101 protein-coding genes, 1 tRNA gene, 4 pseudogenes and 1 riboswitch (2 of these 107 running past the window's edge) are annotated in these 115,343 nt (G+C 66.4%); of the genes and pseudogenes, 58 read left to right on the top strand and 48 right to left on the bottom strand.

The window, feature by feature from the left end; genetic code table 11:
• Window positions 1–402, bottom strand: partial view of a J domain-containing protein gene (locus tag DB459_RS06890; RefSeq protein ID WP_253712160.1) — the 5' portion only. It extends 234 nt beyond the left edge of the window; 402 of the gene's 636 nt are visible here — the first part of the coding sequence; it begins with the start codon at window positions 400–402; its stop codon lies off the left edge, out of view.
• 141 nt (window positions 403–543) lie between these two features.
• On the opposite strand from DB459_RS06890, the gene DB459_RS06895 reads away from it, so the two are divergent.
• Window positions 544–816 (top strand): BolA family transcriptional regulator, encoded by a 273-nt coding sequence (locus DB459_RS06895; protein WP_253713447.1) that lies wholly within the window; start codon window positions 544–546, stop codon window positions 814–816.
• A gap of 46 nt (window positions 817–862) precedes the next feature.
• Here DB459_RS06895 and DB459_RS06900 read toward each other — a convergent pair whose 3' ends face one another.
• From DB459_RS06900 to DB459_RS06910, 3 genes are read right to left on the bottom strand one after another with little or no spacing between them, the layout of a single operon-like run.
• Window positions 863–2,173 carry an HlyC/CorC family transporter gene (locus tag DB459_RS06900; protein ID WP_253712161.1) on the bottom strand — a complete coding sequence of 437 codons (1,311 nt, stop codon included), beginning with the start codon at window positions 2,171–2,173 and terminating at the stop codon, window positions 863–865.
• A 30-nt stretch (window positions 2,174–2,203) separates the two neighbouring features.
• Complete coding sequence (gene aroB / locus DB459_RS06905; protein ID WP_253712162.1) at window positions 2,204–3,346, bottom strand: 3-dehydroquinate synthase; 1,143 nt, start codon at window positions 3,344–3,346, stop codon at window positions 2,204–2,206.
• Window positions 3,343–3,990, bottom strand: a complete 648-nt coding sequence (locus DB459_RS06910; RefSeq protein ID WP_253713448.1) for a shikimate kinase — start codon at window positions 3,988–3,990, stop codon at window positions 3,343–3,345. The genes aroB and DB459_RS06910 overlap by 4 nt, the downstream gene beginning before the upstream one ends.
• A gap of 306 nt (window positions 3,991–4,296) precedes the next feature.
• Here DB459_RS06910 and DB459_RS06915 point away from each other — a divergent pair, with 306 nt between their 5' ends.
• From DB459_RS06915 to DB459_RS06930, 4 genes are all read left to right on the top strand, one after another.
• Window positions 4,297–4,443, top strand: a complete 147-nt coding sequence (locus tag DB459_RS06915; RefSeq protein ID WP_253712163.1) for a histidine kinase — start codon at window positions 4,297–4,299, stop codon at window positions 4,441–4,443.
• 16 nt (window positions 4,444–4,459) lie between these two features.
• Window positions 4,460–5,425: a site-specific tyrosine recombinase XerD gene (gene xerD / locus DB459_RS06920; protein ID WP_253712164.1), complete on the top strand. Its 966-nt coding sequence runs from the start codon at window positions 4,460–4,462 to the stop codon at window positions 5,423–5,425.
• A gap of 175 nt (window positions 5,426–5,600) precedes the next feature.
• The gene (locus tag DB459_RS06925) at window positions 5,601–6,563 is read left to right on the top strand and encodes an acetyl-CoA carboxylase carboxyltransferase subunit alpha (protein WP_253713449.1); all 963 of its coding nucleotides are present in this window, start codon (window positions 5,601–5,603) and stop codon (window positions 6,561–6,563) included.
• A gap of 336 nt (window positions 6,564–6,899) precedes the next feature.
• Window positions 6,900–8,468, top strand: a complete 1,569-nt coding sequence (locus DB459_RS06930; RefSeq protein WP_253712165.1) for a murein L,D-transpeptidase family protein — start codon at window positions 6,900–6,902, stop codon at window positions 8,466–8,468.
• A gap of 397 nt (window positions 8,469–8,865) precedes the next feature.
• Here the strand turns inward: DB459_RS06930 and secA are convergent, their stop codons facing one another.
• On the bottom strand, window positions 8,866–11,712 hold the full coding sequence (secA, locus tag DB459_RS06935) for a preprotein translocase subunit SecA (RefSeq protein ID WP_253712166.1): 2,847 nt from the start codon (window positions 11,710–11,712) through the stop codon (window positions 8,866–8,868).
• A 627-nt stretch (window positions 11,713–12,339) separates the two neighbouring features.
• Here secA and DB459_RS06940 point away from each other — a divergent pair.
• From DB459_RS06940 to DB459_RS06950, 3 genes are all read left to right on the top strand, one after another.
• A complete protein-coding gene (locus DB459_RS06940; protein WP_253712167.1) occupies window positions 12,340–13,290 on the top strand; it encodes a peptidylprolyl isomerase in 951 nt (316 codons plus the stop codon).
• 183 nt (window positions 13,291–13,473) lie between these two features.
• Window positions 13,474–14,715, top strand: coding sequence for a bifunctional glutamate N-acetyltransferase/amino-acid acetyltransferase ArgJ (gene argJ, locus DB459_RS06945; RefSeq protein WP_253712168.1), 1,242 nt, complete (start codon window positions 13,474–13,476; stop codon window positions 14,713–14,715).
• Window positions 14,712–15,113 carry a (deoxy)nucleoside triphosphate pyrophosphohydrolase gene (locus tag DB459_RS06950; RefSeq protein ID WP_253712169.1) on the top strand — a complete coding sequence of 134 codons (402 nt, stop codon included), beginning with the start codon at window positions 14,712–14,714 and terminating at the stop codon, window positions 15,111–15,113. The genes argJ and DB459_RS06950 overlap by 4 nt, the downstream gene beginning before the upstream one ends.
• Window positions 15,114–15,176: 63 nt before the next feature.
• On the opposite strand, the gene DB459_RS06955 is transcribed toward DB459_RS06950, so the two are convergent.
• Complete coding sequence (locus tag DB459_RS06955) at window positions 15,177–16,019, bottom strand: methyltransferase domain-containing protein (protein ID WP_253712170.1); 843 nt, start codon at window positions 16,017–16,019, stop codon at window positions 15,177–15,179.
• Between the two features lie 393 nt (window positions 16,020–16,412).
• Here DB459_RS06955 and DB459_RS06960 point away from each other — a divergent pair, with 393 nt between their 5' ends.
• From DB459_RS06960 to DB459_RS06975, 4 genes are read left to right on the top strand one after another with little or no spacing between them, the layout of a single operon-like run.
• Window positions 16,413–17,213, top strand: a complete 801-nt coding sequence (locus DB459_RS06960) for a ComF family protein (protein WP_253712171.1) — start codon at window positions 16,413–16,415, stop codon at window positions 17,211–17,213.
• 42 nt (window positions 17,214–17,255) lie between these two features.
• Entirely contained in the window at window positions 17,256–17,531 is a 276-nt protein-coding gene (gene grxC / locus DB459_RS06965) for a glutaredoxin 3 (protein WP_253713450.1), read from the top strand.
• A 38-nt stretch (window positions 17,532–17,569) separates the two neighbouring features.
• Window positions 17,570–18,418 (top strand): carbon-nitrogen hydrolase family protein, encoded by an 849-nt coding sequence (locus tag DB459_RS06970; RefSeq protein ID WP_253713451.1) that lies wholly within the window; start codon window positions 17,570–17,572, stop codon window positions 18,416–18,418.
• Window positions 18,415–18,915 carry a DUF1178 family protein gene (locus tag DB459_RS06975; protein ID WP_253712172.1) on the top strand — a complete coding sequence of 167 codons (501 nt, stop codon included), beginning with the start codon at window positions 18,415–18,417 and terminating at the stop codon, window positions 18,913–18,915. The genes DB459_RS06970 and DB459_RS06975 overlap by 4 nt, the downstream gene beginning before the upstream one ends.
• An 81-nt stretch (window positions 18,916–18,996) precedes the next feature.
• Here the strand turns inward: DB459_RS06975 and rnhA are convergent, their stop codons facing one another.
• The 3 genes from rnhA to ispH all read right to left on the bottom strand — a co-directional run bounded on the left by rnhA (window position 18,997) and on the right by ispH (window position 21,748).
• Entirely contained in the window at window positions 18,997–19,461 is a 465-nt protein-coding gene (gene rnhA, locus DB459_RS06980; protein WP_371926885.1) for a ribonuclease HI, read from the bottom strand.
• A gap of 40 nt (window positions 19,462–19,501) precedes the next feature.
• The gene (locus DB459_RS06985; RefSeq protein ID WP_253712174.1) at window positions 19,502–20,464 is read right to left on the bottom strand and encodes a homoserine kinase; all 963 of its coding nucleotides are present in this window, start codon (window positions 20,462–20,464) and stop codon (window positions 19,502–19,504) included.
• A 312-nt stretch (window positions 20,465–20,776) separates the two neighbouring features.
• A complete protein-coding gene (ispH, locus tag DB459_RS06990) occupies window positions 20,777–21,748 on the bottom strand; it encodes a 4-hydroxy-3-methylbut-2-enyl diphosphate reductase (RefSeq protein ID WP_253712175.1) in 972 nt (323 codons plus the stop codon).
• A gap of 263 nt (window positions 21,749–22,011) precedes the next feature.
• On the opposite strand from ispH, the gene DB459_RS06995 reads away from it, so the two are divergent.
• Both DB459_RS06995 and DB459_RS07000 read left to right on the top strand, forming a co-directional pair.
• Window positions 22,012–22,707: a DUF1013 domain-containing protein gene (locus tag DB459_RS06995; protein WP_253712176.1), complete on the top strand. Its 696-nt coding sequence runs from the start codon at window positions 22,012–22,014 to the stop codon at window positions 22,705–22,707.
• Window positions 22,708–22,960: 253 nt separating this feature from the next.
• Window positions 22,961–23,170 (top strand): cold-shock protein, encoded by a 210-nt coding sequence (locus DB459_RS07000; protein ID WP_253712177.1) that lies wholly within the window; start codon window positions 22,961–22,963, stop codon window positions 23,168–23,170.
• A gap of 177 nt (window positions 23,171–23,347) precedes the next feature.
• Here the strand turns inward: DB459_RS07000 and DB459_RS07005 are convergent, their stop codons facing one another.
• From DB459_RS07005 to DB459_RS07025, 5 genes are all read right to left on the bottom strand, one after another.
• Window positions 23,348–23,689 (bottom strand): hypothetical protein, encoded by a 342-nt coding sequence (locus DB459_RS07005; RefSeq protein ID WP_253712178.1) that lies wholly within the window; start codon window positions 23,687–23,689, stop codon window positions 23,348–23,350.
• Window positions 23,682–24,011, bottom strand: coding sequence for a hypothetical protein (locus DB459_RS07010; RefSeq protein WP_371926886.1), 330 nt, complete (start codon window positions 24,009–24,011; stop codon window positions 23,682–23,684). The genes DB459_RS07005 and DB459_RS07010 overlap by 8 nt, the downstream gene beginning before the upstream one ends.
• A 204-nt stretch (window positions 24,012–24,215) precedes the next feature.
• Entirely contained in the window at window positions 24,216–24,857 is a 642-nt protein-coding gene (locus tag DB459_RS07015) for a DsbA family protein (protein WP_253712179.1), read from the bottom strand.
• The gene (locus DB459_RS07020; protein ID WP_253712180.1) at window positions 24,854–25,174 is read right to left on the bottom strand and encodes a hypothetical protein; all 321 of its coding nucleotides are present in this window, start codon (window positions 25,172–25,174) and stop codon (window positions 24,854–24,856) included. Before DB459_RS07020 ends, DB459_RS07015 begins: the two co-directional genes overlap by 4 nt.
• 118 nt (window positions 25,175–25,292) lie before the next feature.
• Window positions 25,293–27,209, bottom strand: coding sequence for a propionyl-CoA synthetase (locus DB459_RS07025; protein ID WP_253712181.1), 1,917 nt, complete (start codon window positions 27,207–27,209; stop codon window positions 25,293–25,295).
• 563 nt (window positions 27,210–27,772) lie between these two features.
• Here DB459_RS07025 and DB459_RS07030 point away from each other — a divergent pair.
• A complete protein-coding gene (locus DB459_RS07030; RefSeq protein WP_253712182.1) occupies window positions 27,773–29,338 on the top strand; it encodes a sodium:proton antiporter in 1,566 nt (521 codons plus the stop codon).
• On the opposite strand, the gene DB459_RS07035 is transcribed toward DB459_RS07030, so the two are convergent.
• From DB459_RS07035 to DB459_RS07045, 3 genes are all read right to left on the bottom strand, one after another.
• The gene (locus DB459_RS07035; protein ID WP_253712183.1) at window positions 29,335–29,703 is read right to left on the bottom strand and encodes a DUF1850 domain-containing protein; all 369 of its coding nucleotides are present in this window, start codon (window positions 29,701–29,703) and stop codon (window positions 29,335–29,337) included. The genes DB459_RS07030 and DB459_RS07035 overlap by 4 nt on opposite strands.
• On the bottom strand, window positions 29,700–31,820 hold the full coding sequence (locus DB459_RS07040; RefSeq protein WP_253712184.1) for a TRAP transporter permease: 2,121 nt from the start codon (window positions 31,818–31,820) through the stop codon (window positions 29,700–29,702). The genes DB459_RS07035 and DB459_RS07040 overlap by 4 nt, the downstream gene beginning before the upstream one ends.
• A 125-nt stretch (window positions 31,821–31,945) precedes the next feature.
• Entirely contained in the window at window positions 31,946–32,887 is a 942-nt protein-coding gene (locus DB459_RS07045; protein ID WP_253712185.1) for a TAXI family TRAP transporter solute-binding subunit, read from the bottom strand.
• A gap of 401 nt (window positions 32,888–33,288) precedes the next feature.
• Between DB459_RS07045 and DB459_RS07050 the strand changes: the two genes are divergently transcribed.
• Window positions 33,289–34,302, top strand: coding sequence for a tripartite tricarboxylate transporter substrate binding protein (locus DB459_RS07050; RefSeq protein ID WP_253712186.1), 1,014 nt, complete (start codon window positions 33,289–33,291; stop codon window positions 34,300–34,302).
• A gap of 107 nt (window positions 34,303–34,409) precedes the next feature.
• Here the strand turns inward: DB459_RS07050 and DB459_RS07055 are convergent, their stop codons facing one another.
• Window positions 34,410–34,907 carry a hypothetical protein gene (locus DB459_RS07055; protein ID WP_253712187.1) on the bottom strand — a complete coding sequence of 166 codons (498 nt, stop codon included), beginning with the start codon at window positions 34,905–34,907 and terminating at the stop codon, window positions 34,410–34,412.
• 97 nt (window positions 34,908–35,004) lie between these two features.
• Here DB459_RS07055 and DB459_RS07060 point away from each other — a divergent pair.
• A pseudogene (locus DB459_RS07060) lies at window positions 35,005–35,460 on the top strand (DUF1330 domain-containing protein).
• Window positions 35,461–35,479: 19 nt separating this feature from the next.
• Here the strand turns inward: DB459_RS07060 and DB459_RS07065 are convergent.
• The gene (locus DB459_RS07065) at window positions 35,480–35,647 is read right to left on the bottom strand and encodes a hypothetical protein (protein ID WP_253712188.1); all 168 of its coding nucleotides are present in this window, start codon (window positions 35,645–35,647) and stop codon (window positions 35,480–35,482) included.
• Between the two features lie 125 nt (window positions 35,648–35,772).
• Window positions 35,773–36,090 (bottom strand): hypothetical protein, encoded by a 318-nt coding sequence (locus DB459_RS07070; protein WP_253712189.1) that lies wholly within the window; start codon window positions 36,088–36,090, stop codon window positions 35,773–35,775.
• Between the two features lie 254 nt (window positions 36,091–36,344).
• On the opposite strand from DB459_RS07070, the gene DB459_RS07075 reads away from it, so the two are divergent.
• The 4 genes from DB459_RS07075 to modC all read left to right on the top strand — a co-directional run bounded on the left by DB459_RS07075 (window position 36,345) and on the right by modC (window position 39,251).
• Window positions 36,345–36,866, top strand: coding sequence for a hypothetical protein (locus tag DB459_RS07075; protein WP_253712190.1), 522 nt, complete (start codon window positions 36,345–36,347; stop codon window positions 36,864–36,866).
• Between the two features lie 198 nt (window positions 36,867–37,064).
• On the top strand, window positions 37,065–37,838 hold the full coding sequence (gene modA, locus DB459_RS07080; protein ID WP_253713453.1) for a molybdate ABC transporter substrate-binding protein: 774 nt from the start codon (window positions 37,065–37,067) through the stop codon (window positions 37,836–37,838).
• Window position 37,839: 1 nt separating this feature from the next.
• Entirely contained in the window at window positions 37,840–38,535 is a 696-nt protein-coding gene (gene modB / locus DB459_RS07085; protein ID WP_253712191.1) for a molybdate ABC transporter permease subunit, read from the top strand.
• A gap of 2 nt (window positions 38,536–38,537) precedes the next feature.
• Window positions 38,538–39,251 (top strand): molybdenum ABC transporter ATP-binding protein, encoded by a 714-nt coding sequence (gene modC, locus DB459_RS07090; RefSeq protein WP_253712192.1) that lies wholly within the window; start codon window positions 38,538–38,540, stop codon window positions 39,249–39,251.
• 37 nt (window positions 39,252–39,288) lie between these two features.
• Here the strand turns inward: modC and minE are convergent, their stop codons facing one another.
• The 4 genes from minE to DB459_RS07110 all read right to left on the bottom strand — a co-directional run bounded on the left by minE (window position 39,289) and on the right by DB459_RS07110 (window position 43,086).
• Window positions 39,289–39,570, bottom strand: coding sequence for a cell division topological specificity factor MinE (gene minE / locus DB459_RS07095; RefSeq protein ID WP_253712193.1), 282 nt, complete (start codon window positions 39,568–39,570; stop codon window positions 39,289–39,291).
• Window positions 39,567–40,409, bottom strand: coding sequence for a septum site-determining protein MinD (minD, locus tag DB459_RS07100; RefSeq protein WP_371926961.1), 843 nt, complete (start codon window positions 40,407–40,409; stop codon window positions 39,567–39,569). Before minD ends, minE begins: the two co-directional genes overlap by 4 nt.
• Window positions 40,409–41,104: a septum site-determining protein MinC gene (gene minC / locus DB459_RS07105; protein ID WP_253712195.1), complete on the bottom strand. Its 696-nt coding sequence runs from the start codon at window positions 41,102–41,104 to the stop codon at window positions 40,409–40,411. Before minC ends, minD begins: the two co-directional genes overlap by 1 nt.
• A 191-nt stretch (window positions 41,105–41,295) precedes the next feature.
• Window positions 41,296–43,086, bottom strand: coding sequence for a potassium/proton antiporter (locus tag DB459_RS07110; RefSeq protein WP_253712196.1), 1,791 nt, complete (start codon window positions 43,084–43,086; stop codon window positions 41,296–41,298).
• Between the two features lie 225 nt (window positions 43,087–43,311).
• On the opposite strand from DB459_RS07110, the gene DB459_RS07115 reads away from it, so the two are divergent.
• The 7 genes from DB459_RS07115 (at window position 43,312) to DB459_RS07145 (ending at window position 50,716) form a co-directional block, all read left to right on the top strand.
• Window positions 43,312–44,655 carry a mechanosensitive ion channel family protein gene (locus DB459_RS07115; RefSeq protein ID WP_371926887.1) on the top strand — a complete coding sequence of 448 codons (1,344 nt, stop codon included), beginning with the start codon at window positions 43,312–43,314 and terminating at the stop codon, window positions 44,653–44,655.
• Window positions 44,656–44,659: 4 nt separating this feature from the next.
• Complete coding sequence (gene sfsA / locus DB459_RS07120) at window positions 44,660–45,385, top strand: DNA/RNA nuclease SfsA (protein ID WP_253712197.1); 726 nt, start codon at window positions 44,660–44,662, stop codon at window positions 45,383–45,385.
• Between the two features lie 136 nt (window positions 45,386–45,521).
• Complete coding sequence (map, locus tag DB459_RS07125) at window positions 45,522–46,349, top strand: type I methionyl aminopeptidase (RefSeq protein WP_253713455.1); 828 nt, start codon at window positions 45,522–45,524, stop codon at window positions 46,347–46,349.
• 100 nt (window positions 46,350–46,449) lie between these two features.
• The gene (gene radC / locus DB459_RS07130) at window positions 46,450–47,160 is read left to right on the top strand and encodes a DNA repair protein RadC (protein ID WP_253712198.1); all 711 of its coding nucleotides are present in this window, start codon (window positions 46,450–46,452) and stop codon (window positions 47,158–47,160) included.
• 433 nt (window positions 47,161–47,593) lie between these two features.
• On the top strand, window positions 47,594–48,568 hold the full coding sequence (sigJ, locus tag DB459_RS07135; RefSeq protein ID WP_253712199.1) for an RNA polymerase sigma factor SigJ: 975 nt from the start codon (window positions 47,594–47,596) through the stop codon (window positions 48,566–48,568).
• 218 nt (window positions 48,569–48,786) lie between these two features.
• Window positions 48,787–49,101, top strand: a complete 315-nt coding sequence (locus tag DB459_RS07140; protein ID WP_253712200.1) for a putative quinol monooxygenase — start codon at window positions 48,787–48,789, stop codon at window positions 49,099–49,101.
• Window positions 49,102–49,123: 22 nt separating this feature from the next.
• Window positions 49,124–50,716 carry an MFS transporter gene (locus tag DB459_RS07145; RefSeq protein ID WP_253712201.1) on the top strand — a complete coding sequence of 531 codons (1,593 nt, stop codon included), beginning with the start codon at window positions 49,124–49,126 and terminating at the stop codon, window positions 50,714–50,716.
• A gap of 467 nt (window positions 50,717–51,183) precedes the next feature.
• Here DB459_RS07145 and DB459_RS07150 read toward each other — a convergent pair.
• Both DB459_RS07150 and DB459_RS07155 read right to left on the bottom strand, forming a co-directional pair.
• A pseudogene (locus DB459_RS07150) lies at window positions 51,184–51,600 on the bottom strand (MAPEG family protein).
• 426 nt (window positions 51,601–52,026) lie between these two features.
• On the bottom strand, window positions 52,027–53,043 hold the full coding sequence (locus tag DB459_RS07155; RefSeq protein ID WP_253712203.1) for an ABC transporter substrate-binding protein: 1,017 nt from the start codon (window positions 53,041–53,043) through the stop codon (window positions 52,027–52,029).
• A 574-nt stretch (window positions 53,044–53,617) separates the two neighbouring features.
• A riboswitch (cobalamin riboswitch) is annotated at window positions 53,618–53,820 on the top strand.
• A gap of 176 nt (window positions 53,821–53,996) precedes the next feature.
• Here DB459_RS07155 and DB459_RS07160 point away from each other — a divergent pair.
• The 4 genes from DB459_RS07160 to DB459_RS07175 all read left to right on the top strand — a co-directional run bounded on the left by DB459_RS07160 (window position 53,997) and on the right by DB459_RS07175 (window position 59,186).
• Window positions 53,997–56,300 (top strand): TonB-dependent siderophore receptor, encoded by a 2,304-nt coding sequence (locus DB459_RS07160; protein WP_253713456.1) that lies wholly within the window; start codon window positions 53,997–53,999, stop codon window positions 56,298–56,300.
• A 15-nt stretch (window positions 56,301–56,315) separates the two neighbouring features.
• A complete protein-coding gene (locus DB459_RS07165) occupies window positions 56,316–57,770 on the top strand; it encodes a PepSY domain-containing protein (protein WP_253712204.1) in 1,455 nt (484 codons plus the stop codon).
• 472 nt (window positions 57,771–58,242) lie between these two features.
• The gene (locus DB459_RS07170) at window positions 58,243–58,815 is read left to right on the top strand and encodes an HdeD family acid-resistance protein (protein WP_253712205.1); all 573 of its coding nucleotides are present in this window, start codon (window positions 58,243–58,245) and stop codon (window positions 58,813–58,815) included.
• 137 nt (window positions 58,816–58,952) lie between these two features.
• On the top strand, window positions 58,953–59,186 hold the full coding sequence (locus DB459_RS07175; RefSeq protein WP_253712206.1) for a hypothetical protein: 234 nt from the start codon (window positions 58,953–58,955) through the stop codon (window positions 59,184–59,186).
• A gap of 70 nt (window positions 59,187–59,256) precedes the next feature.
• Here the strand turns inward: DB459_RS07175 and DB459_RS07180 are convergent, their stop codons facing one another.
• Genes DB459_RS07180 through DB459_RS07200 form a run of 5 tightly spaced genes read right to left on the bottom strand, consistent with a single transcriptional unit; the run spans window position 59,257 to window position 63,694 of the window.
• Window positions 59,257–59,982 carry a protease inhibitor Inh/omp19 family protein gene (locus DB459_RS07180; protein ID WP_253712207.1) on the bottom strand — a complete coding sequence of 242 codons (726 nt, stop codon included), beginning with the start codon at window positions 59,980–59,982 and terminating at the stop codon, window positions 59,257–59,259.
• A 1-nt stretch (window position 59,983) separates the two neighbouring features.
• On the bottom strand, window positions 59,984–60,964 hold the full coding sequence (locus DB459_RS07185) for a 2-hydroxyacid dehydrogenase (protein WP_253712208.1): 981 nt from the start codon (window positions 60,962–60,964) through the stop codon (window positions 59,984–59,986).
• A complete protein-coding gene (locus tag DB459_RS07190) occupies window positions 60,961–61,779 on the bottom strand; it encodes an ABC transporter permease (RefSeq protein ID WP_253712209.1) in 819 nt (272 codons plus the stop codon). The genes DB459_RS07185 and DB459_RS07190 overlap by 4 nt, the downstream gene beginning before the upstream one ends.
• Window positions 61,776–62,600, bottom strand: coding sequence for an ABC transporter ATP-binding protein (locus DB459_RS07195; RefSeq protein WP_253712210.1), 825 nt, complete (start codon window positions 62,598–62,600; stop codon window positions 61,776–61,778). The genes DB459_RS07190 and DB459_RS07195 overlap by 4 nt, the downstream gene beginning before the upstream one ends.
• 14 nt (window positions 62,601–62,614) lie before the next feature.
• Entirely contained in the window at window positions 62,615–63,694 is a 1,080-nt protein-coding gene (locus DB459_RS07200; RefSeq protein WP_371926889.1) for an ABC transporter substrate-binding protein, read from the bottom strand.
• 220 nt (window positions 63,695–63,914) lie between these two features.
• Between DB459_RS07200 and DB459_RS07205 the strand changes: the two genes are divergently transcribed.
• Together DB459_RS07205 and DB459_RS07210 are read left to right on the top strand one after the other, a co-directional pair.
• Window positions 63,915–64,757, top strand: coding sequence for a creatininase family protein (locus tag DB459_RS07205; protein WP_253712211.1), 843 nt, complete (start codon window positions 63,915–63,917; stop codon window positions 64,755–64,757).
• A 190-nt stretch (window positions 64,758–64,947) separates the two neighbouring features.
• Window positions 64,948–66,927 carry a carbohydrate porin gene (locus tag DB459_RS07210; protein WP_253712212.1) on the top strand — a complete coding sequence of 660 codons (1,980 nt, stop codon included), beginning with the start codon at window positions 64,948–64,950 and terminating at the stop codon, window positions 66,925–66,927.
• Window positions 66,928–66,998: 71 nt separating this feature from the next.
• Here DB459_RS07210 and DB459_RS07215 read toward each other — a convergent pair whose 3' ends face one another.
• The 3 genes from DB459_RS07215 to DB459_RS07225 form a co-directional block, all read right to left on the bottom strand.
• The gene (locus DB459_RS07215; protein WP_253712213.1) at window positions 66,999–68,624 is read right to left on the bottom strand and encodes an FMN-binding glutamate synthase family protein; all 1,626 of its coding nucleotides are present in this window, start codon (window positions 68,622–68,624) and stop codon (window positions 66,999–67,001) included.
• A 272-nt stretch (window positions 68,625–68,896) separates the two neighbouring features.
• Window positions 68,897–71,224 (bottom strand): xanthine dehydrogenase family protein molybdopterin-binding subunit, encoded by a 2,328-nt coding sequence (locus DB459_RS07220; protein WP_253713458.1) that lies wholly within the window; start codon window positions 71,222–71,224, stop codon window positions 68,897–68,899.
• Window positions 71,225–71,333: 109 nt separating this feature from the next.
• Window positions 71,334–71,573: a hypothetical protein gene (locus DB459_RS07225; RefSeq protein ID WP_253712214.1), complete on the bottom strand. Its 240-nt coding sequence runs from the start codon at window positions 71,571–71,573 to the stop codon at window positions 71,334–71,336.
• A 150-nt stretch (window positions 71,574–71,723) separates the two neighbouring features.
• Here DB459_RS07225 and DB459_RS07230 point away from each other — a divergent pair, with 150 nt between their 5' ends.
• A complete protein-coding gene (locus DB459_RS07230; protein WP_253712215.1) occupies window positions 71,724–72,794 on the top strand; it encodes a YeiH family protein in 1,071 nt (356 codons plus the stop codon).
• Window positions 72,795–72,830: 36 nt separating this feature from the next.
• Here DB459_RS07230 and DB459_RS07235 read toward each other — a convergent pair whose 3' ends face one another.
• From DB459_RS07235 to DB459_RS07250, 4 genes and pseudogenes are all read right to left on the bottom strand, one after another.
• Complete coding sequence (locus DB459_RS07235; protein WP_253712216.1) at window positions 72,831–75,206, bottom strand: xanthine dehydrogenase family protein molybdopterin-binding subunit; 2,376 nt, start codon at window positions 75,204–75,206, stop codon at window positions 72,831–72,833.
• Between the two features lie 187 nt (window positions 75,207–75,393).
• Window positions 75,394–75,470: transfer RNA gene (locus DB459_RS07240), tRNA-Arg, on the bottom strand.
• Between the two features lie 584 nt (window positions 75,471–76,054).
• Window positions 76,055–76,693, bottom strand: coding sequence for a MarC family protein (locus DB459_RS07245; RefSeq protein WP_253712217.1), 639 nt, complete (start codon window positions 76,691–76,693; stop codon window positions 76,055–76,057).
• Between the two features lie 443 nt (window positions 76,694–77,136).
• Window positions 77,137–77,279, bottom strand: a pseudogene (locus tag DB459_RS07250) (IS3 family transposase); the annotation flags it as partial.
• A gap of 396 nt (window positions 77,280–77,675) precedes the next feature.
• Here DB459_RS07250 and DB459_RS07255 point away from each other — a divergent pair.
• Window positions 77,676–79,613 carry a methyl-accepting chemotaxis protein gene (locus tag DB459_RS07255; RefSeq protein ID WP_253712218.1) on the top strand — a complete coding sequence of 646 codons (1,938 nt, stop codon included), beginning with the start codon at window positions 77,676–77,678 and terminating at the stop codon, window positions 79,611–79,613.
• A 63-nt stretch (window positions 79,614–79,676) separates the two neighbouring features.
• Window positions 79,677–80,771, top strand: a complete 1,095-nt coding sequence (locus DB459_RS07260) for a hypothetical protein (RefSeq protein ID WP_253712219.1) — start codon at window positions 79,677–79,679, stop codon at window positions 80,769–80,771.
• A gap of 221 nt (window positions 80,772–80,992) precedes the next feature.
• Here the strand turns inward: DB459_RS07260 and DB459_RS07265 are convergent, their stop codons facing one another.
• Both DB459_RS07265 and DB459_RS07270 read right to left on the bottom strand, forming a co-directional pair.
• Entirely contained in the window at window positions 80,993–81,328 is a 336-nt protein-coding gene (locus tag DB459_RS07265) for a hypothetical protein (RefSeq protein ID WP_253712220.1), read from the bottom strand.
• Window positions 81,329–81,531: 203 nt separating this feature from the next.
• Window positions 81,532–82,959, bottom strand: a pseudogene (locus DB459_RS07270) (TIGR03808 family TAT-translocated repetitive protein); the annotation flags it as partial.
• A 300-nt stretch (window positions 82,960–83,259) separates the two neighbouring features.
• Here DB459_RS07270 and DB459_RS07275 point away from each other — a divergent pair.
• The gene (locus DB459_RS07275; RefSeq protein ID WP_253712222.1) at window positions 83,260–84,327 is read left to right on the top strand and encodes an acyltransferase; all 1,068 of its coding nucleotides are present in this window, start codon (window positions 83,260–83,262) and stop codon (window positions 84,325–84,327) included.
• A 145-nt stretch (window positions 84,328–84,472) separates the two neighbouring features.
• On the opposite strand, the gene DB459_RS07280 is transcribed toward DB459_RS07275, so the two are convergent.
• Window positions 84,473–85,222: an OmpW family protein gene (locus tag DB459_RS07280; RefSeq protein ID WP_253712223.1), complete on the bottom strand. Its 750-nt coding sequence runs from the start codon at window positions 85,220–85,222 to the stop codon at window positions 84,473–84,475.
• 165 nt (window positions 85,223–85,387) lie between these two features.
• A complete protein-coding gene (locus DB459_RS07285; RefSeq protein ID WP_253712224.1) occupies window positions 85,388–86,092 on the bottom strand; it encodes a Crp/Fnr family transcriptional regulator in 705 nt (234 codons plus the stop codon).
• Between the two features lie 263 nt (window positions 86,093–86,355).
• On the opposite strand from DB459_RS07285, the gene DB459_RS07290 reads away from it, so the two are divergent.
• The 5 genes from DB459_RS07290 (at window position 86,356) to DB459_RS07310 (ending at window position 93,924) form a co-directional block, all read left to right on the top strand.
• Window positions 86,356–87,048 carry a hypothetical protein gene (locus DB459_RS07290; RefSeq protein WP_253712225.1) on the top strand — a complete coding sequence of 231 codons (693 nt, stop codon included), beginning with the start codon at window positions 86,356–86,358 and terminating at the stop codon, window positions 87,046–87,048.
• Window positions 87,049–87,300: 252 nt separating this feature from the next.
• Window positions 87,301–88,653 (top strand): MFS transporter, encoded by a 1,353-nt coding sequence (locus tag DB459_RS07295; RefSeq protein ID WP_253712226.1) that lies wholly within the window; start codon window positions 87,301–87,303, stop codon window positions 88,651–88,653.
• 178 nt (window positions 88,654–88,831) lie between these two features.
• Window positions 88,832–90,634 (top strand): ATP-binding protein, encoded by a 1,803-nt coding sequence (locus DB459_RS07300; protein ID WP_253712227.1) that lies wholly within the window; start codon window positions 88,832–88,834, stop codon window positions 90,632–90,634.
• Window positions 90,631–91,992, top strand: coding sequence for a sigma-54 dependent transcriptional regulator (locus tag DB459_RS07305; RefSeq protein ID WP_253712228.1), 1,362 nt, complete (start codon window positions 90,631–90,633; stop codon window positions 91,990–91,992). Before DB459_RS07300 ends, DB459_RS07305 begins: the two co-directional genes overlap by 4 nt.
• A gap of 18 nt (window positions 91,993–92,010) precedes the next feature.
• On the top strand, window positions 92,011–93,924 hold the full coding sequence (locus DB459_RS07310) for an FUSC family protein (protein WP_253712229.1): 1,914 nt from the start codon (window positions 92,011–92,013) through the stop codon (window positions 93,922–93,924).
• Between the two features lie 19 nt (window positions 93,925–93,943).
• On the opposite strand, the gene DB459_RS07315 is transcribed toward DB459_RS07310, so the two are convergent.
• A complete protein-coding gene (locus tag DB459_RS07315; RefSeq protein WP_253712230.1) occupies window positions 93,944–94,594 on the bottom strand; it encodes a dihydrofolate reductase family protein in 651 nt (216 codons plus the stop codon).
• A gap of 92 nt (window positions 94,595–94,686) precedes the next feature.
• On the opposite strand from DB459_RS07315, the gene DB459_RS07320 reads away from it, so the two are divergent.
• The 7 genes from DB459_RS07320 to DB459_RS07350 all read left to right on the top strand — a co-directional run bounded on the left by DB459_RS07320 (window position 94,687) and on the right by DB459_RS07350 (window position 103,147).
• Window positions 94,687–95,193, top strand: a complete 507-nt coding sequence (locus DB459_RS07320) for a helix-turn-helix domain-containing protein (protein ID WP_253712231.1) — start codon at window positions 94,687–94,689, stop codon at window positions 95,191–95,193.
• Window positions 95,194–95,428: 235 nt separating this feature from the next.
• A complete protein-coding gene (locus DB459_RS07325) occupies window positions 95,429–95,680 on the top strand; it encodes an acyl carrier protein (protein ID WP_253712232.1) in 252 nt (83 codons plus the stop codon).
• Window positions 95,681–95,696: 16 nt separating this feature from the next.
• Window positions 95,697–96,890: an acyl-CoA dehydrogenase family protein gene (locus DB459_RS07330; protein ID WP_253712233.1), complete on the top strand. Its 1,194-nt coding sequence runs from the start codon at window positions 95,697–95,699 to the stop codon at window positions 96,888–96,890.
• 2 nt (window positions 96,891–96,892) lie between these two features.
• Window positions 96,893–97,822 carry an amino acid--[acyl-carrier-protein] ligase gene (locus DB459_RS07335; protein ID WP_253712234.1) on the top strand — a complete coding sequence of 310 codons (930 nt, stop codon included), beginning with the start codon at window positions 96,893–96,895 and terminating at the stop codon, window positions 97,820–97,822.
• Window positions 97,823–97,824: 2 nt separating this feature from the next.
• Window positions 97,825–98,841, top strand: coding sequence for a DUF1839 family protein (locus DB459_RS07340; RefSeq protein ID WP_253712235.1), 1,017 nt, complete (start codon window positions 97,825–97,827; stop codon window positions 98,839–98,841).
• A gap of 104 nt (window positions 98,842–98,945) precedes the next feature.
• A complete protein-coding gene (locus DB459_RS07345; protein WP_253712236.1) occupies window positions 98,946–101,399 on the top strand; it encodes a glycoside hydrolase family 2 protein in 2,454 nt (817 codons plus the stop codon).
• On the top strand, window positions 101,396–103,147 hold the full coding sequence (locus DB459_RS07350) for an alpha/beta fold hydrolase (RefSeq protein ID WP_253712237.1): 1,752 nt from the start codon (window positions 101,396–101,398) through the stop codon (window positions 103,145–103,147). Before DB459_RS07345 ends, DB459_RS07350 begins: the two co-directional genes overlap by 4 nt.
• Window positions 103,148–103,728: 581 nt before the next feature.
• Here the strand turns inward: DB459_RS07350 and DB459_RS07355 are convergent.
• From DB459_RS07355 to DB459_RS07375, 5 genes are all read right to left on the bottom strand, one after another.
• Window positions 103,729–104,115 (bottom strand): BA14K family protein, encoded by a 387-nt coding sequence (locus DB459_RS07355; protein ID WP_253712238.1) that lies wholly within the window; start codon window positions 104,113–104,115, stop codon window positions 103,729–103,731.
• A gap of 71 nt (window positions 104,116–104,186) precedes the next feature.
• Entirely contained in the window at window positions 104,187–104,921 is a 735-nt protein-coding gene (locus DB459_RS07360; protein WP_253712239.1) for an aspartate/glutamate racemase family protein, read from the bottom strand.
• Between the two features lie 222 nt (window positions 104,922–105,143).
• The gene (locus tag DB459_RS07365; RefSeq protein WP_253712240.1) at window positions 105,144–105,917 is read right to left on the bottom strand and encodes an ABC transporter ATP-binding protein; all 774 of its coding nucleotides are present in this window, start codon (window positions 105,915–105,917) and stop codon (window positions 105,144–105,146) included.
• 15 nt (window positions 105,918–105,932) lie between these two features.
• A complete protein-coding gene (locus tag DB459_RS07370; protein WP_253712241.1) occupies window positions 105,933–106,778 on the bottom strand; it encodes an ABC transporter permease in 846 nt (281 codons plus the stop codon).
• On the bottom strand, window positions 106,762–107,784 hold the full coding sequence (locus DB459_RS07375; RefSeq protein ID WP_253712242.1) for an ABC transporter substrate-binding protein: 1,023 nt from the start codon (window positions 107,782–107,784) through the stop codon (window positions 106,762–106,764). The genes DB459_RS07370 and DB459_RS07375 overlap by 17 nt, the downstream gene beginning before the upstream one ends.
• Before the next feature lie 197 nt (window positions 107,785–107,981).
• Here DB459_RS07375 and DB459_RS07380 point away from each other — a divergent pair, with 197 nt between their 5' ends.
• From DB459_RS07380 to DB459_RS07415, 8 genes are all read left to right on the top strand, one after another.
• A complete protein-coding gene (locus DB459_RS07380) occupies window positions 107,982–108,746 on the top strand; it encodes a GntR family transcriptional regulator (protein WP_253712243.1) in 765 nt (254 codons plus the stop codon).
• Window positions 108,747–108,760: 14 nt separating this feature from the next.
• On the top strand, window positions 108,761–109,525 hold the full coding sequence (locus DB459_RS07385; RefSeq protein ID WP_253712244.1) for an aspartate/glutamate racemase family protein: 765 nt from the start codon (window positions 108,761–108,763) through the stop codon (window positions 109,523–109,525).
• Between the two features lie 35 nt (window positions 109,526–109,560).
• The gene (gene hydA, locus DB459_RS07390; protein WP_253712245.1) at window positions 109,561–110,976 is read left to right on the top strand and encodes a dihydropyrimidinase; all 1,416 of its coding nucleotides are present in this window, start codon (window positions 109,561–109,563) and stop codon (window positions 110,974–110,976) included.
• A gap of 331 nt (window positions 110,977–111,307) precedes the next feature.
• Window positions 111,308–111,580, top strand: coding sequence for a hypothetical protein (locus tag DB459_RS07395; RefSeq protein ID WP_253712246.1), 273 nt, complete (start codon window positions 111,308–111,310; stop codon window positions 111,578–111,580).
• Window positions 111,581–111,696: 116 nt separating this feature from the next.
• A complete protein-coding gene (locus DB459_RS07400) occupies window positions 111,697–112,635 on the top strand; it encodes a LysR family transcriptional regulator (RefSeq protein WP_253712247.1) in 939 nt (312 codons plus the stop codon).
• Between the two features lie 150 nt (window positions 112,636–112,785).
• Window positions 112,786–113,685, top strand: a complete 900-nt coding sequence (locus DB459_RS07405; RefSeq protein WP_253712248.1) for a shikimate dehydrogenase — start codon at window positions 112,786–112,788, stop codon at window positions 113,683–113,685.
• Window positions 113,686–113,879: 194 nt separating this feature from the next.
• A complete protein-coding gene (locus tag DB459_RS07410) occupies window positions 113,880–115,010 on the top strand; it encodes an ABC transporter substrate-binding protein (RefSeq protein WP_253712249.1) in 1,131 nt (376 codons plus the stop codon).
• 63 nt (window positions 115,011–115,073) lie between these two features.
• Window positions 115,074–115,343, top strand: partial view of a branched-chain amino acid ABC transporter permease gene (locus DB459_RS07415; RefSeq protein WP_253712250.1) — the start only. The gene runs 606 nt beyond the window's last position; only the first 270 of its 876 coding nucleotides appear in the window; the start codon lies at window positions 115,074–115,076; its stop codon lies off the right edge, out of view.

The raw sequence follows: 115,343 nt of genomic DNA on the forward strand, positions 1-115,343 counted from the left end.
CGGCCGCCAGCGGCCACGGCCGTTGAGCTCGCTGAATACGCTGAAGGGATCGATCGCACCGTCCCACTGCTCGGCATCGACCTTGGCGCCGGAGCCGGAATTGGCCCCCATCTTCCAGGTCGGACGATGACCGGTCAGGGCATCCTTCTGATAACGCGCCACCGCATCGTCGCTCATGCCCGAGAAGTAATTATACGAGGCATTGTACTCGCGGACGTGATCGATGCAGAACGTGAAGTATTCGCGCTCCTTGCCGCGGCCCTTGGGCGCGCGATGGGTTCCCTGCTTGTCGCAGTTCGGCCAGGCGCAGACCGCCAGGTTTTCACGCACCTTCGGCGCCTGCTTGGGCGCGTTGCGCGGCTTGATGCGTATGCGGTCGAAGAATTTTGAATCCGAATCCATGGCCGACTATGATCCCGCAACGCGGAAGTCTTCAAGACTTGACACGCACGTTAATGTCGAGCGCCATCATACCGAGGGACCATGGCGGCCGCGCAACGTGCAGCGTTGACGCTTACGTCCTCACCCCAACAGGCGGCGATCATGACAATGAAAGACGACATCACAAAAAAATTGACCGAAGCTTTCGCGCCGGCCCGCCTCGATGTGATTGACGAGTCCCATCTGCATGCCGGCCACTCCGGCCATCGGCCGGGCGGCGGGACGCATTACCGCGTTTATATCGTGTCTCCTGCCTTCGTCGGCAAGAGCCGGGTGGAGCGCCATCGCATGGTCAATGCGCAGCTCGCGGACGCCTTTGCCGGCAGCGTCCACGCCATGGCGCTGACCGCACTTGCCCCCGGGGAACAGGGCTGAGCGCGTCCGGCGCAGCCTCGTGCGCTGGAATCGGGACACTGAAAGATCAGAACGCCGTTCCGGCACGGCGGCGGGGCGCCGCCGGCGACATTTCGATCTCGCCGGGCAGCGGGACGATGCGCAACATGGTGATGCGGTTGCGCTCCCGCCGCAGCACGCGAAACCGGAAGCCGTGGAACGTGAAGCTCTGGCCGCGTTCGGGGATGGAACGCGCCTCGTGGATGACGAGCCCGGCGACCGTGGTCGCCTCCTCATCCGGCAGATTCCAGTCCATGGCGCGGTTGAGATCGCGGATCGGCACCGAACCGTCCACCACCACCGACCCGTCGGGCTGGCTCCGCACGCCGGCGACCGTGACATCGTGCTCGTCGGAAATGTCGCCGACGATCTCCTCCAGGATATCCTCCAGCGTCACCAGCCCCTCGACCTCGCCGTATTCATCGACGACGAGGGCGAAGTGGGTCTTGCGCCGCCGGAACGCCTTGAGCTGCTCCGACAGCGGCCGCATCTCCGGCACGAACCAGGGCGGCGAGAGGATCGACTTGACGTCGACCTTGCTCATGTCGCCGTCGGCGGCGCGGATGGCGCGCAGCAGGTCCTTGGCATGCAGCACGCCGACGATGTTCTCCGGCTTGTCGCGCCACAGCGGAATGCGGGTGTATTCGGTCGCCAGCACCTCGTGCACGATGTCCTCGGAGGGCAGATCGGCATTGATCAGCACCATCTCGGTGCGGTGAACCATGACGTCGGAGACGTGGAGTTCACGCAGGTCCAGCAGGCCGCCCAACATGTCGCGGTCGAGCTTCTCGACGCCGCCTTCGTGATGGATCAGGTCGACCGCGCCGCGCAGCCGCTCGGTCGGCGATAGCAGCGGCTGGTTGACCCCGACCGGAATGCCGATCAGCTTCATCAATACCCGCACGATGGCTTCGATCACGGCGAGCACCGGGCCGAGCACCATCACCATGAATTTCATCGGCCGGGCCACCAGCAGCGCGACCCGGTCCGGGGCGTTGATGGCGATGGTCTTGGGCAGCACCTCGGCGAAGATCACCACCAGCACCGTCATGGCCGCGGTGGCGTAGAGCACGCCGACTTCGCCGAACAAGGCGGTCAGCAGCCCTGTCGCCAGCGCCGACGCGCCAATGTTGGCGATGTTGTTGCCGAGCAGCAGCGCGCCGATCATGCGCTCGCGCGCCGCGAGCAGCCTCGTGACGATGCCGGCGTCGCGGCTGCCCTGCTTCTGCAACCGCATCATGCTGGAACGCGAGGAGCCGGTCAGCGCGGTCTCGCTCGCCGAAAAGAACGCGGAGATGACGAGACAGGCGATGACGATGGCAAAGGAGATCGAATACATCTCGACTAGCGTCCCCAACTGCATCGGCGCTCAGCCCGCCAGCTTGCGGGCGAGAAAGTCCCGGACCACGGCCGGCTCGATGTCCGAGCGGATCGCGGCGCGGCCGATCGCTTCGAGCACGATGAAAGTCAGGCGACCGCGCTTGACCTTCTTGTCCTGCGCCATCAGCTCCATCAGCCGGTCGGCGTCGGCGAGGCCCTCCTGACGGAAGCCGGCGATGTCCTGGAGATGGGTCGGCAGACCGACCGTGGCAAGATGGCGGGCGATGCGCTCGACCTCGCCGGTGCCGATCAGGTTGAGTTCGGCCGAGAGTTCGGCGGCGAGCACCATGCCAACGGCGACGCCTTCGCCGTGATAGAGGCGATCGGAAAAGCCAGTGGCGGCTTCCAGGGCGTGGCCGAACGTGTGGCCGAGATTGAGCAGCGCCCGCTCGCCGGTCTCGCGCTCGTCGCGGGCGACGATAGCCGCCTTGGCGCGACAGCTCGTCGCCACCGCATGCTCCCGCGCGCCGCCGCCGGCGAAGATCTCGGGCGCGTTGGCCTCGAGCCAGCCGAAGAAGCCAGCATCGCCGAGCAGTCCGTATTTTGCCACCTCGGCATAACCGGCCCTGAACTGCCGCGGCGACAGGGTGTCGAGCACGGCGGTATCGGCGATCACCAGCACCGGCTGGTGGAAGGCGCCGACGAGATTCTTGCCCTGGGGCGAGTTGATCCCGGTCTTGCCGCCAACCGATGAATCGACCTGGGCCAGCAATGAAGTCGGCACCTGGACGAAGTCGACGCCCCGGCGCAGCACCGATGCGGCAAAGCCGGCGAGGTCGCCGACGACGCCGCCGCCGAGCGCAACCACGAGATCGTTGCGCTCGATCCTCGCGGCGATCAACCCTTCGCAGACCGTTGCCAGTCCCTGATAGCTCTTGGAGCCTTCGCCCTCGCCGACGACGATTCGCGAGGTGGCAATGCCGGCCGTGCCGAGCGAGGCTTCCGCCGCGGCGAGCCAATGACCTGCCACGGTCCGGTCGGTGACGATGGCGGCGCGGGCGCCGGGCCGCAGCGCCGCGATGCGCGCGCCGAGCGACGACAGCACGTCGCGGCCGATGACGATGTCGTAGCTGCGCGCGCCGAGCGACACGGCGACGGTGACGGGACGGGAATTGGTCAGGGGCGCGGTCATCGCTGCTCGCTTGTCGGGTGTTTCGGTTCGGTCGTGACGGCGGCACCGGCCCCCGGCTCGCGGCACAGATGGGCGTGGAGCCCTTCGATGCATTCGGCGACGATCTTCTCGTGGGGTTCGTCGCGCGAGATGACGGTGATGTCGGCCTCGGCATAGACCGGGTAGCGAACCTCGATCAGCCGCTTGACGGTGGCCGCCGGGTCCTCAGTCTGCAACAGCGGCCGATCGACGCGGCGCCGGACACGGCGCAGGATCACCTCGGCGTCGGCGCGCAGCCAGATCGAAACGGCCTTGGCGTGGATGCGTCCGCGGGTGTCCTCGCGCATGAAGGCGCCACCGCCGGTCGCCAGCACACCGGGCGGGCCATCCAGCAGGCGCGCGATGACCCGCGCCTCGCCGTCGCGGAAATAGGGCTCGCCATGCTCGGCGAAGATCTCCGGGATGGACATGCCGGCATGGGCGATCTCGATCTCCTGGTCGGCATCGGTGAAGGGCAGCCGCAGCCGCGCCGCCAACCGCCGGCCGATGGTCGACTTGCCGACCCCCATCATGCCGACCAGTACCACCGAACGCGCGCCGAGAGCCGCCACAATGGCGGCTTCGGAACCGGCAAGCGCAGTCTGGTGGGCGGCGGCGTCGAGCATCGTCAGGTTGACCTTGGGCGGACTTGGCCAAGTTTCCTTGAGCCAGGTTTCTTGAGCCAAGTTTCTTGGTCCAGATTTTGTGTGTTTCCTATACGCCACCGGCCCCGGGCTCCCAAGCCCCGGCCGGGACCGGAACGAGGGTTCGGTTACCGCCGTGGCGGACTGCTTGCCATGACCCGGCATCCGGGGCGCTTTCAAGCGAAAAAGCGCCGCACTTCGGAAAGCGGGCACCAGCCTTGCCATTCGGCGGCGAACATGGTGGTAGAGGGACGAGCTCATTCCGGCCGCCTTCGCCGAGGCCCCTCCATGCCCAGTTTGTTCCGCTTCCTCGCCGCTGTGGCGATCATTGGCGGGATCGTCTATGGCGGCATCTACGCCCTGGCCAATTTCGTCACGCCGGTGCCGCGGGAGATCACCGTCTCGGTGCCGCCGGACAAGTTCATCAAGCGCTGATCGCGGCGGAGGCCGGATGGCAGGCCCAGCACGACAATCCCGCACCAGCCAGTCCGATGCCGGCCTGGCGCAGCTCTTTCTCGACATGCTGGCGGCCGAGCGCGGCGCCGGCGACAACACGCTGAGCGCCTATCGCAACGATCTCGACGACCTCGCCGCCTTCCTCGCCGCGCGCAAGTCGAGCTTCGCCTCGGCCGATACCGACGCCCTGCGCGCCTATCTCGCCGACCTCGATGCCCGCGGCTTCAAGTCCACCACGGCGGCGCGCCGGCTGTCGGCGATGCGCCATCTGTTCCGCTTCCTGCTGACCGAACAGCTCCGCCGCGACGACCCGGCGGCGATCCTGGCCGGCCCCAGGCGCGGCCGGGCGCTGCCCAAGGTCCTGACCATTGCCGATGTCGACCGCCTGCTCACCGCGGCCAAAGCCGCGACAGAGGTGGCGGGGCTGAATGCTGCGCAGCGCCTGCGCGCCCTGCGGCTCTATTGCCTGCTGGAAGTGCTTTACGCCACCGGGCTGCGCGTCTCCGAACTGGTGGCGCTGCCGGTCACCGCGGCGCGGCGGGATGCGCGCATGATCATGGTCCGCGGCAAGGGTGACAAGGAGCGCCTCGTCCCCCTCAATGACGCCGCCCGCGCCGCCATGGCCGCCTATCTCGCAGCCCACGACGCCACGCACGGCAAGGACGGCCGCAGCCGATGGCTGTTTCCGTCCTTCGGCGACAGCGGCCATCTGACCCGGCAGCATTTCGCCCGCGAGCTCAAGGAATTGGCCGCCGCCGCCGGCCTGTCGCCGCGGCTCGTCAGCCCGCATGTGCTGCGCCATGCCTTCGCCAGCCATCTGCTGCACAATGGTGCCGACCTGCGCATCGTCCAGACCCTGCTCGGCCACGCCGATATATCCACCACGCAGATCTACACCCACGTGGTCGAGGAGCGGCTCAAGAGCCTCGTTCGCGACCTGCACCCCCTCGCCGATGGCTGAGCGCAAGCGCCGCTTTCTTGTGTGGACGGCTTCCACTTTGGCGAAAAATGCTCTAGCGCATGCGTGGAATTGCCCCGCCGATCAGGCAATTTTCACTAATGCATTGATCGTGCACGTTTAATTCTCGCCTGCCAGCCTTTTCGCGTTGCCGCGGAAGGGTTCCCATATGTCAACCATGCCGGATCCGATGCGCAGCTATCTCGATTTCGAAAAGCCGATCGCCGAACTCGATTCCAAGATCGATGAATTGCGCGCGCTTGCCGCATCGGGCAGCGACATCGGTGACGAAGTCGCCCGGCTCGAGGACAAGTCCCGCCAGTCGCTCGACGAGCTCTATGCGACGCTCACCCCCTGGCAGAAGACGCTGGTCGCCCGTCATCCACAGCGGCCGCACTGCCTCGACTACGTCAACGCCCTGATCACCGAATTCACCCCGCTGGCGGGCGACCGCAAGTTCGCCGAGGACCAGGCGCTGGTCGGCGGCTTCGGCCGCTTCCGCGGTGAGAGCGTCTGCGTCATCGGCCAGGAGAAGGGCGCCACCACCGAGAGCCGGCTCAAGCACAATTTCGGCATGGCCCGACCCGAGGGATATCGCAAGGCGGTGCGGCTGATGGAAATGGCCGACCGTTTCGGCATTCCGGTGATCTCGCTGGTGGATACGGCCGGCGCCTATCCCGGCATCGGCGCGGAAGAGCGCGGCCAGGCCGAGGCGATCGCCCGCTCGACCGATGCCTGCCTCCAGCTCACTGTGCCCAATGTGGCACTGGTGATCGGCGAAGGCGGCTCCGGCGGCGCCATCGCCATCGCCACCGCCAACCGGGTCCTGATGCTGGAGCACGCCATCTACAGCGTGATCTCGCCCGAGGCGGCCTCCTCGATCCTGTGGCGCGACGGCACCAAGGCGCAGGAAGCGGCGACCAACATGAAGATCACCGCGCAGGATCTGCTGCGCTTCGGCGTCATCGACGGCATCCTCAAGGAGCCGAGCGGCGGCGCTCACCGCGATCCCGACGCCATGATCACCACGGCCGGCAATGCCATCGCGCTGGCGCTCGACGAGCTGCGACCGCTCGACGGCAAGGTGCTGCGCGACCAGCGCCGGCAGAAATTCCTCGCCATCGGCCGCAGGCTGGGCTGACAAGGGCCCCGCCGCGACGGGGAATTGCGGCATTTTCGGGGCAGCCCCCGCCATCGACCGTCGTTCCGGTCTTTACCGTTGATTCACCACGGAACCGGCGGCCGGGGCGCCGACCGGGAAACGAGTTGCGGCAGGCAAACCTTAAGGATAAAAATTTAGCCATCGGCGTCGTCGACGTCGATGGTCCGGTTTGGGGGTCAGGGTTCGACTTGGTCGTGCCTTTTCGCCGACACAGTCTGCGCTGACGCTGTTTGCCGTCGACAGCTGGGGCCGCGGGATTGCGGCCCGTAAGCTGCCCGGCGCGACAGGGCCGGTCCCGGGGTGCGGAGCTTCAGAGTGAAATCACGCCTGCCCGTTCGTGCGCTTGTCGCATCGGCCGCCGCCGCGGCTTCGCTTGCGCTTGCCGGCTGCGATGGCGACAGCCTCTCGACCAGCGCCAAGGCCAACAAGCCGATACCGGAAAAGCTCGTCGCCGAGATGGACGCGAAGAACATGGACAAGGCATCGCCGATGCTTGTCCGGCTGTTCAAGCAGGAGGCCGAGCTCGAGGTCTGGAAGCAGGATCGCAACGGCCGTTTCGCGCTGCTCAAGACCTATCCGATCTGCCGCTGGTCGGGCGATCTCGGCCCGAAAGTCCGCGAAGGCGACCGTCAGGCGCCGGAGGGCTTCTACACCATCACGCCGGCGCAGATGAATCCGCAGTCGGCCTACTATCTCTCGTTCAACATGGGCTATCCCAACGCCTTCGACCGCTCGCTCGGCCGCACCGGCTCGCAGCTGATGGTCCATGGCGACTGCTCCTCGCGCGGCTGCTACGCCATGACCGACGAGCAGATTTCGGAGATCTACTCGCTCGGCCGCGAGGCCTTTTTCGGCGGCCAGCGCGCCTTCCAGGTGCAGGCCTATCCGTTCCGGATGACGCCGCAGAACTTCGCCAAGCACCGCGACAACCCGAACATGCCTTTCTGGAAGATGATCAAGGAAGGCAGCGACCACTTCGAGATGACGCGGCAGGAGCCCAAGGTCGACGTCTGCGACCGCCATTACGTATTCGACGCCCAGCCGCCGGCGGGCTCGACCAAGCCGCTCAGCTTCAATCCGACCGGCGCCTGTCCCGCCTACCAGATCCCCGAAGAGATCGCCGACGCAGTGCGCGAGAAGCAGCGTGAGGACGAGATCAAGACCGCCGAGCTGATCGGCCGCGGCACACCGCAGGCAAGGCGCAACACCGGCATCGACGGCGGCATGAATGCGGTCTTCGCCGCCAAGATTCCGAACGGCCAGACCGGCCTGTCCGATCCGACCACCCCGAACTTCTCGGTGGCCTCGTATTCGCCTGCGCCAGGGACCATTCCGCCGACGGTCAATCCGCCGCAAGCGCCCGAACCGCGGGCCGACGCCGGCTCGCCGGCCAACGGCGACAACCCGGCGCTGGCCACCACCAGCCACGTCGCGACCGTCGCACCGGCGGAGGCCAACGCCCCGGCCGCTTCAACGGGCGGCTTCTTCGGCAACCTCGCCAAGAAGGTCGGGCTGAGGCGGACCGAGACGACGGCCAGCACCACCGCCAGCACCTCGGCACCGACCCCGGCCCCCAAGCCTCTTGCCGCCAGGCTGGCGACAGCCGTGGCCGCGATCAAGCCGGGCGCGAAATCGGCGGACCACAAGAGCGCCGGAAGCAAGAGCCGCGACAGCCAAACCGCCGAGGCCAAGCCGTTGGAGAGCAAGGCGTTGGACAACAAGGCTTCGGATAACAAGGCTTCGGATAACAAGGCCTCGGACGCCAAGCCGATGGCCCAGGCGGTCGCCCGCACCAAGCCGACGACGATCGAGCAGGCGATCGCCGGCGCCCAGCCCGTGGTCCCGACCAATTCCTTCGACGGCCGCTGGACGAGCTTCCGCTAGTGCGGTGGATTTGACGCTCGTTTCAGCATCGCAGCGAGCTCTTCATACGAGCGTCAGATCCACCACACTAGCGTGGCTTATGTCTCGCAATTGCCTATGAGAGGCTTGCCGCAAAGGGCATAGGCAATTGCGAGACGCCACACCTAGTGTCCCGTCTCCGAATTACCGCTTCGTTTGCCTCACCCTCGCACGGTCATTCGGAGACATCGGGACACTAGCAAAATCAAAAAGCTAGTGTGGCTTATTGTCTCGCAATTGCCTACAGGGGCTTGCCGCAAAGGGCATAGGCAATTGCGAGACGCCACACTAGTGTCCCCTCGTTGCCAACGTTCGTAGAAGCGCCTGCTTCGTCATGCCCGGCCCGTGCCGGGCATGACGCGTGAACTTCGGTCCCGCCTCAGACGTAGCGGCCGTGGCAGTGCTTGTACTTCTTGCCGGAGCCGCAGGGGCAATCCTCGTTGCGGCCGACCTTGCCCCAGGTCGAGGGGTCATTGGGGTCACGCGCCGCCGCATTGGCGGACAGGGCCGGCGCCAGCGAGACATTGGCCAGCGCCATGGTGTCCTCGCCGGTGAGCGGATCGATGTGGTGAGCCTCCATCTGCGGCAGCTGCGGCGCCGGCTCTTCCGGCGGCACGATCTCCACCCGCATGAGCTGCGCCGTCACCGCCTCGCGCAGATGGGCGATCAGCGCCTCGAACAGACTGAAGGCTTCCGACTTGTATTCCTGCAGCGGATCGCGCTGGCCATAGCCGCGCAGCCCGATGACCTGGCGCAGATGGTCGAGCATGACGAGGTGCTCGCGCCAGAGATGGTCGAGGGTCTGCAGCAGCAGCGACTTCTCGACGTAGCGCATCACCTCCGGACCCCACTGCGCCACCTTGGCGGCCATGTGCTCGTCGGCCCGCTTCTCGATCCGAGCCAGCAGCTCCTCGCCGGCGATGCCCTCTTCCTTGGCCCAGTCGTGGACCGGCAAGTCGAGGCCGAGGACGCGCTGCATTTCCTCGTTGAGGCCGGCGACGTCCCACTGCTCCGCATAGGCGTGCTCAGGCACATGCTTGGCGACCAGATCCTCGACCAGGATGTGGCGCATGTCGGCGACGGTCTCGGCGACATTCTCGTCGCGCATCAGCTCGATGCGCTGGTCGAAGATCGCCTTGCGCTGGTCGTTCTGGACGTTGTCGAACTTGAGCAGGTTCTTGCGGATATCGAAGTTTCGCGCTTCGACCTTCTGCTGCGCCTTCTCCAGGGCCTTGTTGATCCAGGGATGGATGATCGCCTCGCCTTCCTTGAGGCCGAGGCGGGTGAGCATGCTGTCGAGCCGGTCGGAGCCGAAGATCCGCATCAGGTCGTCTTCCAGCGACAGGAAGAACTTGGAGCGGCCGGGGTCGCCCTGACGGCCGGACCGGCCGCGGAGCTGGTTGTCAATGCGGCGGGATTCGTGGCGCTCGGAGCCGATGATGTAAAGGCCGCCCGGCTTCGTCACCGTCCTGGCGGGCTTGCTGCCCTTGGCCGGCTCGATCTCGACGATCTCCTCCGCCTTGAGCACGAGCTCGCGGAACCTCTCGATGTCGGCCTTGATCTCGGCGATGCGCGCCTGCTTCTCGGCCTCGTCGGTCATGGCGGCGGTTTCCGCCGCCGCCCGCATCTCCAGCGAACCGCCGAGTTTGATGTCGGTGCCGCGGCCGGCCATGTTGGTGGCGATGGTGATGGCGCCCGGCACGCCGGCCTCGGCGACGATATAGGCTTCCTGCTCATGGAAGCGCGCGTTCAGCACAGCGAACAGCTTGGCCGGCTTGCCGGCGCGCGCCGCGGCATAGAGCTTCTCCAGCGCCTTGGGATTGGTGAAGTCGATCTGCTTGTAGCCGTTGTTCTTGAGATACTCCGCGAGCAGTTCGGACTTCTCGATCGAGGCCGTGCCGACCAGCACCGGCTGCAGGCGGGAATTGGCGCGCTCGATCTCGGCGAGAATGGCGGCGTGCTTCTCCTGGGCGGTACGGTAGACCTCGTCGTCCTCGTCGAGACGCTTGACCGGCACGTTGGTCGGGATCTCGCGGACCTCGAGCTTGTAGATGTCGAAAAACTCGTCGGCCTCGGTGGCCGCGGTGCCGGTCATGCCGGCGAGCTTTTCATACATCCGGAAATAGTTCTGGAAGGTGATCGAGGCCAGCGTCTGGTTCTCGGGCTGGACCTGGACGTGCTCCTTGGCTTCCAGCGCCTGGTGCAGGCCCTCCGAATAGCGCCGCCCCGGCATCATGCGACCGGTGAATTCGTCGATGATCACCACCTCGCCGTCACGGACGATGTAGTCCTTGTCGCGGGTGAACAGCGTGTGGGCGCGCAGGCCCTGGTTGATGTGGTGGACGACGGAGACGTTCTCGACGTCGTAGAGCGATTCGCCCTTGAGCTGGCCGGCATCGCGCAGCAGCGTCTCGATCTTCTCCATGCCCGCTTCGGTGAGGGTCACCGAGCGCTGCTTCTCGTCGACCTCGTAATCCGTGGCCTTGTCGAGGCGCGGAATGAAGGTATCGATGGTGTTGTAGAAGTCGGAGCGGTCGTCGAGCGGCCCGGAGATGATCAGCGGCGTCCGCGCCTCGTCGATCAGGATCGAGTCGACTTCGTCGACGATGGCGAAAAAGTGCCCGCGCTGGACCATGTCCTCCAGGCGGTACTTCATGTTGTCGCGGAGATAATCGAAGCCGTATTCGTTGTTGGTGCCGTAGGTGATGTCGCAGGCATAGGCCTGCTTGCGCTGCTCGTCGTCGAGACCGTGAACGATGATGCCGGTGGTCAGCCCGAGGAAGCCGTAGATCTCGCCCATCCATTCGGCGTCGCGGCGGGCGAGGTAGTCGTTGACCGTGACCACATGCACGCCCCGGCTGGCCAGCGCGTTGAGATAGACCGCCAGCGTCGCCACCAGCGTCTTGCCTTCACCGGTGCGCATCTCGGCGATATCGCCCTCGTGCAGCACCATGCCGCCGATGAGCTGGACGTCGAAATGGCGCTGGCCGAGGGTCCGCTTGGAGGCCTCGCGCACGGTGGCGAAGGCGGGCACCAGGAGGTCGTCGAGGGTCTTGCCGTCGGCAAGCTGCTTGCGGAACTCGTCGGTGCGGGCGCGCAGCGCCTCGTCGGACAATTTGGCGAGTTCAGGCTCCAGCGCGTTGATCGCTGCAACGCGGGGATAGTAGGCCTTGATCCGCCGGTCGTTGGCCGAGCCGAAAAACTTGCGGGCGAGGGCGCCGATCATCACGTGTCCTGTCTTGTGCAGCCGGCTGTTTCAGCCGGCTGCAGGGAGCCGGCCAAGGACGGCCGTCTTCGAGGCGGAAGGCCTCACATCATGTTGTCGCGGAGCGCGGCCGAAGCCGGAAAACCCTTGGCCGGGCAATCCCTTGCGCAGACTGGCGCAGCGGCACGGGAGTGGCAGTCGGGAGGCTTTACCGGCGCTGGCGCGGCCGAACGCACCATGATCGTCAGACCCTGGCGGGGCAGAGATATGGGTGGGTCAAAGTCTTGTCAACGGCGCAGCCCTTCGCCAAGCATTTCATGAATTTCATGATTTTGACGGGTTTTTGCGTTGCCAATCGATCGCGCTTGGGCGAGTGTCCGCGGCCTTTTCGTCAGCCGGTGGCCAGAGTGAAAACGTCGTCCCGACGCACCCTTGCCGCCAGTGCGGCGGATTGACGTAGGTACCAGCGTTGCGGCTCGTCCGTCACACGTGCGTCACAGCCGGATCTGCACTGGAATAGTAACGTTGGAAACGGGACATTTGAACGTAGTGCGGGCCTATCTTGGAAGTGCCGGACCGCCGCGACCGACCAGACGCCGATCGATTCAACAACGAACCTCCTCGATCTCGACCACAGAAGGATTGTCCATGACCTTTGCCTCCCCCCGCCCGCTCGGCGCGCTGCGCCTTGGCCTCCTCGCCGCCGTGGCGACCGGCCTGTCGCTCGCATTCCTTCCCGGCCTGCCCGCCCGCGCCCAGGACAGCAATGCGGTGGTCGCCAAGGTCAACGGGGCCGAGATCCGCGAGAGCGATATCGCCGTGGCCGAAGAGGAATTGGGCCCGAGCCTCGCCCAGATGGATCCGGCGACCCGGCGCGAGAACGTCGTCAACTTCCTGATCGACCTCAAGCTCGCGGCCAAGGCGGCCGAGGACAAGAAGGTCCAGGACCGCGACGACTTCAAGAAGCGCCTCGCCTTCGCCCATGACCGGCTGCTGATGGACAGCCTGCTGGCGGTGGAAGGCAAGGCCGCCACCACCGACGAGGCCATGCACAAGGTCTATGACGACGCCGCCAAGCAGATCTCCTCCGAGCAGGAAGTCCATGCCCGCCACATCCTGGTGGAGACCGAGGACGAGGCCAAGCAGGTCATCGACGAACTGAAGAAGGGCGCCGATTTCGCCGAACTCGCCAAGAAGAAGTCCAAGGATCCGGGCGCCTCCGACGGCGGCGACCTCGGCTTCTTCACCAAGGACCAGATGGTGCCGGAATTCTCCACTGCCGCCTTCGCCCTCGAGCCGGGCAAGATCTCCGACCCGGTGAAGTCGCAGTTCGGCTGGCACGTCATCAAGGTCGAGGAGAAGCGCAACCGCAAGCCTCCGGCATTCGACCAGGTCAAGGCGCAGATCGAGACCTATGTCACCCGCAAGGCCCAGGCCGACTACGTCAGCAAGCTGCACCAGAGCGCCAAGATCGAGCGCCTCGACAAGGCTGCGGACGCCGCCAAGAGCGAGACCAAGAGCGAGACCAAGCCCGACGCCAAGTCGGACGCCAAGTCCGACGCGATGGCTCCGGCGAAGAGCGAGCCGGCCAAGAAATAAGCGCCGCGCACGGTGCTGAACAGCAAACAGCAACCGGGGCCGCGCTGCGGCTCCGGTTTTTTTGTGGTTTCGGCGACCACGATGACGCCTGCGGCGAAAACCACGTAACCGGCGGCCGGAAAAGGTATCCAGTTTCCGGATCATGTTCTAAATAGCGCCGTTCCTCGATTTTCGGATTCGCCCATGGCCGCCTCGATCTCGCCGCTCGCTCCCGCAACCACGCCGCAGATGCCAGAACTCAAGGGCGTCCGCCTCGCCACCGCGGCCGCCGGCATCCGCTACAAGGGACGCACCGACGTGCTGATGGTGCTGCTCGATCCGGGCACCACCGTCGCCGGCGTCTTCACCACCTCGAAATGCGCTTCGGCGCCGGTGGAGTGGTGCCGGGCCAAGCTCAAGGGCAAGACGGCGCGGGCGCTGGTGGTGAACTCCGGCAACGCCAACGCCTTCACCGGAAAGACCGGACGCGCCGCCACGACGCTGACCGCCGGCATCGCCGCCCGGGCCGCCAGTTGCAAGCCGGCCGACGTCTTCCTCGCCTCCACCGGCGTGATCGGCGAACCGCTCGACGCCACCAAATTCGACGGCGTGCTGCAGCAGCTCGCCGAGCGTGCCACCGCCGGCGGCTGGCTCGACGCCGCGCGCGCCATCATGACCACCGATACGTTTCCCAAGGTCGCAACCGCGAAGGTCAGGCTCGGCAAGGCGACGGTCACCATCAACGGCATGGCCAAGGGCGCCGGCATGATCGCCCCCGACATGGCGACCATGCTGTCCTTCGTCTTCACCGACGCGCCGATCGCGGCGCCGGTGCTGCAGTCCCTGCTCAAGAGCGGCGTTCACGACACCTTCAACGCCGTCACCATCGATGGCGACACCTCGACCTCCGACACGCTGCTGGCCTTCGCCACCGGCGCCGCGGCCGCGGACGGCGCCCCCAGGATCAACCGTGCCAGCGATCCGCGGCTGAAAGCCTTCGCCAAGGCCTTCCACGCCGTGCTGGCCGATCTCGCCGAACAGGTGGCTCGCGACGGCGAAGGCGCCCGCAAGCTGGTCGAAATTCTGGTGGAAGGTGCCACATCGGACAAGTCGGCGCGACGGATCGCGTTGACGATCGCCAATTCGCCGCTGGTCAAGACCGCCATTGGCGGCGAGGACGCCAATTGGGGCCGCGTCGTCATGGCGGTGGGCAAGGCCGGCGAGCCGGCGGACCGCGACAAACTGTCGATCGCCTTCAACAGCATCCGCGTCGCCCACAAGGGCGCGCGCGACCCGGATTACGACGAGGCGACGGTGTCGGCGGCGATGAAGAAGCCGGAAATCCAGATCCGCGTCAGCCTTGGTCTCGGCAAGGGTCGCGACCGGGTGCTGACCTGCGATCTCACCAAGGAGTATGTCGCCATCAACGGCGACTATCGGTCGTGAGGCTCATCCTCGTCGTCGCCTGCGCGCTGATCGATGCCGACAACCGCGTCCTGCTGGCGCAGCGCCCGGAGGGCAAGGCGCTGGCCGGCCTGTGGGAATTTCCCGGCGGCAAGCTCGATCCCGGCGAGCGGCCGGAGGCTGCGCTGATCCGCGAGCTCGACGAGGAACTCGGCATCACCGTGCGCGAGGCCTGCCTCGCGCCGCTGACCTTTGCGAGCCACGCTTACGAGGACTTCCACCTCCTGATGCCGCTCTACATCTGCCGGCGCTGGGAAGGCACCGTCACTGCGCGCGAAGGCCAGCAGCTCGCCTGGGTGCGGCCCAACAAGCTGCGCGACTACCCGATGCCGCCAGCCGACCTGCCGCTGATTCCGCATCTGACGGATCTGCTGCTGTAGTCTCGCGTCCGCTTCGCGCTCCGCCACGGTTCACAGCAATCAGGGCGTCAGGCCCCGCCGATCTCACCTCCGCCGCTTCAGCGCCTCGGCGAGGCTGACGTTCGCCGAGCCCGGCTTGAGCGGCTGTTGCTGGCTTTCATGGGGCGCCCAGCCGGACAGCCAGACCACCTCGAAAGTGGCGCGGACGCGGCCGTCAGCGTCGGCGAAGCGCTCGCCATAGATCTCGACCGCGCGCAGCAGGGTCTGCCGGCGCAGCGGCGTGCGGCGCCGCTCGGTGAGCGGATTGGTCGCGCCCATGCGCCGCAGGTCCTGCATCAGCGCCAGCGCGCTGTCGTAGCGCACGGTCAGGCGGTCGACGTCGGTGACCGGCAGGGCGAAGCCGGCCCGCTGCAGCAGGGCGCCGAGCTCGCGCAGGTCGGCGAACGGCGCGACACGCGGCGACAGGCCGCCCTCGACCTCGGCCTCCGCCGCGGCGAAGGCCTCGCGCAGTTCGGTCAACGTCTCGCCGCCGAGCAGCGCGGCGAGAAACAGCCCGTCCGGCCGCAAGGCGCGGCGCAGCTGCGCCAGCACGCCGGGAAGATCGTTGACGAGATGCAGGGCCAGCGCCGAGACGGCGAGATCGATCGATTCCGGGGCGAGATCGAGCCGCTCGTCGTCGGCGACGAGCAGCGGGATTTCGCGCGCCGGCATGCGCCCGGCCAGCAGAGTGGCCAGCTTGAACTCCGGCGTGCCGACATCCGCCGCCGCGGTGAATTCGCGCAGCACCGCGCCAAGCCGTTCGTTCAGGTCCTCGACCACGCGATCGAGCAGGAAGGTGGCCGGCCCGAGCCGCGCGGCGCGCGCCCGGCGCGTGGCGATCAGCGCGCGGTCGAACAGGATGGGCGCGGTCTTGCGAGACCCGGTCATCGGCGACGTCCAGTCATGGCGCGACGCTTTAGCAGCTTTGCGCGGCGTTGGGGCACCTCAAATCAGGCTGGAATGCCTGAGCGGCGGGTTCCGCAGCGCTGGCGTCCCGTTTCCAACGTTCGTATTCCTTTGCAGCAGGCGCTTCTACGAACGTTGGAAACAAGGGGACACCAGCATCAATATGATTCTAGTGCGGTTTTGGATCTGACGCTCGTATGAAGAACTCACTGCAATGCTGAAACGAGCGTCAGATCCACCGCGCTAGTGCGGCGTCTCGCAATTGCCTATGTTCTTTGCGGCAAGCCCCTGTAGGCCATTGCGAGACATAAGCCGCACTCGCTTTTTGGTTTTGCTAACGTCGTCACAGCGTCACCTTTCGAGGCCGGCCGCAGCATGGCCCACCTGATCAACCGCAGCCTCGCCAACTCGCGCAGCGTCGCCCGGGCCTGTGCCGCGGCGCTGGCGAGCGCGGCGCGACTGGCGCTGGACGTGGCGCTGCCGACGCTGTGCGTCGCCTGCCGCGAGCCGGTGGCCGGCGAAGGGGTCTGCGCCGCCTGCTGGGCACGATTGTCCTTCATCGCACCGCCATTCTGCGAACGACTCGGCATCCCCTTCGTCTACGATCCGGGACCCGGGCTGCTGTCGATGGAAGCGATTGCCGCACCCCCGTCCTATCGCCGCGCCCGCGCCGCGCTACGCTACGACGACGCGGCCAAGCCGCTGGTCCACGGCCTCAAATACCAGGATCGAACCGATCTCGCGCCGACCATGGGGCGCTGGATGGTCCGCGCCGGGCGCGAGTTGCTCGCCGAGGCCGATCTCCTCGTTCCGGTGCCGCTACACTGGCGCCGCGGCTTCTCCCGCCGCTTCAACCAGTCCGGCGCGCTCGCCGCCGCGGTCAGCCGCATCAGCGGCGTGCCGATGGCGCCGCTGGCGCTCGCCCGGCTCAAGCCGACCCGTCAGCAAGTGGGCCTGAGCCGCGGCGAACGCGCAAAAAACGTGCAGGGTGCCTTCAAGGTACTTCCGGGGCAGAAGGCCGCCGTCGCCGGCCGGCGCATCGTCCTGGTCGACGATGTGCTGACCTCGGGCGCGACGGTCGATTCCTGCGCCCGGGCGCTGCTGCGCGCCGGCGCCGCCGAGGTGGATGTGCTGGTCTTTGCGCGGGTTGTGGACAGCTTTCGGCCTCCCATATAATCGGGAAACCGTATTTCGAGGCCTTTCATGACGTCCGATCCCGTGACCGCCGCTGTTGAGATCTACACCACCCAGACCTGTGGCTATTGCCGGGCCGCCAAGTCGCTGCTCAGCCGCAAGAGCATCGCGTTCCGCGAGATCGATGTGTCCGCCGGCGGCGGACTGCGACAGGCCATGGTGGCGCGCGCCAATGGCCGCACCACCGTGCCGCAGATCTTCATCAACGACCTTCACGTGGGCGGCTGTGACGATCTCTATGCGCTGGAGCAGGAAGGCAGGCTGGACCGCCTGCTGGCCGGAGAGGAGACCGCATCGTGAGCAGCGAGGCCGGACCCGTGGCGCCATTCACCGCAGCGATGATCCAGACGCGGACCGGGCTGTCGCCCGAAGCGAGCTTCGATCAGGCCGCGGCGATGATCCGGCAGGCGGTGGCGGACGGGGCCGGCTATGTGCTGACGCCCGAGATGAGCAACCTGATGCAGGAGAACCGCAAGGCGCTGTTCTCGCTGCTGCAGGACGAGGAGCTCGACCGGTCGCTGGCCGGCTATCGGCAGCTGGCGCGCGATCTTGCCATCCATGTTCATGTCGGCTCCCTCGCCGTGAGAGCGAGCCCGGAGCGCGCCGCCAATCGCTCCTTTCTGATCGATCCGGCGGGCGAGATCGTCGCCCGCTACGACAAGATCCACATGTTCGACGTCGATCTCGATCATGGCGAGACCTACCGGGAATCGGCCAATTACCAGCCCGGCGAATCCGCCATTCTCGCCGACCTGCCGTTCGGCCGCTTCGGCCTGACCATCTGCTACGATCTGCGGTTTCCCTCGCTCTATCGTGCGCTGGCCGAGGCGGGCGCCGGCTTCATCACCGTTCCTTCGGCCTTCACCCGCAAGACCGGCGAGGCTCATTGGCATGTGCTGCTGCGGGCCCGCGCCATCGAGACCGGCTGCTACATCTTCGCGGCCGCCCAGGGCGGCAAGCACGAGAACGGTCGCGAAACCTACGGCCATTCGCTGATCATCGATCCGTGGGGCACGATCCTCGCGGAAGGCGGCGTCGATCCCGGCGTCGTCATGGCGAGGATCGACCCTGCCAAGATCGACAGCGTGCGGCGGAGCATTCCCTCGCTGGAGCACGGCCGCCGCTTCAGCGTCGCCGACCCCCATGGCAGCACGGGGTATCTGCATCTGGTGCGGAGCAAGGCATGATCCGCTACGCGCTTCGCTGCGACAAGGGGCACGAGTTCGAGAGCTGGTTTCAGAGTTCCGCGGCCTACGACGGCCAGCGCAAGCGCAAGCTCGTAACCTGCCCGTCGTGCGAATCCGCCAACGTGGAAAAGGCGATCATGGCGCCGCGCGTGATCGGCAAATCGCGCGGCAAGACGTTGCCTGCGACGCCGGCCGCGGCCGCCGCCGAAGCGTCTGCCCCACCCTCTTCGTCCGAACCCGCCCCCGCCGAATCCGTGGCGCTGGTGTCGCCGCAGGAGCGCGAACTGCGCGCCAAGCTCAAGGAGCTGCGCGACCTCATCGTCAGCAAGGCAGAGGACGTCGGCGACAAATTCCCCGACGAGGCGCGGCGCATGCACTACGGCGACATCGAACACCGGCCGATCTACGGCGAGGCTTCGCTCGACGAAGCGCGCTCGCTGATCGAGGAAGGCATCGAGGTCGCGCCGCTGCCGATCGTGCCCGACGATCGCAACTGATGCGGCAACGCCGGTCGCCCCGATCGACAAGCTCAGCGTGGTGCTGGTGGCGGTCAGGGACCGACGGGCGCCGATCCCCGGTCAGCCGTGACGGATCGCCGCGATGCCGTCGCGCGCCAGCTGGTCGGCGCGCTCGTTCTCGGCATGGCCGGCATGGCCGCGCACCCAGTGCCAGCGCACCTCGTGCTGATGCAGCGCCGCGTCGAGGCGCTGCCACAGATCGATGTTCTTGACCGGCTTCTTGTCGGCGGTGCGCCAGCCATTGCGCTTCCAGCCGTGAATCCAGGCGGTGATGCCCTGGCGGACATACTGGCTGTCGGTGGTGAGATCGACCACCGCCGGCCGCTTCAAGGCCTCCAGCGCCGAGATCGCCGCCATCAGCTCCATGCGGTTGTTGGTGGTGTTGCGCTCGCCGCCGCTGAGCTCCTTCTCGAGCTCGCCGAACCGCAGGATGGCGCCCCAGCCGCCTGGCCCGGGATTTCCCGAACAGGCGCCATCGGTGTAGATCAGCACATGCGGCTTGGCCGCATTGGTCGCCTCGGTCACGCCCCTTGCCTCATCGATCAACATCTCATTCCAAGCAAAATCATTCCAGGCCGTAGTCGCGCACGCTCGCAACGCTCTGGTGGAAGCGCAATTTGCGCAGGTATTCCAGCGGATTTTTGGGCCTGACGAGGGCGCCGGGCGGCACGTTGAGCCAGTCCACCGCCCGCGTCAGCAAGAAGCGGATGGCGGCGCCGCGCGCCAGAACCGGCAAGGCGTCCTGCTCCGCGGCCGAGAGCGCGCGCTCTCGGCCATAAGCGTTGAGGAAGGCCCGCGCCTTGGTGACGTTGAAGGCGCCGTCCGGCTCGAAGCACCAGGCATTGAGGCAGATCGCCACGTCGTAGGCGAGGACGTCGTTGCAGGCGAAATAGAAGTCGATCAGCCCCGACAGCGTGTCACCGAGGAAGAGGACGTTGTCGGGAAACAGATCGGCGTGGATCACGCCTTCGGGCAGATGCCGCGGCCAGGCACTGTCGAGAAAGCCGAGTTCAGCGGCGAGCAAGCCACCGAGCCCGCTCTGGATTTCGTCGGCTCGCGGCGCCATCGCGGCGTAGAGCGGCCGCCAGCCTGCGAGCGACAGCGCGTTGGCCCGCCGCATTGGGAAATCGGCCCCGGCGAGATGCATCCGCGCCAGCGCGGTGCCGACTGCGCCGCAATGCACCGCGCCGGGTCGCCGCGGCCACACGCCTTCGAGGAAATCGATGATTGCCGCCGGCCGGCCGGCCAGCGTGCCGAGCGCCTCGCCGGCGCGGTTGAGCACCGGCTGCGGACAAGTGATGCCATGCTGCCCGAGATGGGCCATCAGCCCGAGGAAGAACGGCAGGTCGCCGGCGGCGACCCGCTTTTCATAGAGCGTCAGGAAGAAATAGCCGCGGCTGGTGTGCAGCAGGAAGTTGGAATTCTCGACGCCCTCGGCGATGCCCTTGTAGGACAGCAAGGTGCCGATGTCGTAGCGCGACAGAAAATCCGCAAGGTCCTCGGCGGACACGTCGGTGTAGACCGCCATCTCTCAATGCCCCGATTGCGCAATTGGCATTACGTAGAACTCGCTGCAATGCTGATACAAGCGTCAGATCCACGCACTAGTGTCCTGTCTCCGAATTACCGCCCCATTGCCTCACCCTCGCACGGTAATTCGGAGACATAGGGACACTAGTAAAATCAAAGTGCTGGTGTGGCTTATGTCTCGCCATTGCCTACGAGAGGCTCGCCGCAAAGGCGGTAGGCAATTGCGAGACGCCACACTAGCGACCTTCGGAATCGGTCAGGGTGGTGGAAATGTCAAATCGACCGGCGTCGAAGGCCGGCCGGCCCGGAGCTATTCCGCGGCATTGACCTGGCGCAACGGACGCGGCAGCGGGAAGAACTCGGTCTCTGCCGCCGCGGTCACCGTCTCGACGCTCAGGTCGTAATGCTCGGCGAAGGCGGCCATGATCTCCTCGACGATGACCTCCGGCGCCGAGGCCCCGGCAGTGATGCCGAGCCGGCCGACGCCGTGGAACATCGCCCAGTCGAGTTCGGCGGCGCGCTGCACCAGCACGGCGCGCGGGCAGCCCTCGCGCTCGGCGACCTCGCGCAGCCGCTGCGAATTCGACGAGTTGGGCGAACCGACCACCACCATGGCGTCGACCAGATTCGCCACCTTCTTGACCGCGAGCTGGCGGTTGGTGGTGGCGTAGCAGATGTCTTCCTTGTGTGGCCCGGCGATGCCCGGGAAGCGGGCCTTGAGCGCCGCCACGATCTCGGTGGTGTCGTCGATGGAAAGCGTCGTCTGGGTGATATAGGCGAGCCTGGATTCGTCCTTCGGCTGGAACACGGCGACATCCTCGACGGTCTCGATCAGCGACACCGCACCGGTCGGCAGCTGGCCCAGCGTGCCGACGACTTCGGGATGGCCGGCATGGCCGATCAGGATGATCTCGCGGCCGCGCTTGAAGTGGATCTCGGCCTCACGATGGACCTTGGTCACCAGCGGACAGGTGGCGTCCAGCGAGAAGAATTTGCGCCGCTCGGCCTCGCTCGGGATCGCCTTCGGCACGCCATGGGCGGAGAACACCACGGGCGCGTCGGTCTGCGGAATCTCCTCGAGCTCCTCGACGAAGATCGCGCCCTTGGCCCGCAGGCTTTCGACGACATAGCGGTTATGGACGATCTCGTGCCGCACATAGACGGGGGCGCCGTACAGCGCCAGCGCCCGCTCGACGGTGTCGATGGCACGGACCACCCCGGCGCAGAAGCCGCGCGGGGAACAAAGGTAGACCTTGAGGGTGGGTTTTGGCTGCGAGGGCATCTGAATCCCGGAAATCGTGCCCGAAATCGGCTATCAGGGAATTGAGCCGCTCTTGTGTCCGTGTCAAGGGCGGCCACCCCGGCCTCGCCGCCCCCGCGTCAATTTGATGCCCCGACGACCGAAACGCCCGGCGGGCCCTGTCCGGGGGCGAAACCATTGCCATTTGACCCCCTTGCAGACTATATAGGCGCCAATTCCCGTCATCGCTGATGACCACGGTTTCGCCCCCGAAAAAGCTGGGCGAAGCACAAAGGAGATTTGCCATGAGCAACGCCCCGTTGATGCCGAAGGCCACCGCCGTGTGGCTTGTCGACAATACCGCGTTGTCCTTCGATCAGGTCGCCGATTTCTGCAAGATGCACCCGCTGGAAGTGCGCGCCATCGCCGACGGCGACGCCGCCCAGGGCATCAAGGGCATGGATCCGATCTCGTCGGGCCAGCTCACCCGCGAAGAGATCGAGAAGGGCGAGAACGATCCGAACTACCGCCTCAAGCTCGCCGAATCCAAGGTCCGCCTGCCCGAAGCCAAGAAGAAGAAGGGCCCGCGCTACACCCCGGTATCGCGCCGCCACGAGCGCCCGAGCGCGATCCTCTGGCTGGTGCGCAGCCATCCGGAACTCAAGGACGCGCAGATCATGCGCCTGGTCGGCACCACCAAGTCCACCATCGCGAGCGTGCGCGACCGCACCCACTGGAATGCCTCGACCTTGACGCCGCTCGACCCGGTGACGCTCGGCCTGTGCTCGCAGATCGATCTCGATTTCGAGGTGCAGCGCGCCGCCAAGGAAAAACCCACCGTCGAGCAATATGGCGGCGCCACCCTGCTGCCGGCCTCCGAGACCACCCGCAAGGAGGCTGAGCCGGTCGACACCCGCTCGAGCGACGAGATCGACGAGGCGGCGGTGTTCGCCAAGCTCAAGACCATCGGCGGCAAGAAGGCCGAAGACGAGGAAGAGTGAACGCGGCCTGATCGGGACCGTGAATGAGGCTGCGGTGCGCGCCGGCGCGCGCTCCGCGTTGCTGCTGTAATCCCGCGGCGCTCTTGTAATCCTGCATCGAAGGATTACATCTATTCTATTCGAGTACTGGCTCTGGCTTGTTGAGCGCGCCCTTCGAGGGCTCTTTTCCCCAAGACATCGCTGAAGTTCGGATCGTACCCGCACGATGAGCTGCGGACGACAACGCGCATTCGCGCATGCTTGGAGAAGACAAATGTCGACAGGAACAGTGAAGTGGTTCAACTCGCAGAAGGGTTTCGGATTCATTCAGCCGAGCGATGGCTCGCAGGATGTGTTCGTTCACATCAGCGCCGTTGAACGCGCTGGCATGACTTCGCTCAACGAAGGTCAGAAACTGAATTACGAGCTCAAGACCGACCGCATGCGCGGCAAGGTCAGCGCCGAGAACCTCAGCGCCGCCTGACCGGCAGATGCCATGACGAGATCACCGCGGATGTACCGGGATCTCAGCGGCATCTGACTTGATGGCCTACCAGGTTGCGTCCTCATCCATTCACATGGGTGGGGACGTTGCTTTTTGGGCGAATGCCTGCTGGCAAAAACCGCAATGGCCGCCAGCGGCGACTTGCGGCGACAGCGGTCAGTCCGCCTCCGCCGACAGACGCTCGAAATCATCGATGACCGCGGCGACAAGGTCGCGATGCTGTGCATCCTGCGGCGTGAGCGCGGCGGCGTAGAGCTTGAGCACATAGCGCGCCTTCGCCGCCGCTTCCGGCCAGGACGAAGCCGGCGTGCGCAACAGTTCGGCCTCGATCTCGAGCTCGCGTCGTCGCAGCGAGCGCGCCTCGGCCTCGGCTTCCGCGAGCATCCGCCGGATGGTCGTGGCTTTTTGCGCGGCTTCCGCGAGCATCCGCCGGATGGTCGTGGCTTTTTGCGCGGCCATGCCCCGATGCTGGTCGAGATCGATCGGCGGCTCATTCATCGGAGGCGGTGACTTCGACCGGCAACAACACATCGGATCCGTCAACGGCGACGCACCGCTGCAGCGGATAGTCGCAATCGTCGTAGAGACGGCGAATATCGTTCGCACCGAAGCGCTGCTCCTCGACCTCGAGCAAGGAGCCGAGCAGCGACGCGGACGGCAACACCTCAATGGCAAAACGGATCGCATCGGCCGCCTGCGAGAAGCGCCGATACGCCATTTTCCTGCGGTTCTTCAAACCGACCCGTGCCGAATAGAGATCGGCGCTGGCGCCATAATCGAACATCGTGAGAGCCTGCGCCCTTTCGGCGTCAATAGCCATTGATTTCTTCCCGGACGGGAACAGCCCTGTCCGTCGCATCTCACGCTTTCTTGGGGAACTCCGTCCGGAACACGCTGCCCTTCATCCTGTCGGCACTCGTCGTCGATCAGATCAACGTTCGTGATCAGCATACGGCGCGTCAGCACGGCCGACGAGCGTTGAACGGGAACGGTTGATCGAGGGCCGCGGCGGTGATCGCCCGGCCTATTTCTTTTTTCCCTTCGCCGCGGCGGCGCGGGCATCGGCAATCGCCCGCTTGAACATCGCCGCTTCGAGCACGCCCGGAACCCGGAAGGTTCCGATGATGAAGGAGGGCGTGGCGAAGAAACCGAACGCCTCGGCCTGAGCGTTGTTGCGCTTGAGCAGAGCGTCGATCTCGGCGCGATGGGTCGCGAGGTCGGCATCGGCACGGACAAGATCGACCCCGGCCTTGGCCAGGGCATCACGCAGCACCGGCTCGGTCAGCTGGCCGCGGAACGTCATCAGTGCGCGATGGCCGGCTTCGTATTTGTCCTGGTAGCGCGCCGCCAGCACCAGCCGTGCCGCCACGTCCGACGGCGGCCCGAGAATGGGCCAGTCCTTCATCACCAGGCGGACCTGGCCGTCCTCGCGGATCACCTGTTCGAGCTCGGGCGAGAGTTTCTTGCAGTGGGGGCACTGGTAGTCGAAGAACTCGACGATGGTGATGTCGCCCTTTGGGTTGCCCATCGCCGGAATCGCGGCGTCACGCAGCACCGCGTCGCGCGACAACAGGCTGTCCTCTTCGGCGCGCAACGGAGCCACCGCCGCGGCCAGCACGAACGCGACGCAGGCGAGCGCGACGCAGGCGAGCGCGGACCGCTTCATTTGTTGTCCATCATGTAGTCCTGCATCTTGCGCATGTCGCGCCTGCTTTGTTGCGCCTGCATCGAAACCTGATGATCGCGGTCGCGGCGGCAGGCAACGTAGCCGTCCGACCCCGGCTTGAAGCCGCGGCTCTGGCAGATGGCGTCGTCGTCTGTGGCCGCCGCAGCCGGCGCCGGCTCCTCGCGGCTGGCGCAGGCGCCCAGCAACGCCGCGGCCAGCGCCAGAACGGAGAAAGAGAGGCCTGTTCGGATCATCGTGCGCCCATGGAGAACCATTGTCAGGGTCCTGTAGCGCCGATTGCCCAGCGCCACAAGCATCCCCCAAACCGATCTCCGCTCCGCAAAGATGGAGCCAACAAGGCGACAGAATGATCCGCAAACGCGGGAAGAGGTTTTCCGCCCGGATCTTGCTCGGCAGCCACGTCGGCAGAACAGGCTATTGCGCGGAAACGCCCTTGGCCTTCAGCGCGCTGCCGATCTCCTCGAGGATCGCCGGATCGTCGATCGTTGCCGGTATGCTCCAGGCATCGCCGTCGGCGATCTTCTTCATGGTGCCGCGCAGGATCTTGCCCGACCGCGTCTTGGGCAACCGCGCCACCGTGACCGCGAGCTTGAAGGCGGCGACCGGTCCGATGCGCTCACGCACCAGGGCGACGATCTCCTTCTCGATCTCGGCGGCGGGACGCGTCACGCCGGCCTTGAGCACGACGAAGCCGCAGGGCACTTCGCCCTTGAGCGAATCCTTGATGCCGAGCACGGCGCATTCGGCGACGTCCGGATGGGCCGCCAGCACTTCCTCCATGCCGCCGGTGGAGAGCCGATGGCCTGCGACATTGATGATATCGTCGGTGCGCCCCATGACGAAGACGTAACCGTCGGCGTCCTTGAAGCCGGCGTCGGAGGTTTTGTAGTAGCCGGGGAATTCGGCGAGATAGGAATCGTGGAAGCGATCGTCCTGCCGCCACAGCGTCGGCAGGCAGCCCGGCGGCATCGGCAATTTGATCACGATCGAGCCCATGACGTCGGGACCGACCGGCTTCGCCGCCTCGTCGACGACGTCGACCTGATAGCCCGGCATCGGCACCGTCGGCGACCCATGCTTCACCGGCAGGAGACCGAGGCCGACCGGATTGCCGGCGATGCACCAGCCGGTCTCGGTTTGCCACCAGTGGTCGATCACCGGGACCTCGAGCTGCTGCTCGGCCCATTCCACCGTCGGCGGGTCGGCGCGTTCGCCGGCGAGGAACAGCGTGCGGAACCGCGACAGGTCGTATTTGCGGATCAGCTCGCCCGAGGGATCCTCCTTCTTGATGGCGCGGAACGCGGTCGGCGCGGTGAACAGCGCCACCGCGCCGTGCTCGGCGATGACGCGCCAGAACGCACCGGCATCCGGGGTGCCGACCGGCTTACCCTCGAACATCAGCGACGTCGCGCCGTGCAGCAGCGGGCCATAGATGATGTAGCTGTGGCCGACCACCCAGCCGATATCGGAGCCGCACCACCACACCTCGCCGGGCTTGATGCCATAGAGGTTGAACATCGACCATTTCAGCGCCACGGCGTGGCCGCCGTTGTCGCGCACCACGCCCTTGGGGATGCCGGTGGTGCCGGAGGTGTAGAGAATGTAGAGCGGGTCGGTAGCCAGCAGCGGCACGCAATCGGCGCGCTTGCCGGCGGCCTTGGCCGCCGTCACCACGCCGGTCCAGTCGTGATCGCGGCCGTCGACAAGCGCGCAGGACTGCTGCGATCGCTGCAGGATGATGCAGCCGTCGGGCTTGGACGTGGCGAGGCGGACGGCCTCGTCGAGCAGCGGTTTGTAGGCGACGATGCGGCCGGGCTCGATGCCGCAGCTCGCCGACAGGATCAGCTTCGGCTGGGCGTCGTCGATGCGGGTGGCGAGTTCCTTGGCGGCGAAGCCGCCGAACACCACCGAATGCACCGCGCCGATGCGGGCGCAGGCCAGCATCGCCACCACGGATTCCGGCACCATCGGCATGTAGAGCAGCACCCGGTCGCCCTTGGCGACGCCGAAATCCTGCAGCACCGCGGCAAGGGTCGCGACCTCGTCCAGCAACTGCCGATAGGTCAAGCGGGTGACGCTGCCGGTCAGGGGCGAATCGTGGATCAGGGCGAGTTGGTCGGCGCGACCGCCGGCGACGTGGCGATCAAGGGCGTTATAGCAGGTGTTGAGCACACCATCGCTGAACCAGCGGCCATACACGCCCTGGTCGGGATCGAAGATCGTCTTGGGAAATTCAACCCAGTCGATGTCCCGGGCCGCCTCGGTCCAGAAGCCGATCGGGTCGCGGAGCGACCGCGCATAGACCTCATGATATCGGCTCTCGACAGGCATGGCGTTTCCCCGTGGTGTTATGGCGCAAGCGCGGTCTATTTGGTGCGAAACGCCCTCCTGCTCCAGCTAGTACTTAGTTTAGTGGAGTCGGGTTGCGCGGCCGCAATGCTGTATTGTGCCGCGACCAGGCGCCAATTCAAGCGCCAAGGATTTGATCTGGATCAGAGCGGCGACACGACCGATGCGCCGCCCGGCTGTTGCACTCACTTCGCCGCGGCGCGCAACGCGTCGAGCCGGCGCTGCATCGCCGCGATTGTCGAAATGCTCCGGCACGCCCGGACCGAGCCGGATCGCCTCGTCTCGTCGGCGATGGCCGCTTCGTTCTGTCCCGGCTTCTCGTCGGCCGCGCCACGGTCGGAAAAGGCCTGCGCATCGTCGGGCTTGAAACGGATCCCCTCCCGGCAGATGGTCGCAACGTTCCGCGACGCGGTTCAACCGCTGGCATTGCCGTCGCCGCGCATTATAATGGATGTCTGCTCATCCTCGACTGCCGGTTCCGTCGCACACCTTCGGCCCTGCCGCAGGCCGTCGGCCGGGCCGTCTTCTGCTGACCGGCGCAAGGCATGCTGACATTCGAATGGATCATCGGGCTTCTGGTGGGCGCGGTGGCGCTGTCGGCGCTGGCGCGCCGGTTCGGCATCCCCTACCCGACCTTCCTTGCGCTGGGCGGCAGCGTCCTGGTGCTGGTGCCCGGCGCACCGGACTGGACGCTGGAACCCGAGCTCGCGCTGGCGCTGTTCGTCGCGCCGGTGCTGCTCGATGCCGCGTTCGACACCTCGCTGCGCGAATTGCGTGACAACTGGCTGCCGGTGGCGGCCCTGGTGTTCTTCGCCGTCGCGGTGACCACCGCAGTGGTGGCCGTGACCACCCGCCTCCTCGTCCCCGACATGCCCTGGGCCGCCGCCGTGGCGCTCGGCGCCATCGTCGCCCCACCCGACGCCGCCGCAGCGGTTACCGTGCTGCGGCAGGTCCGATTGCCCCATCGCCTGCTGAAGATTCTCGAAGGCGAAAGCCTGCTCAACGACGCCAGCGCCCTCTTGATCTATCGCGTCGCCGTGATGATCGCCGTGACGCGGCACGCAAGCGTGGAGACGCTGGCACCGGCCATCACCCTGACGATGCTCGGCAGCCTGATCGCCGGCTACGTCTTCGCCCGGCTTTTCATGCAGCTCAGCGAGCACATCCGCGACGTGCCGAGCGCCATCATCATGCAGTTCGCCACGACCTTCATCGTCTGGATGGTCGCCGACCGCCTCGGCCTGTCGGGCATCCTCACCATTGTCGTCTACGCCATCACCGTTGCCCGCACCGCACCGGCCCGCATCCCGGCGCGGTTGCGCGTGCCCTCCTATGCGGTGTGGGAGACCGTCGTCTTCCTGCTCAACGTCCTCGCCTTCGTCATGATCGGCATGCAGCTGCGGCCGGTGTGGGAGCATCTCGAGGACGGCATCCGCAACCGCTATCTTCTGGTCGCGGTCGCCGTACTGGGAGCCGTCATCTTCGCCCGCATCCTCTGGGTGATGAGCTACAACACGGTGATGCGCCTCCTGCTCCGCCGTGCCAACCACCGCCGCGAGCAACCGCTTCGCGTGCCCACGGTGAAAGGCGGTCTGGTGATCTCCTGGTGCGGCATGCGCGGCATCGTCACGCTGGCCGCGGCCTTTGCCCTGCCGGAGCCGTTTCCCTATCGCGACCTGATACTGCTCATCGCCTTTGCCGTCGTGCTCGGCACGCTGGTGGTGCAGGGCCTGACGCTCAAGCCGCTGATCCTGGCGCTGCGCCTCAAGGATGACAATCCGGTCGACGGCGAGGTTGCCCAGGCGCGCGTCGCCGCTTATCGCGCCGCGCTCGACGCCATCAGCAAGGAACCGTCCGAAGAGGCCGAAGTGTTGCGGCTCGAATACAGCGCCCTGCTGCTGCGGGCCGACGGCGAGAACGGCGCCGATATCGGCCCCGAGCTGCCGGCCGATCCGATGCGCCGGCGGGCCATCGCCGCCGCCCGTCACGCGCTCATCGAGCTGCGCGCCTCCGGCGTCATCGGCGATGACGCCTTCCACCGCCTCGAGCAGGAGTTCGACTGGGCGGAATTGAGCGCGCAGGGCGCCGGGATCCAGGCAACAAAAAATTAGCAGTGACTTAGGACGGTGACGTGGCGGCCGACCGGGTGGCCGAGAATGTCCGACAGCGTCCGGCAGGATCCCTCGGCGCACAGCCGCCATTCTCCCGCCGCGCCGGAATTGCCGAGCACCAGCTCGCGCTGCGGCGGACGCTGCAGCGTCCAGCGCCACCAGCCGTCGACAAGGCGCGCTTCCGGCGGCGGTTCCATGCCGGCGCCGGTGCCCTTGACCCGCGCCGCGACGATCTGCAGCCCGTCGGGCATGACCCGCCAGTCCTCCTGCCAGTCGATCTTCTCGACCGAATGGGTCCAGACCAGCGTGAAGGCCGCCAGTTGCAGGGCCTTGATCACGCCGGCAGAGGCGAAGCAGACACTCACGCCGCCGCGAGCGGCGCCGCCGCAGCCGCCCGGCGCCGCCATTGCCAGGCGACGACGGCGACGGCGAGCACATAGCCGACGATGTCGCTGTAGTCGAACTCGCCGAACAGACAGATCGCTGCGATGAAGCCGACGATGCGCTCGACCACGGTGAGACGGGTGAACAGGAAGCCGATGGCAACAATCCCGAACAGGCCGATGGCCGCCAGCGCCTTGACCGTCGCATAGACCACCGCGCCGTAGAACCCGAGCCTGGCCGCCATCGGATCGCCGTTCTGCAGCATCAGGGCCGGCGAATAGACCGCGATGAAGGGAATGACGTAACCGGCGAGCGCGATGCGCATCGCCTCCCAGCCGATCTTGTCCGGATTCTCCTTGGCGATCGGGGCGGCCGCCAATGCGGCGAGCGCCACCGGCGGCGACAGGTCGGCCATGATGCCGTAATAAAACGCGAACATGTGGCTGACGATCAGCGGCACGCCGAGCTTGGCGAGCGCCGGCGCCGCCAGCGCCGCGGTGATGATGTAGGTTGGGATGGTCGGAATGCCGGTGCCGAGCAGGATCGACAGCACCATGGTGAGAATGAGCGCCAGGAACAGGCTCTTCTCGCCGAGACCGATCACCCAGCCGCCGAACACGGTGCCGACGCCGGTCTGGGTCATCATGCCGATGATGGTGCCGACGATGGCGCAGGCCATGCCGACCGTGAGTGCCGACTTGGCGCTGTCGGCAAGCGAATCCCGGCACGACACCAGCGTGGCGCGGCCGCCCCTGGTCACGGCGCAGATCGCCACCAGCGCGGCGATGACGGCGGCGGCGACGCGGATGTCGAGGCCGTTGCGCGAGGCCGCACCGACGATCAGCGCCAGCGCCACCCAGAAGATCACCCGCAGCGCCGCGTTCGGCAGGCCGAGCGCGATGCTGGCGCCGAGGATCAGCGCCGCGGTGAGCGACAGGCCGATGGTGCCGGCATAGAGCGGGGTGAAGCCCTCGAACAGCATGTAGACCAGGGCGGCGAGCGGCAGCACCAGGAACCACTTGTCGGCGAGCGCCTTCAAGGGGCTCGGCATCTCCGACTTCTTCATGCCTTCGAGACCGTATTTGCCGGCCTCGAGATGCACCATCCAGAACGCCGAGGCGAAATAGAGCATGGCCGGGATCACCGCGGCCTTGACGACGACGGCATAATCGACGCCGAGCGTCTCGGCCATGATGAAGGCGACCGCGCCCATCACCGGCGGCATGATCTGGCCGCCCATGGAGGCCGTGGCCTCGACGCCGGCGGCAAACGCCCGGCGATAGCCGAAGCGGATCATCAGCGGGATGGTGAACTGGCCGACGGTGACGACGTTGGCGACGCCCGATCCCGAGATCGTGCCCATCATCCCCGAGGAGAACACCGCGACCTTGGCCGGGCCGCCGCGGGTGCCGCCGAACAGGCCGAGCGAGACGTCGTTGAACAGCTGGATCATGCCGGCGCGTTCGAGAAACGAGCCGAACAGGATGAACAGGAAGATGTAGGTCGCCGAGACGTAGATCGGCACGCCAAAGAAGCCCTCCGTGCCGTAGGAGAGATGGCCGATGATCTGGTCGAAGTCGTAGCCGCGGTGATTGAGCGGCGACGGCAGATGCTGCCCGAAGAACCAGTAGAGCAGGCAGGCGCCGCACATCAGCGGCAGAGCCAGCCCCATCAGCCGCCGCGTGCCCTCGAAGATCAGCACGACGAGAAGCGTGCCGACGACGAGATCGAGCTGCGACGGGTCGCCGTCGCGCAGGATCAGGTCGTTGTAGAAGATCCACTGATAGACGCCGCAGGAGAAGCCGACGGCGCCGATCAGCCAGCCGGCGGCGCGGCCGAGATTGCTCTTGGCGGTGTAGTTGCCGATCAGGCCGAAGGTCAAAAGCAGCAGGAAGGCGACATGCACGCCGCGCACCACCTGGGTCGGCAGCACCGCCCAGGCGGCGATGACGAGCTGGAAGGTGGCGAAGGCGATCCCGACCGCATAGGCCATCACCCCCCACCAGCCGGGGCCGAAGCCTTCGGGAAAGCCATGCTCGAAATTGTCCAGTTCGACCTTGACCGGCTCCGCATCGCCGAGCGCGTGTGCATGCGTCATTGTCGATCATTCCCTCCGCATGGTCCGCGGGCGCGGACCGGATGCCGCGAAGACCATGACCTGCAGTTTGAAACAGAACGCGACGGCCGCGGCCGGCCGTCGCCGAAGATGCGCCGGCGGAGCGCTTACTTCAGCACGCCTTTTTCCTTGTAATAGCGGATGGCGCCGGGATGCAGTGGCACCGGGCTGCCGCCCGCCGCGGTTTCCAGCTTGATCTCCTTGCCTGCAGCATGGGCATTGGCGAGTTCGGGCAGCGATTCGAAGATGCTCTTGGTCATCTGGTAGGCGAGGTCGTCCGACACCGCCGAACTCGTCACCAGATAATTGACCACCGCCGCGGTCGGCACGTCCTTGCCCTGACCGGTATAGGTGTTGGCGGGAATGGTCACGGCGATGAAGGGCGGGCCGATCTTGTCGACGGTCTCCTTGGGGATCGCCACCACGGTGACCTGGCTGGATGCGCTGAGGTCGCGCAACGAGGCGACGCCGAGGCCGGCCGACTGCAGCGTGGCGTCGAGCTGGCGGTTCTTCATCAGGTCGACGGATTCGGCGAAGGGCAGATATTCGACCTTGCCGAGATCCTTGTAGCTCATGCCGGCAGCCGCAAGGATGGCGCGGGAGTTGAGTTCGGTGCCTGACTTCGGCGCCCCGACCGACAGGCTCCTGCCCTTGAGATCGGCGAGGGTCTTGATGCCGCTGTCGGCGCTGGCGACGAGCTGGATGTAGTTGGGATAGATCGCGGCGATGGTCCGCAGCTTGCCGAGCTTGGCCTTGAAGCCGGCTTCGGCGTCGCCCTCCCAGGCCGCTTTCAGCGAATCGCCGAGGGTGAAGGCGAGTTCGCCGCTGCCGCGCTCGATCAGCACCAGATTCTCCACCGAGGCCTTGGTCGCCTGGACCTGGGTCTTCACGTTGGGGATCTTGTCGCCGAAGATCTTCGCGATGGCGACGCCCAGCGGGTAATAGACGCCCGAGGTTCCGCCGGTCAGAACGTTGACGAACTGCTGGGCCTGGGCGGACGGCGCGGACAGGAGCAGAGCCGCGGCGACGACTGCAAGTCTGGTCTTCATGAGATGTCTCTCCCCGGTGCGGCGCGCGGACAGGCGCCCGCGACGAGATCCGCGTGATTTGTCTGATTGGAGCGCTTGCGCCGGTCGTAGCCGACGTTCGCGGTCGACCTTCGCTGCGGAAGTCGATGCGGCAAACATAGTTAGCCGATGAGCGGGACGGGTCAACCGCTGCCGCGCGAGGCTCGGCCTTCGCCCGATTGGACATTGGTAGGACGCCGGCGAGGTACCCCGCGCAGTGCGAGGCGCCGATCGAGCGAGGGCGGCCTTTCGACGCAGGCCGCGCCCGCCTCGCCGAGATGAGCCCTTCTTGCGGCACCGCGTCATTTCACTACGATCCCGCCCAGTTTTCGGCGCCAACAAGACGCAACACACCGGCCGCAAACCCATCCATCGAGGAAACAATGTCCAGGAAGCCGCCTCTCGTCCCGTCCCTGTCGCGCCGCGCCGTTCTCGTTGGCGGCGGCACCCTGCTTGCTGCGCCTGCGCTCATGCGCCGTTCCGCCCTCGCGGAGGGGCCCTGGCCGACCCGCAGCGTGCGCTTGATCGTGCCCTTCGCCGCCGGCGGCACCACCGACCTGCTGGCCCGGCTCACCGCCGCGAAGCTCTCCGAGGAATTCGGCCAGCAGTTCGTGGTCGAGAACAAGCCCGGCGCCGGCGGCAACATTGCCACGGACTTCGTCGCCAAGTCCGAACCCGACGGCTACACCTTCATCGTCGGCACCCCCGGCACCCACGCCATCAACCGCTTCGTCTACAAGGCGATGCCCTTCGACCCGGTCAAGGACATCACCCCGGTGATCATCATCGCCCGCGTGCCGAACCTGTTCTCGGTGACGCCGGCGCTGCCGGTCACCACCGTCGAGGAATTCATCAAGCTGGCCAAGGCCAAGCCAGGCACCCTGTTTTACAGCACGCCCGGTCTCGGCAGCACCGCCCATGTCGCCACCGAACTCTTCAAGTCGATGACCGGCGTCGACATCGTCCACGTCCCCTACAAGGGCAGCGCGCCGTCGCTGACCGACCTCGTCGCCGGACGTGTCCACCTCACCATCGACAACTTGCCGGCATCGCAGCCGTTCGCCGAATCCGGGGCGATCCGCGCCATCGCGGTCTCCACCGCCACGCGGTGGCCGCTGCTGCCGAAGCTGCCGACCATCGCCGAGGCCGGCGTGCCGGGTTACGATGCGGCGGCCTGGTTCACCATCGCGGCGCCGGCCAAGACGCCCAAGGAGATCATCACCAGAGTCAATGCCAGCGTGAATGCCTTCATCAAGTCCGAGGACGGCACCCAGCGGCTGCGCAAACTCGGCGCCGAGCCCGCCGGCGGCTCGCCGGAGGAGATGGCGGCCAATGTCGCCGCCGAGACCGAAAAATGGGGCAAGGTCGCCCAGTTCGCCGGCATCAAGCCGGAATAGGCGACACGCCTGACCGATCGAGCCCTCGGACCTCCGGCCCGGGGGCATCGCTTCGCAGACGCGCGATTGCGCAGATGCATTTTTTCGAGAGGCCGACGTCCGAGCGCCTATTCGAACTTCATGTCGATGCAGCGCGACACCTCGCCCTCCTTGCCGCCCACGTTGATGGTGAAGCAGACCTTGGCGGCGAGCTTTTTGGTATCGCTGGCCCAGATGACGTAACCGCCGGGGCCGAAGAAAGCGGTGGTGTTCGGTCCCTCGGTCTCGGCGACGTCGAAGGCGTAGCTGGAATCCCCAGTGAACAGCCGCGGCTTCTTCTGGCAGCCACCCTCGCTCTCGACCCTCATCAGATCCTTGTTGTCCTTGGTGACGGTGACCGAGGCGGCGCAGCGATAATATTCGGTGGTCGTGGTGTCGAAGATGTAGGTGTAGGACCGGCAGGTCGAGGTCTGCAGCTTGCCGGCGGACAGACCGCGGCCGCAGAAGATGCGCTGGCTGCCGCTCATGGCATAACCGTCGGCTGCCTCCGCCTCACCTGCCCCGGCCAGCCCGATCATCGCGGCGAGGCAGACAGCCCCCGCCATCCCTGCAATCTGCCTCCGCATGCCGACTTTCCCCCTGCGATGCTCGGCGCACGCCCCCGGCGGGCCCTCGTGGTAGCATCATGGGATAGAAGCATCGCGGTCTGCGGAGATCAAGGCAATGGCCGGTTACGTCGACCCCACCAAGGAGCGTTTCGCCCTGTTCAAGGATCTGCCGCGCAGCGGTCCGATCCACATGCTCAACCTAGTGTGGCGTCTCGCAATTGCCTACAAGGGCTTGCCGCAAAGGGCATAGGCAATTGCGAGACGCCGCACTAGCATGACTATAATTCTAGTGCGGTTTTGGATCTGACGCTCGTATGAAGAGTTCGCTGCAATACTGATACGAGCGTCAGATCCACCGCACTGGCGGGGACAATTCAACTTCACGCTGATCGGGCCGGCCGAGGAGCGCTGGGATGAAGTCTTCGTCGCGGAATATCCCGACGCCGACACCTTCATCGAGATGCTGAGGGATCCGGCCTATCGCGAGGCGGTCAAGCACCGGCAGGCGGCGGTCGAGGATTCGCGCCTGATCCGCCTCACGCCGGCGGAGGCCGGCGCGCATTTCGGCTGACGCACTCGCATCGGCGCGCTTACCAGTGTCCGACGTGATGATCGATGCCGGCGGTACGCACGGCGTCATCGGAATCGCCGTGACGGATCAGCCCATAGGCCGCGACAACCAAGACGACCAGCACTGCCACGGCGAACAGATCGAGGTAGCGCGGATCGCGGCGGCGCATTCGCGTGTCATCGTCCATGACGATCCACTCCTCTCCTGCGAGAGTTGGCCGAGTAGGTCAATTATGTGCCGATGCTCCGCGCCCAGCAAGCGGAACAAGTCTGCAGCTTTTTGCTGCGACGCGCTGGCATCATGCCCCGCGCTCTATCGCGGCTGCGAAGGTCCCGCACCGGCAGCGCGCGGATCGGCCGTAGGCCGGACGAAGGAAGGCGCCCGGCCGAACAGGCCGCCCTTGTCGTCATCGTCCGGCGCCGGCGCCGGGGCGCTCGCTTCGGCGGCGGCGGGTGACGGTTTCGGCGGTGCCGGAACCGTATTGCATTTGAGCGAATAGACCAGCTTGCCGTCCTCGGTCCTGCCAATCGGCTGGCAGGGATCCGGCGACCGCGACGGCGGCACGGTCTGGGCCGGTGCCGGCGCCAAAGACATCAAGATCAGAGCCCAGACGATCATCAAAGTTCGCACAACCACTCCTCACCACGGCGGCGGCGGCCGGCGGCCATGGCCGCGCCTCCCAGTCCTGGACGCGCTGCAAGGATCGGGCCGCCGACGACCGATTGGCGGGTCGCGCGATCCGGGCTAAGAAGAACGAGATACCACGCCGCTGCCCGCGCCGTGGTCCGGCGGGACGACGGATCCCCGACAGCCCTTCAGGCCAGTACGCCAACGTTATGCGCCGGCGCGCCCGTGGCGTGCGGCGGTCTGCGCGAGGATCATGCATGCGCCCACCTTCAACGCCCCGCCTTATTGTCCTGTCGCTCCTCTCCTGCCTGCTGACCGCGCGAGCCCAGGCCGCCGAGCCCGCCGGCTGCGATGCCTTTCGCTGGCCCGCCGAGCCGATCCGCGCCGTGCTGCAGGGCGAAGCCGTGCAATTCGCCTCCGGCAACGCCACACCGTTCACACCGGGCAAGGCGCTGCAACTCAAGCTGCAACCCCAGGCCAGCGTGACGCTGCCGGTCACCCCGCAAAAGCCGCCGAGGAATCCGACGCCGTTTGCCGGCACTCTCATCATCGCGGCACCCGCGGCGTCCGGAAGCTACGCGGTGGCGATGTCGGCCGGCGGCTGGGTCGAAGCCATCCAGGACGGCAAGAGCCTGCGAACCGTCGCCTTCAGCGGCGCAACCGGCTGCCCCGGCCTGCGCAAGATCGTCGTCTTCGCGCTGGAGGCGAAACCGTTGACCTTGCAACTGAGCGACATTGCTGCCGAATTGATCACCATCGCTATTGTTCAGGCACCATGAACCGGCCGGGCCGCTTGTGAGGTCCGCCTCCCGCCTGCTAGATTGTGCACCTTGCTCCGGCGCACCGTAAGTTCGTCGGAGGCAGCGGGACGCGCTCCTGCCAATTGATAAACCTGCCAATTCGATCTGGATCGCCGCTGCCTGCGCACGCGGCCGATGGAGCGCACGATGTTTCACCTAGTTGCCCGCCGTCATTTGATGACGCGCCTCGCCCTCGCGGCATTGTTGCTGGCTCTGCCGGCGACGTTGTCCCATGCCGAGGACAAGACCCTGACCGTGTTCGCCGCCGCGTCCATGAAGAACGCGCTCGACGAGATCGACGCGACCTACACCACCCGCACCGGAATCAAGGTCGCCGCCAGCTATGCCGCCAGTTCGACGCTGGCGCGCCAGCTCGAACAGGGAGCGCCGGCCGACATCTTCATCTCCGCCGACACCGACTGGATGAACTACGCGACCCAGAAGAAAGCCATCAACGAGGCGACACGGGTCGACCTGCTCGGCAATCGCATCGTGCTGATCGCGCCGAAGGATTCCGCAATCGACAAGGTGACGATCGGCCAGGGCTTCGATCTCGCCAAGCTTGCCGGCGACGGCCGCATCGCCACCGGCGACGTCGCGTCGGTGCCCGTCGGCAAATACGCCAAGGCGGCGCTGGAGAAGCTCGGCGCCTGGACCGCGGCAGCGCCGAAATTCGCCATGGCCGACAGCGTACGCGCGGCGCTGACGCTGGTCTCGCGCAAGGAAGCCGTGCTCGGCATCGTCTACGAGACCGACGCCAAGGTCGATCCGGGCGTGAAGATCGTCGGCAGCTTTCCCGCCGACAGCCATCCGGCGATCATCTATCCGGCCGCGGTCACCGTGACGGCGAAGCCGGACGCGGCCGCCTATCTCGATTTCCTGCGGTCCTCAGCGGCGCGCACCGTGTTCGAGAAGTATGGTTTCACCGTCCTGACCAAGCCCAGCACCTGACGTGTTCGACTTCTCCCCGTCCGAGTGGACGGCCATTCTGCTGTCGCTGCGGGTGGCGGCGGTCGCCACCCTCGTCGCCACCCCCATCGGCATCGCGCTCGCCTTCCTGCTGGCGCGACGCAGTTTTCACGGCAAGCTCCTGCTCGACGCCGTCGTCCACCTGCCGCTGGTGCTGCCGCCGGTGGTAACCGGCTATCTCCTGCTGCTATCGCTCGGCCGCCGTGCGCCGCTCGGCGCCTGGCTGGCCGATCATCTCGGCATGGTGTTTTCGTTCCGCTGGACCGGCGCCGCGCTGGCCTGCGGAGTGATGTCGTTTCCGCTGCTCGTCCGGCCGATCCGGCTGTCGCTGGAGGCGGTCGACCGACGTCTCGAACAGGCCGCGGCGACACTCGGCGCGGCGCCATGGCGGGTTTTCGTCACGGTAACGCTGCCGCTCGCCCTGCCCGGAATCCTCGCCGGCATGGTGCTCGGCTTTGCCAAGGCGATCGGCGAATTCGGCGCGACCATCACCTTCGTCTCGAACATCCCCGGCGAGACCCAGACCATCTCCTCGGCGATTTACGCCCTGATCCAAACCCCGGACGGCGATCGCGCCGCGCTGCGCCTGATGCTGGTTTCCATCGTCATCGCCATGACGGCATTGATCGGCTCCGAATGGTTCTCGCGCCGCGCGATCCGCCGCCTGCACGGAGCCTGACGATGCTTGAGGTCGACGTCACCAAGGCCCTGGGCGACTTCAGCCTCGAGATCGCGTTCTCGAGCGGCCCCGGCATCACCGGCCTGTTCGGACGCTCGGGCGCCGGCAAGACATCGCTGGTCAACATGATCGCCGGGCTGCAGGGGCCCGATCGCGGCCGCATCGCCATCGACGGCGCGGCGGTGGACGATACCGCCAACGGCATCCATGTGCCGCCGCACCGCCGCCGCATCGGCTACGTGTTTCAGGACGCACGGCTGTTTCCGCATTTCAGCGTGCGCGGCAACCTCGATTACGGCCGCCGCATGAACGGCCTGGCGCACGATGCCGAGACGGAGTCGCGCATCGTCCAGCTGCTCGGCATCGAGCACCTGCTCGACCGCCGTCCCGGCGCGCTGTCCGGCGGCGAGCGCCAGCGGGTGGCGCTGGCGCGCGCCCTGCTCTGCCGGCCGCGGCTGTTGCTGCTCGACGAGCCTCTCGGCGCGCTCGACGGCGAACGCAAGGCCGAGATCCTGCCCTATCTCGAAAAGCTGCGCGACGAAGGCGGGGTCCCCATGGTCTATGTCAGCCATGACGCCAGCGAGCTGCGCCGCCTCGCCTCCCACGTGGTGGTGCTGCGCCACGGTCGCGTCGTTGCCGATGGCGGCACCGACGTGCTGGCGGACCTCGCCAACGCCGACAGCATCGATCCGGCGCCGCTGCGCCGCCAGGCCTGAGAGACACCCGGCGCAAAGCCGGTCGGCGCCGCCGCGGTCAGCCCGCGGCGGCGATCGTCTTGTCGAAGCCGTTCGGCAGCTCGATGTCGACCTCGAGGGTCGAGACGCTCTTGCCACGGTCCATGCGGACGATGACCTTGTCCGGATCGAGATCGACATGGCGCGAGATCACGGCGAGGATCTCCTCGCGCAGGATCGAGAGCAGTTCGGGCTGGCCGCGCAGGCTGCGCTCGTGGGCGAGAAGGATCTGCAACCTCTCACGGGCGAGCGGCGCCGTGGCCTTGCGACGACCGAGGAACCGCAGGATGTTCATGCTCATGCAGCCCTCCGTCCAAGCAGCCTGTCCATGAAACGCTTGCGCTCGGCCGGCACCATCATGGCGATGGTTTCGCCGCAGAGCCGGCGGGCCGCGTCGGCATAGGCCCGTGCCGCCACGCTCGCGGCGTTGTTCAGGGTGACCGGCGAGCCGACATTCGAGGCCCGCAGCACGTCCTGGCTTTCCGGAATGATGCCGAGCAGCGGCGTGGCGAGAATTTCCAGGATATCGTCGATGCTGAGCATCTCGCCGCGGGCGGCGCGGCCGGCATCGTATCGCGTGATCAGCACGTGCTTGGTCACCCGCTCGCCGCTCTCCGCCTTGACGGTCTTGGAATCAAGCATGCCGATGATGCGGTCGGAATCGCGCACCGACGAGACTTCCGGATTCGTGACGATGATCGCTTCGTCCGCATAGCGCATCGCCAGCGTTGCGCCGCGCTCGATGCCGGCCGGGCTGTCGCACAGGATCCAGTCGAACTTGGTGCGCAGGTCAGCGATGACGCGTTCGACCCCGGCCTCGGTCAGGGCATCCTTGTCCCTGGTCTGGGACGCCGGCAGCAGCCAGAGATTCTCGAGGCGCTTGTCGCGGATCAGCGCCTGGGAGAGCTTGGCGACGCCCTGAATCACGTTGATCAGGTCGAACACCACGCGGCGCTCCGCTCCCATGATGAGATCGAGGTTGCGCAGGCCGACGTCGAAGTCAACCACCACGACCCGCTCGCCCCGTTGCGCCAGCGCCGCGCCGAGCGCGGCCGTCGTCGTTGTCTTCCCTACGCCGCCCTTGCCGGACGTCACCACTACAACTTTCGCCATCTCTGCCTCTCCTTCGCCTCGCTCAATCAATTGAGGGGCGTGATCTTCATGTTGTCGCCGTCGAGCCACGCCTGGACGGCCTGGCCGCGCAGGGTTTCATCGATGTCTTCCGCGGTCTGGTAGTAGCCGTCGATCGCAAGCAGTTCCGCCTCGATCCTCTGACAGAAGATGCGGGCATCCGCCTTGCCGTTGATGCCGGCCATAGCACGGCCGCGCAGCGTGCCGTAGACGTGGATGGAGCCGCCGGCGACGATTTCCGCGCCTGAGCCGACCGAGCCGAGGACCGTGACATCGCCTTCGGTGAACACCACGCACTGCCCCGAACGCACCGGAGTGTCGATCAGCAGCGAGGCCACCGGAGCCGGTTTGGGCTCCTCCTTCCTGGGCGGAACCTGCTCGATGACACATTGACGCCCGCCGGTGAGAAGCGGCGGCAGGCGTGGGTCGAGGCGTTCGGCATCGACCCCTTCGAGGCCGAGGACGCGAATGTCGCGATCCGAAAGGCTCGTCACCAGCTGGACAATGCCCTGCCGGCTGAGATCGACGGCGGAGAGATCGAGCACGATCGGCCGTCCGACAAAGAAGCCGGGGGAGCGCGCCAGTGTCGCATCGATCTCCGCGAGCCAGTCCATGATCGGCATGGATGGCGTGAAGACGAATGCGACATAGGAACGGCCCCGGAGGCGCACCAACTGGCGTTGTGGCTCCGCCTTGAGCTGCATGACTACCGACCCTGTTTAGATTGGTTAATTTTAGATTGAGGTGAGTTGGTTAACGACGCGTTAACGGGCGGGTAAAATCGACCGTCCGGGGCGCAAATGGAACCGGATCGCGCAAAACCGTCGAATGCGGCGAGGCCAGGCAGCGCGGCGGGCACCCGAGGGCAGCAATCAAGACGGGAGGGAGGCGCGCGTCAGCCTTCGAGCAGCGACGCCCAGGCGCGCTTGAGCGTATGGCGCAGCCGCGAGCGCGGCGGCGAGGCTGGCTCCTCCTCGTCCTCGGGCAGCCGCAGGCCGACCACGCTGACCCGGTTGCCGGCGATATGGCGGGCCACCAGCACGATGGAATCGAGCGGAAGCGTCGCGCCCTCGCGCGGCGCGTGGTCGAGATGGATGTCGAAGAAATCCGCCAGCGACAGCGGCGCCTCCTCCGGCAAGACCTGCACGCCATAGGTCTCCGACAGCGCCTGCAGGGTGATGTCGCCGGACACCATGAAGTCGCCGAGCAGATGCGGGTCAGGCGCGGCCGCCGGCGCCATATCGGCGAAGAAGCGGTCGAGCGACTCGGCCTTTTCGGGCGGCGCCAGCAGATAGAGATAGTCGCCGGCGACGACGGTGTCCGCCTCGGTCGGCGACAGGATGCGCTCCTTGCGGATCACCAGCGTCGGCTTCGACCAGGACGGCAGGATGCCGCGCTTCAGGTAGAGACTCTTCGGCTGCACGGCATAGCCGACCAGCTGCTGCTCGAGCTGCCCGGGCAGATCGAGTTCGACCCGCCGCAGCACCCGGTCGGCCCGCGGCAGCGCCACGTGCAGCCGCCGGGCCGCCGCGCCCAGGGTCCAGCCCTGGAGCAGCAGCGAGATCACCACGATGACGAAGGCGACATCGAAATAGATGTAGGCCTTGGGCATGCCGACCAGCAGCGGGATCGAGGCGAGGAAGATCGCGACCGCCCCGCGCAGCCCGACCCAGGCCACGAACAGCTTTTCACGCCAGTTGAACCGGAACGGCGCGAGGCAGATGAACACCGCGAGCGGCCGCGCCACCAGCATCAGCACCGCGGCAACGGCCATCGCCGGCAAGATGCTCGCCATCAGCCGCTGCGGCGAGGCGAGCAGGCCGAGCAGCACGAACATCACGATCTGGGCGAGCCAGGTGGCGGCGTCGAGAAACACGACGACCGAGTTGTGCGCCCGCGTCGGTCGGTTGCCGATGATGATGCCAGCGAGATAGACCGCGAGGAATCCCGAGGCATGGGCGATCTGGGCGAGACCGAAGATCACCAGCGCAGCGGTGGTGACGAAGGGGGCGTGCAGGCCCTGGGGCAACGCCACGCGGTTGAGCGCCAGCACCACCAGCCGCCCGCCGGTGGCGCCGATCACGGCCGCGAGCACCGCTTCCTTGGCGAATTGCCAGATCACATGGGAGACGGAGGACTGTCCGACCGACAGCACCTCGACGAGCATCAGGGTGAGGAACACCGCGAACGGATCGTTGGTGCCGGATTCGGCCTCCAGCGTCGCGCCGACGCGGGGCCGCAGCCGCAGTCCCTGGGCGTGGACCAGCAGGAAGACTGCGGCGGCGTCGGTGGACGCGACGACCGCGCCGATCAGCAGCGCCTCGGTCCAGTTCATGTCCAGCACATAATGTGCCACCGGCGCGGTGATCAGCGCGGTGAGCAGCACGCCGGCGGTGGCGAGCGTCATCGATGGCGCCAGCACAGTACGGATGCTCTGGAACCGGGTGCGCAGCCCGCCGTCGAACAGGATCAGGGCCAGCGCCACCGAGCCGACGAGATACGTGGTGCCGACATCGTTGAAGGCGATGCCGCCGGGACCGGCGTCGCCGGCGATCATGCCGAGCCCGAGAAAGACCAGCAGCAAGGGCGCACCAAAACGCAGGGCGACGAGACTGGAGAGGATTCCCGCCATGACCAGCGTCGCGCCGAGCAGAATCGCGATGCTGAAGGAATCCAGAGATGCCATGACCTCGCCTGACTGCACGCTCAAGGGGAAAGCGGTACGACGACCGCAATGTCATGCTTAATCCGCCCGCGCCGGACCGCCAACCTTTTTTGGCTTGCGACGAAATCACCTCAATTTGACGGGATCCGCACATTTCTCGCACGGTGGCTCTCGCAGCTCCGATATGGGAATCTGCCGGCCGGGCGAATCACATTGCGTGGACCGTCGAAGCGGTCGGCGGCCACGATGACGAAACGGAGCATACAGGACGTGCAGGCGAACTTCGCGGCTTTTCAGGACTGGCTGGTGCAGGCCGGACGCTCGATGGGGGCGGAGATCACGTCGCCCTGGTTCTACACCCAGCTCGGTCTCATCATCGCCGCGGCGGGCTTCGCCATGGCGGGTGCGGCGGCGCTGCGGGCAAAGGTCGACCTCGGTGATCTCGGCGCCGCCTGGCCGCTGCCGTTGCGCCGGCTGCTGCGGGTGCTGGTGCACAGCTTCGCCGTCCTGATCTTCGGGGGCCTGACCTTCGTCATGCGCCTCGTGATGCTGGCGACGACCTGGCCGAGCCGCAGCTATCTCCTGATCACCGCCGCCAGTCTCGCCTTCGCCTGGCTGGTCATCCGCCTCGTCACCTCGGCGATCCGCAACGAATTCGCCGTCCGCCTGATTTCCGTGCTGGCCTGGGCGATCGCGGCGCTCAGCATCCTCGGCCTGCTCGACCCCGCAGTCGGCGCGCTCGATTCCGTCGCGGTGGTGCTGGGCGGGCTGCGGCTCACCCCGCTCCTCATCCTCAAGGCCGCGGTTTTCCTCGCGGTGGCGCTGTGGATCGCCGGCGTGATCGGCTCGTTCGCCGAGCGGCGCATCGCCTCCTCCAGGGATCTCACGCCTTCGCTGCAGGTGCTGCTCGCCAAGGTGACGCGGGTGGTGCTGATCGTCGTCGCCGTCGTGGTGGTGATGGCCGCGGTCGGCATCGATCTGTCGTCACTGGCGATTTTCTCCAGCGCCATCGGCGTCGGCATCGGCTTCGGCCTGCAGAAGATCGTCTCCAATTTCGTGTCCGGCATCATCCTGCTCACCGACAAGTCGGTGAAGCCCGGCGACCTGATCACCGCCGGGGACAGCTTCGGCCGGGTCGCCGCCATGAATACCCGCTACATCCTGGTCGCCGCCGGCGACGGCCGCGAATTCCTCATTCCCAACGAGGACCTGGTGACCCAGAAGGTGGTGAACTGGACCTATGCGGACAGCAACACCATGGTGAAGGTCAATTTCGCCACCACCTACGACGCCGATCCGCGCCAAGTGTGCCGGCTCGCTGTCGAGGTGGCGGCCGCCGCGCCACGGGTCCTCAAGCTCAAGCCGCCGGTGTGCCTGATCACTGAATTCGCCGAAAGCGGCATGAAATTCACCGTCACCTTCTGGATCGCCGACCCCGAGGCCGGCATGGACAATGCCCGCAGCGACGTCATGCTGGCGCTGTGGGAGACCTTCCGGCGCGAGGGCATCGAAGTGCCCTATCCGGTGCGCGACCTGCGCCTGCGCGGACCGCTTGCCGTCGAGGTGGCGGCGACGAACGCGGCGGGCTGAACCGATGCGCCTGCCCGGCCCGCTCGAACCCGCCCGGCTGGTGCGGCGCTACAAGCGCTTCCTCGCCGACGTCGAACTCGCCGACGGCAGCGTGGTGACCGCCCATGTCGCCAATCCGGGCGCCATGACCGGCCTGCAGCCCGAAGGTGCGCGGGTGTGGTTGTCGAAATCGGCCAATCCTTCGCGCAAGCTGCCCTATTCCTGGGAGCTGGTGGAAATCGACCTCGGCAGGGGGCCGGAACTGGTCGGCGTCAATACCGCCCATCCCAACACCATCGTCGCCGAGGCCCTGGCGGCCGGCGCCATTGCCGAACTCGCCGGTTATGCCTCCGTGCGCCGCGAGGTGAAATACGGCCGCGCATCCCGGGTCGATTTCGTCCTGGAAGGCGAAGACCGCCCCGTCTGCTATGTCGAGGTCAAGAATGTCCACCTGATGCGCCGGCCAGGCCTTGCCGAATTTCCCGATTCGGTGACCGCGCGCGGCGCCAGGCACCTTCGGGAACTCGCCGCGGTGGCCGGCCAGGGCGCGCGTGCAGTCATGCTGTTCGTCGTGCAGATGGGCTCCGCCACCGCATTGACCCTCGCCCGCGACATCGATCCGGCCTATGGCCGGGCGTTCGATGCCGCCCGAGGCGCCGGGGTCGAGGCGCTGGCCTACCGCTGCCGGATCGCGGCGGTGGGCGACCTCCACGAAATCATCCTCGAATCGCCCGTTCCTGTGCTGGATTGAGCGAAATACGGTGCGAAGCGACCATTCCGGACAACTTCGGCGCCGGTTCGCTTGCGCCGCGCCAACCAAGGCTTAAATTGGGGGGCAGATCCGCGTCGGCCGCCGGCCCGCCCCTTCACCTTAAAAAGATCAGATGATGAGTTATGTAGACGCCACCGACATTGCCCAGCGTAAGACCGGGCAGATCAAGTTGCACGGCCCGGCCGCGTTCGCCGGCATGCGCAAGGCCGGTGCCCTGGTCGCCCGCTGCCTCGACGAACTCAACGACCTGGTCCAGCCCGGGGTGCCGACCTCTCGCATCGACGATTTCGTCCGCGAATTCGCCTTCAGCCACGGCGCCTTCCCGGCCACGCTGATGTATCGCGGCTACCGCTATTCGACCTGCACCTCGATCAACCACGTGGTCTGCCACGGCATGCCGGGCGACCGCCTGATGAAGGAAGGCGATATCGTCAATATCGACGTCACCTTCATCGTCGAGGGCTGGTACGGCGATTCCAGCCGGATGTATGCGGTGGGACCGATCTCGCGCAAGGCGGAGCGGCTGATCGACGTCACCTACGAGTCGCTGATGCGGGGCATCGCCGCCGTGAAGCCCGGCGCCACCACCGGCGACATCGGCCACGCCATCCAGAGCTTCGTCGAGCCCCAGCAGATGAGCGTGGTGCGCGATTTCTGCGGCCATGGCCTCGGCCGCCTGTTCCACGACGAACCCAACATCATCCACGTCGGCCGCCCCGGCGAAGGCGTTCCGCTCCGGCCGGGCATGCTCTTCACCATCGAGCCGATGATCAATCTCGGCAAACCCCATGTGAAGATCCTGTCCGACGGCTGGACCGCGGTGACGCGGGACCGCTCGCTGTCGGCCCAGTTCGAGCATTCGGTGGGCGTCACCGAAACCGGCGTCGAGATCTTCACGCTGTCGCCGGCCAAGCTCGACAAGCCGCCCTTCGCGGTGACCTGAGCCCTTCTCCCGGCTTCGTCGTCACGAAAATCCGCGCTTTTCAAACCAGGCCCGCCACGGCATGGTTGCGAGAACAGACCCTCGCAACCGGAATTCTGCCATGTCCGCCTCCGAGGACGCTCCGCCGCCGCGCGAGCCGCCGCCGCATTACCACGGCCATCGCGAACGCCTGCGCGAGCGCTTCCGCAGCGCCGGCGCGGATGCGCTCAGCGACTACGAATTGATGGAGCTGGTGCTGTTCCGGGCGCTGCCGCGCGGCGACGTCAAACCGCTGGCCAAGACCCTGATCTCAACCTTCGGCTCCTTCGCCGAAGCGGTGCATGCGCCGGAGGCGCGGCTACGTGGCATCAAGGGCCTCGGCGAAGCCGCCGTGACCGAGCTCAAGCTGATCGCCGCCGCGGCCAGCCGGATCACCAGGGGCGAACTCAAGCCGCGGGCGCGGCTGTCCTCCTGGGCCGGCGTCGTCGACTACTGCCGGACCACCATGGGCTTCGCCGAGCGGGAGCAATTTCGCATCCTGTTCCTCGACAAGCGCAACGCGCTGATCGCCGACGAATTGCAGCAGACCGGCACCGTCGATCACACCCCGGTCTACCCGCGCGAGGTGGTCAAGCGCGCCCTCGAACTGTCGGCCAGCGCGGTCATCCTGGTCCACAACCACCCGTCCGGCGACCCGACGCCGTCGTCCGCCGACGTCCAGATGACCAGGCAGATCGCCGACGTCGCCGCCCCCCTCGGCATCACCATTCACGACCACATCATCGTCGGCAGGAACGGCCACAGCAGCCTCAAAGCGCTGAAGCTGATCTAGTGTCCCGTCTCCGAATTACCGCTTCGTTTGCCTCAGACTGCGACGGCAGAAATTCGTTCTCGTAGAGCGGGGGGTGTTCGGCGGTCTTCGGCGTTCTCATCGGCAGGTTGCTCTTGGACTACGTCATTCCCGAATTTCGAGAGTTTCTCCACACCGACCGTCGCTGGACGGCAGGAGCCGACCCTTCAATGCCCTTCCTTTCTGGCCAGCCATACGACAATCCGCGACCCATAGCCGACCGTCGCACGGTCAAGCGGCAAGGTCAGAATCAGGTGGGGAAGCGGTCGTTACTTGAAAAAAGCGACGGCGTCGGACTTCTGTGGCGCCCGCTTGACGACCAGTGAACTTTGCTCCGTTCGTTAGTCTCCGCTCGGACGGCGAAAAATAGTATCGGACGGCGTCACAAGTTGATCTGTTGAATCGTCAATAGGCCATGGGCAATGCGCCATATGGGGAAATGTCGCCGATGACACCCAACACAAAGCGACCTTCCGGGCCGTACAAGCAGACAGGTGTGTCCGGGAACCCGACGCCGACACATGTCGACATATTCGAGCACGCGCGACCACGGCTGCTCGGCGTCGCCTACCGAATCCTCGGTTCGCGTGCTGAGGCCGAAGATGCGGTTCAAGACACCTTCCTTCGCTGGCAGGAGACCGACATCGCGACCATCGGATCGCCGGGTGCCTGGCTCACCACCACCTGCACGCGTCGCGCCATCGACATGCTTCGCGCCGCCTACCGCAGCCGCGTGGACTATGTCGGCAACTGGCTGCCAGAGCCGGTCCACACTTTCATTGACAGCGAGGCGGAGGCGCAAATGGAGCTTTCATCCTCTCTCTCGACTGCCTTCCTGCTGATGCTGGAGCGGCTGACGCCGAAGGAAAGGGCAGCCTACCTGCTCTACGAGACATTCGAGATGCCCTATGCCGACGTCGCAGCGTCGCAGGATATGAGCGAGCCGGCGTGCCGCAAGCTCGTGTCGCGCGCCAAGGCGCGTATCGGTGACGACCAGGTGAGATACCAGCCGCCGCGAGAAAGACAGGAGGAACTGCTGGCGGCCTTCGAGGATGCCATTCGCACGGGGCGGTCCGGCGACTTCGCCGCGATGCTGGCCGGCGATGTGCGCCTGACCGCCGACGGCGGCGGCAAGGTGGCGGCGGCGTCCGGTGTCATAGAAGGAGAATCCGTGCTGGCATTCCTGAAGGAGCGGCTGAGCGAATGGTGGGCAGCCTACGAATGGAGCATCACCGAGCTCAACGGCGCCCGTGGGCTGATCCTGAAGCAGGAGGGCAAGATTGTTGCAACGGTCTCGTTCGCCTTCGACCGTTCAGATCGCGTTACCGACATCTTCATCGTGCGCAACCCCGACAAGCTCGCTGGCTTGAGCGATACGTCAATTCACTGACCGATCGGGTCGCTTCAATCGCCAGCCAATGCGGACTCGGCGCGGGCGGACGCTCACGCCAGGTCTTTTTCAAAGTGGCGCCCCTCGCCAGGCGCCACGACATGCCGTCAGAGATTTCGTTCCCGCGCGTCACAAACACCTCCCCTCGAACGTCACAAAGGCATGGGCATCGAGCCCGCCAATGGCGGCCACAGGCCGCGCAGTTCGAGGAGAACATCATGAGTAAAAGCGCACTCTTCATCAGGCACAAGACAAAACCCGGAAAGCGCGACGAGGTCAGACAGGTCTGGGAAAAATACGCACGCGACTATGTCGCCGGCAGTAGCGGCCAGCTCTCCTATTACTACTGTTATGACGACAACGATCCTGATGCGATCGTCGTCTTTCAGCTTGCCGCCGATCAGGCCAGTGGCCAGCAATTCGTGAAGCAGCCCTGGTTCGCCGACTACGAGCGGGAAACGGCCGCTCTGCTCGCCGGTCCTTCTGAGTTCCGCGCGGCAACGCCGTGCTGGCTGAAAGGCGCCGCCACCTAGCTGATCGACAAGGATCCGGCGGATGGATCCGCCATCCGCCGATTTTCCAATGAAGATGCGCGCTTTCTTCACCCCCGACAAACTCAAACCGCAGCATCGCTGCTTGAGGTTTCACATGAGCACTATTGAGATTGGCGCGCGCGAGACTCACCCTGGGTGGGCTGCGCTCCTCGGCGGCAGGAATGCCGTCTACTCCGTCATTCTGGCGGGCGGCGTCACGCTACACGCCCTCAACATCTACATCGTGACCACGATAATGCCGTCCATCGTCGGAGACATCGGCGGGCTCGAATACTATGCCTGGAGCACGACACTGTTTGTCGTGGCCTCAATCCTCGGTGCCGCGCTGTCGTCGCGCCTGCTTGACCGCGTGGGTCCGGGACGCGCTTACGCATCCGCCACTGCCTTGTTCGCGGCAGGCGCCGTGATCTGCGCGGCGGCGCCGGCGTTTCCGATGCTTCTTGCCGGACGTTTCGTGCAAGGTCTTGGCGGCGGACTTCTCTTAACCCTGGCTTACGCTGTCGTCCGCCTCGTCTATCCCGCAGCCCTGTGGTCGCACGCCATCGGCCTGATCTCGGCAATGTGGGGGGTGTCGACATTGGTTGGTCCTGCCGTCGGCGGCGTGTTTGCCGAATTGGGCATCTGGCGGGCGGCGTTCTGGTCTCTGGTTCCGCTCTCGGTGATCTTCGGAACGATCGCGATCGCCGTTCTTCCAAGGGGAAGCCGCGACAAGGCTGAGGGGCCCTCGCCGCTGCCGCTCCCGCAACTAGCCCTGCTGACCGCCTCCGTGGTTGCGGTCTCCGCGGGGGGCGTCAGCCTCAATCCCTTATGGAACGGAGCAGGATTGGTGCTTGCCGGACTAATGGCGGCGCTCCTTCTGCGGGCCGAACTGAACGGGCGCGCCCGCCTGTTGCCGAAGGGGGCGCTCGATACCGGCGGACGACTCGTTGCGCTTTACGCGACGATCGCCCTCCTGGTGGCGGGGATGCAGACCGACATTTTCGTCCCCTATTTCCTCCAGGTACTCCACGGTCAGTCGCCTTTAATCGCCGGCTATCTCGCCGCGCTGATGGCGATGGGCTGGACGCTCGGCTCCATGCTGAGCGCGGGTCGGTCCGGTGAAGCAGGGATTCGCGCAATCCGTACCGGCCCCGGGTTTGTCCTGGCCGGTCTCGTGGTCCTGCTTTTCTTTGTTCCGGTGGCGGGTGGTGTCGGATTGCAACTGGTGCCGATCTGCGCCGGCCTGCTTCTGGCCGGACTGGGCATCGGTGTCACCTGGCCGCACCTTGTGACAAACGTCTTTAAGGAGTCGCCGGTGTCGGAGCAGGGGCTGGCGGCAGGCTCGATCACGACCGTCCAGCTCTGCGCGACAGCATTCAGTGCCGCGGCCGCGGGCATGGTGGCCAATCTCGGCGGGCTCAGCGACCCGGGCGGCGCGGAAGGTGCATCGGGTGCCGCGCGCTTGCTGTTCGGCGTTTTCCTGGTAGCGCCGGCTCTCAGCCTCGTCTCCGTCAGGAGACTCGCGGGACGCCGGAACCCGGAGACTGCCGCTGAAGCTGCCGTGGTGGCTAATATCTCCCGTTGCGGCCCTTCCACCTCACCCATCGCGGATTAGCGGGGTTCGACCGACCTTCATCTCCGCACATCGAGGGGCAAGCGCTGCGGAGCAAATCAGTCGTAGTCACTTCGGCGCTCCTCGGCCGCTCACGGCGGCATCCATCGGCGAACGGCCACAATATCATAGTGCTCCAGCGGAGACGTAGTTATCAGTTTCATCCCTCCCGGCGCGCCAAACTCCGCCGATTCTACGATTTCCTGCCCGCCTCCCCGCCGGACCACGACGGCAGGAATTTGTCGTCGTGGGAGGGGTAGTGTTCGGCGGCCCGTGGCGTTCGCATGAGCGAATTGCTCTTTGGCGGTCAATGCCGTGACGGCAACGGCTCGTGTCACGAGATCAGGCTCGGACTTTGGATCGCAACGCAACGCGGAGACTAGCCGGCGTCACCATAATTTACGCGCTTGACTCGATATTCCCCATGCGAACGATTTGACACACTCCTGAAATGACAGGGATGCTGCCGTCTAGCTCAAGCCCGCAATAATAAACAATCCCAATGCGCAGACGAGACTGACGAGTTCGGCTGATGTGCGCAGCTTGTCTTTGTCGGTGAGGTAAAAGGTCACGTGTGCCATCCGGGCCAGAACTCAAACGGACGCCAATAGGTCAATCTGGTTCTGAGGAGCATGCACGAAGAGCGCGATGATTACCGCTGCCGCAAAGCCAGCCAGCGACTCGAAAGCATTGACATGAGCGTCCCAGGCCCGTTTCGGCAGACCCTCAATGCGATTCGGGAAGTCACGCGGATTTCGGTTGTCACGTAGTCTTTTCCCATCCGGCCCTCGGCCTCTGTTTCGGGCGATGCCGAAGCAGACATAAGGCAGGGTGACCGCGATCAGTACGCTCCTCACGACCACATCATCGTCGGCAGGAACGGCCACAGCAGCCTCAAAGCGCTGAAGCTGTCTAGTGCGGTGGATCTGACGCTCGTATCAGTATTGCAGCGAACTCTTCATACGCGCGTCAGATCCAAAACCGCACTAGAATCATAATCATGCTAGTGTGGCGTCTCGCAATTACCTACCGCCTTTGCGGCGAACCTCTCGTAGGCAATTGCGAGACATAAGCCACACTAGCACTTTGATTTTGCTAGTGTCCTTATGTCTCCGAATGACCGTGCGAGCGTGAGGCAAATGGGGCGGTAATTCGGAGACAGGACACTAGTGTCCCTTTGGTTCTAACGTTCGTAGAAGTGCTCGCTGCAAGGAAATACGAACGCTAGAACCGGGACACTAGAGCCCCGAATCCGAAGTTCGCTTCATTCTCAGCGCGCTACGTCCATCAGAATGCGCCGGTCAGCGATCGCGTCACTGCGTTGCCAGCTTGGCCGCGCCGTTGGCGAGGATCTCGCTGAAGCTGGTGTCCCAGAACCTTGCGACTTCGACCCGGGTGTCGAGAACGCCGAGCTTGAGGAAGGTGTCGGCGACCTTTTGATGGGTATCGGGTATATCCGGTGTCACGCCGACGAGCGAAAAGTCGGTGCTGCGATGGGCGAACTGATCGAGGATATCGTCGAGCGGCAAATGCGTTTCGGCCACTTGTGCCGCGGCGTAGACCGGGAAATTCTTGTTGGCAAAGGCATAGGCGCGCTGGATCCGGAGCAAAAGGTCGGCCATGGCCGCATGACGCAAGGCGTCGTCGATGGCCTTCGGGTTGGCATAGACCGGGAAATTTCCGGAAAGATAGCCAACGCCGGTCTTCAGGAGGCGCGCTCCCTGCCTGGATATGGCGAGCTGACCATTGTAACCGTAGATCGCCCAGGCATCGAGCTTACCGGAGGTGAAGGCCGAATAGCCGTCGGACGGCGTCAGGTTGATGGCGTCGATGTCGTTGAAGGAAAGGCCGACCTCCTCGAGCTGCTTGGACAGGAAATAGTGGGCGGTCGTTGCGCGCACGTAACCGACCTTCCTGCCCTTGAGATCCGCGATCGAACGTATCGGCGAATCCTTGGCAGCGACGGTGACCTGGGTGTTGAGGTCCTCGTGCGACACAGCGATGAAGCGCACATTGGCATTTTGGCGGGCGGCGAACATTGCAGGAATTTCGCTGCCCGAACCGAGATCGAGGGCATCGCTGTTGAGCGCCTCGATGTGCAGGACGCCGTTGTTGAGCTCCTTCCAGTCGATCTTGTATGGCGTCTTGTCTTCCCCGGCGGCCCGAAGCAGGGCGCGCCAACCGCCCTTGTAATGGGCCACGCGCAGCGTGACCCCGCCGAGATCGCTATCCGAGCCTCGCCTGGTTTGCGCTCCTGCGCTGCCGGCGACGAGGCCTCCCGCAAGCACGCTGAGCAGGGAACGACGGGAGACGAAAAACGGGCTGGTCACGGCGGCTCCTGTTGAGCAGGTCTCGATGCTTCCACCATAAAATGTATGGATGTCACGGACTATTCTGTTTTTCGGCGGTCGCACGAAATGAGTATTCCAACTTTTGCGACAGACGCGCTGTCTGTCGGATGTTCATCGCCGGAGGCGTGAGCAGTCGAGGCCGTCGGTACCAGTCGATTCGACAGTGATGCTTCGAAGCGAATGCCGAGATTCGTACGCTGGCAGTCTCTGAAGCGGAGGCATGCTGGTGCCGCCGCCCGGCACCACTGTGCGCTACCGCCCAACATCGGCCGGCACGGCCATGCCGGCTTGAAGGCGACGAGGCTGATTTGAATCCTTGCCTCTGTATGCTGTTAGCCCATTGGCGCGTCGGGGCTCATGGCGCAATTCGAGAAAAGTAGAAGGCTTCCTCTGACCACGCCGATTGTCCGAATTTCTCCGACCGATTGCCCCGACGCAAGACGGCACGACCGTCCGCTGACGACCCCAAACCTGGTTGGCTGAACAAACAAATGATGGCGCCATCTCAGCCGCGCTGCTGGCGGCGGCTGCATTTGACTCCCAGCGCGACATAGCTTTAGATATTCGGGACGGTTCCTCATTATTGGGGATGAAAAGGGAATGCGGTGCAAGGAAGCTTGCTCGATTCCGCAGCTGCCCCCGCAACTGTAAGCGGCGAACCTTGTGTCACGAGCCACTGGGCGACTCGGCCCCGGGAAGGCGACGCAAGGTAACGACCCGCGAGCCAGGAGACCTGCCGTCAGCCGTGGTCACACGCGAAAATGTCGGTCGGGGAGTACAGACATTGCTTCACTGAAGGTTGTCGGCCTAAAGGTGAAACTTGGCTCGCTGTGACGTGCCACTGACGTCATACCGAGGTCCGAACCTTGTCTTCTGCCACCACCGGCGACCCGCGCCGCAATTTCCTGTTTGCATCCGGCTTTCTCGTCTCCATGCTCGCGCTTGACGTCTCTGCCGCGCAGGGACAGCAGCTTCCCTCTTCCAGTCAGCTGCCGCCTATCGAGGTCTCTCCGCCGGCGACCCAAAATCGAACGGGGACAAAGCGGAGCCGCGATTCGGGATCGCGCCCGCGCCCGGCAGCACCAATCGGAGCGACATCCAACGCCACCGAGCAGAAGGAAGACGCCCGAAACGCGGTGCAGACGCCGCTCAACACCGGAACCGTTGCCGAAAGCGCTTCGCGACTGGGCTTGAGCGCGCGCGAGGTTCCCGCGACCATCGAAGTGATCGGGCAACAGACCATCGGCGACCGCGGCTATCGAACAGTAACGGAAGTGGCGCAGGGCGCGGTCGGCGTGACGTCGGGCGATAATCCCGCCGAGCCGTCAGCCTTCTCAATGCGCGGCTTTACCAACAGCCAGATCAATGTGCTCTACAATGGCATCAAGGTCGGCCCTCAGAACATGACGTCTCGGTTCATGGACACGGCCAATCTGGAAAGCGTCGAATTCCTGAAAGGACCCGCTTCTCTTATGTCAGGAGAAGGCGCGAGTGGCGGCGCCGTCAATTTCGTGACGAAACAACCGCACACCGGCCCGATCCGGAACGAGGCGCTCTTCTCATACGACTCACTATCGTCCTTCCGCAGTTACTACGGCTCAGGCGGAAGCACCAACATTCAGGGACTGGACTACCGGTTCGATATCAGCCGGTCGTCGCTAAGCGGCTTTGTCGACGATACGAACACCGGGTTACTGGATGTGTCAGGTCGACTGAACTACCGCCTATCGGACAATTTCAAGATCTGGGGGGCCATCGAGTACAAGGAAGACCGGTCGAAGGCCTACTGGGGCGCACCGCTGGTCTCTGCCGCATTCAGCGGCCCCCATGCCACGACCGGCATCGTCTCCGGAAGCTACGTCTCGAACTACAATGGTTCGAATCTCGGGCCCGTCACGATCGATGACCGCACCTTCACGACCAATTACAACGTACTCGACAACCATACCGATGCAAAGGAGCTGTGGCTTCGTGGCGGTTTCGAGCTCACTGTTGCGCCGAATCTGACACTGAAGAGCCAAGTCTATGGTTACGGCGCGGAACGTGAGTGGTTCAACAACGAGGTGGAAGCATTCAACGCCAGTCTGAACCTGGTCGATCGAGAGCGGTTCTTCGTGGCGCACAACCAGAAACTGGCGGGAAGCATCACCGATTTGACGTGGGACTCCGACATCGCGGGCTTGGGAAACCGATTGGTGGCAACCTTTGCGGCGAGCGGCCTCGACTTCGTCCGCCCGGGCGCGGCCAATTTCCCGCACGACCTGGTCACGCTGGTCGATCCGATCAGGGGATACTACGGGCCTCTGACGACGCAGCAGCAGACCGCAAGGATCGACAATGAGTCACTGTCAGTAGAAGACCGCCTGAAGATCACGCGAACATTCGCGCTCGTTGGCGGCTTGCGGCTGGAGCATATCGGGCTCGACCGAAATTCGACCGATGTCAACGGCGCGGAGAAGGCGGGCTTTCCGTTCTCAAAATCCTGGACGCCGCTGACGGGCCGGATCGGCTATACTTGGGAAGCCATCCCCGGCCTGACCTTCTTCAGCCAATATGCCACCGGTGCGGACGTCTCGGCGAACAACACCTTCCTGCTCGGGCCGCGCCAGCCGCTCGATTTGACCACGTCCCGCACCTATGAGACGGGCGTCAAGCACCTGTTCTGGGACAACAGGGCGGAATGGTCCTTCTCCTTATTCGACGTCTTGCGAAAGAACGTCTATGCAGCGGCCGGTGGAATGCAGCTCAACATCGCCGGACGGCAGGAATCGAAGGGCGTGGAACTGGCTGCCGCCATCCGCCTGACGCCGGCGTGGAAGATCTGGGGCAACGTCGCCTATGTCGATGCGCGGTATGCCGACTACACCTTTGCCGGCGGCTCGTTTTCCGGGAATGCCCCGCCGAACGTACCCCGTGTCGTAGCCAACGCCGGAACGTCCTATCAATTCTCCACCCCTTGGCCTGTTGAGGTCGGCATATCCGCACGTCACGTCGGCGATCGGTACAACACCGATGCCAACACGGTTGCGCTGAAGGCCTACACCGTCGCGGATGCCTATGCATTCGTCGACATCCCAAAGTCCGTCTTCGATGCAGTCGAGCAGACCCGGGTGACGTTCCGCATACGAAATCTGACGGACAAGCGTTATGCCATTTGGGGTGATCCGTTCTATCCCGATCAGGTTCTGCTCGGAGCTCCGCGAACCTATGAGCTTTCCGCCGCATTCAAATGGTGATGTGCTGATCTAGCCATGTATCTGCTTCGGTTAACTCATCGATGGCTGGGGGTGGCGTTCTGCGCGTTGTTCGCCATGTGGTTCGCGAGCGGGATCGTGATGCACTTTGTTCCGTTCCCGTCCCTGAAAGAGACGCAGCGGTTCGAAGGCTTGATCCCGATCGACCTGTCGCTAGTCGTCCGAGACCCCAGTGAGGCGGTGATCGCCGGCGGGATCAATGATGCGACGCGAGTCCGGCTGCTGCAGCGAATCGACGGGCCGGTCTATGTGGTGAGCGGAACGTCAGGCACCAGATCTGTCCACGCCGGCGACCTCTCCACTGCTGCCGTCGCGGGCGCTCAATTGGCGCTCGATATCGCCAAGGACAACGCACGTCGTCGCGGAATGGACGCATCACGGGCAATTGCGACCGCGGTGACGGACTACGACCAATGGACGGTTCCGAACGCATTCGACCGGCATAGGCCATTGTATCGCGTCGCCTTGCAGGACGCGAACGGAACCGAAATCTACGTCTCCTCTATGACCGGCGAGGTTGTTCTCGACACCACTCGATCACAGCGGTGGTGGAATTATGCCGGCAGCGTCGTGCACTGGATATATCCAACGTCCTTGCGAAATCGATGGACGTTATGGGACGCGGTGGTATGGCGGCTGTCCCTGCTGGCCATGATTGCGGCCATCTCGGGCAGCGTGCTCGGTGTGGCCAGATGGAGGCCGCTCTCACGCCGTCTCAAATGGTCGCGCGCCGGTTGGCAGGGCTGGCACCACCTGCTCGGACTCATCTGCGGGAGCTTTGTGCTCACCTGGACTTTCAGCGGCTGGCTGTCGATGGATCATGGCCGCCTGTTTTCCCGTGGCCAGTTGACCGAGGCGGAACGCATGGCGCTCGGGACGCCGCCGCTGTGGCGTGACCCGACCGAGAACCATTCCCAGAAAATCTCTTCGACCGCGAGAGAGGTCGAATGGTTCGTGTTTGACGGACGGTTCTACCGTCGAGAACGAATCGGATTCGACGGCCAAACGCTCGTCCCAATGGCGGGAGCCGGATCGCGATCACCCGGCGGCTTCCTGGAAGCTGGCGAAGTCGGCGATCTCGTCCAACGACTTGCCGATGGATGTGCTGCGCCCAGGATCGTGGCGACGAACGATCACTATCCGGTCAGATCGTCCGTGCCCGGAGCCCCCGTCTATCGCTCGATCTGCAACGATGTCTGGCTTCAGGTCGACGGCGCGAGCGGCGAGATTCTGGAGAGACTCGATCGATCGCGACGAGCCTATCGATGGCTGTACAGCGCGCTTCATACCGCGGATTTACCCGGTCTCCGGTCGCATCCTTACCTGCAGAGCGCATTGATCGTCTCGTTATGCGGCTTCGGCTTACTCTTCAGCGCCACAGGCGTCGTGATCGGCTGGCGTCGGCTCCGGTCGACGGTGTCAGCAAGGAAGGGCATGAGCGGGCGAAGGTGAACCGAGGCGCACGCTGCGTCGTTGCCGCCGCCCAGAATTGCGGTCAGGAGGAGGCACGAATCGGCAATCACGTGGCCTGACCGGGGCGGGACGTCCCAGCTGTCGCATCGAAGGGTCGCCGGCAGACGATCTCACGTCAGATATGCTGCGCCGTGCGGGCGCGCGGCGGCAGCGAGGCGTCCTTCAGCGGCCTCTATCACCGCAAGAGGCAGCGGCGCTGATCATGAGCGGCTGGACGCCATGAAGGCGCCGGCCCCGCCGTGCGCCATCGGTGGTCCGGCACCGTCGTTATGACGGCGCCACGTTGACATGGATCAAGTCTGACAATTCCTGATTGAGCAGCATGGCAGGACGCACAGGCACAGCCACGTTGTGGACCGTCGTTTGAGCGTCGCCTGCGCCGTGTCCGGCTGAATGTCTCGCGTGCGGAAGTCGGATCGGTTTTGGCCATTTTCGGCCATGGAGAATCGTCATGACCCAAGTTTCCGGCAACTTAAATCTCGATCAATCCCGGCCAGGGCCCAAGCCATGGCAGGTCAGGTCGGCCTGGATCATCGCGCTCGGCGTCATCTACGTGATCGCCGGCATCATCGCGCTGGGCAGCATGCTGACAGCGACGGTCGCCAGCGTCCTCGTAGTCGGCACCATGATGATGATCGTCGGCCTCGCCGAAATCGTCAGTGCGTTCCAGCTCGACAGCTGGAGCAAGACCGTGCTGTGGGGGCTGATCGGCGTGCTCTACGTCGTCGCCGGCTTCGTCACCTTCGAGAATCCACTGCTCGCCGCGGCGTTTCTCACCTTGGTCCTCGGCGTGTCGCTGACGGCGTCCGGCCTCGTCCGCATCGTTCTCGCCTTCGGCATGAAGCACGAGGCGCCATGGGTCTGGATCGCGCTGTCCGGCCTCGTCACGTTCCTGCTTGGCCTGATCATCCTGTCGCACTGGCCGATCGATACGCTTTATGTGCTCGGCCTGTTCCTCGGCATCGACCTGATCGTCGCCGGCGCGGGCTGGCTCGGTATCGGCTTCGGCCTGCGGGAGCGTTGACGCAAGCCGCGCCTCCTTGGAATATCCTCTGACGCTCCGGTTTCGTCGGAACGAAAGACTCTGGGTTTCGTCTTGACGCGCATCCTCGAGCGAAACGTCCTCGCTTCGCTCGAGAACGCTCCAGAGAGGAGGCATTCGTGCGCTGGCTCTATCTCGTCGTCATCATCCTGTTCGTGGCGGGAACGGCGATCTTCGCCCTGCAGAACCTCAACGCCGTGACCATGTGGTTTCTCGGCTCCAGCGTGCGGCTGCCGCTGGCGATCCTCGTCATCGTCGTCTACGTGCTCGGCGCCGCGACCGGCGGCAGCCTCTACGCCCTGCTGCGTCGGTCCTATCGCGGATCGCGGGGAGCCCTCTTCGACGGCTCCTGAGCTCGGGACCGCAGACCGCGCGCTGGCGCGAACTGGCGCCGCACAGACACCGCCGCCTCTTGCCGCATGTCTATTGCCGCACCAGGATGAAAGGATCGGCGGTGTCGGGAACGCGCCGCCACTGGGCGTTGTCGTCGGCCTCGAAGCGCCAGATCTCGCCCTTGGCGTTGATCAGCTGCAATTCGCCGCGCTCCAGCCGCCACACCACCGGGCCGAAGGTCTTGAGAACCGCGTCGCAGCGCGGCTTGAGATAGACCGCGTAGCTGTCCGGCACGGTTTCGGTATTGGTCAGGGTCAGGCCACAGACGGCGCGGTCGTCGCCGCGCACCACCGACCAGTCGCCGATCATCTGGTCCATGGACTTGGTGAGCGCCCGGGCCGCCGCGAGGTTCTGCAACAAATAAACGCCCTCGTTCGGCCGCTGTCCCTCGAAGATGCCGCTCTCGACTTCGGTGACGTCGATCACCGGCTGTCCCTTGGCATCCTGCAGGCGGACGATGTCGAGCCCCTTGATGCTCCAGGCGACGATGTCGCGGGTGAAGGGCAGCGCCGCGGCGCAGCCATTCTCCAGCTCGAGCTTCATGCCGCCGGTGGCGGCATCGCTCTTCAAGGTGATGACGCAGGTCTTGCTGCGCTCGGCAGTGGACAGCTCCCACTGGCCGACCATTTCGGCAGCGAGGCTGCGGCCCTCCTCGGCGCGGCTGGGCGCCGGCAACACGACTGCCGCCGGAATCGCCGCGACCAGCGCGGCGAGCACTGCCGGCAGCACGCGCCGCAGTCCCGGCCGCGCCGCCACCTCAGCGGCCCTTCACCGGCGTTTCCGGAATCGGGGTCAGCGGCGCCTGGCCCGCGAACCAGGCCTTGAGGTTATCCACCACGAGCTGGTCCATCGCGTTGCGGGTGATGATCGAGGCCGAGCCGACATGGGGCAGGAGCACCGTATTGGGCAGCGCGCGCAGCTCCTCCGGCACATTGGGTTCGTTGGCGAACACATCCAATCCCGCCGCCAGGATCTTGCGCGCCTTGAGCGCCGCGATCAGGGCGTCCTCGTCGATCACGCTGCCGCGCGCGACATTGACGATGACGCCGTTCGGGCCGAGCGCATCGATGACCTCGGCGTTGACCAGCTTGGCGGTCGACGCCCCACCCGGCGTGATGACGACGAGGGTGTCGACCGCCTTCGCCATCTCCACCAGATTGGCATAGTGCTTGTAGCCGACCCCGGCCGCCGGATTGCGCGAGTGATACACCACCGGCACCAGCGATGCGTCGAGCCGGCGGGCGATCGCCTGGCCGATGCGGCCCATGCCGACCATACCGACGGTGCGGCCGCGCAGCGAGCCCTGGGTCAGCGGGTAATTACCCCTGGCCCACTGGCCGGAGCGGACGAACCGATCGGCGGCAACGAACTCTCGCACCGTCGCGATCAGCAGCCCGAGCGCCACGTCGGCAACTTCCTCGGTCAACACGTCCGGGGTGTTGGTGACGATGATGCTGCGCTCGCGCGCCGCCGCCCAGTCGACGTGGTCATAGCCAACGCCGAAGGACGAGATCAGCTCGAGCCCGGGGAAGCGGGCCATCATCGCCTTGTCGGCGCTGACGAGGCCGGTAATGGCGACGCCCCGGATCCGGCCGGCGACGGCCTCGCTGATGCGGTCGAGATCGCCGCGGCTCTCCGCCGCATGAACCGTGAATACGCCGCTGAGCCCCTCGCTCACGAGGGGTTTCGGCTGGCCATAGACCAGCACATCGACCTTCCCGGAAGTCCCCGCAGTCATCCAATGTCCTTTCCAAGCGCACTTTCGTGCCAGCGTCGTAGCATAAGATGCGAGGCCAGCGAGAGCAGCATATAGATCACAATGCCGGCCGCCGAGAGCAGCAGAAGCGCAGCAAACATGCGCGGAATGTTGAGGCGATAGCCCGATTCCGCAATGCGATAGGCGAGCCCCGAGCCGGCGCCGGCGGAACCCGCCGCGATTTCGGCCACCACCGCCCCGATCAGCGACAAACCGCCGGCGATCCGCAGCCCCCCGAGCGTATAGGGCAGGGCCGACGGCAACCGCAGCAGCGTCAGGCTTTGCAGCTGCGAGGCGCCATACAGCGTGAACAGCCCGGCGAGGTTGCGGTCCACCGAATTGAGCCCCAGGGTGGTGTTGGACAGCACCGGAAAGAACGCGACGATGAAGGCGCAGACCACCACCGCGAGCTGCTGCGGCAGATAGATCAGGAGCAGCGGCGCGATCGCAATCACCGGCGTGACCTGCAGGATCACCGCATAGGGGAATAGCGAATATTCGACGATGCGCGAGCGGCTGAACAGCAACGCCAGCGCGATGCCGCCCACGGCGGCGGCGACAAAGCCTTCCAGCGTGGTGGTGAGCGTCACCAGCAGCGAGGCGAACAGCACCGACCAATCGGCGACCAGCGTCGTCGCCACCACCGAAGGCGCCGGCAGGACATAGGGCGGAATCCCCTTGAGGCGCACCACGGCTTCCCAGAGGCCGATGGCCGCCGCCATCACCAGCATCGGCAGCACGATGCGCAAGCCGCGGCTGTTGCGTGGCGCGGTCGCCGGGGTTGGCGCGTTGCTCATGACGCACCCCGCGATGGCGGCTGACCGCTCGCCTCCGCCAACGCCCGCGACACCGCCCGGCATTGGGCGCCATAGGACGCGGAGGTGCGGAAATCCTCGCCGCGCGCCAGCGGCGCCTCGATCCGGAACTCGGAATGAATGCGTCCCGGACGCGGCGTCATCACCACCACGCGCTGGGCGAGATAAACCGATTCGAACACCGAATGGGTAACGAAGACGATGGTCTTGCCGAGCCGGCGCCAGAGCGCGAGCAGGTCGTCGTTGAGGCGGAAGCGGGTAATCTCATCGAGCGCCGCGAACGGCTCGTCCATCAGCAGGATGTCCGGGTCGGTGACGAGGGCGCGGGCGAGCGAGACCCGCATCTTCATCCCGCCGGACAGTTCGCGCGGATAGGCGCGGGCGAAATCGGCGAGGCCGACGCCGTCGAGCGCCGAGCGGACGCGCGCCTCGGCGTCCGGCCGCGGCGCATGGACGAGGCGCAGCGGCAGATGGACATTGTCGAAGACGCTGGCCCAGGGCATCAGGGTCGGCTCCTGGAAAACGAAGCCGATGGCATGGCCGGCGTGGCGGCGCGGCGCGGCGCGGGCAACGCGGATCTCGCCGGCGGTCGGCCGGCTCAGTCCGGCAACGAGGCGCAGGGCGGTGGATTTTCCGCAACCGGACGGGCCGAGCAGCGCGACGAATTCGCCGCGGCCGACGTCGAGATCGAGCGCGTCGAGCGCGCGGACGCCGTTGTCATAGGCCTTGCAAACGGCGCGCAGGCTGACGGCGGGTTCAGGCCCCGTGCTCGCCCGCTCGCGCCCCGGGCCGTCATCCTGCATGATGCGCCGCCAAATCAGTTCTTGGGACGCAGGTCGAGACCGACGCCCTTGTTGACGAAGCGCAGTGTGTAGCCCTTGCGAAAATCGATGTCGCGCTTGACCACGCCGGCGCGCACCATCTTGTCGAAGAAGCTCGCATAGCGGGCGTCATTCATGGCGCCGATGCCGTCCTTGAGCGCATCGCCGGAATCGACGATGCCGTAGTCCTTCATCTTCGCGACCGAGAAGGCGAGGAGATCGTCGGTCATGTCAGGATTGAACGTCTTGATCAGGGCGTTGCCGGGCTTGTTGTCGCCGTAGAGATAATTGTACCAGCCGATGATCGAGGCATCGACGAAGCGCTGCACGAGATCCGGCTTGTTTTCGGCGAGATCGCGCCGCGTCTCGATCAGGGTCGAATAGCTGTTGAAGCCGGCATCGGCGATCGAAATCACCGTCGGCTTGAAGCCGGCCTGCTTTTCCACCGCGAAAGGCTCGGAGGTGGCGTAGCCTTCCATGGCGCTGCGCTTGTCGGCGAGGAAGGGCTGGGCATTGAAGGTGTAGGGCTTCACCCGCGTTTCGGAGAAACCGTATTCGAGCTTGAGCCACTGGTAATAGGTGGTCATGCCCTCCTTGGAGACGAACAGCGTGAGGTTTTTGAGATCCCCGATCTTCTCCACCTTGGCTTCGGGATGAGCCAGAAAGACCTGAGGATCCTTCTGGAACATCGCGGCCACCGCCACCACGGGAATATTGTTCGCCGCGGCATCGAAGGTCTGCAGCGAATTGGCGCTCATGAAGAAGTCGAGCTTGCCCGAGGCCAGCAGGATGCGGTTATTGACGTTGGGTCCGCCGGGCACGATGGTGACGTCGAGGCCGTATTTGGCGTAAGTGCCGTCGGCGACGGCCTGGAAGAAACCGCCATGCTCCGCCTCGGCCACCCAGTTGGTCCCGAAACGGACCTTGTCAGGCGTGATCGCGCCCTGCTGTGATGCAGATGCTGCCGGCGTCTCGGCGCGCAGCGGCATTCCCGTCGCCGCCATCACGGCGGCCAGCACCACGGCGCCGAACAGGCGATGGCCGGACAGGGCGCGGCGGGGGACGGGCAATGTCATCGAGGACTCCGTTGCAGGGGTTTTCGTGATAAACTTCGGACTGGGAAGACTTCGAATTAGGAATGCTTCGAATTAGGAAGCCTTCGAATTCGGAAGCCTTCAAACGAGATAGCCTTCGAACCGAGATCTTCGGCAGTGCCCGCCAAGGCGCGGCGGGCGCGGGCAGGCTAACCTGCGAATCAATGCTTTAAAATGCCTGAAACGGAACGATCCCGATCCGATGCCCGACGCCATGAATGAAACCCGGTCCCCGCCTGCCCGTGCCTGGGCAGACGTCCGCTGGTCCGAACTGCCGCCCGGCGCCGCCGAGCGCTGGATCGCCGTGCTGCCGCTGGCGGCAACAGAGCAGCATGGACCGCACCTGCCGCTCGAAACCGACACACTGATCGCCGAAGCCTATCTGGCGCGCACGATGGAATTGCTGCCGGCCTCGCTGCCGGTGACATTCCTGCCGGTCGAGGAGGTCGGGCTTTCCATCGAGCACACCGATTTTGCCGGCACGCGGACGCTGACCACCGAAGGGGCGCTCGCAGCCTGGATGGGCATCGGCGCCGACATCGCCGGAAGGGGATTGCGCAAGCTGGTGATGGTGACGAGCCACGGCGGCAACACCGCCGCGATGATGCTGGTGGCGCAGGAATTGCGCGCGCGCTTCGGGTTGCTTGCGGTGACCACCAACTGGCATCGCTTCGGCCAGCCGCCGGGAATGTTCAGCGACAGCGAGATCCGACATGGCATTCACGGCGGAGCGATCGAGACCTCGATCATGCTGGCGGCCTTTCCGGATCAGGTGCAAAAAAGCCTGATCGCCAATTTCGAGCCGGCGAGCCTCGGTTTCGTGGCGAACTATCGTTACCTCTCGACACAACGGCCGGCGCCCTTCGCCTGGCAGGCCCAGGACCTTCATCCATCGGGCGCGGTGGGCGACGCGACGCAAGCGAGCGCGGAAAAAGGCCGGCGGCTGATCGACCATGGCGCCGCGGCGTTCTGCGAACTCCTGGCCGATGTCGATCGGTTCGACCTCGCCGCTCTGCGTCCCGGGCCGGCGCGCCGAGGCGCGTAAGCCGGTCGCCTGCGATTCTCCGCGGTGTCATGATACTGTCGCCAAGAACCACCAAAACGATTGCCCGAACGAGGCGAGTTAGTTGCAAATGCCTCGCAGGAGCGATAAAGGGCGCCCGGGTAATCCTGTCGGGAGTGGCTCCGCCGCGGCGGTCGTGCGACAGGAGGGGCAAACGGAGTGACGAATCACGATGAAGCAGCTTGCGGCCGGTCTTGCCCTCGCGGCGCTCTGGCTCGACGGCGTCGCCATGGCCGCCGATCGCATCGTTGCGCCCGCCGCCCGCAAGGCGGTCGCTCAGACGGTCTATGATTGGAGCGGCATCTATTTCGGCGGCAATGTCGGTTACGGCTTCGGCGGCCTCGGCCCGAACAGCAACCCGCTGCCGCTGCAGGGTGTTTTCTTTCCGCACAGCGCCACCGGCCTGGTCGGCGGCTTTCAGGTTGGCGCCAACTGGCAACTGTCGAACAATCTCGTCGTCGGAACCGAGGCGGATGTCTCCTTTGTCAGCCCGCTCGACAAGCCGCGCCTCGCGATTGCGCCTTACAACGGCACCCTCGACTACATCGGCACCGCGCGCGGACGCATCGGCTATGCGTTCGGCACCGTCTTGCCTTACGTCACCGGAGGTCTCGCCTTCGGCCGCATGCATGTCCATGCCAATAACACCCAGGGCAACACCATCGCCCAGCCCGGTCACATGCATTACGGCTGGGTCGCCGGCGCCGGCGTCGAGGTAGCGATCGGCGGCGCCTGGAGCGCCAAGCTGGAATACGACTACTTCGGCCTCGGCGGCCGCACCTTCACCCTGGCGACGCAGCCGACGCCGGTACGGATCGATCCCAGTCTCCAGGCGGTCAGGCTCGGCCTGAATTATCGCCTGTGGGATGCCGCAGGCGTCGACAGCGCGATCAAGAAGCCGGCCGCACTGCCCGACCCCGACTGGAGCATCCACGGCCAGACGACGCTGATCACGCAAGGTTATCCGAGCTTCCGGGCGCCCTATCAGGGCGCCAACAGCCTGCCGAGCCCGGCCCAGGGCCGCGAGACCTGGACGGTCGACGCCTTCCTCGGCTGGCGGCTGTGGGAAGGCGGCGAGTTCTACTTCAATCCCGAGCTCGCCCAAGGCTTCGGCATCGGCAGCACCCTGGGCCTTGCCGGCTTCGCCAATGGCGAAGCGCAGAAAGGCGGCGCCGAATATCCCCGCTTCCGCGCCCAGCGCTATTACCTGCGCCAGACCTTCGGCTTCGGCGGCGAACAGGAAGACGTGCCCGACGGACCCAACCAGCTCTCCGGCAAGCGCGACATCGACCGCCTGACGCTGATCGTCGGACGCTTCGCCGTCGGCGACTTCTTCGACGGCAACGCCTACGCCAAGGACCCGCGCGTCGATTTCATGAATTGGGCGATGTGGGCTTCGGCGGCCTATGACTTCCCCGCGGACCTGCCCGGCTTCACCCGCGGCGGCGTCGTCGAACTCAACCGCAAGTCCTGGGCGCTGCGCGCCGGCCTGTTCCAGGTGCCGTCCGAGCCGAACAGCGACGTGCTGACCTTCAACACCGGCGGCACGGTGGTCGAGTTCGAGGAGCGCCACAACATTTTCGAGCAGCCCGGCAAACTGCGGCTCGGCGCCTTCCTCAACCGCGGCAGCACCGGCAACTACCGGGACGCGCTCGGCATCGTCGCGGCGGATCCGACCATCGACATCAACACCGCAATCGTTGCGGACCGCCGCCAGCGCGACAAATACGGCTTCTACGTCAATCTCGAACAGCAAGTGGTCAATGATGTCGGCCTGTTCGCGCGGGCGAGCTGGAACGATGGCCGCAACGAGATCCTGTCCTTTACCGACATCGACCGCAGCCTGTCCGGCGGCCTTTCGGTGAAGGGCAGCTATTGGGGCCGTGGCTCCGACACGTTCGGCATCGGCGGCGCCATCAACGGCCTGTCCGGCGCCCATCGCGATTTCCTTGCCGCCGGCGGCAATGGGCTGCTGATCGGCGACGGCCGGCTCAACTACGGCACCGAGAAGATTCTCGAGAGCTATTACGCCTATGCGGTGAACAAGAGCCTGACCCTGACCGCCGACTACCAGCTGATCGTCGATCCCGCCTACAACACCGACCGCGGGCCGGTATCGATCTTCTCGGCCCGCGCGCACGCGGAGTTCTGAGCCGCGCTGGGGCTGAGCCACCCGCTTTTGCGGGCGGCGACGGCAGCGGAAGAAGCAACGCCTGCGCCCTGTCAGACCGCCGCGGCGAAGGTGTCCGGCCGCGCCATCGCCCAGGCGTCGCGATAGCGCAGATCCTTGGTGCCCTCGAGCAGCTCACCCGGCCGCAATGCCGGATAGAGCTGGGTGAAGGTCATCACCTCGACACCGGAGACGCGGCGCGAGAAATGCGCCGGCATCATTTCACCCGGATGCGTGAAGCCGCCCGCCGCGGTGATTTCCGCCAGCGCATGCAGCGTGGCGTGATGATAATTGCAGGCGCGGGTCAGCTTGTCCGGCACCACCAGGGCCCGCGCCCGGGTCGGGTCCTGGGTCGCGACGCCAGTGGGACAGCGATCGGTGTGGCAGCTCAGCGACTGGATGCAGCCGATCGAAAACATGAAGCCGCGGGCCGCGTTGCACCAGTCGGCGCCGAGCGCCATGGCGCGGGCGATATCGAAGGCCGTGGCGATCTTGCCCGAAGCGCCGATACGGATGCGGTCGCGAGCGCCGATGCCGACGAGCGCGTTATGCACGAAATTGACACCTTCGCGCATCGGCATGCCCATATGGTCCATGAATTCGAGCGGCGCCGCGCCGGTCCCGCCCTCGTTGCCGTCGACCACGATGAAATCGGGATAGCTGCCGGTCTCCAGCATCGCCTTGCAGATCGCCAGGAACTCCCAGGGATGGCCGATGCACAGCTTGAAACCGGCCGGCTTGCCGCCCGACAGGCGGCGCATCTCGGCGATGAAGCGCATCATCCCGATCGGATCGGCGAACGCCTTGTGATAGGGTGGCGAGATGCAATCCTCGCCGAGCGGCACGCCACGGATGCTGGCGATCTCGCGCGACACCTTGGCTGCCGGCAGCACGCCGCCGTGGCCCGGCTTGGCGCCCTGGCTGATCTTGAGCTCGACCATCTTGACCTGATCGAGCACGGCCAGCCCCGCGAATTTCTCGCCGTCGAAATTGGCGTCGACGGTGCGACAGCCGAAATAGCCCGAACCGACCTCCCAGATCAGGTCGCCGCCCATCTCTCGATGATAGGGGCTGATGCCGCCCTCGCCGGTATCCTGGGCGAAGCCACCCTTCCTGGCGGCGCCATTGAGCGCGCGCACCGCATTGGGACTGAGGGCGCCGAAGCTCATGGCCGAAACGTTGAAGATCGAGGCCGAATAGGGCTTGAGGCAGTCAGGGCCGCCAATCGCCAGGCGGAACATCTCGGAAGCGACCGGCTTCGGCGCCACCGAATGGTGCATCCATTCGTAGCCCTCGCGATAGACGTCCTCCTGCGTGCCGAACGGCCGCTTGTCGAGGTCCATCTTGGCGCGCTGATAAACCACCGCGCGGGTGTCGCGGCTAAACGGCTTGCCGTCCTTCTCGCTCTCGAAGAAATACTGCCGCATCTCGGGCCGGATCTCCTCGAGAAGAAATCGCAGATGCGCGGAGATCGGATAGTTGCGCAATACCGCGTGGCGCTTCTGCACCAGGTCGCGGAAGCCCAGCGCGGTGAGCGCCGCGAAGATCACCAGCGGCAGCAGCACGAGATCGAAGACTTTATGGTCGAAGATGCCGAGGACGAGCAGGAGCGCCGTCACCACCGTGCAGATGGTCAGCACGATGAAGCGCGGGGTGAACGGCAGCATTAGGGTTTCCATGATCGCCTCAAGTGTCCCGGTTCTAACGTCCGCATGCCTTGCAGCGCGCACTTCGACGAACGTGCTGTTTTGGATCCGAGTGCTGCGGATGGCTTGAAGCTTACACGAAGTCCGCCGTCATCGGCAGCAGATCGGCGCCGCTCACGACTTGTGATCGCCAATCATCATGATGCGACGCACCGGTGCCACACAAAACAGGCCGCGCTCACGCGCGGCCTGTTTTGTCTTGAGCGATGCGGACGCGGTCCATGGCCGCGGCCCGGCAGTTCGGATCAGGCCGCCGCGGCGGCCTGCGCCTCCCTGATCGCCGCCCAGACCTTCTGCGGGGTGAGCGGCGCATGCAGATTGGCGACGCCGACCGGCGCCAGCGCATCCATCGCCGCATTGACCACGCAGGGAGGTCCGCCGATGGCGCCGGATTCGCCGCAGCCCTTGGCGCCGAGTGGATTGGTGCGGCACGGCGCCGAGCCGTCCAGCGTAACGCCGACCGGCGGCACATCGCTGGCCCGCGGGACGCAGTAGTCCTGCCAGGTAGCGGTCAGGAGCTGGCCTTCGCCGTCGTAATGGACGCCTTCGTAAAGCGCCTGGCCGACGCCTTGCGCCACCCCGCCGTGGATCTGGCCGGTCACCAGCATCGGATTGACGGCGACGCCGACGTCATCGACCGTCGTATAGCGCACCACGTTGGTGATGCCAGTCTGGGGATCGATCTCGACCTCGCAGATATGGGTGCCGTTCGGCCAGCTCGGGCCGTCGACCTCGCCCTCGCTGTCGACCGCCAGCTCGCCGCCCGGCAGGCGGCCGGCGAGATCGAACAGGCTGATGCGGCGGTCGGTACCGGCGACCGTCAGCACCCCCTCGTGATATTCGATGTCGCCGACGCCGGCCTCCAGCACATTGGCGGCGCCTTCGCGCGCCTTGGTGATGAGATCGACCGACGACACCACCGCGGCGGTACCGCCGACGAACAGCGAGCGCGAGCCGACACTGCCGAAGCCCTGGGCGAGGTCGGTATTGCCCTGGATCACCACGACCTTGTCCATGGGAATGCCGAGCGCGGCGCTGATCATCTGGCTATAGGCGGTCTCGAGCCCCTGACCCATGGCCTGGGTCGCCGAATGCAGCACCACCTTGCCGTCACCGGTAGCGCGCAGGCTGACCTTTTCGGTGTGGGCACGCCCGCCGGTCCATTCGATATAGCTCGCGAGGCCGCGACCATAGAGCAGACCCTTGGCCTTGGCGGCTCGCTTGCGCGCGGCAAAGCCGTCCCAGTCCGCCAGTTCGGAAGCGCGATCGAGCATGTGGGCAAAAGCGCCGCTGTCATAGGTCTGGCCGGTTGCCGTGGTGTAGGGCATCTGTCCCGGCTTGACGAAATTGAGCTTGCGGATCTTGCGCGGATCCATGCCGAGCTTGCGCGCCGCAGCGTCCATCAGCCGCTCGACGATATAAACCGCTTCCGGACGGCCGGCGCCGCGATAGGCCCCGACCGGCGCGGTGTGGGTCATCACCGCCTTCACGTCGATATGAACCAGCGGCAGGTCGTAGGTGCCGGTGGCGACGAACGGGCCGAGCACCAGAGGAATGATGACGCCGGTACCGCTGAGATAGGCGCCGGTGCCGCCGATCGAGCGGACGCGGAAAGCCTGGACGCGCCCCTTGGCGTCGAGCGCGAATTCGGCGGTCGAGGTCAGGTCGCGGCCATGGGTGCCACCGACGAAATCATCGGTGCGTTCGCCGCGCCAGCGCACCTTGCGCTGCAGCTTCACCGCGGCATAGGCGACGATGCCGTCCTCGGGATAGAGCCCGGTCTTCTGGCCGAAGCCGCCGCCGATGTCGCCGACGCGGATCAGCACGCTGTCCGGCGGACGCTTCAGCACCGCGCCGGCAAGGGTATCGCGGGTCTGGGTCGGCGTCTGGGTCTGCATGTGCATGACGAGACGGCCGCCCTTCTCGATCTCGGCGATGACGCTGCGCGGCTCCATGGCGGCCGGCACCAGACGCTGGCTGACGACGTCGAGCGACACGGTGTGAGCGGCCGCCTTGAAGGCAGCCTCCACCGCGGCGGCATCGCCATAGCTCATGCCGGCAACGACATTGTCCGGACAGTCCTGCCAGACCCGCGGCGCGCCGGGCTCTGCCGCGGCGACGGGATCGGTCACCGCGGGCTCGACCGCGTAATCGACGGCGATGACTTCCGCCGCCGCCTGGGCGTTGGCGCGGCTGTCGGCCACCACCGCAGCCACCGGCTCGCCGGTGAAGCGGACGCGCTCATGGGCGAGCAGGCGGCGCGGCGCGTAGGCCATCGGCGAGCCATCGGGGCGCTTGAAGATCGGCAGGGTCGGCAGCGTGCCGACATCGTCGGCGACGAGATCGGCGCCGGTATAGATCGCCACCACGCCCGGCATCGCCCGGGCGGCGTCGGTGTCGATCGCCGCGATGCGGGCATGAGCGTGCGGCGAGCGCAGCACCACCAGCCACAGCGCGTCGGCGTGACGTTGATCGTCGACGTAATGCCCACGGCCGGTGACGAGGCGCAGATCCTCGACGCGCTTGACCGGCACGCCGGCACCGAACCTCAGATCCTTGGGCAATACGTTCATCATGAAGTCCTCATGCAAGGGGGCGCGATCGCGCGCGCCACCGGGGTTGCGACTTATCAGGGGAGATCTGTAACCGGGTCAAGCCGCCGCGATCGCGTTCGGGCGAGGATCAGCGTCCCTCGACCAGCCTGCGGCAGGCGGGACTGAGCTTCGCGCGGTGCTCCTGCAGGCACTGGTGAATGGCCACATCGCCTTCATTCATCAGTTTGCGGCAGTAGCGCGAGACATCACGCGAACAGGCCTGCTGCTGCATGCCGCGCTGGTCCTGGGCCGATGCCGCGGACAGGCCGGCCACCATGACAAGCGCGGCCCCGAGACCCAATCTGCTGATACGCCAAAAATCGGCCATGCGAGTTCGTCCGTTCATAAGGATAAAGATGCATTCTACAGGGTGGCGCCGGGGGTTGTCACCCGGTCCGGCCAAGAACCGCCGCGGATGCATACCGATCTGGCAAATTCGTTACCTTACTTTCAGCCGGAACCGCGCTAGGAACGGCCCATGGCAGGGGCAGAAGAGCAGAAGGGCGGCAGAGCGGGCGTGTTGGCGCGCTCGTTTCTTAACGTGCTCCCCGGCACATTGCTTTGCATCGGCATCACCGCGGCGGCGATTGCCGTCCAGGCGGTCGAGGAGCACGCATTCGCTCACCCTTACGTCGAAGCGCTGGTGCTCGCGATCCTGATCGGCATCATCGTCCGCAGCGCCTGGCAGCCCGGGCCGCGCTGGGCGGCCGGGATCTCCTTCAGCGGCAAATTCCTACTCGAACTCGCGGTGATGATGCTGGGGGCGTCCATCAGCCTCGGCGCCATCGTCGCCTCGGGACCGGCGCTGCTCACCGGCATCATCGCCGCCGTGCTGCTGGCGATCCTGGCGAGCTATTCCATCAGCCGCGCCTTCGGCCTGCCGCAGCGCATCTCGATCCTGATCGCCTGCGGCAATTCGATCTGCGGCAATTCGGCCATCGCCGCGGTGGCGCCGGTGATCGGCGCCAGCAGCGACGACATCGCGTCCTCAATCGCCTTCACCGCGGTGCTCGGCGTCGTGGTGGTGCTGGCGCTGCCCCTCGCCTTCCCCCTGTTCCATCTCACCGAGACCCAGTACGGCACCCTCGCCGGGCTGACCGTCTATGCGGTGCCTCAGGTGCTCGCCGCCACGCTGCCGATCGGCATCGTCGCAACGCAGGTCGGCACGCTGGTCAAGCTGGTACGGGTGTTGATGCTCGGCCCCGTCGTGGTGTCGCTGTCGCTGCTGCGTGGCCGCCTTGCTGCCGACAGCGGCGCAGCGACCGGCGTGAAGAAGCCCGGCCTTTCCCATTTGGTGCCGTGGTTCATCGTCGGCTTCCTGCTGCTCGCCACCCTACACTCGCTCGGCCTCGTTCCCGATGCCGCAATCCGTCCGATCACCTATGCCTCGGCCCTGCTCACCATCGTCTCCATGGCGGCACTCGGCCTTGCGGTCGACGTCCGGGTGATCGGGCGGCTCGGTCCCCGCATCACCTTCGCCGTGACCTGTTCGCTGATCGTGCTGTTCGTCATCAGCATGATCCTGATCCGCGTGCTGCGGATCGGGTGAAGGGCTTGGCCAAACACTGTCGGCCAGCCCGCCCCGTCACGCCTGTTGCCGGATTGCTGCCCAGATCTTCTCGCGGGTCAGCGGCATGTCGAGATGCTCGATGCCGAATTCCTTGAGCGCATCGACGACCGCATTGACCACCGCCGGCGGCGCGCCGGTGGCGCCGGCCTCGCCGCATCCCTTGGCGCCCAGCGGATTGGTCCTGGTCGGCGCATCCTCGTAGAGATCGACGGTGATCGGCGCGAGGTCATCGGCGCGCGGCAGGCTGTAATCCATGAAGGACGCGGTCACGAGCTGCCCCGCTTCGTCATAGCGCGTCTCTTCATAGAGCGCCTGGCCGATGCCCTGCACCACGCCGCCGATCACCTGACCGCGCACGATCAGCGGATTGATGATGCGGCCGAAATCGTCGACCACGGTGTAATTGACGACCCGCGGAATGCCGGTGTCGAGATCGATCTCGACTTCGCAGACATGACAGCCGTTGGGATAGTTGAAGGCTTCGCGCTCGTAGCGCGCCGCTTCATCAAGCCCCGGCGTCATGCCCTTGGGCAACCGCGCCGGATCGAATGACGCCGCCACCACCTCGGTGAAGGCGATGGCGCGATCGGTGCCGGCGACGGCGAAACGGCCGCCGGTGAATTCGAGATCGACCTCGCCGGTCTCCAGCAGATGGGCGGCGATGGTCTTCGCCTTGGCGATCACCTGGCGCGCGGCGAGCAGCACCGCCGTACCGCCGAGTTGCAGCGAGCGCGAGCCGCCGTGGCCGCCGCCTTCGGCGGTGAGATCGGTGTCGGCCTGGCGGAAGATGAATTGCGACGGATCGAGACCGAATTGCGAAGCCGCGATCTGCACGAAACTCGTCTCATGGCCCTGACCGTTGGACTGGGTGCCGACTGCCAGCGTCGCCCGGCCATCCGCCGCGAAGGCGATGCGCGCGGCATCGGCGGGCGGCCCGAGGGTCGCCTCGAGATAATAGGCGACGCCGAGCCCGCACCTCCGGTTCCGCCTGCGCGCCGCCTGCGCCCGCTTGGCAAAGCCCTTCTCGTCGGCGAGTTCGAGGGCGCGGCCGAGCACCGTCTCGAACGCGCCGCTGTCGATCTCGCGGCCGAGCGCGGTGCGATAGGGCAATTGCGACGGCTTGATCAGGTTCTTGCGGCGCAGCTTGACCGCCGACATCCCGAGCCGGCGCGCCGCGACGTCGATGGTGCGCTCGACGAGATAGATCGCCTCCGGCCGGCCGGCGCCGCGATAGGCATCGACCGGCACCGTATTGGTGAAGGCGGCGCGCACCTCCATGCCGATCACCGGAATCGCGTAGGCGCCGCCGAGCACGGCAGCGGTTGGAATCGTCGGGATCAGCGCGCCATTGGTGGAGAGATGGCCACCGAGATTGGCGAAGGTCTCGACTTTGAGCGCAGTGAAGCGGCCGGTGACGTCGAGGCCGAGCGATACGTGGGTGACGAGGTCACGCGCATGGGCATCGGAGACGAAGGAGCCGCTGCGATCATTGATCCACTTGATCGAGCGGTCGAGGCTGTCGCAGGCGAACAACGTCATGGCGTGTTCGGGCTGGAGCTGGTTCTTGCAGCCGAATCCGCCGCCGACATCATCGGCCCGGCAATGCAGCTTGTCCTTGGGCCAGCCGAACAGGTCGCAGAGCTGGCTCTGGAAGTTGAAGGGGTTCTGAATCGAGCCGGAGAAGGTGATGCGGCCGCTCTTGGCCTCGCGCCGGGCGATGACGCCGCGCGGCTCCATGGAATTGGGGATCAGGCGGTTGTTGACGAGATCGAGCTCGATGACATGGGCCGAGGCGGCGAGCGCCGTCGCCGCCTTGTCGACGTCGCCGACCCGCCAGACAAAACCGAGATTGCCCGGCGCATGCTCCGGCCACAGCTCGGGTGCCCCCGGCGCCAGCGCGCCGCGCGCATCGACCACCACGGAGAGCGGCGCATAATCGACCTCGATCAATTCCAGCGCGTCGTTGGCCTGCGCCGCGCTCTCCGCCACCACCATGGCGACGCATTCGCCGACATGACGGACACGCCCGACCGCGAGCCCAGGCCGCGGCGGCGTCGCGATCGGCGAACCGTCGGCCTGCTTGATGGCCGGGCGTTGCGGCAGGCCGGTGAAGCCGGCCGCCTGCCAGTCGGCGCCGGTGTAGACCGCCACGACGCCGGGCGCAGCCCTGGCGCGCGTCACGTCGATGGCGCGGATCTCGGCATGGGCCTGGGGCGAGCGCAGGAAGGCGGCATGAAGCAGACCCTTGTCCGGCGTATCGTCGACATAGTGGCCGCGGCCGGTGATGAAGCGCAGGTCCTCGCTCCGGCGCAGCGGCTGGCCGATGCCGAACCGCGGCACCGGTCCGGTCGAGGTCTCGCCCTCTGCCAACGGGGCAACGGTGGTCTGCATGGGTGATCCTGCGGGGCGTTTCGGGATTGGTCGGGGCGGGGCGGGGCGGGGCGGGAACAGATACCTTGTTCGCCTCGCAGAGGGAACGGCGCTCCACACGCGCCAGCAATGACGAAGGCGGGAGGCTCGTGGCGGCGACCGTCGCCGGCAGAACCAGCGGCAACAAACACGTCGCAATGCAAGGAGCTGGCGATCCCGGGAAGACTCGAACTTCCGACCTGCGGTTTAGGAAACCGCCGCTCTATCCGGCTGAGCTACGGGACCGTCGGCGCCATGCATAGCAAAGCCGCGGCAAAGATGCCACCCGCCTCGCATGATTGATCACGGGCAGGTCGTCACCTGATTGCTGCAGATCCCGGTGACCCAGCCCCGGCGCGGCCCGCACATTGAGGCCGGCCGGATCGCTGTCGCTCGAGGGCTACGATCAGTTCAATAGACTCACCCCCTCCATGGCAAAGCCGGCCGGAATGCCGCCGGGACCATCGGCGACGTTGGCGGCCGAGTTTGCCAACCCTGCGGCCCGCTTTCCGCAGTTCGTGTCTGGAAAATGTCGCAACCGACTGGGGGCGGTTCTTGTGAAGGTTTTCGGATGCCGGCCCCATGAAGGTGGGCGGCGCGCACCGCGGCCGGCGCACGCAGACCTCCAACGGAGGAAAATCGCGGGAGGCGTGGCGAGGTGGCGCGTCAGACGCTATGGGGATTTCGACGCTGGCGGCCGGTTGCCGAGGTACGTCGAACGCCTGTTTGGGAAGCGATCGAGGCGGTGACGATCGCATCCAAACGTCCCTCTCGCTTGGTCGTCTCAAGTGGGAAGAATCGATGCGCCCGCCCAGGTTACGGGCGCGGCATCAGTGCGGCACGAAGCCGGCAAGCTTTAGACCCGTTAGAGTCACGTCTACGGCGAGTGCCGCCTGCAAGGTCGCAAAGACCCACCCAACGACCGCGAGCGTCGCTAAGCCGACAAATCGAATGATAAAACCCGCGAACAGCATGCCGACGAGATTAAGCGCAAGCATGAGGACAAGCACGACGTAGATTTGATTTTGAAGGGTGTCATTACCTTGGGCGAGCGATAGAAACAACACTACGGTGACGACACCAGTCGGGGTAACGATTGTCGGAATCGCGATTGGCGAGAAAGCAAGCGCCGCAGCGGACACCGGATTGGGGCTTTCGCTTCCCGCACGTTCGCCGGTGTGTTTCATCGCCTCCTCCAGCGATGACAGTGTTGAGAACGTTGACCGTAACAGCAAGATGCCGATGGCGATCTCGAGTGCCGCAGTCGACACATGCCAACTCTGGATAGTTCCCGCGCCGAATAATGCGACCAGCGCAATGACCGCAGCTGAGATCAGCGTTGCCAGCACAGCGACGCGGATTCGGTACCTTCTATCAGCCTGTCTGGTCAGTTTGTGGAAGGCCGGAATCGGCTTCAAGGGTCCCAACGCGAGGAACAGGATGGTGAAGACATACGCGATGGGAACCACAATGGCACCTCGGCCGCCCCAATGGGCATTCTAATATACCATACAATGCTGGCTTCCGCTCACCCACGCCAGCACTAGTGTCCCGTTTCCGACGTTCGTACCCCCATTGCAGCAGGCGCTCATACGAACGTTGGAAACAACGGGGACACCAACATCATTATGATCCTAGTGTCCTGTCTCCGAATTACCACTTCGTTTGCCTCACCCTCGCACGGTCATTCGGAGACATCGGGACACTCGCAAAATCAAAAAGCTAGTGTGGCTTATGTCTCGCAATTGCCTACGAGAGGCTTGCCGCAAAGGCGGTAGGCAATTGCGAGACGCCACACCAGTGTGGTTTTGGATCTGACGCGCGTTTGAAGAACTCACTCCAATGCTGAAACGAGCGTCAGATCCACCGCACTAGAAGTCCAGAGCCAGTCCCTCAACCAGGATTGGAGTGCGCCCACGGCGCGGCGGCGGGCCCGCCGCTTGGGTACAGTCAGGCCTTCCTCGCGACACAGCCGATGATCCGATTGGTCCCGGACGTCTCGCCGCGCTGCCGTAGCAGCACGAACAGCCGCCGGTAGCCGAACCGCCGGCGTTGGCGAAGCTCAAGTGGGACCCCGCCGTTGCCGTCGGGCGCAGGCATTCCAACCGATCGGAAGCGGCGGCTGCGACATTTGATCGGCTTTTCGCCAGGACGAACTGCCGGGCCTTCGGTTCGGCTGCGACGACAAAGCGGCGCGGACCGTCGTGCGCTGGCCGCCCCACCACAATCAATACGAGCAAACAGCCCCTCTGCACAATCAATTAGACATGTTCCTTCATCGCTCCGTCACGCCTGTGTCACGCGCTCGAATTGTGCGGTGGCCGTCAGGCAAGTTGCGCGCGCGCTTTTGGAGATTGTTAAACCCTTGCCCGATATTGCGACTGCGAAATCGGGGGCGATGGCATGCTGGGCTTGGCGACAATCAGATCGGCGGTTGCGTCGCACGTACGCATGGGCTTGAGGCTGCAGATTGCCGTGCTGACGATCGCCGGTGTCGCCTTGACCGGCGCGCTTTGCCTCGCCGGGCTGTTCGCGGTGTCTCAAACACAAATCGCCGCCGACGACAGCATGCGCCTGCGCAACGAGGCCGCCGGCCTGACCGAGGGCTATCTCGCCGCCCGCCAGATCGGCGCCGACTTCATCCGCAAGCCCGCCGAGACCGCCATCGCACGCCACGCCGAGGTCATCAACAAGGCGCTCGGTTATCTCGCCGATATCGAAGCGGCCCTCGGCGCGGCAGCGACCGGCGAGGCCTCGCGCCAGGCCGCCGCCCTGCACAGCGGCATGAATCTCTACGCCACGCGCTTTCAGAACCTCGTCTCCGCCCGGCGCAATCTCGGCTTCAACGAGAACGAAGGCCTGCAGGGCCGGCTGCGCGACGCCGCCCATCAGATCGAGGCGCGCCTCGATCCGATGGGCCAGCAGCACCTCTCCAACCTGCTGCTCTTGATGCGGCGTCACGAGAAGGACTTCATGCTGCGCGGTGGCGACACCTACGTCGACCAGTTCCAGAAGCGGGTCGGAGAATTCGAAACCGCCCTCGCCGCCCCTTCGTTGAGCGCCGCCGAGAAGGACGAGCTACGCAGGCTCGTGGCGGCCTATCGCACAGCCTTCCTGGCGTTCAGCTTGAGCTGGGAGACACTGAACGAAGAGGCCGACGACTACGCCACGGTGTTCGACCAGACCCGGCCGACGCTGGTGGCGCTCGGCGAGGAGGCCAATCAGAGCTATCTGGCGGCACAGGCTCACGCGAGCCAGACCCGGCAGTATCTCAACTGGTCGATCCTCACCGCCATCCTCGCCATCGGCGCCGTCGCGCTCTATTTCGGGCAGCGGATCGCGCGCAGCCTGGCGTTGACCACGGCGGCGATGCGCCGGCTCGCCGGCGGCGACTTCGATGTGGTGCTGCCGGGGCTTCATCGCCGCGACGAGATCGGCGAGATGGCGCTGGCGGTCGAGGACTTCAAGATCCGTGCGGCCGAACGGGCGCAATTGGAGATCGAGCAGCGCAGCGAACAGGATCGCATCCTCGCGGCGCGCAGCAAGGCCGAAATCCGGCAACTGGCGAACCTGTTCGAAAACGCGGTTGGCGAGATCATCGCCACCGTGGCCGCGACCGCGGTCGAGCTGGAGTCGACCGCGGAAAAGCTCAAGCACAATGCCGACGCCACCGCGGCGCTGTCGGCCGATGTCGCCACGGCTTCGGAGGCCGCCGCCTCCAGCGTCCGCCTTGTCGACGCCGCGGTCACCGGCATGGCGAGGTCGGTGGCGACGATCGGCGAACAGATGGCGGTTTCCAACCGCATCGCCGAGGACGCTGTCCGGCAGGCCGGCATCACCGATACGCGCATTCTCGACCTTGCGCAGGCAGCCACGCGCATCGGCGAGGTCGTCAACCTGATCCAGTCGATCGCCAAGCAGACCAATCTGCTCGCCCTGAATGCCACCATCGAGGCGGCCCGCGCCGGCTCGGCCGGCCGCGGCTTCGCGATCGTAGCGCAGGAGGTCAAGGCGCTTGCCTCGCAGACCGCCCAGGCGACCGGCGATATCCAGGCGCATATCGCCGGCATGCAGACCGCGACCGACGGCTCGGTCGCGGCACTGCGCGGCGTCAGCGACATCATCACGAGGATCGCCGAGATCGCGGCAGAAACCGGCCTTGCGGTCTCCGGCCAGGGCCAGATCACCCACGAGATCGCCGACAGTGCCCAACACGCGGCGGCGGAGACCGGTGAGGTCGGCGCCCGCATCATCGCCCTCAGTTCCGCGGCCACCGACACCGGAACGGCGTCGTCGCAGGTCCTCACCTCGGCGCGGCAGCTGTCATCCGAGAGCCATCGCCTGAAGGCAGAGCTGGCAAGCTTCCTGTCGCGCGTCCGCGCGGCGTAGCGCTCCCCGCTTGGACGCAAGCGCCGCAACCCAATCTTAAAGCCTTGCGCGGTTAGCTGCGGCATGCCGACCGACCGGATATGCAACTGGTGGTTCGATCACCGTGCCGCCTGGCGCGCCCCGGCGGCGTTGATCCTCTTGGCCGGCACGCTGGCCCTGATCGTCGTCGGATTTGCCACGATGCCCGAGCCGCAGCCGGCGCTCTTCCCGGGCAATGGTGATGTCGCGCTGTATCGCCGCATCACCGATCGCCTCCATAACGGCCAGCCCTATTATGAGGCCGCCGTCGAAGAGCATCGCACCACCGGCTATCCGCTGCGGCCGTTTCTCACCGTCCGGCCACCGCTGCTGGCGGATATTCTGGCGATGCTGCCCGGCGACGGCGGGCGGCGCCTCGCGCTGCTGACACTCGCCGCCGCGACTTTCGCCGCCTGGGCTTTCCGCCTGTCGCGCCGAGGGCTCCATCCGGTCCGCTATTGCGCCGCGCTGCTGCTGCTGGCCGTCGGCATCGCCCCCGCGTTCCTTGCCGAGGCCGAGCCGGTCCACGAGGTCTGGGCCGGCCTGCTCATCGCCCTGTCGCTGGTGCTGCGACGGCAAGAAGCCTGGTTCGCCAGCGTCGTCATCGCGACGCTCGCCGCATTGCTGCGCGAGCTCGCCGCGCCCTATCTCCTGGTGATGGCGGCGGTGGCGCTTGCGGAGCAACAGCGCAAGGAGGCAGCAGCCTGGTTCGCCGGTTTTGCGATCTTCACCGCCGCGCTGATGCTGCATGCGGCGACCGTGAACGGGCTGGTGACGCCGGCCGACCGTCTGTCCGCCAGCTGGGTCCGATTCGGCGGCTGGCCGTTCGTGATGCAGGCAAGCGAATGGGCATTGCTCGGTCCCCTCTTCCCGCGGTGGCTGGTGCCGGCGCTGGTGCCGCTGGCGCTCTTTGGCTTCACCGCCTGGCGCGGCGCGCTGGGACGGCGTCTTGCGCTCACCGTCGGCGGCTACGTCGTCGGCTTTCTCTGCTTCGGCCGCGCCGACAATTCCTATTGGGGGCTGATGATCGCGCCCCTGCTGCCGCTCGGGCTGCTTGCGACCTGGCCGGCGCTGCGGCGCTGCCTCGGCGATCTTCGCGCCGGTCGTCGTTCGCGCCCGGCCGCCGGTCTTGCGGCCTGACCGCACAGCCTGACAGCGGCACGCGCCGCTCGCCGGCGCGAAAACACCCTCGTAATTCCGGCCACGGAGGATACCTTCAAGATGAAGATTTGATCCTGCGGCTTACTCCAGCCCGTGATTTCCGCCGGGTGCGGCGGTTGCGCCGCGCCGATTCGTCCTCGACGCCCATCAACCGGCACAGCACTTCGACATCCGCGATGCAATCCTGCTTCAGGATGTCGTCAACAGCCGCGATCCAGCTCCGGCAGGTCTCGTCCTTCTCCTCTCTGGCGCCCCATCTGCAGCTCATCCCTTCGATTCGAACCGATGCCGGTTGGCGGTTTGGGGGGCCTCGGCCGTCGTCCGCTGCCAGCCTGCAGCGTGCGCGCCGGCGCGGCGCTTCGATGGACGTGCTTGGATTTCGGATGCTCGGCGCGAAGGAAGCGGACGCCGATTTCACTGCTGTTGACGCGGACCAGCTCGCACCGCCGGTAGCCGAGACCGGTGGACGACAGCATGCTGACGTCGATCCCGCGTTCGAAGGCCACACGTGGATCCTTGCGCTTCCCCCACGCCATTGGACATCTCCACGCGCTGTTGCACGAGAGCGCGCAGTTCAGGCCGTCAAGGCCGGCAAGCCGCAGTCCAGGGAATCAAGTCGCGATCGGTCGCCTGCAATCCATCGGCGGCCGCGCCGGCAAACCCGGTCGTTCGAAATTCAGATGGGCGCGCCGGCCAGGCCGGCGCGCCTTCGTCTCGGGACGACGTCAGGTGGAACCGGTCACGTAAACGACCAGTTCGGCAGCAGAACGACGTTCGAATAGCCGCTCGTTGTCGCATTGCCGAGATCCGGTGCGCCCGCGACTTTCGTGATCTCGTTGGTCACGCCATTATAGGTCGCCGCGACAATGGCGGCGTATCTCGACGTCGTCGTATAGCCGGAGATCATGTTGCCGCCGATGAGGACGCGGGTGTGGGTCGTGTCGGCCTGATAGAAGCCGATGCCGCCCGCGCAATTCCTGACGTTGTTGTTCTCGACCTGGGCCAGGACCTTTTCCGCCCCGAAGATGCCGTTGTAGTTGACGGCGAAGACATAGATGCCCCAATCCGTCGCCGCGGCGACCTGGTTGTTGGCGACGAGGCAATCCGCCTCGGCATAAATCGCGCGGCCCCAGGTCTGGTACGAGCCGCCGGGGTAGGTGATCGTGTTGTTGGTGCAGTTCGAGACCTGGTTTCCGGTGATCGAGATCCACCGCCCTCCGTTATTGGAGTTGGCCGCGACGATGCCGACCCCGCACGTTTCGACCCGGTTACTCGAAATGACCCCGCCGACCCAGCTTGTCCCCGCGGCCGGTGCTTCGACGTAGATCGCGGACTCGCCGCTGCCGTAGCACTGATTGCCGGAGATCACGGCGTTGGACGACGCATTGGCGCGAATGCCGGAGAAGGCCGAATTGTAAGTCATGTTGTCGATGACTTTCACGTAGTTGGCGTTCACGACCAGGATCGCATTGCCGTTCTCGCCCGATCCGCCACTGAGCGCCGACGTAAATCCGATCTGATTGTTGGAAATGACGCCCTGGTCGCTTCCCGCCGACGAGCGCACCACGCAAATCCCATTGTCGCTCGAATAGGTGACGACGTTGCGGTCGATGAACACGACGTTGCTGGCGTCGTGATTGAGAACGGCGTATTTCTTGCTGCCGAAGATCTGGTTTCCTTCGATGCGACCGCGGCACTTGTACAGGTAGATGCCGATGCCGCCCGAGTTGGAGATCGCGCAGTTCAGGACGTTGATGAAATCGATCCAGGCCGCCTGGATGATCGCGGACAATCCCCCGGCAGGAAAGGTTTGCGAGGCGCCGTCGAACGACAGGTCGCGAATGGTGACGGGGCCGAAACGATCGTCCTCGTCGCCATCGCCATCAGTGGACCCGACGATGTTGATCGTCGGCGAGCGCCCGAAGCCGGTAATTTTGGCCTGTCCGGGCACTGCATAGATTTCGATCGGAGCGGTGATATTGACGCTCGTGACCGGGAAAGTGCCCTTCGGGATGAAGAGAGGCAGTCCCTGGGTCTGGGCCGCATTGATCGCGGCCTGAAGATGCGCGGTCTGATCTGCCGAGCCGCTCGTGAGGCCGTAATCGGCAGCGTTCAAAGCTGTAGCCATGATGCACCTGTGCGCTTGTGTGACGACACGAGCGAGAGCGCTCGCGGCAAAAGAAAAGCACGGGCGGCACGCAGCCCATACGAATTTGCGAGTTAGCCACCACTGCCAGACCGATGGGCATCAAGGGGACGGGAAAAGCCGGATCGGATGATGGGGAAGCTCGCCCCCGTCCCCGGGGAAGCAGCCCGGCGGTCGGCGCGGATCGGCGCGCCTGGAGGGCCGCGGTGCGCAACAGAAAACCCTTGCGGCAAGGCGCAACCACAAGATGACGTCGATCCGCGAATAAACCAAACATTTCCCATTTGCGTCTATGTCTGGACCATGACGCAAGACAGGACGATGGCAGGCTTTCGCTTCCAGTCGCTGCAGGCGGGGCGCGGCCTCGCGGCGCTGGCCGTCGTGCTGTATCACGCGGCGGATACAATCACCCTGCCGAAGTATATCGGCCCCGATCCGACAGGATTACTCGCGTATTTTCTGCCCGGCCACGCCGGGGTACATTACTTTTTCGTCTTGAGCGGCTTTGTCATCTATCATGTTCACGGACATGATCGTGGCGCGCCGGCATTTTCGAACTTCATCTGGAAGCGAACGACGAGGCTGGTGCCCGCATTGTGGGTGTGGCTCGCCGTCGTCACGACTCTTCTCTATCTCCAACCCGGCGCCGCGGCAGAGGCCTTTGGTCTTCGATCGGTACTGCAAGCGTTTTCATTGATACCCGTCGAGCAGGAGGTCGTCCTCAAGGTCGAGTGGACGCTGCGGCATGAAATGCTGTTTTACGTGCTGTACGCCCTTTATGTTCTCTACCGCCCCCTCGGGGCGATCGTTCTTTCGACATGGTTTGCCGGCTCGTTGATCTCGCATCTTGCCGACGCCTCCTTCCCGTATGACTTCGTCTTTTCCCCCTTTCATCTGCTGTTCCTGAGCGGAATTGGCATTGCCCATGTCCTTTCCCGCCGGCGGATTCCCGCACCACACATGATGGTTGCGGCAGGCTTCGTCGCTCTTGCCGTGGCGTGGCTGCGCGACCCCGGCTATCGCGTCGACGGCCTCAACGGCCAGCTCATCGGATTCGGGGCCGGCGCGACATTGATGATCGCAGGACTGACCGAACTGGACCGGCAGCATCGCCTCCCCTATTCGGTCCTGCTCGGTCATCTTGGCGACGCCTCGTATTCGCTCTATCTCACCAATCTGACGATCATTTCCGCGTCCTGTAAGGTCGCCACGATCGTCAACGGCAAGTACGGCCTGCCGCCGCTCGTGTGGTTCTGCGCCGCTGTCGCAACAAGCGTGGCGTTTGGCTGGTTATTCCATCGATACGTCGAGCGCCCACTGCTTCGCATGCTCCAGCGCGGGCGCGGCCACGCGCAGCGCAATCGTGAAGCGCTGGTGCGGTGGATCTGACGCTCGTTTCAGCATTGCAGCGAGTTCTTCATACGAGCGTCAGATCCAAAACCAGCCGTCCGGGAGAGGCATTCGACGCCGAAAAGAAAAAAGCCGCGAGCATTAACGCTCGCGGCTTCAGTGGTGGAGAGGTCGTTAAAACGTGTCAGAAGCGGTAGGTGATACCACCGCCGATCAGCCACGGATCGATGTTGGCGCGGCCATTGACGGCGATCGTGCCGTTGACGATAGCGTTGTAGTCGGCCCGCAGGAACAGCTTCTTGACGTCGAAGTTGAGGCCCCAATGGCGGTCGATCATGTAGTCGAAGCCGGCCTGGAGGGCGAGGCCCGGGGCGTTCTTGATGTTCAGATAGGTGGTGCTCAGGCCGGCGGCCGGCAGGCCGGCGGGCGTCACGACGTTGGCAGCCGACTGGCTGAAGAACACCGTGTAGTTCACGCCGACGCCCAAATAGGGCTGGAAGGCGCCGAAGTTGGTGAAGTGGTACTGGAAGGTCAGGGTCGGCGGCAGCAGCCAGGCCTTGCCGATATCGAGGCCACCCAGCGCACCGGTGCCGGTGATGTGGTGCTTGGTGACACCGAGGATGAGTTCGGCGGCGATGTTCGGCGTGAAGTAGTAGCTGATGTCGAGTTCAGGAATGACCTGATTGTTGATGTCGAGCCCGGAGAACGGCGAGGACAGGCCGGGAGCCGCGGCAACATTCACGGTGCTGTTGCCGCTCTCGGGCAGCACGCCGAGCGCGCGCAGGCGAATCTGCCAGGGGCTCCAGGGCTCCACCGGGATGGCCTTGTAGACGGGCGCTTGGGTGCTCAGATCGGCGGCCTGGGCAGCCTGGCCGGCAGCGCCAATGGTCAGGGCGGCGGCAAAGGCAAACCGCGCCACGATGGAAGTCTTCATTTCTAATCCCCCTGGTTCAGCCAAAACGAGTCGCCAAGTGCGCCTCGATGTCGCGGCGCATAAGACGCAAGGGGACCTCCAAAGAAATTGATCCACGTCAGTTTCTCCCAAAGGTCTGCCGGGTGTTGCAGAGACGCAACAATCAGTGCGTCAGTCCGCCGCAGATCACGCCGAGACGCCGATTCGCTTGCGGTCGACGTCGCCCTTGCCGGCGATCTGGACGAGCACGGCGCGATCGAGCAGGCGAAGCTGGCGCGAACGGGCGATCTCGATCAGCCGGCGCTGGCGGAAGGCGGTCAGGACGCGGGAGACGGTCTCATGGCTGAGACCGAGATAGTCGGCGATATCGGCCCGCAGAATCGACAGCTGCAGCCACTCGCCGGGCGTGCCGCTACTGGTCCGATCGTCGAGGTCGAGCAGAAAGGCGGCAACGCTGGCCTCGGCATCGTGGCGCCCCAGGATGGCGATGAGCTCGTAAGCCGCATCGCGTTCGCGGGCGAGCTGGCGGTGAAGCCCCACCAGAACGGTGCTGTTGCTGCGGGCCGCAGCGTGAAACGGCGTGAGCGGAATCGCGCGCACCTCGGCCGCGGTCACCGCCTGGGCGCTGAACCGATGCTGCTGTCCTTCCTCGGGAATGATCGCCTCGCCGGCGCCACGGAAGCCGATGATTCGGCGGCGACCGTCGCGCAGCAGCCAGTAGAGCCGCAGGGCCCCCTTGCGGACGAAGATCACCTCGCGGGCGAGATCTCCTGCAGAAAACAGATGCTGGCCGGGGCCGAGCTGACGGCGCGCGCAAGTGAAGGGCGCGCCCGCGGCCGCGCCGACCCCATGTGGACAGGCCTCGCAGGCCGGGCCCGCCGCAAGGCTCAAAAGGCATTCTGAAAGGGGAGTCACACGTCATGCAATCGCGCCGGTCGCCTGCCGGCATTGACCTGCATCAACACATCGGACAGCCGCCCCAGACAGCGCCACGGCCGGTTCGACGCTGTCCCAGAAGGTGACCGGAGCCGGCAACCAGGCGCCACCACGCAATAACCGGGGACAAACCGGCGGTTGAAAGGTGACAAATTACCATGATCGGGCCAGATTTCCGCCCTCCTGACCCGCCCGGCGTGGGACGATGTTGCGCGCCGATGATCGCGCTGGCAAACCTTGGTGCCATGATCTCGTTGCGTTTTCTGATCCTGGGCGGCCTCGCCCTTTCCCCCACCGCCGCAGCGGCGCAGTGGTGGTCGCCATTCGCGCCGCGGGATTACGAGGACTGCGCCACCGCGGTGGAGAAGGGCGCCACCAAGGAAACCAAAGCCGGGCTGTTGCAGGATTGCGACGTCAAATTCCCGGGCCGGCGCAAGCCCGGCGGCGGCTACACCTATTTCGATTTCATGCAGAACCGGCATTTCGACATCGCCGGCCCAAGGCCGACGGCGGAAGAGCTGCGGCACATGGATGAGGAATATGCCGCCTATCTCGGCCGTCAGCGCCACAACGAGATTGCCGCGGCGCTGATCCAGGAGCAGCAGCAGGCGGCCGCGCGGAACGTCGCTGCCCGCGATCTCGCCTCGGGCGATGTCACGGCGGCGATGCCTCCGCCGCCGCCGCTGACGCGCCGTCCACCGCCGCCGCAGCTCAAGACCGCAGCACTCTCGCCACCGCTGACCCTACCTTTGGCGCGGCCGCCCGCGGCCGCACGCGCCGCCAAGCGGGCGGCGAAGCCGAAGCCCGAGCCGTGCGAGAACCGGCTCGCCTGCACCTGGTCGGACCTCTCCAACAAGGTCAAGACGCTGTTCGCACCGGCGCGCCCGGCCAAGGCCGGCAAGGGCATTTGATCCCGGCAACCCGCTCGCATCCCGTCCGGCACAATCCCCGCGCGCGACCGATCCGGCGGTTTTCTGCCGGCGGCGGGTTTTCATCGGCGGAAATCCGCCGATCGCGGACCACGACCGGACCCGGCGGTCTCCACCCAAGCGACTGACTCCCAAAGGCGATTCGCGCCGGGCGGAATGCCGCGCCGGGCTGGCCCCGGCCTTGCGTAAGCCCCCGCAGGCGGCTCCAAGAGCCGCGGTGACAGGGAGGACATCATGACCGATGCCGCATGTGCCGGAACGCTGCCGGCAGCCAGCCAGGACAGCACCTCGACCACTGCCCGCCGGATCAAATCGATCTTCGGCGGGTCGGTCGGCAATCTCGTCGAGTGGTACGACTGGTACGCCTATTCCGCCTTCGCGCTCTATTTCGCCAAGGCCTTCTTTCCCGCCGGCAATCCCACGGCCCAGCTTCTCAACACCGCGGCGGTGTTCGCCCTCGGCTTCATCATGCGGCCGATCGGCGGCTGGGTCATGGGCGTCTATGCCGACCGCTACGGACGCCGTGCCGCGCTCAGCCTCTCGGTTCTGCTGATGTGCGCCGGCTCGCTGGTGATCGCGCTGACCCCGAGCTACGCCCTGATCGGCGTCTGGGCGCCGGTGCTGCTGGTGCTGGCGCGCCTTGGCCAGGGCATCAGCCTCGGCGGCGAATACGGCGCCAGCGCCACCTATCTCTCCGAGGTCGCCACCTCCGAGAGCCGCGGCTTCTATTCGAGCTTTCAATACGTCACGCTGATCATGGGTCAGCTTACCGCGCTCGCCGTCCTGCTGGTGCTGCAGTTCTTCCTGCTCTCGCCGGCCCAGCTCGACGCCTGGGGCTGGCGCATTCCGTTCGTCATTGGGGCGCTGTGCGCGCTGGTCGCGTTCTGGCTGCGACGCTCGATGGTCGAAAGCCAGCAGTTCGAGCATGCCCGCGACCACACCCGGCAGCGGCCATCGATGTTCGGCCAGATCCGGGCGCTGGCGCAGCATCCGCGCGCCGTCGCCACCGTGGTCGGCCTGACCATGGGCGGCACTGTCGCCTTCTACACCTACACGATCTACATGCAGAAATTCCTGGTGAACACGGTCGGCCTCAGCAAGGATCAGTCGACCCTGATCTCCGCGGCCTCGCTGTTCCTCTTCATGTGCCTGCAGCCGGTGTTCGGCGCGCTGTCGGACCGCATCGGCCGCCGGCCGCTGCTGGTCGGCTTCGGCGTCCTCGGCACCCTGCTGACGGTGCCGCTGTTGACCGAATTGTCGACGACGCACGATCCGCTGCTGGCCTTCGGCCTGATCATGGCGGCCCTGCTGATCGTGTCGGGCTATACCTCGATCAATGCGGTGGTGAAGGCCGAGCTGTTTCCGACCGAGATCCGCGCCACCGGCGTCGCCCTGCCCTATGCGGTCGCGGTGTCGGTGTTCGGCGGAACGGCCGAATATATCGCGCTGTACTTCAAGTCGATCGGCCATGAGCCCTGGTTCTACTGGTATGTCTCGGGCTGCATCGCCTGCTCGCTGCTCGTCTATCTGGTGATGCCCGACACCAAGGCCACCTCGCTGATCGACCGCGACGCCACCGCGCGCTGACGGCAGGCCGCTGCCCCGCCGACGCGCGGCAGCGGCTGCACATGGCGACACCGCGCTCGCCTTGCGTTTCTGCGTCGTCGCCCGGTTCTCCACCGCCATCGCCCCGCTTCAAGCGGGCCCGGCCGGGCGACGACGGCATTGGCCGTGGCCGCGGCAATTCGTGTAAGATGGCTCCGCAATGGATCGTGACACGACCAAACCGCTCGCGGCGACGACAGGCCTGTGGCGCCGGCTCGCGCTGCCCGTCCTGATCGCCGCGCTCGCGGCGGCGGCCGCCGCGGTCTATCTCGCCGTCGACGACTACGGCCGCAGGGTCACGGAACGGACCGCCGACGCGCGGCTGTCGCTGACCAGCGACACGCTCCGCGACACCATCAACCACTTCGTCGGCATCCCGGAGCTCGCCGGCGCGAGCCGGCAGGTCACCGACCTGCTGGGGCACCCCGACGATGCGCAGCTGCGTGACCGCGCCAACCAATTCCTCGAGCGGACCGCGGCCGAGGTCGGCCTCGCGGCGCTGTTCGTCGTCGACCGCTCCGGCACGGCGCTGGCGGCCAGCAACTGGCGCGAGAGCACGAGCTTCGTCGGACACGGTTACGCGTTCCGCTCCTATTTCACCGATGCCCTGATCAAGGGCCACGGGCGGCTGTTCGGGGTCGGTGTCACCACCGGCGTGCCCGGCTATTTCCTGACTTCGCGCATCGGCTCGGCCGATGCCGCCTCTGGGGTCGTGGTCGCCAAGGTCGATTTCGCCCCGCTCGAAGCGAGTTGGTCGGCCGGCGGCGAACGGGTCCTGGTCAGCGATGCGGACGGCGTCGTCTTTCTCGCCACCGAAGCGTCGCTCCGCTATCGCCCCATCGGCCGCCTCACGGCCGCGGGCGCCGCGGCGATCGCCGCCGAACAGCGCTACGCCACCCATCCGATCGGTCCGCCGATCACGCCGGCCCAGATCGGCGCCGGGGCGGTCGCGTCACGACCGGTCGACGGCACGCGCTGGCACATCACCGTGGTGGTGCCCTGGCTCGGCCGCGGCTGGCAGCCGGCGACGGCGGCGGCGCTGACGCTCCTGGCGGGCATCGTGCTGGCGCTTGCGGTCGTCATCCGGGCGCAGCGTCGCGCCCGCGTCGTTGCCGAGCGCGAGAGCAAGGCGGCGCTGGAGCGGCGCGTCGCCGAACGCACCGCCGATCTCGCCTTGGCCTTGCAACGGCTCGAAACCGAAATCGCCGAACGGCGCCGGGTCGATGCCGATCTCCATCGCGCCCGCGACGAACTGGTGCAGGCTGCCAAGCTCGCCGCCATGGGCCGGGCCTTCTCGGGCCTTGCCCATGAGGTCAACCAGCCGCTGGCGGCGCTGCGGACCTATCTGTCGAGCACGCGGCTCCTGATCGGGCGCGGCGACCACGCCGAAGCCATCCGCAACATCGCCGTGATGGACGGCGCGGTCGAGCGCGTCACGACGCTGACCTCCGAGCTCAAACGCCTCGCGAGGCGCAGCGACGACAGCCGCGCCGAGATCGACCTTGCCGCGGTGGCGCGCCGGGTCGCCGAGCTGCTCCGCTTCCGCTTCGCCGATGCCGGCGCGAGGCTGGTGGTCGAGATCGCCTCGGAGGTTCGCATCCATGGCGACAGCGCCCGTCTCGAACAGGTCGTGCTCAACCTGCTGCTCAACGCCATCGACGCGGTGACCGCCCAGGACGAGCGCACCATCACGCTGACGGTCGATGTCGAGGACGGCCAGGCCCATCTCGTGGTCGGCGATCGCGGGCCCGGCGTCGCCGACCAGGATCGCGCCCGGCTGTTCGAGCCGTTCTTCACCACCAAGGAGGTCGGCGTCGGACTGGGATTGGGCCTCGCCATCAGCTACGCCATCGTCCGCGACCACGGCGGAACCATCCGCTACGAGCGCTCATCGAGCGGCGAGACCCGCTTCCACGTCCATCTGCCGTTGCTGGCGCGCCGCACCGGAGAGATCGCAGCGTGACGGAGGCGGGCGGCACCATCCTGATCGTCGACGACGACGAAATCCTGCTCGGCGCCCTCGCCCAATGGCTCGGACTGAGCGGCTTTGCGACGCGCAGCGCCCGCTCCGTCGACGATGCCCTGCGTCTCCTCGATGACGCGCCCGGCGACGCCGTGCTGTGCGACGTGCGGATGCCGGGCCGCGACGGCATCGAGCTGCTCGACATCGTCGGTCGCTCCTGGCCGGGATTGCCGGTGGTGCTGCTCACCGGCCATGGCGACGTTCCCCTGGCGGTCGATGCGCTCAAGCGCGGCGCCTTCGATTTCCTGACCAAGCCCCATGATCCGGACCGCCTCGTCGCCACCTTGCGCAATGCCTGCGAGCAGAGCCAGCTGCGCCGACGCGTCGCGGCCGTCGAGGCCGAACTCGCCGGCGAAGATGGCGTCGCCGCGCGGCTCGTCGGCCGCTCCGACGCGATGCGCCGCCTGCAGGACGAAGTCCGCGGCCTGATCGATGCGCCGCTGGATGTCCTGATCCGCGGCGAGACCGGCTCCGGCAAGGAGGTCGTCGCCCGCGCCCTGCACGACTGCGGGCCGCGCCGGACCAAGCCCTTCGTGGCGATCAATTGCGCCGCCATCCCCGGCGAGATGATCGAGAGCGAATTGTTCGGCCACGAGGCCGGCGCCTTCACCGGCGCGCGCCAGGCGCGGATCGGCAAGTTCGAATTCGCCGACGGCGGCATCGTCTTCCTCGACGAGGTCGAAAGCATGCCCTCCGCCGCGCAGGCCAAGCTGCTGCGGGTGCTGCAGGAGCGCGTGGTCGAACGCGTCGGCGGCAATCGCCAGATCCGCATCGATGTGCGGATCGTCAGCGCCAGCAAGGTCGACCTGCGCGAGGCCGCCCAGGCCGGCTCGTTCCGCGCCGATCTCTACTACCGCCTCGCCGGCTATGAGATCGCCATCCCGCCGCTGCGCCAGCGCGGCGACGACATCCTGATGCTGTTCGCCCGCTTCGCCGCGGATGCCGCCAAGGCGGCCGGTCGGCAGCCGCCGGCGCTGTCGGCCGCGGCTGCCGCCGCCGTGCTCGATCACGACTGGCCCGGCAATGTCCGGGAATTGCGCGGCGCCGCCGAGCGCTTCGGGCTCGGCCTCGGCCTGCGCCTTCACGGCGAAGCCGTCGGCGGCGAGACCCCGCCGCCGGGCCTCGACGCGCTGATGGACGCCTATGAACGCAAGGTGATCGTCGCCGCGCTCGAGGAGGCCGGCGGTTCGATCGCGCGGGCGATGACGACGCTCGGCCTGCCGCGGCGGACCCTGAACGAAAAAATGCGCCGCCACGGCATCGAGCGACCGAAGACGTCGCCCGGCGACCCCGACTGACCGATCAAGAAAGCCGCAATGTCCGCCTCGCAAATCCTCGGCCTCGACCGGTCCGGTGTCCTCTACGCGCTGCGCATGAGCTCGGCGGCGCTGCTCGCCTTCACCCTGGCGGCCATGCTGCATGTGGGCAACGCCTATTGGGCGGCGATGCCGGTGTGGGTGGTGGCCCAGTCGACCCGCGGGCTGCTGCTGGAGCGCGGGTTCTTTCGCATCGCCGGCACCCTGATCGGCGCCGCCGCCGGCCTCGCGCTGCCATTCGTGGTCGGCAGCGTCTATGGCCAGATCATCGCGCTCGGCGTCTGGGTCGCCGCCTGCACGACGCTGACGTCGATGCTGACGGGCGTGCGCGGCTACGCGGCGCTGATGGCGGGCATGACCGCCTCGGTGGTCGTGCTGCCGACGCTGCTCGACCCGCACGAAGCCGCCGGTCTCGCCGTCGCCCGGGTCGAATGCACCTTGATCGGCGTCGTCGCGGTGATCGTCGTCACCGTGTTCTTCACGCCGCCGTCCGATCTCACGGTGTTCTACCGGCGGGTGCGCAAGCTCGCCGGCGATGCGGTCGATTTCGCCGCGGCGGCGCTCGCCGGCGGCAACGACGCCGAACTCGGGGACTTCGAGCGGCGGGTGCTGACCGAGACCACCGCCGTGGAGGCCTCGGCGAGCCTCGTCTCCGCGGGCACGATGGAGGGCTATCGCCGGCTGCGCCACGTCCACACCCTGATCGGCGCCTCGATCGCGGTGATGGCGGCGGCACGGGCGCTGCGCGCCCGAATCGCGCGCGGTGAAGACCTGCCGGACGGGTTCGGCAGCCGGCTCGCCGATGTCGCGGCCGGGCTACGGGCCAGCGAAGCCGGCGTCGCGGTCGCGATGGCGCAAATCGGAGAGATCCACCAGCCGCTCGGCCGCCTCAGCCAGGCGCTGGGCGAGCTCGCCGGGGCGGAGGCGGCGCTGTTCGCCGCTTCGCCGGCCGCCGATGTCAGCGCCTTCGGGCAGCCGGCGCGCTACCTCGCCCCGCCGCGGCCCTGGTCGCGCGCCGTCGCAGCGGGCCTCGTGTCCGGCGGCGGGCTTGTCGCAGTGTCGATCCTGGCGCTGCTGTCGCGCTGGCCGGCCGGCGAGCTCGTGGCGCTGGGGGTGTGCATCTTCTCCATGGTGCTGAGCATGATGCCGACGCCGCGCGCGGTGGCGCCGAAGATGATGATCGGCACGCTGGCCGGCGTCGCGGCCGCCGTGGTCTATCGTTTCGCGCTGCAGCCTCATGTCACCGACCTGCCGCTGCTGGTGGCCTCGGTCGCACCCTTCATCGTCATCGGTGCCTTCGGCCGCGCCAGCCGCTTCACCGCGCTGCCGGCGCTCGACGCCAACATGTGTTTCATGCTGGCGAGCCAGGCCGGAATGCCGGCCGCATCGGCCATCGAGATCTTCAGCGGTTCGGCGGCCCTGATCATCGCCGCGGCTCTTGTCACCGGCACGTATGCCCTGGTGCCGGACCCGGCGCAGCTGCGGGCTCGCGCCAGCGCCTCGGCGATCCGCCGCGACCTCATCCACCTGATCGATTCCCGGCTCCGCGACGCCGCCGGCGGATTTCACCCGCGCACGGCGCGCCAGCTGCTGCGCTTCATGCTCGACCTGCAGCATGCCGGCCGAGGCACCGAGGCGCCCCGCGGCCTGCTCGGCGCGCTCAATCTCGGCTATGCCATCGTCGCGCTGAAGGAACGCCAGGGCCGGCGCGATCTCGACGCGGCGAGACGCGCGGAGGCCGCGGCGGCGCTCGCCGAACTGCGCGACGCCGACACCTCGCCCGAGGAGGTCGCCTTGCGCCTCGCCGCGCGCGCCGCGCAGACCGGCGATCAGGACCTCGCGGCGACCCTCCACGATGCCGCCGACGCGCTGCGCGAGGCCGCGCCGCTGCTGCGCTGGGCGAAGACGGCGTAACCCCTTCGGCGTCGAGCCGTCAGGCCTCCTTGCGCAGCACCACATGCAGCGCCTTGTCCGAGGGCGTGCTCTCGACGCAGCGATAGCCCAGCGCCGGCAGGTCGAGGCCGGCGAACAGCGCCTCGCCGCGGCCGAGCAGCACCGGCGCGACGGCGAGGTGCAATTCGTCGATCAGGCGGGCGGCGAGGAACTGGCGCACCGTGGCGACCCCGCCGCCGATGCGGACATCCCTGCCGCCGGCAGCCCGTTTTGCCTCGTCGAGGACGTCGCGAACGTCGCAATTTCTGAATTGGAACACGGTGCCGCCCGCCATGGTGAGGGTCGGGCGCAGATGGTGGGTGAGGACGAAGACGGGCACGTGATAGGGCGGATTGTCGCCCCACCAGCCGCGCCAGCTCTCGTCGGGCCAGGGTCCGCGCACCGGTCCGAACATGTTGCGCCCGAGGATCCAGGCGCCGACATTATCGAAGCTGCGCGCCGCGAAATCGTCGTCGATCCCGCCCTCACCACCCTCCTGGCCGAACAACATGGTCTGGAAGGTGCGGGTCGACATCGCCCAGTCGTGCAAGCCGAAGCCGCCCTTGCCGAGGGGATTTTCCAGGCTCTGCTCCGGCCCGGCACCGAAGCCGTCGAGCGATATCGAAAACGCCGCCACCCGAACCTTCATCACCGACCTCCCAAACCAATTGCATTTCACAACCAGTTGCCATCCTGCGTCAACCGATTGCAGAATGCAAGCAGATGAAGGGGATGGTGACCGCAATGGACGGCCAGAGATCGGGATGCCCGATCAATCTCACGCTGGAGACGCTCGGCGATCGCTGGAGCCTGATCGTCATCCGCGACATCATGTTCGGCAACCGCCGCCATTTCCGCGACCTGCTCGCCCGGTCCGAGGAAGGGATCGCCTCCAACATTCTCGCCGACCGCCTCAAGCGTCTCACCGCCGCGGGTCTCCTGAGCCGACGCGACGATCCGAGCCATCGCCAGAAGGCGATCTACAGCCTCACCGACAAGGCCATCGAGCTGGTGCCGCTGCTGGTGCAGATGGGGGCATGGGGCCGGCGCCATCTGAAGGTCTCGCGCGAACTTTCGGTGCGCGCCGAACTGCTCGAACGCGGCGGTCCGGCGCTGTGGGCGGAATTCATGGACGAACTGCGCCACGTCCATCTCGGCAAGCCGTACAGACCGAAAGGGCGCCGCGTCAGCGAGCGTCTGCAGGCCGCCTACGACGACGCCGTCGCAGTTTCCCACCGGGCATCGCGTTGACCACGGCACAACTTTAACCACCGCAAGACGCGCGACGGTGTGCGTCGCGCGCCTGCTCCGGGGCGACACGGTCCTGCACCATTTCCGGAAACTCCCGCCCGCTTTGAAACACTCGCGCAATTCGCGAAGGGCTGAGTAAGCTTAACGCACGCTTGTAATTGCCGCGCCTGCAGCACGCTCCTAAGAATCGCCGCGCAAGACGGGAAATGATGCCCTTACATGCGAGGCCAGATCGATGAAGCAGAGCATCCGCAAGATCATCGCCGACACCGTGGAATTGCCGGATGGTGTCGACCGCATCAGCGACAGCGGTGATCTCTACGACGCCGGCATGACCTCGTTCGACTCGGTGCAGCTGATGCTGGCGCTCGAAGACGCCTTCGGCATCGAGTTTCCCGCGCGGATGCTGAACCGCAAGCTGTTCTCCACGATCGCCAACATCGATGCCGCGGTGCGCGAACTGCGCTGCGAAACCGTTCAGGCCTGAGGGAGATAGCATAGCCATGCTTGATGTCCGCTCCGCCCATGCCGATCTCGCCGCCGCCTCGTTCGCCACCCGGATGACGGCGGTCGCCAGGGTCGCCGAGGAGAATGCCGAGGAAGTCGACCGCGAGGCGCGCTTCCCGCACGAGACCATGGCCGCGCTGCGCGAGGCGCGCCTGCTCTCGATCATGATCCCGCGCGAGCTCGGCGGCGAAGACGCCAGCGTCGCCGAAGTCGCCGAACTCTGCACCATTCTCGGCCGCGCCTGCGCCTCCTCCGGCATGGTGTTCGCCATGCACCAGATCAAGATGTCGAGCCTCGTCGAGCATGCTGCCCGCGACGAATGGCACCGCGCTTTCATGCGGCGCTGCGCCGACCAGCAGCTTCTGCTCGCCTCCGCCACCACCGAGGCCGGGATCGGCGGCGACCTGCGCAATTCGATCTGCTCGGTGGTGCCCGATGGCGCTCACGTCATCCTCGAGAAGAACGCCTCGGTCATTTCCTACGCGCTCGACAGCGACGCCATCCTGGTGACGGCGCGACGGACGCCGGACGCCGCAGCCTCCGATCAGGTGCTGGTGGTGATCGAGAAGAGCCAGGGCGAACTGTTCCAGACCTCGACCTGGGACGCGCTCGGGATGCGCGGCACCGCCTCGCTCGGCTTCAAGCTCAAGGCCCGCGTCCCGGCGGCACAGATCCTGCCGCAGCCCTTCGCCGAGATCGCCGCCCGGAGCATGCTGGCGAGCGCGCATCTCTTCTGGTCCAGCCTGTGGTTCGGCATTGCCGGCGCCGCGCTCACCAAGGCCCAGGCCAGCGTGCGCGCCGCGGCGCGCCGCATGCCCAAGACGGTGCCGCACGGCGCCACCCGCCTCGCGGCCGCCGCCGCCGAACTCGCCGCCCTGAAGGCGCTGATCCAGGACGGCGTCGGCCGTCTCGAGCGCGCCCGCCGCGACGGCGACGACATCGACACCATGGGCTTCGCCGTCGCCATGAATGCCGTCAAGGTCCAGGCCTCGCAGAAGGCGGTCGCGATCGTCCAGGAGGCGCTGACCATCGTCGGCATCCAGGGCTACAAGAACGACAGCCCCTATTCGATCGGCCGGCATTTCCGCGACATCCAGTCGGCGCCGCTGCAGATCGCCAATGACCGCATCATCGCCAACACCTCGACCATGCTGCTGATGTCGGCGATCGAAACCGATCTGGAGGCTTGAGGATGTCCGCGACCGCCGCTGCCGCCATCGTCGAGCGCACCTTCCTCGACGAACTGTTCGATCGCGGCCTCCTGATCGAGACCGGCGTCGACGGTCTCTACGGCCGCTCCGGCCTGTTCGAAGAGATCGGCGAAGGCTTCCAGGCGCTGGTGACGCGCCATGGCCTCGCCGACAACGCCGAAATCGTGCGCTTTCCGCCCGGCATGAGCCGCGCCGTGTTCGAGCGCTCCGGCTACATGAAGAGCTTTCCCCAGCTCGCCGGCACCGTGCACTGCTTCTGCGGCGATCCGGCGAGCCATGCCGGCCTGCTGCAGACCATCAAGCAGAAGGGCGACTGGACCGCGGACCAGAAGGCCAGCGAGATCGTGCTGACCCCGGCGGCCTGCTATCCGCTCTATCCCGCCGCCGCCCGGCGCGGCCCGCTGCCCGCTGAGGGCCGGCTGTTCGACCTGCTGTCCTACTGCTTCCGCCACGAGCCGTCGCGCGATCCCGCCCGGCAGCAGATGTTCCGGATGCGCGAATTCGTCCGCATGGGCACGCCTGACCAGGTCACCTCCTTCCGCGCCGCCTGGCTGGAGCGCGGCCAGGCGCTGATCGGCGAACTCGAACTGCCCTGCAGGCTCGACGTCGCCAACGATCCGTTCTTCGGCCGCGCCGGCAAGATGCTGGCGATCAACCAGCGCGACCAGCGCCTCAAGTTCGAACTGCTGATCCCGATCGAGAGCGAGGCCAATCCGACCGCCTGCCTGTCGTTCAACTATCACCAGGATCATTTCGGCCACACCTTCGGGCTGACCACCGCGTCGGGCGAGACCGCCCACACCGCCTGCGTCGGCTTCGGCCACGAACGGGTCATCCTGGCGCTGCTCAAGCACCACGGCACCGAGGTGAAGGCCTGGCCGATGTCGGTGCGCAAGGCGCTGTGGGGCTGACCATGAGCGCGGTCTTCGCCGAACTCGACGCCGCGACCTATCGCCGGCATGAGCTGCACGATGCAGCGCGGCCGTGGCCGGAGACCAACTGCCACACCGACCTCTTCATCGAGGTGCTCGCGACGCTGGGCCGCGAGCCGGCGGCCGGCCTCGGCATGACCGTGGCGCAGGACTTCGAAGGCGACCAGTTCACCTTCTTCAAGATGGCGAGCGCCGACCTCGAGACCCTGTTCGGGCTCGACGTCCTGGAATTGTCGATCTACCGGCCGCTGGTCGACCATGTCGAGGAGCAGATCGGTCGCGGCCACCTGATGCTGGTCGAGGTCGATGCCATTCATCTGCCCGACACCCGCGGCATCACCTATGGCGTCGATCACTCCAAGACCACGATCGCCATCAACCGCTTCAGCCGCGGCGCGGCGACGCTCGGCTACTTCCACAACGCCGGCTATTTCGAGATCGAGGGCGCCGACGTCGAGGCGCTGCTCGGCTTCGGCGCCGCGAGCGCGCCGGTGCTGCCGGCCTATTGCGAATTCGTCAAGACCATCGGCCCGGGGCTCGAGGGCCGGGCCCTCGCCGAGACCGCGCTGAACCGCCTCAAGGGCCACTGGGCGCGGCGGCCGCGGCACAATCCGCTGCTCGCCTATCGCGCCGCGCTGCCGCGCCATCTCGACTGGCTTTCGGCCCAGCCGCCCAGCGCCTTCCATCCTTACGCCTTCAACACCAGCCGGCAGTTCGGCGCCAACGTCGCGCTGCTCGGCCATCATCTCGGCTGGCTCGGCGACACCTTGAACCTTCCAGCCGCCGAGGCAGTGGCGCTGTGCGAACGCCTCTCCGCCGCCGCCAAGACCTTCCAGTTCCTGCTGGCGCGAGCGCTGGCGCGCAAGCGCTTCGACCAGCTCGACGCCGCACTCGTCGCGATGGCGCAGGACTATGATGCGCTGACGGGCGCGCTGAAGGAGACCCTGCGCTTCGGCGGCATCACCGAAATTCCCTCGCTCGTTCCCTCGGGCACGTGAGATGACGGTGCTGACCGAACCGCACGCGCCGCGATCGTGGCCGGGTTCGCCCCGGCCATTGCCGTGTCGGCTGCCGCGCCATCGCAGGTTGTCGTGAGGCCGCCATGGCGATGCCCGCAGCGGTCACCGGCGACACCGTTCTGGCCCTGACCGACGGCTGGTCGGTGGCGATGTCGGCGGCGGGCGCCGTGACGCGCCCAGACCAGCTCGACACCCTCGCCTGGCGCCCCGCCCGGGTGCCCGCCAGCCCGGCCGCCGATCTCGGCGCGACAGCGGACGAGGTCGACGCCCACGATATCTGGTATCGCTGCGATCTCGTCGCGACCGGTCCGCACAGCTTGCGCCTCGACGGTCTCGCCGGCCATGCCGACGTCTTCCTCGACGATCACCTGCGCGTCGATCACTTGCGCGTCGAATCGCGATCGATGTTCGTCGCCCACGACATCGATTTCGACGGCACCGGGCCGCACCGGCTGACGATCCGGGTCAAGGCGCTGACGCCGCTGCTGGAGGCGGCGAGCGGACCGCGCCAGCGCTGGCGGCCGATGATGATCTCGCCCCAAAGCCTGCGCTTGCTGCGGCTATCGCCGCTCGGCCACATGCCGGGCTGGGCGCCACGCATTGCCCTGGCCGGGCCATGGCAGGACGTCAGGCTCATCCGCCGCGGCGCGCCGTTCCGGATCAGGGCGCTGCGCCTGATCCCGTCGCTGCACGGCGCGCGGGGCCGCCTCGCCATCGACATCACATTCGATCACCCGGTCGATCCCCTGCCCGTTCTCGCCTGCGCCGGGCATGACGTGGCGCTGAGGCGCATGGAGCCGAAGCGATTCAGCGGCGAGCTTGCGCTCGACGACGTGGCGCCGTGGTGGCCGCACACCCATGGCGCGCCGGCCCTGCACCAGGCGGTGCTGCGGGTCGGCGCCACCGAGGTCGACCTCGGCCGGATCGGCTTCCGCTCGCTCGCCCTCGACAGAGGCCGCGACGGCGCGGGCTTCCGCCTGCGCATCAATGGCGAAGCGGTGTTCTGCCGCGGCGCCAACTGGATGCCGCCGGATCCGCAACGGCCGGGCAGCGCCGATCCGCGCCCGCTGCTGGCACGGGCGAAAGACGCAGGCATGAACATGCTGCGCCTCTCCGGCACCACCATGCCGGAGAGCGACGCGTTCTATCGCGCCTGCGACGAGGCTGGCGTTCTGATCTGGCAGGACCTGCCCTTCGCCAATTTCGATTACCCGACCGGCGACCCGGCGTTTCACGCGCTGGTCATGGCCGAGACGCGCCAGCTCATGGAGCGGCTGCAGGCCTCACCCGCGCTCGCCGTGGTCTGCGGCGGCAGCGAGATCGCGCAGCAGGCGACGATGCTCGGCCTCAAGCCCGCCCAGACCGCCAATCCGTTCTTCGAGGACGAGGCGGCAAAGCTCGTGATGGCCATCGCGCCGCAGGCGCTCTATGTGCCGCACACACCGTGGGGCGGGCCGCTGCCGTTCTCCACCGACCACGGCGTCACTCATTACTACGGCGTCGGCGCCTATCGCCGCCCGATCGAGGATGTCCGCCGCGCCGATGTGCGCTTCGCCAGCGAGTGCCTCGCCTTCGCCAATGTCCCCTCGCCGGCGCGGCTGCGCGCCGCCAGGCTGAGCGATCCGGCCGCCCCGCGCTGGAAGAGCGGCGTGCCGCGCGACCTCGGCGCCGACTGGGACTTCGAGACCGTGCGCGACCATTACGTCGCGGCGCTCTACGGTGTCGACGTGCAGGCGCTGCGCAGCGGCGATCCCGAACGCTACCTGGCGCTCGGCCGCGCCGCGCCGGCCGAGCTCATGGAAGCCGTGTTCGCCGAGTGGCGCAGCACCCGGTCGGGCTGCGGCGGCGGCCTGGTCTGGTTCCTCAACGATCTCGTGCCCGGCGCCGGCTGGGGCGTGCTCGACGATCGGGGCGAGCCGAAGACCACGTGGTACGCGCTGCGCCGCGCTTTCCAGCCGCTCCATCTCGGCGTCACCGACGAAGGCCTCAACGGCCTCGCGATCCACGCCGGCAACGAGACGAGCACGGAACGCCGGGTCAAGCTGACGCTGGCGTGCTACGGCGAAGCCGCGCATCCGCTGGCCAAGGCCGAGGCATCTCTCACACTGGCGCCGCGACAGACCGCCCGCCTCGACAGCGCGACGCTGCTCGGCCGCTTCTTCGACTTCACCTATGCCTATCGCTTCGGGCCGCTCGCCCATGACGCGACGGTCGTGCGCCTGTTCGACGCCGACAGCGGCGAGCGACTGGCCGAGGCGGCGCATGTGCTGGCCGGCCGCGCCGCGACGCCGGGGGCCATCGGCCTTGCGGCGGAGGTCGCGAGCGATACTGACGGCTATGCGCTGCGCATTTGCGCCGAGCGCTTCGCCCGCTTCGTCACCGTCGACGACGATCAATTCATTGCCGGCGACCAGGGCTTCTGCCTGACGCCGGGAGAGACCCGCCTCGTCCGGCTGGTGTCGCGCGGCAGCAATGCCCGCCCGGCCGGCACGGTCGCCGCCCTCAACTCCCATCCCGTCAGCTATCGCGCATCATGATCACCCCGACCTCCTTCGACACCATCGCCGGCCGGCTGCATCTGCCGACAACGACACGCTCCCACCTCGGCGTCGTCATCGTGCCGCCGCACGGGCTCGAGGCCCTGGCCGCCGCCAAGACCCTGCGCCTTCTCGGCGAACGGCTTGCCGCGGCCGGTCATGCCGCGCTGCGCTTCGACCTGCCGGGCACCGGGGATTCCCTCGGCGACGACGCTCAGCCGGACCGCATCAAGACCTGGACATCTGCCGTCATTGCCGCCGCGGCGCATCTCACCGCGGTGGCGGGCGTCGGCGGCATCGCCGTGGTCGGGCTGCGGTTCGGCGCCCTGCTGGCGCATCAGGCCGCGCCTCGCATCGCCAATCTCGCCGGTCTCATCCTGCTCGATCCGGTCAGCCAGGGCGCGCTCTACGGCCGCGAACTCGCCATGACGGCACGCGTGGTGGCGGAAGGCTCGGGGCTCGATCCGGATCAGACCGCGACGGCTGACGGCATCGTCGGCGGCGGCCTGTTCACCAGCCGCGACACCATCGCCGCCATGCGCCCGCTGCGCCTGTCGCTGACGTCGACGACGCCGACGCTGGTGCTGCACCGCCCCGGTGCCCGCGATATCGCGGCACTCATGGCCGAGGCTCCGTCCAGCAACAACATCACGGCCGAAGCGGCGAGTGGTTTTGAACGCATCGGCCTCAGCCCGACCGTGGCCGAGACGCCGCATGCGGTGCTGGCGCGCACTGTGGCCTTTATCGACGCGCTGCCGCGACCGGCTGCACAGTCAGTGACGGCGGCGCCCGTGGCGAGGATCGGCGACGACAGCATGCGCGAGGAAGCGCTGGTGTTCGGCCCCGATCACCGCCTGTTCGGCGTGCTGTGCCAGCCCGCGCGTGTCAGTGGACCGTCACCGGTGCTGATCATGGTCAATGCCGGGCGCAATCCCCACACCGGCTGGGCGCGCTCGAGCGTGACGCTGGCGCGCCGCCTCGCCGCCCACGGCATCGCCAGTTTGCGTTTCGATCTCGGCGGCATCGGCGAAGGCATCGACCGGCCGGATGCCCGCGACCATCTCGACGAGCTGCTCTACAGCGATGCCCAGGACGCCGAATGCCGCGCCGCCATCGATCTCGTCTGCGCGCGCGGACTTGGGCCGGTGACGGTGCTCGGCGCCTGCTCGGGCGCCTATCTGGCGCTGCGGGCCGCGGCGCAGGACGCCCGCGTTGCCGGCGCCGTCTTGGTCAACCTGCAGCGCTTCATCTGGCGCGCGGGCGAGACCGTTACGGCGGCGATCGCCAACAACTATCCCATCACGACGCACTATGTCGGCAAGCTGGCGGATCCGTCCGCCTGGAAGAAGGCGCTGACCGGCGAGCGCAAGCTGGCGCCGCTGCTCAAGGTGCTGCTGGGCCGCGCCGGCCGACGCCTGCTGCCGAGCAAGGCCGCGCTATCCGACAGCGAGCGGGCGCGGGCGATGATGCGCGAACTGACCGGGCGCGGAACGCGGATCGATTTCGTCTTTGCCGAAGACGACAACGGACTGATCGAGCTCGCCAATCATTTCGGGCCGCGTGGCCGCGACCTCGTCGGGCGGCCAAGCGTTCACTTCCATTTCCTCACCGATTGCGACCACGACCTGACGCCGCCGGCCGCGCGCGAGCGCCTGTTCGAGCTCGTTGTCACGGCGATGCATGCAGGCCCAAAGACGGCCGCCGACTCGCCGGCCGACGCTCGCACCGACGAGTCGCTGGTTGCCTGACCCGCTCAACTTTTTTGGGTGAAAGCTTTGAAGGGATGATCGCTGCGGCCCCGCGCGCCGCAGTCTTCGCGCGACTGTCTTCGCGCTACTGTCTTCACGCGACGATCTTCGCGTTGCAGTCTACCAATCTATCGCCCGATGATCGACTTGCGGCGTCAGCCCGCGGTCAACAAACGCAACGCGACCAGCACGCCGACCCCGACGAAAGCGGTTACCATGATCGAGAAAACGACCCGAACCGCCTGATCCAATACACGCAACATGACGCGTACCCCACAACCGCGACACCCAATGAAACAAACGCAAACAACAGAACGACTGACTTATAAAGACAGCACCTGCGGCGTGACCGACGCCGCCGCCACTCATCCGTCCGCGCGGCAACCGACGGGATCGAGACAGAAATCTGAATGGAAACGGTAACATAAGGTTAACCATGAGGCGCGGCTTGTCAATGTCACCGCCCCGTCACGGCGCGCGGGTGGGGACAATTGCCTCGCGGCATCACCCTTGAACAGCGTAACCGGCCGGCCGAAGACCTCGGCCAGCCCGTTACGATTGATCGAAGACAGCGATATCCGTCAGGGACAGGGATGACGATAGCCGTCATAGCCCAGATAGGTGCCGCTGGCGGGATCGTAGGATCGATAGCGCCGCATGCAGTAGCCGACGGCATCCGACGGCCCCACATAGACCGGCGGCGCGCCGTAGTAGTAGTCCGGTGGATAGGCATAATAGGGCGACGACAGCGCGCCGCCGATGATCGCGCCCGCGATCAAACCGCCGGCGACGGCACCGCCCCAGCCCCAGCCACGGTAATGAACCTGCTGCATCGTCGCGAGATCGGCCTTGTCGAGTGCCAGATGCGCGCCGATCGGCGCCGCCTGCGCGGGCACGGCGGCCATCGCGCTCGCCGCCAGCAACGCAGCAGCGGCCATTCGTTTCAGTGAAGTCGTCGAAGCCAACATGATCGTCTCCCTGTTTCTCCGCCGGCACCTTCGGCGCGGCGGATTTAACGCGAGATCGTCGGCGACGTCAGTTAAACTTTTGCGAAGGAGCCGGAGAACACGCTGCCGCAGTTCTCAACCATAGCGGGAGAACGCCCGGCGACACGCAGGCCCTCCGCCAGCGTCACCGCAACGGAATCATACACCGGGATACCGAGTTCGGCTTCGAGCGCCGCCGCCACCTCGCCGCCGCGCATGTTGGTGCAGACGATCGCCACCGCATCGCAGCCTTCCGCCGCCACCTCGCGCGCCATCGCCGCGATGCGATCTGCGCTGACGGTTGAGAAAGAGTAATTATCCTGCAGGCCGAGGTGGGATTCCGCCGTGCAGCGGAACCCGGCCGCGGTCCAGTTGGCGATGATCCGCGCCTGCACGTCGCCGCGATAGGGCGTGACGAGGCCGACGCGCGCAATGCCGTTGCGGCGGAACAGCGAGCGAAAGCCGAGCACCGCGGTGCAGGCGTTGATGCCGGTGGCGGCGCGAATGCGCGCGCACAGCCGTTCATCGGCCTCGAATCCGAGCCAGGCAGCCGAGGTGCCGTTCCAGGCGATGCAGTCGACCTTGGCATCGGCGAGCAGCTCGGCGGCGCGCAGGATCTCGCTGTCGTCGAACTGCTGCAGGGCGGGTGCGCTCAGCGCGATCTCGGTGACGCGGAAGCGGGAGAAGTGCGCGGTGACGTCGCCGACGCCGGCCAGCATCGCGGCCGTCATCGGCTCGAGCACGGTGTTGGACGACGGCGTCAGCATGCCGAGGCGGGTGGTGGACATTGGAAGGGGGATCACCTGATTTTGGCTTGCGATCGAGTCTTGCTCAGTTGTCATGCCGCGCTTGTCGCGGGACATGCACGTCTCAACGGCGCGCCGGCGTGAAAAGACGTGGATGGCATAGCGATCCGGCGAGCGCCGGATCGCGTTCTTGAGGAATGCCGGAAGTCGGAAACATCCGACTTCCGGGTGACAAGCCCGGCCATGACGAAGATATCTGCCGCCTTACGCCGCCGCCGGCTGCGAGGCGACTTCCTTGATCAGCGCGAGGACGTGCCGCTTCATTTCGTTGAAGGCCGGGCTCGTGACGTCGCGCGGACGGTCGAGATCGAGATCGATCACCTCGCGGATGCGACCCGGCCGGCGGGTCATCACCACGATCCTGGTGCCGAGCACGAGCGCCTCGTCGACGCTGTGAGTGACGAAGACGATGGTGCCGCGATGGCGCTGCCAGATCGCAACCAGTTCCTCCTGCATCTCGCTCTTGGTCTGGGCGTCGAGCGCGGCGAAAGGCTCGTCCATCAGGATCACCCGCGGGTTCATGATCAGCGCCCGCGCGATGCCGACGCGCTGGTTCATGCCGCCGGAGAGCTCAGCCGGATAATGGCTCTCGAAGCCGTTGAGCCCGACCATGTCGATATAGGCCTGGGCCCGGTCGCGCCGCACCGCCCTGGCGATCCCCTTCAGGCGCAGATGGAAGCCGATATTCTCGGCGACCGTCAGCCAGGGCATCAGGGTCGGCTGCTGGAAGACGACGCCGCGATCGGCGCCCGGCGCCGTGACGAGCCGGCCCTCGACGGTGACACGGCCGCGGCTCGGCTTCTCGAAGCCGGCGACGATATTGAGCAGGGTCGACTTGCCGCAGCCCGAGGGACCGAGCAGGCAGACGAAGTCATTGCTGGCAAAGGACAGGTTGATGTCGTCGAGCACATTGACGTCGCGGCCGCGGCCGGCGTCGCGGAACACCTTGGAAATGCCTTCGATATGGATATCGGCCATGATGCCCTCCCCGCCTTAGCCCTGCCGCCCGGCGACGGTGGTCGCCTTCTGCCAGTGCAGCACCGCATTCATCAGCCGCTTGATGGCGAGATCGCAGACGAAGCCGAGCACGCCGATCGAGATCATGGCGGCGAGCACGATGTCGTAGCGCAGGAAGTAGTAGGAATCCCACAGCACGTAGCCGAGGCCGCTCTTCACCGCGACCATTTCGGCGGTGACCGTGAGCATCCAGGCCGAACCGACGGCGATGCGCAGGCCGGCGAAGATCGAGGGCAGCGCCGCCGGCAACACGATGTGCAACAAGGTCTGGCGCTCGGTCGCGCCCATCATGGCGCCGGCGCGGATCAGGTTGCGGTCGACGCCCTTCACGCCGTGGATGGTGTTCATCAGGATCGGGAAGAAGGCGCCGAGAAAGACCAGAAAGATCGCCGGCTTGTCGGCGATGCCGAACCAGATGATGGCGAGCGGGATCCATGACACCGGCGGAATCGGCCGCAGCATCTGCAACGTCGGCTCCAGCGTCGTCTCCGCGGTCCGCCACCAGCCGATGGCGGTGCCGAGGAGAATTGCCGAGGCCGCCGCGATGGCGAAGCCGAAGCCGACACGCCAGGCGCTGGAGAGCGCGTCGTGCAGCCAGTGGCCGGAATAGCTCTGCGTCGTCTCGTCGATGCCGAACATCCAGTCGGCCAGCGCATGCAGCACCGCCGACGGGGCCGGCAGCAGCGCCGGCGGCAGGAAGCCGGCGCGGGCGAAGGCCTCCCAGCCGATCAGGATGGCGACGGGAACGATGAAGCGGTCGAACCGGCGCCCGAACGAGGGGCCGGCCGACGCGCCATCGGTCAGCTCAATAGCCGAGCTCATTCTTCGACCTCTTGGTCACCGCTTCGAGGAAGGAATAGTCCATGTTTTTGGTGACCTGGGCCGAGACGTCGCCTGAGATGTATTTCAGGTCCTTCATCATGGCGGCGATCGCCAGCGTCTCCGGACGATGCAGCTCGTAGTCCGGATAGGCGTTCTCCAGCGCCGCTTCGGCCACCGCCCTGTCGAGGCCAGTCTGCTTGACGATGACGTCGGCCCAGACGCCCTTGTCGGCCTTGAGCTTGTCGACCAGTTTCACCACCGTGGCGACGGTCGCCTGAACGTCGGCGCGGCGGGCGGCGATCACGTCCGAGCGGGTGACGATGATGTTGGTGAGCTTGCCGGCGGCCTGGTCATAGGGCAGCACGAAGGTCTTGCCGGCGCCGGCGAGGCGGATCTGCGAGGCAAACGGCTCGACGGTGCAGACCATGTCGATCTCGCCCCGGCGCAGCGCCGCGATGTGATCCGACGGGTTGGGAATGTTGACGAACTGCAGGTCCTTGTTGACGCTGATGCCCTGCTTGTCGAAGGCGCCGCGCATGTGAATGTCCTGGGCGTTGCCGCGCGAGGCCGCGACCTTGAGCGGCGTGCCGGCGGCCTTGGCCTTCTCCACCGCCGCCTTGAACGAAGCCCAGTCGCCCTTGGCGAGGTTGAGCCCCGGCGACGACAGGCATTCGGAGCCGCCATTGACCTCGCCGGAAATGGCGACGAGGTCGAAGCCCTTGTCGAGCGCGGTGACGTAATGGAGATAGGTCACCTGGGCGACGTCGAGGCTCTTCGACACCAGCGCGGTGAGAACGTCGTTGCCGGAATTGAAGCCGGTCGCATCGATGGCGACACCCTCGGCGAGACCGGGCGTCAGCGCCATCGGCAGGCAGTGGGCGCACTTGGCATAGCCGAGCTTGATCGGCTCGGCGGCACGAACGGCCGGCGTCAGCAGGGCGACGCTGGCGACGGCGCCTGCGGCAAGCGCTCCGATCATCAGCCGCGTCAGCATGGTCTTTCGCATCGTTGCGATCTCCGAAACGAATAAGGTCACCGGCATTGAAACGATGCTGACAGAGCGTCGCCGCAGCGCGCAAGCATTTTTTGAATTCTGCATACAATTTCAGCCATCAGCCTATTTTCACAACAGTATTTGCCTATAATAAAAGCGCGAATCCGGGCGTTGACCCGGTCATAATCGGACCGACTTCGGAGTGCGACGTGAGCGAGCAATCCCCTCGACGGCGCGGCCGGCCGCGCAAGGCCGCCACCATCGACAAGACCGTCGGCCAACATCTGCGGCTGCGCCGCACCAGCCTGCACGAGCGCGCCGTGGAGCGGCTGCGGGAGCTCATCATCCGCGGCGACCTCGCCCAGGGCACCGAACTCGTCGAGGCAGAGCTGTGCGCGCTGATCGGGGTCTCACGGACACCGCTGCGCGAGGCGCTCAAGCTTCTCGCCGCCAGCGGCCTCGTCGAACTGCGCCAGAACCGCAGCGCCCGTGTTGCGGTGATGAAGCGCGACGAAATCCTCAGCCTGTTCGAAACCCTGAGCGGGATCGAGCGCCATGCCGCCGAGCTCGCCGCGGTGCGGATGGAGGCGGAGGATCTCGGCGAACTGACGCGGATGCAGGACGAGATGGAGCAGCAATTCGCCGGCAGGAATATCGACGTCTATTTCGCTCTCAACCATGCGCTGCACCAGGCAATCGTCGCCGGCACGCGCAATCCGCTGCTCAGCGAGACCCATCAATGGCTGATCGCCCGCGCCGAATGGGCGCGCTATTCGGCGCTGAGGTCGCGGCAGCGCTGGGACGAATCGGTGAGGGAGCATCGCGATATCCTCGCGGCGCTGACGGCGCGCGACGCCACCGCGGCGGGGCGCTTGCTGGCGCAGCACGTGATGAATACCGGCTTCGAGGTGGTGCAGGCCCTGTCCGATCGGGAGGCATCGCCTCAGGCCGGCGGCGCCGGCCACGCCGCCTGAGGAGAAACCAAACGATGCGCATCCTCCTCGTCAATCCCAACACCACCGCCGAGGTGACCGACCTGCTGACGACGGCCGGACGGCGCGCCGCCGCGGCCGGCACCGAACTGATCCCGGTCACCGCGCCACGCGGCGTGCCCTATATCGCCACCCTCGCCGAGGCCCAGATCGGCGGCGCCATCGCCCTCGAGATGCTCGCCGCCCATCACGGCACGGCGGACGCCGCGATCATCGCAGCCTTCGGCGATCCCGGCCTGTTCGGCGCCCGCGAATTGTTCGATACCCCGGTGATCGGGATGTCCGAGGCGGCCATGCTCACCGCCTGCATGCTGGGACGGCGCTTTTCCATCGTCACCTTCGCCACCGCGCTGGGTGCCTGGTATCGCGACTGCGTCGAGATGCACGGCCTGTCGGCGCGGTGCAGCTCGGTGCGCTGCCTCGACGAGGCCTTCGCCACACTGACGCAGGTGCAGCACGACAAGGAAGGCCTGCTGGTCGATCTCGCGGGCAAGGCCGTGGCCGAAGACGGCGCCGAGGTGATCATTCTCGGCGGCGCGCCGCTGGCCGGCCTCGCCGACAAGGTCCGCGACCGCGTCGCGGTGCCGCTGGTCGATCCGATCGCCGCGGCGGTGAAGCAGGCCGAGGCCATCATCACCCTCAACCCGCGCAAGGCGATCGCCGGCAGCTTCCGCCGCCCAGCGCCGAAACCGACGACCGGCCTTCCCGCGCCGCTCGCCGCCCGCATCGAACATCGCGACATTCCTTTCGCCGCCGAGTGAAATCGCGGCGATTCACGACCCGAGGAGCGACAGCCATGAGTTTTGACCTGATCATTCGCGGCGGCACGGTGGCGACGGCCGCCGACACGTTTTCCTGCGACATCGGCATCCGTGACGGCAGGATCGCCGCGCTGGGCAGCGATCTCGGCACCGCCCGCCGGGTGATCGATGCAACCGACCGCCTGGTGCTGCCGGGCGGCATCGACAGCCACGTCCACATCTCGCAGCCAAGCGGCGAGGGCATCGTCATGGCCGACGATTTCGAGAGCGGCACCCGCGCCGCCGCCTTCGGCGGCAACACCACCGTCCTGCCGTTCTGCCTGCAGGAGCGCGGCCACAGCCTGCGTCAGGCGGTCCGCGACTATCACGCCAAGGCGGAGGGCAGCTGCTACGTCGACGTCAGCTTTCACCTGATCATTTCCGATGCCACCGAACAGGTGCTCGGCCAGGAGCTGCCGGCGCTGATCAAGGACGGCTACACCTCGTTCAAGGTCTTCATGACCTACGAGGACCTGGCGCTGTCCGACCGCGAGATCCTCGAAGTGATGTCGGTGGCGCGCGAGACCGGCGCGCTGGTGATGGTGCATGCGGAGAATTTCGACGCCATCCGCTTCCTCACCGATCGGCTCGAACGCGCCGGCAAGACCGCACCGCATTTCCACGGCGCGTCGCGGCCGATCCCGGTGGAGCGCGAGGCGACCCACCGCGCCATTGCCCTCGCCGAGCTCGTCGACGTTCCGGTGATGATCGTCCACGTCTCCAACCGCGGCGCCATGGAGGAGATCCGTCGGGCACAGCAGCGCGGGCTCAAGGTCTTCGGCGAGACCTGCCCGCAATATCTCGTGCTGACCGAGAAGGACATGGAAGGGCTCAACATGGAGGGCTCGAAATACGTCTGCAGCCCGCCGCCCCGCGACAAGGAGAGCCAGATCGCCTGCTGGGAAGGCCTGCAGCAGGGTGTCTTCAACGTATTCTCCTCGGACCACTGCCCGTTCCGCTACGACGAGACCGGCAAGCTCGCGCCCAATGGCCGCACCAGCTTCCGCTGGGTGCCGAACGGCATTCCCGGGGTCGAGACCCGCCTGCCGATCCTGTTCTCCGAGGGCGTGGTCAAGGGCCGCATCGATCTCAACCGTTTCGTCGCTCTCAGCGCCACCAACCACGCCAAGACCTACGGCCTCTATCCGCGCAAGGGGACCATCGCCATCGGCTCCGACGCCGACATCGCGATCTGGGATCCGAAGCGCGAGGTCACCATCAGCCAGAGCCTGTTGCATCACGGCTCGGACTACACGCCCTATGAAGGCATCAAGGTCACCGGCTGGCCGGTGACCACCATCGTTCGCGGCGAAGTGGTGGTGGAGGACGGCAGGCTGGTCGGCCGCAAGGGCGCCGGGCAGCACCTGTCGCGCGAGCGCTCGCAATATGCCGTGGCGGAGGCGGCGGAGTAGAAAGTCGCCGGCGGCTCGTTCGCATTCCATGGCCATGCCCGCGCTGGTCGTCCACGCATTTGCAGCGCCTCACAGGAAAGGCGTGGAAGGCCGGGACGAAGCCCGGCCATGACGAGGACAATGGGGCTTGCGCCTCGTCTGCCGGCGAGGGCACCCCGCTCTGTGTCGTCGTCGCCCGGCTTGATCGGGCGAGCCTCCGCCTTCGCGGAGGGCGACGGCTGAGCATACGCGGTGCCGCGCGTGCCTGTTACCAACGCCCCTCCCCTGGAACCAATCCGCGCCCCGCGGATTGTCGCCGCGGCTGGGTGCGCCGGGGACAGACGTTTTCCAGATGGCCGAAGTGAAATATGCGGGCGGGACGGAACACATCCGCGACCGCCTCTATCTCGTGATGGTGTTCGACGGTCAGGGACTGATCGTCGACGCGGCGCGCGGCGCGACGCGCCTCGTCCCGCTCGATGACGGCGGCGCGGAAGGAGAGGCCCGCCACAGGGCGCTGCTGGACAGCGCCCGCGCGGCGGCGGACGACGCCGGCGTGCCGGTGGTCTATGTTCTCGACCACGGCGACTGGCGCCCGGGCGACCCGATCAAGATGCCGGAGTAGCCGGCGCCGGCCCATGCGCCGGCTGATCAGGAGCTCGGCTTATTGACCTCGGCTTGCGGATGGCGGAATTGTTGTCGCCGGATCGCCGGGGACCAAGCCATGAAGCCAGCCCAGCCATGATGACCCTTCGTCAGGTCGAGGTGGTGCGCGCGGTGATGGTGACCGGCACCATCGGCGGCGCCGCCAAGCTGCTCAACGTCTCGGCGCCCGGCATCAGCCGCCTCGTCAAGTACACCGAGAAGTCGCTGGGCATCCGCTTCTTCCAGCGCCAGAACGGCCGCTATGTGCCGACCCCCGAGGCGCGCAGCATCTTCGAGCAGATCAACGCCGTCTACAAGAAGGTCGACGACCTGTCCGGCATGATCTCGGCCATGGGCAAGGGCTCCCTGTCCGAGCTGCGCATCGGCTCGGTGCCGAGCATCGCCCAGGTGATGGTGCCGCGCGCCATCGAGCGGGTGCGGCGGCGCTACCCCGACCTGCACATGGACATCAACATCCTCAAGATCGAGGAGGCGATCGACTACCTGCTGCTCGGCAAGGGCGAATGCGTCGCCATGAGCTACCGCCTGCCGCATTCGGCGCTCGATTTCCTGCCGCTCGCTTCGGGCGAACTCTATTGCATCGTGCCGGAGGGCCACGAGCTCGCCGGACGCGGCGTCGTTTCCGCGGCGGACATCATCCGCTATCCGCTGATCGGCATCGATCCCAACGATCCCTACGGCCGCATCATGGCCGAGATCTTCGCGCGCAACCGCCTGAGCTACGACATCACCATCCGCGCGCGGTTCGGCACCACGGTCTGCGCCCTGGTCCGCGCCGGACTGGGCGTCGCCATGATCGACCAGTTCACCGTGGCGCACGGCGGAGTCGCCGGCGTCGAGCTGCTGCGCATCGCCGAGCCGACCCGCTTCGACACCTACATCGCAGTCAAGCGCGGCGTGCCGCTGTCGCTTCACGCCGAGAGCTTCATCGCCTTTCTGCGCGAGGAGATGCGGGCGGTGCAGCCGGCGGCCGACGCTTCCAGGACGGGGCGCAAGGCGGCACGCAAAAAATAACATGATGTTATGTTTGCCATCAGAATGAGTAATTGTGTTAGGAAGCGCCCGCGCTAGTGTGGCGCCGACCGTACCTTGCTGCGCGCCTTGTCTACTGCAGCGCCGCGCACGGCGACAGCCAGGATCAACAAGCCAGCAACGCCGCCCAGAATGCCCGAACCGATCATCTCATCGCCGAATGACCTTCTCTCCGACCGCCGGGTGCTGACCGGGCTCGTCGGCTCGCCGATCAAGCATTCCGCCTCCCCCGCCATGCATGAATGGGCGGGCCTGACGCTGGGTCTGCGGCTGCACTATCACCTGATCGACATTCCCGGGCTCGACCGCGAGGGCCTGCGCGCGGTGTTCGAGGGCGTCCGCCGGCTCGGCTTCGCCGGGGTCAACGTCACCTTTCCCTACAAGGAGGCGGTCGTCGCGCTGCTCGACGAGCTCTCGCCCGGCGCCGCCGCCATGCAGGCGGTCAATACCGTGGTGGTGCGCGAGGGCCGGCTGATCGGCCACAACACCGACGCCACGGGCTTCGCCCGCGCCGCCCGCGGCCTGGTGGCCGGTACGAACGCCGGTCCGGTGGCGCTGATCGGCGCCGGCGGCGTCGGCAAGGCCATCGGCTTTGCCCTGTCCGAGCTCGGCGTCAGCGATTTGCGGATCTTCGATACCGACAAGACCAAGGCGGAAACGCTCGCCCGCGCGCTCGATGGCCGCAGCCGCGCGACCCTGCCCGCCAGCATCGAGGCGGCGCTCGACGGCGCCGTCGGCCTCGTCAACGGCACGCCGATCGGCATGCTGCCGAACCGCGACACGCCGGTGCCGGACGCCCTGCTCCATGGCGACCTGTGGGTCGCCGATGCGGTCTATTCGCCGCTGTGGACGCCGCTGCTGAAGGCTGCCACGGCGCGCGGCGCCAAGGTGATGACCGGGCGCGATCTCGCGGTTTATCAGGCGGCGGACGCCTTCGAGCTCTTCACCGGGCTTGCGCCCTCGGCGGACGAGATGGCGAAGGCCTTCGACGCGGTGATGGCCAAGCGCATGGCGGCCAGCGGCGCCTCCTGACAAGGCGGCCAAGGCCACGCCGCCAAGCACGGAAGCCCGATCGCCGCTTTGCGGTGGCGCCGGGGATCGTGCCATAGAGAGCGCGACTGGAGACGATACGCGGGCAAGGCCGCCTGCATCATGGAATTGCGCAAGACCGGCAACCAAGACCGGCCCTGCGCAGGGATCCGAAACGCAAGAGAGGGAGACGAGAAGTGAAACGCATTGTTCTGGCGGGCGCCATGCTCGCGGCCACCTGTGCCATCGGCCAGGCCCAGACCATCAAGCTCGCCGATGTCGCCGAATTGTCCGGCGGCGGCGCCACCGTCGGCACCAACTGGAAGAACGGCATCGACCTCGCGGTCGAGGAGATCAATGCCAAGGGCGGTATTCTCGGCCGCAAGATCGAGGTCAGCCACGCCGACTCGCAATCCAATCCGGGCGTCGCCCGCGCCCAGGTCCAGAAGGCCCTCGACAGCGAGCCTTACGTCCTGCTCGGACCGGGCTATTCCGGCTCGGTTAAGGTCACCGCGCCGCTCGCCGCGGAGGCTGGCATCACCCAGATCATGGGCGGTGAGGCCGCCGAACTGACCCGCATGGGCAACAAATTCCTGTTCCGCACCTCGTTCGGCCAGCAGTCGTCGATGCCCAAGGTCGCCAAATACATCGCCGAGGACCTCAAGGCGAAGACCGTGGCCGTCGTCTGGGTCAACAACGACTTCGGCAAGGGCGGCCGCGATGTCATCGTCGACGAATTCAACAAGCGCGGCGTCAAGGTGGTGGCCGACCTCTCGACCGAAGCCGGCCAGGCCGACTTCGCCGCCGACGTCGCCAAGGTCAAGGCGGCCAATCCGGACGCGATCTTCGCCTACGTCAACGAGGAAGAGAGCGCCCGGATCCTCAAGGAACTGCAGCGCCAGGCCGTCACCGCGCCGCGCGTCGGCGAAACCACGCTGGTCGGCCAGAAGGTCGTCGAACTCGCCGGCGATGCCGCCAACGGCGCCCGCGGCCATGTCGGCCTCACGACCGATGCGCCGGTCGAGCTTGTCAAGGCCTTCCGCGACAAGTTCGTCAAGAAGTACAATTACGTGCCCGACCACAACGGCCTCAAGGGCTGGCTCGCCGTCTACATGGTCAAGGCCGCGACCGAGAAGATGGGCAAGGTCGACTCCAAGGGCGTCGCCGATGCCCTGCACGGCCTGACCGTCAAGGCCGCCCAGGAGCCCGGCATCCTGATGGACGTCACCTTCGACCAGAACGGCGACATCGATCGCCAGGGCTTCCTGGTCGAGATCGTCAACGGCAAGCAGGTGGTCAAGCAGGTCCTGCCGAAGATGAACAACTGACGCGACCGCCGTCGCCCCGGTTTCCGCCGGGGCGACAGGTTCGCGACGGAGGGAAAGAAGAACATGTCCAATCTGCTCGACCTGCTGGTCGCAGGGCTTGCGACCGGCGCGATCTACGCGCTCGTGGCCGTCGGCTTCACGCTGCTATGGCAGACATCGCAGACGATCAATTTCGCGCAGGGCGAATTCGTCATGCTGCCGGCCTTCCTGATGCTGGCCGCGATGAACGCCGGCGCGCCGTTCTGGCTGGCGATCCTGATCGGCATCGCCCTGTCGGTGATCCTGCTCGGCCTCGGTTTCAAGCTGCTGCTCGTCGACCCCATGCTGCGCCAC

Source organism: Bradyrhizobium sp. WD16, from assembly GCF_024181725.1.
In the GTDB taxonomy this organism is placed as follows: Bacteria; Pseudomonadota; Alphaproteobacteria; order Rhizobiales; family Xanthobacteraceae; genus Bradyrhizobium_A.

Coding starts and splice junctions, on each gene's coding strand:
- DB459_RS07295 (WP_253712226.1), top strand. CDS start 87,301: ATGACCGATGCCGCATGTGCCGGAACGCTGCCGGCAGCCAGCCAGGAC.
- DB459_RS06985 (WP_253712174.1), bottom strand. CDS start 20,464: ATGGCGGTCTACACCGACGTGTCCGCCGAGGACCTTGCGGATTTTCTG.
- DB459_RS07275 (WP_253712222.1), top strand. CDS start 83,260: ATGGCAGGCTTTCGCTTCCAGTCGCTGCAGGCGGGGCGCGGCCTCGCG.
- DB459_RS06960 (WP_253712171.1), top strand. CDS start 16,413: ATGGCCCACCTGATCAACCGCAGCCTCGCCAACTCGCGCAGCGTCGCC.
- DB459_RS07400 (WP_253712247.1), top strand. CDS start 111,697: ATGATGACCCTTCGTCAGGTCGAGGTGGTGCGCGCGGTGATGGTGACC.
- DB459_RS07050 (WP_253712186.1), top strand. CDS start 33,289: ATGTCCAGGAAGCCGCCTCTCGTCCCGTCCCTGTCGCGCCGCGCCGTT.
- DB459_RS06895 (WP_253713447.1), top strand. CDS start 544: ATGACAATGAAAGACGACATCACAAAAAAATTGACCGAAGCTTTCGCG.
- DB459_RS06925 (WP_253713449.1), top strand. CDS start 5,601: ATGCCGGATCCGATGCGCAGCTATCTCGATTTCGAAAAGCCGATCGCC.
- DB459_RS07360 (WP_253712239.1), bottom strand. CDS start 104,921: ATGTCCACCACCCGCCTCGGCATGCTGACGCCGTCGTCCAACACCGTG.
- DB459_RS07350 (WP_253712237.1), top strand. CDS start 101,396: ATGATCACCCCGACCTCCTTCGACACCATCGCCGGCCGGCTGCATCTG.
- map (WP_253713455.1), top strand. CDS start 45,522: ATGAGTTATGTAGACGCCACCGACATTGCCCAGCGTAAGACCGGGCAG.
- DB459_RS07140 (WP_253712200.1), top strand. CDS start 48,787: ATGAGTAAAAGCGCACTCTTCATCAGGCACAAGACAAAACCCGGAAAG.
- DB459_RS07260 (WP_253712219.1), top strand. CDS start 79,677: ATGCCGACCGACCGGATATGCAACTGGTGGTTCGATCACCGTGCCGCC.
- DB459_RS07045 (WP_253712185.1), bottom strand. CDS start 32,887: ATGAAGACCAGACTTGCAGTCGTCGCCGCGGCTCTGCTCCTGTCCGCG.
- secA (WP_253712166.1), bottom strand. CDS start 11,712: ATGATCGGCGCCCTCGCCCGCAAGTTTTTCGGCTCGGCCAACGACCGG.
- DB459_RS06940 (WP_253712167.1), top strand. CDS start 12,340: ATGACCTTTGCCTCCCCCCGCCCGCTCGGCGCGCTGCGCCTTGGCCTC.
- DB459_RS07200 (WP_371926889.1), bottom strand. CDS start 63,694: ATGACATTGCCCGTCCCCCGCCGCGCCCTGTCCGGCCATCGCCTGTTC.
- DB459_RS07170 (WP_253712205.1), top strand. CDS start 58,243: ATGACCCAAGTTTCCGGCAACTTAAATCTCGATCAATCCCGGCCAGGG.
- DB459_RS07030 (WP_253712182.1), top strand. CDS start 27,773: ATGCTGACATTCGAATGGATCATCGGGCTTCTGGTGGGCGCGGTGGCG.
- DB459_RS07215 (WP_253712213.1), bottom strand. CDS start 68,624: ATGGAAACCCTAATGCTGCCGTTCACCCCGCGCTTCATCGTGCTGACC.
- DB459_RS07065 (WP_253712188.1), bottom strand. CDS start 35,647: ATGGACGATGACACGCGAATGCGCCGCCGCGATCCGCGCTACCTCGAT.
- DB459_RS06975 (WP_253712172.1), top strand. CDS start 18,415: ATGATCCGCTACGCGCTTCGCTGCGACAAGGGGCACGAGTTCGAGAGC.
- DB459_RS07300 (WP_253712227.1), top strand. CDS start 88,832: ATGGATCGTGACACGACCAAACCGCTCGCGGCGACGACAGGCCTGTGG.
- DB459_RS07325 (WP_253712232.1), top strand. CDS start 95,429: ATGAAGCAGAGCATCCGCAAGATCATCGCCGACACCGTGGAATTGCCG.
- DB459_RS07025 (WP_253712181.1), bottom strand. CDS start 27,209: ATGCCTGTCGAGAGCCGATATCATGAGGTCTATGCGCGGTCGCTCCGC.
- DB459_RS07340 (WP_253712235.1), top strand. CDS start 97,825: ATGAGCGCGGTCTTCGCCGAACTCGACGCCGCGACCTATCGCCGGCAT.
- DB459_RS07230 (WP_253712215.1), top strand. CDS start 71,724: ATGGCAGGGGCAGAAGAGCAGAAGGGCGGCAGAGCGGGCGTGTTGGCG.
- modA (WP_253713453.1), top strand. CDS start 37,065: ATGACGCGCCTCGCCCTCGCGGCATTGTTGCTGGCTCTGCCGGCGACG.
- DB459_RS07005 (WP_253712178.1), bottom strand. CDS start 23,689: ATGAATGAGCCGCCGATCGATCTCGACCAGCATCGGGGCATGGCCGCG.
- DB459_RS07015 (WP_253712179.1), bottom strand. CDS start 24,857: ATGAAGCGGTCCGCGCTCGCCTGCGTCGCGCTCGCCTGCGTCGCGTTC.
- DB459_RS07020 (WP_253712180.1), bottom strand. CDS start 25,174: ATGCTTGTGGCGCTGGGCAATCGGCGCTACAGGACCCTGACAATGGTT.
- DB459_RS07330 (WP_253712233.1), top strand. CDS start 95,697: ATGCTTGATGTCCGCTCCGCCCATGCCGATCTCGCCGCCGCCTCGTTC.
- DB459_RS07335 (WP_253712234.1), top strand. CDS start 96,893: ATGTCCGCGACCGCCGCTGCCGCCATCGTCGAGCGCACCTTCCTCGAC.
- xerD (WP_253712164.1), top strand. CDS start 4,460: ATGGCAGGCCCAGCACGACAATCCCGCACCAGCCAGTCCGATGCCGGC.
- DB459_RS07395 (WP_253712246.1), top strand. CDS start 111,308: ATGGCCGAAGTGAAATATGCGGGCGGGACGGAACACATCCGCGACCGC.
- DB459_RS07190 (WP_253712209.1), bottom strand. CDS start 61,779: ATGAGCAACGCGCCAACCCCGGCGACCGCGCCACGCAACAGCCGCGGC.
- DB459_RS07320 (WP_253712231.1), top strand. CDS start 94,687: ATGGACGGCCAGAGATCGGGATGCCCGATCAATCTCACGCTGGAGACG.
- DB459_RS07110 (WP_253712196.1), bottom strand. CDS start 43,086: ATGGCATCTCTGGATTCCTTCAGCATCGCGATTCTGCTCGGCGCGACG.
- DB459_RS07010 (WP_371926886.1), bottom strand. CDS start 24,011: ATGGCTATTGACGCCGAAAGGGCGCAGGCTCTCACGATGTTCGATTAT.
- hydA (WP_253712245.1), top strand. CDS start 109,561: ATGAGTTTTGACCTGATCATTCGCGGCGGCACGGTGGCGACGGCCGCC.
- DB459_RS07075 (WP_253712190.1), top strand. CDS start 36,345: ATGCGCCCACCTTCAACGCCCCGCCTTATTGTCCTGTCGCTCCTCTCC.
- DB459_RS07235 (WP_253712216.1), bottom strand. CDS start 75,206: ATGCAGACCACCGTTGCCCCGTTGGCAGAGGGCGAGACCTCGACCGGA.
- DB459_RS06970 (WP_253713451.1), top strand. CDS start 17,570: ATGATCCAGACGCGGACCGGGCTGTCGCCCGAAGCGAGCTTCGATCAG.
- DB459_RS06900 (WP_253712161.1), bottom strand. CDS start 2,173: ATGTATTCGATCTCCTTTGCCATCGTCATCGCCTGTCTCGTCATCTCC.
- DB459_RS07370 (WP_253712241.1), bottom strand. CDS start 106,778: ATGAGCTCGGCTATTGAGCTGACCGATGGCGCGTCGGCCGGCCCCTCG.
- aroB (WP_253712162.1), bottom strand. CDS start 3,346: ATGACCGCGCCCCTGACCAATTCCCGTCCCGTCACCGTCGCCGTGTCG.
- DB459_RS07385 (WP_253712244.1), top strand. CDS start 108,761: ATGCGCATCCTCCTCGTCAATCCCAACACCACCGCCGAGGTGACCGAC.
- DB459_RS07055 (WP_253712187.1), bottom strand. CDS start 34,907: ATGCGGAGGCAGATTGCAGGGATGGCGGGGGCTGTCTGCCTCGCCGCG.
- DB459_RS06910 (WP_253713448.1), bottom strand. CDS start 3,990: ATGCTCGACGCCGCCGCCCACCAGACTGCGCTTGCCGGTTCCGAAGCC.
- DB459_RS07265 (WP_253712220.1), bottom strand. CDS start 81,328: ATGGCGTGGGGGAAGCGCAAGGATCCACGTGTGGCCTTCGAACGCGGG.
- DB459_RS07365 (WP_253712240.1), bottom strand. CDS start 105,917: ATGGCCGATATCCATATCGAAGGCATTTCCAAGGTGTTCCGCGACGCC.
- DB459_RS07355 (WP_253712238.1), bottom strand. CDS start 104,115: ATGTTGGCTTCGACGACTTCACTGAAACGAATGGCCGCTGCTGCGTTG.
- argJ (WP_253712168.1), top strand. CDS start 13,474: ATGGCCGCCTCGATCTCGCCGCTCGCTCCCGCAACCACGCCGCAGATG.
- DB459_RS07290 (WP_253712225.1), top strand. CDS start 86,356: ATGATCGCGCTGGCAAACCTTGGTGCCATGATCTCGTTGCGTTTTCTG.
- DB459_RS07310 (WP_253712229.1), top strand. CDS start 92,011: ATGTCCGCCTCGCAAATCCTCGGCCTCGACCGGTCCGGTGTCCTCTAC.
- DB459_RS07225 (WP_253712214.1), bottom strand. CDS start 71,573: ATGGCCGATTTTTGGCGTATCAGCAGATTGGGTCTCGGGGCCGCGCTT.
- DB459_RS06915 (WP_253712163.1), top strand. CDS start 4,297: ATGCCCAGTTTGTTCCGCTTCCTCGCCGCTGTGGCGATCATTGGCGGG.
- DB459_RS07160 (WP_253713456.1), top strand. CDS start 53,997: ATGCTCGCGCTTGACGTCTCTGCCGCGCAGGGACAGCAGCTTCCCTCT.
- DB459_RS07000 (WP_253712177.1), top strand. CDS start 22,961: ATGTCGACAGGAACAGTGAAGTGGTTCAACTCGCAGAAGGGTTTCGGA.
- DB459_RS06955 (WP_253712170.1), bottom strand. CDS start 16,019: ATGACCGGGTCTCGCAAGACCGCGCCCATCCTGTTCGACCGCGCGCTG.
- modC (WP_253712192.1), top strand. CDS start 38,538: ATGCTTGAGGTCGACGTCACCAAGGCCCTGGGCGACTTCAGCCTCGAG.
- DB459_RS07375 (WP_253712242.1), bottom strand. CDS start 107,784: ATGCGAAAGACCATGCTGACGCGGCTGATGATCGGAGCGCTTGCCGCA.
- DB459_RS07205 (WP_253712211.1), top strand. CDS start 63,915: ATGCCCGACGCCATGAATGAAACCCGGTCCCCGCCTGCCCGTGCCTGG.
- DB459_RS06995 (WP_253712176.1), top strand. CDS start 22,012: ATGAGCAACGCCCCGTTGATGCCGAAGGCCACCGCCGTGTGGCTTGTC.
- DB459_RS07405 (WP_253712248.1), top strand. CDS start 112,786: ATGCCCGAACCGATCATCTCATCGCCGAATGACCTTCTCTCCGACCGC.
- radC (WP_253712198.1), top strand. CDS start 46,450: ATGTCCGCCTCCGAGGACGCTCCGCCGCCGCGCGAGCCGCCGCCGCAT.
- DB459_RS07345 (WP_253712236.1), top strand. CDS start 98,946: ATGGCGATGCCCGCAGCGGTCACCGGCGACACCGTTCTGGCCCTGACC.
- DB459_RS07185 (WP_253712208.1), bottom strand. CDS start 60,964: ATGACTGCGGGGACTTCCGGGAAGGTCGATGTGCTGGTCTATGGCCAG.
- DB459_RS07040 (WP_253712184.1), bottom strand. CDS start 31,820: ATGACGCATGCACACGCGCTCGGCGATGCGGAGCCGGTCAAGGTCGAA.
- DB459_RS07115 (WP_371926887.1), top strand. CDS start 43,312: ATGACGAAACGGAGCATACAGGACGTGCAGGCGAACTTCGCGGCTTTT.
- DB459_RS07220 (WP_253713458.1), bottom strand. CDS start 71,224: ATGAACGTATTGCCCAAGGATCTGAGGTTCGGTGCCGGCGTGCCGGTC.
- DB459_RS07210 (WP_253712212.1), top strand. CDS start 64,948: ATGAAGCAGCTTGCGGCCGGTCTTGCCCTCGCGGCGCTCTGGCTCGAC.
- DB459_RS07255 (WP_253712218.1), top strand. CDS start 77,676: ATGGGCTTGAGGCTGCAGATTGCCGTGCTGACGATCGCCGGTGTCGCC.
- sfsA (WP_253712197.1), top strand. CDS start 44,660: ATGCGCCTGCCCGGCCCGCTCGAACCCGCCCGGCTGGTGCGGCGCTAC.
- minC (WP_253712195.1), bottom strand. CDS start 41,104: ATGCAGCTCAAGGCGGAGCCACAACGCCAGTTGGTGCGCCTCCGGGGC.
- minE (WP_253712193.1), bottom strand. CDS start 39,570: ATGAGCATGAACATCCTGCGGTTCCTCGGTCGTCGCAAGGCCACGGCG.
- ispH (WP_253712175.1), bottom strand. CDS start 21,748: ATGCCCTCGCAGCCAAAACCCACCCTCAAGGTCTACCTTTGTTCCCCG.
- sigJ (WP_253712199.1), top strand. CDS start 47,594: ATGGGCAATGCGCCATATGGGGAAATGTCGCCGATGACACCCAACACA.
- DB459_RS07195 (WP_253712210.1), bottom strand. CDS start 62,600: ATGCAGGATGACGGCCCGGGGCGCGAGCGGGCGAGCACGGGGCCTGAA.
- DB459_RS07280 (WP_253712223.1), bottom strand. CDS start 85,222: ATGAAGACTTCCATCGTGGCGCGGTTTGCCTTTGCCGCCGCCCTGACC.
- DB459_RS07165 (WP_253712204.1), top strand. CDS start 56,316: ATGTATCTGCTTCGGTTAACTCATCGATGGCTGGGGGTGGCGTTCTGC.
- DB459_RS07145 (WP_253712201.1), top strand. CDS start 49,124: ATGGATCCGCCATCCGCCGATTTTCCAATGAAGATGCGCGCTTTCTTC.